We start from the raw sequence: 115,343 nt of genomic DNA on the forward strand, positions 1-115,343 counted from the left end.
CATCCAGCGGATAAATGGCTACCTCCCAGGCTAGGCGCAGCTGTCCATCGGCCAGGGGCTGGTACACCAGCCGGGCGGCAATGGGCTCCAGGGAAATGCCGGCGGTGGAGAAAATGGTTTGTTGACTGGCGTCGCCCCCACGAGCCAGCACGTTCAGCCCGCCGCCCAAGGGCAGGTTGACGTGCCGGGCTGCGGCGGCTACGGCATCGGCCGCCGACAAGCCGGGCCGGGTGGCCAGCTGCGTGCCCCGGCTCTGCGCCAGCGGAAGCAGGCGGCCGGCCACGCTCACCACGGCCTCATCGGGGCCCAGTGCCAGGGTGCTGATGGCCCCGTAAATGTCAATACCGGCGTGGCGCTGCTGCACGTACAGCAGGTGCAGCTGGCTGCGCGGGCTGCGCGACTCGCTGCTCAGCACCACGTCCTGAATATCGGTTTCGGTTACGCCCAACTGCTGCTGATGTTTCTGCAGGTACTGCCGGGCCTGAATGGGCAGGGCACGCGGGGCCGGCCGTAGCTGGCCCTGACTGAAAGCTGACAGGTTTGCAAACAGCAATACCAGTAGCAGCGCCCAACGGGTGGGATAATGTGTGGTGTGCAGCATACGAGGTGAGGTGAAGTGGAACAAAGCACTTCCCTAATATATTCTTATTTATATATATTTAATTATAATAATTATCATAGTAATACATTTTAGTCAGAAAACGCCCGTATTTTTTCGGGTTCCGGACCCCGGATGCGGCGCCTGTGGACAGCCGCTATGAGCGGTGTCACCCCGGGCGGGTGCATCGGAGGCCACTACCTGCCCGGCTCATTTTGCGTATCTTTTGCCTTTCATCCTTTTCCCTCCCCTGCATGAATCACCGGCTGCATCTTCGTTTCGAACAGCTCGAACTGGCCACCTCTCATCTGCTGGATACCGTTGCGGCACTGGGCCCCCGGGCTACGCAGCCGCCCGGGCCGGGCCAGTGGTCGGCGGTGCAGGTAGTGCAGCACCTGGTGGTATCGGAAACCGGCATTGGGCAGTACATGGAAAAAAAGCTGCTGCAGGCCGAGTCGCTGGAGAAGTCCGGACTGGCGGCGTTTCTGAAGTCGCGGCTGCTGCGGGTGTTGCTGCGGCTGCCCTTCACGCGCTTCAAGGCTCCCTCCTACCTGGAGAAAATGACGCCCACCGAAATTCCCCCGCTACCCGAGCTACAGGCCGAGTGGGCGGCCGTACGCCGCCGCCTGGAGCGCCTGCTCAATGAATTCCCAAGCAACCTGCTCAACCGCTCCATCTTCAAGCACCCGCGCTCCGGAATGCTTACCATCTACCAAACCCTGGATTTCATGATTGACCATGTATTGCACCACCAAAAACAGGTGGAACGCATTGCACTGGCAGTCAAGTAGCCAGACGGTTTACTACCAAAAAGCCCGTTGCACTTAGTAGTGCAACGGGCTTTTCGTGTACTGCGCGGCTGTTCAGGACTTTGGCTCACGCACAATATCCTGGTACGTAGCGTGGCGGGGCAGGGCGCGCATGAGGGCGGCAATGTCAGCGGGGGGCACGGTGAGCTTGCGGGCACGCAAATCCAGCCAGGCCCCCTCTACGGCCACGGTGGCAGCGGGGCGGCCATCGGGCTTGTACAGGGTATGCACTATGTTCCAGCGGGAGCCATCCTCACTCAGCCCCGACAGCTCGCCGGTTACGCGCAACTGCTCGTTGATGTGCAGCTCCTTCAGGTAGCGGGTGTCTTCCCGGAACAGGATAGGCCCGAGGCCGGCTTTCGCAAAAAACGGCAGCGTGAAGCCGTGCTCGGATAGGTACTCAATGCGGTGCTGGGCGGCGTAATCAGCGTAGGCAGAGTGACGCATGTGGCCGTTGGGGTCCATATCGGCCCAGCGCACGGTGTAGGTTCTTTCGAAAACAGACATGGATAAGGCTGTTGTATACGTGAATGAACATTAGAGGCGTAGATGCCCGCAATTACGCCAGCGTGAGGCGCACCAGGTACTGCTGCTGGTCATCCTCTTCCAGAAACTCTACCGTGTAGCCGGCGGCTTCGGCGTAATCCTGAAGCAGCGCGGGGTCGGTGAAAATCCAATGGAAAGCAGCACCAGTCTGATGAGCAAACTGCATGGTATATTCCACCTCGCCGTAATAGGGCCCATTCAGATCGAATACCAGGGCACCGTCCTCGTCCTCGTAGAGGTAGCTGATGTCGGAGGAAGTGGCCAGAATCTGGCCGCCGGGGGCTAGTAAGGCTTTGGCGTGCTCCAGAAACCGCTCCAGGCCGGCCAGCGTACCCGTAAGGCCCACTCCGTTCATCAGCATCAGAATGGTGTCAAATTTTTCCCCGGCGGCCAGGGCCAGGTCGAAAATATCGTGGCAGGCTACCTCCTGAACGCCCCGCTCCTGCATCACCTCCACAGCCCCGGGCGAAATATCCACGGCCTTTACCCGGAACCCGCGCTGCTGCAGCTCCAGGGCGTGGCAGCCGGCCCCGGCGCCCAAATCGAGCACCCGGCCCCGGCATTCCTCCAGCGCGGTACGCTCCATTTCAGGCATCTCCCAGAGCGAGCGAAAAAAGTAAGCGGCAGGCAGCACTTCTTCATCGGCTACAGAGCTATGCACGGCCAGCGTGGCACTCAGATGGCCGCGCTGGTAGGCCAGCAGGGCCTGGCCCAAGGCATCGGGCGCAACGGAAACAGAATTTGACATGGTGCAAAGATACAGCTGGCCGCCAACCCGGCACGGTCTGTAACCTCCGTGGCCCGGCTGGAGTTATTCAATACCCGTCTAATCTTTCTGCTTCATGAGCCTGCCGGACCGCCTCGTTAAAGGCCGCCTACCCACCAAGATCTGCCTTACCTGCGGGCGGCCATTTGAGTACCGCAAAAAATGGCGCAACTGTTGGGATGAGGTAAAATACTGTGGCGAGAAATGTCAGCGCAACAAGCCGAAAGCCCCGACTACAGGCTAGGGACGCATCCTTCCGGGCATTTTTTGCGTTCTGCCCAGCATCATCTCTACCGCTCAACTCCTGCCCTCATGGCCAGTAATCTTGATTACCTCGACCCCGCCTTATTGCCCCTCGAAGAAACCGTACAGGCTTACCTGAAAACGGAAAAGGAGCTGGCGCAGGCAGAAATTGCCGCCGCCACCATTACGCACAGCCCCCCCGCCCCACCCTTCGACCAGCGCCCCCCCGCCGGCAGCTACCCCCAGGAAGCCGAAGAAGCCCAGCTACACCTGCAGAACCTGCGCGACGACCTGGTGCGGCTGCGTCAGCAGGTGATTCAGCAGCTTCCCGTCCGTGATGAGTGGGTGAAGGTGAACCTGGGCTACGGCCCTAGCCGGGTAGGTGCCTTCCGGGTGGAAACCGCCTCGGAAGCTGCCCCCGGTGGCTACGAGCTTCGCGTGGTATTCTAGCTATTGACTTTCCTCCCGCAGCCGGCACTTGCTATCAGGTACGCTACTATTTCACCCGCTGATTCTACAGCATCGGGTACATGGCAACGGGCGAAACGCAGAATCCATGCGCAGGTATATCTGAACCCACGTTACTACCTGCACAAAACAGAGTGCGAACGGCCAGCACCCCATCCCACAGACACCGCTGAATTTACCCGTAACCTGCTGATTTTTAGCAATAAAAAAAGGCGCGGTAATACCGCGCCCCTTTTCCACAACCAAAACACCTAAAAAACTATTCTTTCGTTTATCAGGCTTTTAAGGCATATTACCTTAGTTTTGGTATACACATTTAGCGTTTCTGTATACATGTCCATTAATCTCTCTTACGAGTCATTGAATTGGATGCGAAGCGCTGAAACACCTACCAACAGCGTATTAGCAAAGCCCTATCATGCCTAGACCTACCAATGAACAACCCACTCTAACAGCATTCTGTAGGGGTAGCAAGCCCATTAAGCCTGTTTATATTCGATATAGCTATCGTGGCATTAGGCATCAAGGAATAGCAGTTCCTGACACCGCTATTGATCCTCAGTATCTGAGCAAAGATAACTTTGTTAAAACCGGCAAACCAGGTTACCTAGAAGCAAATAGAGCCATTGAAGAGGTACTCGATTGCATTCTACAGGCTCATGCTACCCTAGCTAACAAGAAAGTACCTTTCACGGCGGTTGCCTTATCAGCATTAGTATCTGAATTGCTGGATAAGATCAAAGAAACCAAGATTGCAAATGCGGCTGAGGAAGCAAGGAAAGCTCACAACGCAAGATTTAACAGCAGTCTTGACGGTGCTAAGAAGATTGTGGAGATAGAAAGTATACCAGAAGATGAATTAGCTATTGAGAAGTTGGAACGCGAATTAGCCAAGAAAAAAAGAGAGCTAGCAGCTATTAAGAAGAAGCACAGCATTGACCATGGTGATAAACTCACTGACTGGCTGCATAACTATATGAAGCGGAATGGTGTAGGCACAACTTTATCAAGCTCGACCATTCGCACACAGACTAGTTTTATCAATACAGTAGCTCAGTTTGACGCTGATGCTAGGATCGGTGACATTGATGATCAATGGCTGATCAAGTTTCAGCAATGGTTGAACACTACGCCTTCTAAAACCCCCATCTATAAGCAGGTAGTAAATCCTGTGACTAAGAAGAGAGAGAATGCTGAATTGTTACGCTATCAGATCGGTAGAGTGCGGTCTAATGATACTGTAGAGAATTATATCTCTAAAATCAAAACAATGCTCAACTACTATGATGCATACTCCGACTTGTTACCAGAAGGTATATCGGTAAATCCTAAGTATAAGCGCTATAAATTCTCTCTTCAAAAGAAAAATGATCAGGTGTTTCCTCTCTCTGAAGCAGAGATTCTAGAAATCATGCAGATGGAAGGATTTTCTAGGGCAAAAGAACGGGCTAGATTGATGCTATTGTTCCTCTGTGCTACATCATTTCGCTTCTCTGATGGGTCTACCATTACGAGTGATGATATAGAGGACGGTTATATCAATAAATACACACAAAAGGGTAAAAAGCAGGGCGTACAGGTTTATGTTCCTTTGAATCCTGTATCAGAGTATGTGTTGAACCGTTGTAATTTCGACATACCTTCCATAGCTATGGAAGATGATGATACGAACAAGTATATAGCTGAAATATGTAAGGAATTATCGTCGATGCATAAGAAGGTAACGATTATTACACCTGTAGGTGGTGAAGAAATCAAGGAAACCCGGTGGAAATATGAATGTATCACTACTCATTGTGGAAGAAGGTCACATATTAACATTTTGCTAGACTACAGAACACCTCTACCTGTAGTTATGAGTATTACAGGACACACTAACTTGAAGACATTACAGAGTTACGTGGATAAACGCAAAAAGAAAGTGGTAGAACATACGCTTAATATCTTCAACTTACCTATCTACAACAAGTCATATTGAAGTAAACGTTACAAAGTGAAAGCTCCAAGATAGTTGCAAAAAGCCCCTCTTATCGTGTTAAGAGGGGCTTTTGATTCTCATATGCACCGCTGTATTGAAATACCAAGAGCATTACTTTGGACTTGCACCATATCGGTTTGCTCCTTCGTCGCTAGGCGCAAATGCCATCCACATGAAGTAAAACGGAATTAGTTGATACACTCCGCTATTTCCACGGTCATGGCACCTCTTAGTTGCTTGAGCTAGATTCATCCACCAAACCGGGGCTAAAACAGCAAAGGCTATTACTATACATATTACTATATCATTCGAATCTTGTGAGAGTCTATATATGACGAATGCAGACAAGCAAGCAGAGATTACCATAGTAAGTAGTATGGTGAGCCAGTATTCGGTGCGACGTATTCTACCCTTCAATGAGAAAGGGGCTGCAAACAATTTCTTCTTGCTATCCTCTTCGTCGTCCTCATCCTCTTCGCCGTCTTTCACGCCCTTTAATGATTTCTCGAAACCATTGGGCATATCCGACTTATCAAGTATATAAATCTCGTCATCATTCGTGAATAGACATTTAGTGCTGAAAAAAGAGGCATTCAGGTTAATTAATACTTCTACGGATTCTACATCTTTCTTATGTTCAGATAGATCGACTTCAACCTCATTACGTTCTCCATCAGTCAACTCAATTATAACTTGAGTATTATTCTGTGTGAGTTCATTAAGATTTATTTCAACATCTACATCGCCATAAGCGAATAGATACTTACACTCCTCTGCTCTTACCTCTTTACTCATAAGTTCCCAATCTCCCCCCAGTGCAGGAAGATTTTCTACAGACATACGCGCTACAATCAGCGCGTGTGGAATATCCGTTTTGTGACGAAGACTTTTTACTTTAATCATACATTATATTAACTTTCAAAAAAACAACATGATTTTATCATCTACCCACCTTCACCTAGAGCTCAGCAACTCGTTAGACGATGAATAATAATCCACCGCATTAATATCAGCGCTCATGAGATTAAGTTGTCTCCCTTCAACTGAAGCGTTGCTAAATCTAAATCGAATGTATTTGACTGGATTATCAGGATGAGTATCGCTAACTGCTCGTTTCAGCTGGTCTAATTTTTCAGCTGATTCTGCTGTTAGCTCACGAACACCCGGTATACCAAGTACACACTGTGTACAGTGGCTTAGCGCTGTTCCAGACAGAAGCCCACCTTCACCAGTACCAGCAAGGTCTTCGCCATCCATCCCGAGGTATTTAGGATTCTTTTCAAAGTATTCAGCGATATTCCCTTCCCAACCTAATTTTATTTTGCTTTTTACCTCACCGTTGTAATCATAATTTATCTCCGTCTTTATTTTACCATTCCCGTAATATTCTTGCTCTTTTTCTTTATCACCATCATAAGAATAATATATCCATTCACCTATTGGCGTTCCTTCATTATACTCGCTCTTGAGTTCAACTCTTCCATTTCTGTGATAGTCATACACGACTCCATCTAATTGATTATTTACTAATGAGAACCGTCGTTTAACAGTCGGTCCATTGCCGTAGTATTGTGTAAGGTGCTGAGTTGGCAAATCATCCTCACCCGCAGATTCAACCTGTTCTGCGGCTGTCGTGTCGGCACCGTCTGAGTAGGCTTCAATATCCGCCTCTCGCTCTCCAGCATCTTCATTATTGCTTTGTTGGGAAGTCTCGGCTAGTTCTTTAACGGATGACTCAATATTATCACATCCGAAGAGGAACACAACGGACACAATGGCACTTAATGACTTAATATTCATGACTATGTATTCAATTGTTTTACACGAAGCTGTCTTATTGTAAATCAGTTTTGAGGTTTCTGTGCGCCTTCAGGTCGATTTACATCATCTGGATCATTCTTTGTGATATAATTCATCCAGAGGTAGGGTGATTTGCCCATAAACTCTTCGTAGAGCCACTGGCGCAAAGAAAGTCCTGCATATTCCTTCTCGTTCGTACACACGGCATCAAACCGTCTATTCAACGCTGTTTTGTATAAATCCCCTGCTCCACTGAGTCCCTTTATGACTTTTTGTACGCTAATAGCATCCATTCCCTTTTCACTGCCGACGCCTCTTAAGGCAAAATAAATCATCTCCGCATCTACTCGAGGGACGTGCAAAGCTGCCAAGGCTTGCGCTGTTGGGTCACTGAAATAAGGGTCTTTCAGCAGAGCGCGCATCGGCGTTGTGTTGCCATTTACTTTGTATAACACTTTCAGCAACAAAGTCAGCCTGCCTGCCTCCGTATTTGCTTCAATGATCTTAGGAACTGTTTCGTATTTCTCCGCCAACATGCCTGATTTGAGTAAATCAGCACCCACCATTACTCCTTTGGGCGTTCTGTACGCCTTGCCCGCAAAATCAGTCTCCTCTGAAGCAGACATGGTAAAGAAGTCAGGGTTTATTGGCTTCAAAGCTGCATCCAGTGCCTCTGCCACGGCAGTTTGCTTTGCTTGCTCCTGTTTCGCCAGCACTTGCGTGTAGGGGGTAGTTTTACCAGCAGCATCAATGAGCGCAACAGGCTTTCCCTGTTCAAAAAGCACTTTGTGACCCTTCTTGTAAATTATAGCTTTCCCGGAACTAGCCATGGTGGCATCGGTCCAAGTCCCAATTGGCGCGTCCTTCTCAAAGCTTCCAGAAGCATATTCTGCTTCCGAATTACCATACAGCTTCGCTGGTCCATTACGAAGGTTATTCAGGTAAGGAATTGTCCCCGTGAGCTTTCCGTCTTTATAAAATGTTTTCTTTATCAATTCACCATTATCGTTATACCACTGCTTCTCAACTAGTTTGTTACCATTCAATCTTTCGTATACGCTCCATACTCCTGTTCTAATGCCATTAGTGAAAGTACCACTGAACTTATTAGCATTGTATCGGAAGTTAGCTGACAAATCACCGATGTAATAAGCTGGTCCTGTTTCAGCACCATGTACATATGTGCTATTTTTCATCACTTGACCTGCGGTAGAATACATGTCTCCTTCAGAGTAGAGAATGTATTTGCCGTGCTTTTCTCCGTTCTCATCTTCTCCCCACCGTTCTTTCACCATTTTCGTCTCTCTACCATACTCGTCTTTGAAGTAGGTGCGGGCGGGTGGTGTAGTAGTCGTTTGAGCGTAAGATGTGGATATGCTTATTGTAAGACCGGCTGCTAAGCAGCTTACACGCAGATAGGTAAAGAACCGGCTTTTCGCGGTAAAATGCATACGTTGAATGGATGGTGAGAAAGGAATGATGTGAAGAAGGCTGAAGCAGACTGTTGCCTTAGTTAGTGCCTGCTATTAATACAAATCTAACAAGTCTTGGGTGCATTTCTGCGCCCAATATCAACTTTTGAGGTAGGGAGCTTGCTGAGGTGAAGAATCCAGCAGGCGTTAAACTTTTCGGGGCTCACCTACGCTCCTTGCGGGTGACCAAAGGATGGAGCCAGCAGATGTTAGCGGATGTCGCTAACGTGGAAAAATCCACCATCAAGCGCATTGAAACCGCAGCATTTAGCCCTACGCTAGATGTGCTGATTTCCTTGTGCCGAGCACTAGAGATGGAAATGGGCGACTTTATGAGTTGTGCTGATATCACACGAGTGGATTCTAGCATATGATATAGTGATGAGCATAGTCACATTGTTGTTGTAGCAAGTTTCGCAGCAAGTATAGAGGAACATCGGCACAACTTCTACTTAGCAACATACTATTTTTACATCAGCTACTGTTAGTATCAGTATGCCGTGAATCCCATAGTGGGTGATCAGCTGAAGCACATCACCAATCATCTATTGCCTTGAACTATCATATCCGCAGCACAGCGTTATCAGTCTCATTGATCACTTCATTATTACCGTTACTATCTGGTTGCTCACCCAAAGGTTCTCTGCCAAAGCATGAAAGTGTTGTGCGGGCACTTACCGAAAAGCGCTACGAAGCAGCCATTAGCAAGCTGGACACCTTGATTGCTCACCAACCAGATAGTACGCAACACTACATGCTCAGGGGGTATGCTCAGGACGAGTTGCAGAACTATGAAGCGGGAATTGCCGATTTCACCGCTGCTATCCAGATAGATTCATCATCAGCTATAGCTTACAACAACCGGGGGTATGCATATTACCTGTCTAACCAGTTCAAGCTAGCTGAACAGGATTATACCTGCGCGATCCAACTAACCCCTAGCTTCTCCCCTGCTTTCGGTAACCGAGCTCTGTTGTATGTGGCTACAAGCAAATACCAGCAAGCTATTCAGGATGTTGATTGTGCGCTAGCACTTGGCGACACAACAAACTCAACATATTATAACTTAAAGGGTTACTCAGAATTGCAACTTGGCTATCCGAGTCTTGCTATACGCACTTTATCATGTGCATTACGGCTCGATTCTGCATACCGTGATGCTGCGACCCACCAGCGAGATGCCCGAAAGGCTTTGACTGATTCCATCAACAACCAGAGAGTAAACAGGTAGAAACCGTTCAATCACTCAATAACCAGTATTTAACCAATACATCCATAAGGTGCACACGCCCAGCAAGCAACCCCAAACTGCCCTTGACGAGCTATCGAAACTGCGGCGTTACCAACGCAAAGGGCAGTTCTGCTTCATTGCTGGTGTAAGTCTGGTATTGCTCGACCAGCTGGTCAGCAGCGAAATATCTACTTTCAGTGGCGTAGGGATCTTGTTCGCCTCACTAGGCAGCGTCGGCTACGTCCTTGTTCGTAAAGACATCGCCAATGAACAACAGCTAATGCAGGAAACAGAATTGCGAAAGCGTATGCGATTAGACGAATAGCAGAACTCCTGATCATCATCTAATTGCATACGCTTATTGCCACTACTTACTATTCTTCAGCTTACTACCTTGATTTCAGGATGCAGCCCTAAGCTCTGAAAGGTATCAAGCATCACCCTCTTAACGGCTGCAACGTCAGCTCGCCTGATAATACAGCAATCGTGCACGGTCACGACACAGTTGATGCCCCTATCGAGCAAAGCAGGTAACAAGCAGTCGAACATGATTGCAGATTCCAGCCTCTGTGCTAGTAGACAGTTATTAGCGTATTGTTTGTGCACTCCTTGTCTATTGACTGTGAAGGACCAGTACAACGACTTGATTTCCTTGAACGAACTGTAGACGGAAGGGAAAATATCCATAAACAGCCGGAAGAAGTTTTTCTTGAGTTTACTGTGTTCGGTGTAAGATACCCTGTTTAAACCGTTGACCGCCTTTGAGTAGTCGGAAAAAAACACACCATATACCAGTCCTTTAGTTACCTCCCTCGCATCATTGTCTGCTACTCCGTAGCTACACCCGTACCTATTCTCATATTGCTTGCTCAATTCTTCGTAGATCAATCCGTTACCACACAATTTACGAAACCAGATATAGTCTGCATTTGCTTCGTACCTACGGCATATAGCAACTGCAGCTGCGCATTCGGGAACGAAGGTATCGACAAGCACGGCGCTGAGTACAGACAAGAAAAACGGTTGGCTGTTTACGATATCAAGTTCGGCTACCGGCATGGTAGGATCGTCTATAAACCGTAAGCAACGACGTAACACTTTGGGCATATTAGTAACAACGCTATGTACGCGCTTACCAAACGCATCGACTCCGCACCCTTTAAGAGGGTTAGTATTCCAATAGTGAAAATACATTTCGGCTGTATTTGGATTGCTGGTGCTACTGAAGCAATTATCAACATAGTTTAGTGCTTCCCTATCGGGCTGCAACACTAGCTCAGCAGTCATATCAATCACATGTTGCCGACCTATGCCTATTGCATCATCAACGCATTTTGACAAGTTGGTCCTAGCAATGCGCTTAATCTTCTTATGCAATACTGCGCTTTTCTTGAATATCACTGTTAGCAAAGGTTTTGATTCATCCATCAACCTAGGATGAATAGCATATGACTTGCAGATATGCAGATGCTTGGAATAGTATGGATTAACTACGATATACTGCTCTTCTATCAATACATTGATGATCTTATTGTAGTTACTACCCAGAACATTTTGAATAATATCAGAATGAATGTATACGTAATTATCTTTCCTTTCTTCCAAGGCAAGATATGGCTCACATAGAATATGAAACAACAAGTAGTATGCACTGGAACCTATTTTAAAATCATGATATCTAGAATCAATCGAAAGTTCATTTACTGATAATAGATTGGGATATAGTAGAGTTATTGGGTTAATAGTTGTCTTACGTGGCACTTCATAGGATTATTTTTTTAAGGTTTAATTCTTTAATCTTATCATTGACCAATGTATCAATTACAGTTGATTGTGGCACATTCATAATATTATTACCGAGCGCACCGCACAGGATCATCAATGCTTGCTTGGTTTCAGGTCGGATGTTGACCTGAGTCCAATGATAGTTGTACTTTGTCTTCATGTTTCATCTCATATTTCTTATTATATCATAGGGTATATTAATAGTTTTAGTTCTTGTTAAACTATTTTCCATATTACTTCACATCTCACTCATTGGTAGTTATTTACGCTAGTATACACAGAACACCTGCACTCCTTATGGGTGCACCAATGATAAATCATTGTAAAATTACTTTCTTGAATAGGTGCAAAAAAGGACACATATGGTATACCATAGGTACTGACAGGAATAACACATTATATTATGTGTCCTTTTTTCCTCAGTTAATAATTTGACTTTACGAAATACAATGCCAGTTACCGCAGAGGCTGCCCGTAAGGAAGCAGCCTTCATACGGGTATCAACAAGGACATATTCAGGTTGACTTACCTATACAATCTTAGTACTTACTCTAACTCAAAAACTAGTATCCGTAAAGCGTTGGGATCGGCTGAAAACGCACCACAAAGTATTTCTGGCTACAACTGACTGCCACTTTGTATTTTTCTACATCCTCCTGCGCTTCGCAATGCCCTTTAATTGAAGAGTTAAAAATATTCCAGATATACAGCGCAATCCTTTTAGGATCTTGTTGCAGATTGGATATTTCCGAACTCATCCCAATGAGTTCCACTGCTTGCGCTTGATCGGAATGATATAACTTGTCACGCTCTTCCATTGATCTATTGTGCAACACTGCGTCAGGTAATAGAGCAGCAGTGAACATGACCTTCTGAGCTTTGGGATTGAGCAACTTGCGTTTTGCTTCAAGCAGCTTGACATATTCGTCATTCAACCGTTTCAGGTCACACGCAGGCTTGTAAATGTGTTGGGGGTTTTGGCTGCGAGTTACTCCTGAGAACAAAAGGGCAGCAGATAGAAAATAATATTTGATCATAAAGTGGAAACGATGATTACACTTACAATCGTGGGTCTCTGCAAATCATTATCTACCTACACCAATCCATTCTTGTGATGAACCGATCTGCTAAGTCTTCAATCTCGGCTCGTTTGGCAAGCTTGTGACGCCACTCTACCGGAATACCCGACCTTTGCTGCTCAGCTAACAAAGCCAGAGGTCCAGCAACAGCCGCTGTTGTGTCCGTGTCGAAGCCTAAGTTTACCGCAGCTAGTACCGTATCGGCATAGCTATTGTGATTTAATACACACCATAAGGCTGCTGTTAGGGTATGCAGAACATATCCTGATGAATCAATAGCATCTTCCTCAAGCTGCTGTAGTTGACCACTCAGCACTTGTGTGAAATGCGGTACCTCCCGGCGCAAGTCTTGGGTTAGATCCTCGGTACCGTGTTCACACAGGTAAGCATAGGCTTCTTGTTTGCTCCTCCCGTGCAGTAGTTGATCAGCGAATTGCAGGTACAGGTAACACGCAAGTGCGGAACGCGAATGACGGTGGGTAACGCTGGAAAGCTCCTGCACAAGTTCTTGACGCTGCATTGAATCGGCTTGCTGATATAAAGGATGCAGCAGCAGTGGCAGGATGCGCATCAACGCGCCGTTTCCGTTATCAAATTCTTTAACTCCACCCGCTTCATAAGGATCACATCCCATTTCGATGCGTTCCAAAGCCATTTGGGTAGCAATGCCGATGTCAAACACCTGATTGACTGCCCAATAACCGTAGCGATACCAGTTGCAAAATCGGTTTCCAAGATCCTGAAGGTCTAGCTTACTCGGACCCGCCGCAATCATCGACTCGACGGTACATGCCACCAGCGCGAAATCGTCCGACCATGTTCCCGCAGGTTGCCGGAACGTCCCGTACCCGCGCATTCCCCGTACCGGATCGGCTCGTCGTTCATCTCGGTCCTCAAATTCAACTGGTACGCCTAACGCATCTGCAGCAGCAACAGCAAGAAATAAGTCTTTCGAGAGAGCTACAATCCGGTCTTTGATCATGCAAGAAGATTTGGTGAACAATTTCGGTTTCGGTTTAACCTGCTCAGGAAGCATATGATATTACGAAAAATGAACGGAAAGGAATGTTCCGTTCGTGATATATAGAGTAAACGAGCCGCACAATGGAATGCAAAATAACGCACTATTTCGATGGAAATGAATATGTTACCCGCAAGCAGATTACTCAACGTTATACTTTGCCTTCCTCCTGCTTACACCGCAGATTAGCAAAGGCACAGATTTCAAAAATTGTTGAAGGAACACGTTTTTACTTTTTACTAACGGACGTTCAGCACTTACTAGAAAAAACAGAATACAATCATGAGCAATAGTCAACCACCTTATCCCTACCCTGTCCTTCAACATTTAAAGTTTTACGAGCAATTTGACACTACGCTTCGTGACGATGCTACCCAATCAGCTGTGAATGCAGGTGATAATAAGCCCACTAGCACTATCAATTATGAAGCATTATTCTACCATTTGCATGACGTGTACCAGTTTAGAAGCGCAGATACACCGGGAGGAATCGGCTTTGAGCAACACGGCGCGAAGATTTCGCTGATCTGTGGCGGGGTTCCTCCAGTCAACACCCTGCTTGCAATTTTTGCTATGATTCAAACCAAGCTTACGGCGCTGGAACTGGAGGGCATTGCTAATGTCGTCTTCAACGCATCAACGAAAGACGAAGTCACATACTATAATGTATCATCCATCTTACAACCAAACGAAAACCTTATTCCTGCGATCCTCAGCCATGTGCAGCTGATTCACAGCAACGTGTTAACTAATACACCAAATGATCATTAATAGCAGTATGCAGACCAATTTATCTAATAGTGAGTGGCACAATCCTAATCTTGTTACCACTAGTTGATTTCATTGATAGCCAATAGTAATACGGAAGAGTGTATAGACAATGACAGCTATAAGTCGACATGAGTGGCACTAATAGAGTATTGTTCCCATCATCAGTATCCTTCTTCCAGTATAAAATCTTAAAACCGAACCGAAACCGTTTAGCGCTTATTCGTTTCGGTTTTTTATAAGTTATTTTATTGTATTCATCTTATTCACAACCCCGCAAATCATTAAAAACCAATACGCTACACCCATCACTCATTCCTATAACACAACCTATTTGTACTTATTCACAAGCATCAAGCTTTATTATACAACCAATAATACCTATTCATCAAGTTCTATCCACTAGCCACCACAACAAAAAAAACGGTGTCAAATATTTTGTTCACAAACAAATACACCTTACCTTTGCATTATAATTTTCTCATACTTTTTTTAACCAAGGAGAACACAGACCTACATACTACGTTTCCATCTAATCACGCTTATCATTAATCACCGTTGGCATTAGATCTGTGTGGCTTTCTACCATGAAACCACACAATGAACGCTCACGCTTCTCTTAGTAATTATTTTATCCGCCTTCCGCAAGCAACCATGAGCTTGTTGGAAACGCGCTTGTTTACTGCAGCGCTCCGTTGCTTGCATCGTTCTACCGAGACTCTGGACCAGACGTTCCACGTCAAGGTCGCATCGCTAGTTACGCCTTCTGGTAGCGCTTACACCGCGTTGCGGGTTGCCTGCCATGAGTTGAAAAACCGCTTGTGGGATGGCGAACACTTGTTCCTAGAACTGGCTATGGTTTGTGGAACAGGTGAAATAGACGTGCGTTTCAATCCAGCTTTAGCAGAGCACTTGCTCGGGTTGAATGCAAACTTTACTTGCTTAAACTTTAAAGATCTAAAGTTTTCAAGCCCTTACACGTACCGCCTGCTTTGGCTTTTACGCAGCTATTATAACCCCAACGCAGCGAAACACCAGAAGTTTGTAGCTCCCATAGAAGCAATTCACCGCTGGTTTTTTTCTGACCAGCGGAAGTATACAGACTATGCCCGGCTGAAGCGTTGTGTGATTGATCATGCTGTGGCAGAGTTATGCGCAGCAGGGCTCCATTGCACTGCCACAACTCGCAAACGAGGCAATAAGGCAACGCATATTGTCTTTACGATTCCGGCTGTGCAACTGGAAAAGCCTCGGATGAAACGTGCATCGGTTCCAGCGACACTTACGCAGGACCACTCGCCAGATGTTATAGTGAACGAGAATATCACGTCGATGGAAACCGACGAGCTTGCACTAGGTGCTGGTCCAACTAATCTACCTAAAATACCGCTTCAGCCCACATCCCACTGCACTCCACAGACGGTTAGCACTACACTGAACCGCGAGCAGCTCAACAAAACATGGTCTGAATTAGCCTCTTTTCAACTCACTAGTCAGCAAGCGACATACGTTGTGATGGCAGTGAAGGACAATCTTATTGCTTATAAGAAGCTGCGCGCCTGTATGGCACAGATTAAACATAAGTGGGAGCACGAAGGAAACATTCACAACTTAGGTGCATTCACCCTTGCGTGTCTTAAAAAGAGCCTTGGCATTTACCAAGTTAAATCCAAAGGCTCTGCTGGAAAAGTAGCTGAGCATCGAACCCATCAGCTTCATTCCTTAACGAACCTACTCACTCATAACTACAACATGCCATCCTAGTTGGCATACTCACTCATTTATTATTACACCTTTTAACACAATAAACGATGAATACTCCTGTAGAACCAATGATTTTGACTGCTAACACCTACTACATGAAAGGGTTTGGCGGAAGTGCTGGTCGATCTAACGAACGAAAAGTTATTAAGGAAGTAGCTGATTACTTCACCGAAATCGGCTTAACCGTTACTGTGGATGAAGGCGGCTGTACTGGCACAAACGGCATCGTAGAAGCGATCTGTACGTATAGCCAGAGTTGCAAAAACGTGTACAAAACACTCACGGTTTACAACAAAGGCAAGCTTAGCAACATCACGGCACTACGAAAGTTGTCTAATCAAGCTGCTGTGCGTCGCGCAAAAATCGATGGCTTATTAGCTGCGTAGTGGCTACACATACTCATAATCGTGCTTACTGAAATCATTTGCTGATATGCTCAACAGTCTCATTGAACACATAACGAATGTTCATATTGAGCTACCCCGAAAGTAGCTTGTGTTGCACTAGCTCACCGAGCGAAGTACAAACACCCAAAGTTGTCACCAACTCTCGACCGATTAAAGTTTTGATGCTGAGATTAATTAATAGGTTTCAGATTTATCAAAAGTGAAACTAATAGCTAAACAACACTGACTTTCAGTATTTTAACTATAAAGCTATGCAAAATGCACACACTTAGTTTCAGTTTTGTGTAATTTTGATCATAATTAAAACCAAGCTTTAGTATGCCAAAGAAGGACTACAGTACAGAAACGGCACCTCTTACGTGGAATGAGTTCGAGAACTTCATGAGTAAGATTACCTACTCAGCGCAGTTCGGAGGTGAAACCTCACTGTACCGCGTCCTCATCTTTGCTGCTGTCACCACTTATTGCGGCTTAAGGGCTGGTGATGTGCTTAAACTTAAGTGGGTCGACTTACTTGAGAAGAAAGTCATTTCAATAAGAGAAGGAAAAACGGGCAAGAACCGAGAGATTACACTTAACCAGAAGTTACAAGAGATTATACGCTTTGCGTACCAACAGGCATCCCCTGCTTCCGATCAGCACTACATAGTATCAAGCATGGCTTCTTGCGGTACCAAGCCATTATCGCTGCAGTATGTGAACCGATGGCTCAAGACCGTTTTCACTAGGTTCGGTATAGTAACTCAGAATGCATCAACTCACACATTCCGCAAAACCTTTGGTAGACGCGTTTTTGAGATGAACAACCGGAGTGAAGAAGCGCTAATCACTCTTTCGCAAATTTTCAATCATTCTTCAGTAGCAATCACACGCAGCTATATCGGTTTGAAGAAAGAGAAAATTGCTGATGTATATCTAGCTATGTAACATCAATGCACTTCAACGACAAAGCCGGCTTGAATCCAGCTTTGTCGTTGAAGTGCATTTAACAGTTACCGGCGATCATCTTGACATCAACCGAGACAGTTACCTAAGAGAAGTATGCTTCCTCTTCCTTATAATCACTACTTTCAGACACTTTATCAATCACATGGCGCAAGAACTGCTGAAGTTGCAGAGCCTGAGAATCTGTAGCAGTAGGACGTAGTTGGAAAGCTCCGACGCTAGGAAAGTAATAATCAGTTGCAGGATACTCCACATTAGGATGCCTGATAAAGACACTTTCCTGTTCACCAGAACCCGGAAAGAGAATATAGGATCCACGTGTACCTAGCAGTGCATCTCTATAGGTATGCATCTTATACAGATCTCCCCTTTTATAAGACTCTTTCGACTTGGAATCCATTTGACTGATAATCTCATCCTCCATCTCGGAAACAGAATCATCGACTTCGGAAGACCATTGGTTGAAATCCAATCTGTATTTAGCGTCAAAGTGGAGCCAATGGTGTCTTTTGGCACCTTGAACCTCAACATCTAAAAGGATGCTATAATCTGGATGAAGATTTGCTGAGTAGCTACCTTGCCAGTCAGCAGTTTTAGCCTTTGTAAAAGTGCGGTTGTAAAAGAGATATACTTTAGAGGTAATTCCTGATCTAGATACTTTCTCAAAAATAATCTGACTCTCCCTACCCCGCTTCAGATTAGATAATATATGCCCATCCTTTGATTCATATAGAGGAGAACTTCTAGGAATCTCCAAGTCACATATAGAACGCAAACATGATCTTAACACGAAGAAACACCAATACTCATATAGTTCGCTAATTGGACGAATATCACCATCCAATCCACTCGAAATCTCTAAGCCTCTTTTCCAAGATAGTTGTAACCCGACTTGAAAACTCAAGTCACATTCCAAAATATCCTTATACCCTTCTCTTCTTTGTAGTACTTGAGAATTACTTAAAGATTGTCGCGACGCTCCGACTTCACGCCATAATGAGTGACTTAGCCATTCTAGCAATTGCGAGTTCCACTCATAAACTTCACCAGCGCTGAGATAACGTTTTGAACGAACAAGTTGATCATGTAGATCTTCACCCATTGCTAGCAAATTGACTAGAAATGATTTGATGTATCTATTCTCTTTAGTATCAACTGTTTCTACTTTGCTTACAAAAGGCAGGTGTGTCGGACTGTAGCCGTTAAAGAGATCTGACAAAGGACCTCCTTTTTCAAAATGCTCTCCTGTAAGTCTTGTGGCAATTATATCTAATGCCGGGTTGCTGCTTATCGCTATAGGCAACAACGATTCTTGAACTCTTGTATGGCTGTGAGGAGACGATAGAATAGCCTCAATGGCACCTGCAAGTGCACCATTTTGCATCAATTTGCGGTAGTTGAATAGTATAGATAATTCATCTGCTTCGCGATATAAATCGGTTTCTAATTGAGTAGAGGTTGGTGTGTCAATGCTGAGTAATAGGTTAATAGACTCTTCAGCAATGCGAGCAAGCAGTGCTCTAAGGTCTTCGAAGTACCCTAACTTTATACAAACAACCTCAAACCTGACTGGAGTAGCACCCGGAAGCTCAAGAGATGCAATACCTATGTGGGAGCCAAAATTCAAACTGCCACTTAATTTAACACCACCGGGAACAACTTGCCACCGCTTAGGAGGATCTGTCCGGTAAAACTTGCTAAGTCGAGCGGGAAGTGGGTAAACTCTATTTTCCATCCACTCTCTCTCCGCAATATCTCTGGATACAGGAATGGTTATATCAACCAGATATTCGGTGTTTTCTCTAAGCTGTAAGGATTCGAATAGAGCATTACCTGTATCTCGCCAACACATGGCAGGAATACCTCGTAGCCCAACCGAATCCGGCTTTTCTTCTAGCTCTGCATTTTCTAAAAAATCTATCTTCCCTGCAGAAGTGGCAAGCCCCGCCTTACCGTTGGTCCATTCTATGTCCAAGGAAAGCAGTTCATGCCACCTGAAACAAAGCCGATGAAATGCGATCATAGGTTCTACTCAACAAACGTAGCGTAGTTCGTCAAAAGCAAACGCCGATTCATACGAGCTACTTTGCTTATGGTCTTTCTCATTTGATCAGCTTTACCGGTATCAAACCGCTCTGCCGGAGAAATACTTACCTCTGCATCTGTCCCCACCTTATATCTAGCAGGGCTTGCACTCGTACTGTCACCTGCACTCAAAAAAGAAATAAGTGCTGGCAGACAGTCTCCAAGTTGTCGACGGTTACCATGAACCTTAGGTAGCACTTTTTGCAGAAACGCGTTATCAAGTGCTTCTACCCAATTGAGCTCTGGATCAGCAGCGCCCGTTACCTTCCAAGTGGCTACAACCCATTCTTGTAGATACCTGAAAACTTCATTTACAAGTCGGTATCCAAAAGCAAAACCAATTGGCTCTAGCAACTTGTATGCACCATCTAGCAAGATTGTTGTGTGACGGATGACATTAGCAACCCATGCGTGGTCATATCCTAGCTGTATAGCTAGCTCTACAAGACCCTCGTGTGGCTTTTGCGATGTTACTGTAGGTTTGTCTCCACTTAGCACCGCTAAAGCAGCATCAACATTCAGCGAAGGCTCTTCTGGCTTACTATCACCTATATACTTGCCCGGTTGTACACTTAGTATTTCTATAACGTGTGCTCTGTCCAGCACCTTCGGGGAGAACATATATGTAGTTTCATCAACATTGATGGTCCCAACGATGCAGAAGTTGTAAGGAAGTACCAGTCCATTTCCTGCTTCTACAAGCGCTTGAGTAGCACCTGCTTCAATAGATTCAGGGTTAGCATAATTAAGTACTTCATTGATCAGAGCGATTGTATCCGCACTGAGTAACGGAATCTCTACACCACTAACCGAACGGTTCGCTTCCATCAAAGAGAGAAATGAGCTAAAGTAACGTTCTACGTGGGATAGATTCATCTCATCCAAAATCAGAAAATGAGGTATTTTCTGGCGATCAGGATGAACTGATCTTAGGAGCAATTTCAAGGTATCTGTAACCTCATAGCTTTCGTGGGTTTCTGCCCCATCCAGTTTAGTCCTTTTAGGACCAAAAGGATTTCTATAACCTAAGAGGTGTCGCGAATCTGTCCAATCCGCTCCAACAGGTATCAGATTATAAGTCTCAGTTAAGCCTGTTACTGCTTCCAACGAGCTCGCTAAGTGCAGTGCACCTCGGGACTTACCCGTTCCCGATGGACCACTCAGAATAACAAATCCTTTGGCTGCCAATGCCACCACCAAGTTCTTGTCACAGCCTTCAACCGATGAAGGTATGGCGCTGGTAGCTGAAATCGATCCCGGATTTACAGCAGGGATGGACCTTGGAGCGCTTGCTGAAGCTCTTGTTGTAGTAGATGCTGGAAGGTAATCTGCCGGATCTGCAGGAGAATCTTGCAACCATGAAAGGTCCCCGTATTCGCTGGCAGGAATATTTGTGTCAAATAGAGCATCTATTTCGGTGTTTGTCAACCCGCTCTCATCCCTATATACATCCACTAAGCTTTGAATAGCTTGGTAAGAAGGTAAGCGTCCTACCAGAGACTCCACGTCTTGGTTTCTGTAAAACCAAATAGCTACATCATCAATACGAGGAAGTATTGAATTTCCGCTTCGTTGAATAAGCGTACTTGCTAATTGGTCTTCGTACTGATCTGCGAGCTTGGCTTTTACCGGGCGTTCACCCCAAGTATGTAACAGGGGTTTAAAAGCGTTTCCGGCTAAAGTATTGGGAGCACCATTAGAATAGAACTTTGGTGTCTGCCTCAAAAAATCACCTCTTCTAAATGCAAAGTAATTCACCAGACAACCAGAATCTTGGCTTGATCCTGATGGTGTTGCTAAGTCACACGACATGTAGTCGTTCGTTGCTATGCGCAACGGTGTCTCACGCAAACCGAGGGGAACAGTATCTCCTCCACTGAGTTTAAGCGCACGTTTGAATATCAAAAACTCAGATAATCTCGTTTCTGCACCAGTCGATTTACTACGTTGGATGCTTGCGACAATTCTGTCTAAGCTGATGTATTTACTCATTGTTATTTGGAGGAGCTAAGATGAGCCACCTGATCTACAGCTTGAGCTAAATCAGCTACAGACGGCGCCTCTATTTCGATAGGAGCAGGAAAATCAATTGCTTCAGCCATACTTCTGGCTTGATTTGCCATCAGTTCACAGAATTGAGCGCTAATATCAATGCCAATTGTTCTGAACCCAAGCTTTCTAGCAAGCCATAACGTCGTACCACTTCCACCAAATGGGTCTAAGACAATACCGTTCGCAGGTGTAGTTGAACGTATAGGGATATTGATCAACTCTTCAGAGAAGGTCGCTTTATGTCCTTTGCTTTGCCGTGAGGGTGGTACAATCCAAGTGTCTAATGGAGGCAATGAAGAACCTTTGTCATTATGCCTAGCGACAGCATCTCTGTTGAAGTAGTACCATCGCTCTTTGACGAAATGGAAGACATACTCATGTGAGATAGAACACCGGTCACGTACCTGATCAGGTATAGGATTGGGTTTAATCCAAACATTGTCATTTCTAACCAGCCAATCTGCATCCTGCATAGCAATTGCGAATCGGTGAGGTATCAACAGCAATTGCTTTGGACGACACCATTTACCGTCTCCCTTTCTGTCTTGCGGGCGAAGTCCAAACCTCCTTGCGCTTTGCTTCTTCTCGTCACTACGATGTTGACCCTTCCCACTCCAATAAGTGTCACCAAGGTTGACCCATAGGCTACCTGTATCTCTCAAAACTTCCTTACAACCCTCAAATACCTCTACAAGACCATTGATGAAAGTCGTAGGATGTTCTTCTAAGCCAAGCTGCCCATCAACCCCATAATCTCGTTGCCCATAGAAAGGAGGTGAGGTTACTATGCAATCAACTTCAACGCCAGCTTCTTTCAACCACCTTAAAGCTTGACGTGAATCAGCGTTGAAGATAAGGGTTCTCTCATCTGCATAATAGGCATGGGACCGCAGATTTGCGTCCATAAATACCTCTTGCAGAGTAATATTTGGGGAAAGGGCACGGTTAGCCTTTGTATCTGGAAGCTTCTTCTCTTTCAAAATCGCCATTGCAAAATCAGCTTACCTATTGTTAGTCAAAGATTTACGCATTCATCCTTTATGAATGAAAGAGGAACACACCTCTATTCAGCGCTCTTCATAGGTAAGCGTTTCAGCAAAGATACCGCACCTGTCAAGCAATCCTATTCAGGATCAACCCCGCCTCGAATGGTAGCGAAGGAGAAAGTCTACTTAACTAATACAAATAATTGCATATCAATTTATTGTGTTCAAATATACTAATGACAATGTCATTAAGTCAAAGTAATTAGCAGGGAAAGTTTTCGGTGAAACGGAACAAACCACCTTTATCAATGAACCCTCCACAGTGGATCGCCTTATACTTCTTTTCTATGATAATTAAAGGGTCTTTAAACCTGATTAGTCAAATAATCAACATCTTACGCTCTCTAAGTAACGACATTGATGAGATCCTGCTGCGTCTGCCAAGGTATCAACAATACTGAACCTTCCGCTGATCACGATACGAGGCACTTTACTGCTATTTATTCCCAACGATAACGTTCGCAACAACAATTTTCGCTTTAGGATGCATAACTATTCCAAGTTATGCGTCCCAAGCTATTATAGGTATTTTTGGCTCTCCACCCTTAGTATGACATGCCACAGTTCCTTACCAATTCAGGTACTTCTCACCTGATTGAAAACATCATTATCAAGGCGAAATCTGATTTGGTGCTCATAACTCCCTACTTGAAATTAAGTCGCATTCTATCAGAGCGATTAGTAGAGGCAAACGACTTGGGGGTGAAAATCAAGTTGGTATATGGAAAATCTGAGTTGCGTCCACGAGAACGACAGCAACTTGATATGTTGCATAATCTAGAACTACTGTACCTCGAAAACCTGCACGCGAAATGTTATCATAACGAATCTACCCTTATCGTTAGCCCAATGAATCTCTATGAGTTCTCCGAAAAGAACAACCGAGAGATGAGTATTGTATTAACGCAACGCGATGACAAAGAATGCTTTGCGGATGCACTTGCGGAAGCACGCTCTATTATAGCAGCAGCTCGAGCAAGCATAAGAGCAACAGATACTTTCGCGAAACAACCTGTTGTAGTGCTACAATCCAACACAAACGGCGCTCTTACCACGGGTAAGCAATTTGATCACAACCTGAAGGCACAGAAGCTACATGAGCTTCTTTCGCGAAATCCATCTTACTCTACCATCCAGTTTCAAATAGAAAGCCGCCCTCAATTATCTGGGGAAGGAACGAGAACGACAATCATAGCGGAAGGTTTTCCGAGGTTAGGCGTTACGTTGCGCTACGAAGGCTCTATTCGGCTAGAGTTCGGGAGTAGTTATAACTATCAACGAATAAAGAATCAACTAGAAGCCACTTTTAACAGGATATTAGGTGACTATCGCTGCTATTGGAATCGTGATGTGATTCAGATCTATGCCGCTAAGAGCTACGAGTACACAGATGAGCAAACTGTTGCTGCCCATTACATGCAGGAAATAGAAAAAGCTCGGTTCGTGCTTAAAAACGCTTAATCTACCTAACCCTAAGGATATAAAGGTTTCAACCGAAGCCGTGTAGCCACTCATCTGATTTCCCTTTGCCGATCTAAATCAAGTTTTCGGCACAAGCTTTTTTCATGGCGTATCTAGGATTGGGCATCTGCATGGTGCTCGTCGTCTATCTGATCTATCTGCAGATTTCCACCACTAGCAGACGCAATTCTCTAACAACGAAGCTCAGAATCCTGCTAGTAACGCTTACAGAGGCAGAGTCCGCCTTCAAGTCGTTTACTTCCTATTCATGGGGCTATTTTGAGAATTATAAACTTAAAATCTGGAAGGACCAGTATAGTGCTGCCTTTGAAGCAGTCAAGGGACTAGCTTATGAGGCTACCGATTTATCATCACTGGAGAAAGCTACAATCCAAGCTTTCCTCGACCATTATAGCCGGGGAGATGAGATCCGGCAAGCTTATAACAAGGATTTTATCCCGCAAGAACTGCAGCGATACGATAACCTCTTTAGCCATATAGAAGGCAGAAGCCTTGATTTGCAGCAACGTACTGCCATCATCAGCAATGAGGACAACAGCTTGATTGTTGCCGGTGCAGGCTCTGGTAAAACCACGACAATCATTGGCAAGGTCAAGTACGTGCTTGACCGATACCGCACCGATCCAAGTAACATTCTACTCATCTCGTTTACCAGCAAATCAGCCACTACTCTTGCTGACCGAATTGGTATCAAGGGGATGCAGCCGCGAACCTTTCACAAATTCGGCAAGGATGTTATCTGCACTGTAGAGCAAAAACAGCCTTCTCTCTACGATGAAAGCCAATTCCGCACTTTCATCAGTGCTACGTTTAAGCAGCTGATGAAGGACCGTGCATATGCGGAGAAAGTAACGACCTACTTTTTACATCATCTGAAACCTGTCAAATCATCTGAGGAATTTCAGAACCAAGGAGCCTACTTCCAGCACTTGAAGGATAACAATATTAGATCCTACAAAAGCGTGGAGCATTGGGAGAGAGGGAAGAAAACATACAAACAGGAAGTAGTAAAGAGTATAGAAGAATGCCAGATTGCCAATTTCCTTCTCTTCAACGGAGTGGAGTACCAGTATGAATTTCCATACGAGCATCCCACATCCTCCCCTCTTTACGGGCAATGGAAACCAGACTTTACCATAACGCAAGGAGACAAGAAGCTTTATTTAGAGCACTTCGGCGTCGATCATCACGGTAACGTACCGTCCTTTTTCGCTAAAAAGGGGGAGTCAAGAGAGCAGGCAAGCGCTAAATACCAAGGAAAGATGGCATGGGCTCGTCAGACCAGCCAATTTTATGGTACCACCCTGCTTGAATCATACAGTTATGAGATGCAGGAGAATACTCTGTTCAAGAACCTCGCAGATAACCTAGTGCAGCATGGCATCATGTTGCAGCCGAAATCTCCACAAGAAATCTGGGAAATCATTGCTAATGCAGCAGAAGATGAAGTAGACAGCTTTAGCACATTGCTTCAAACATTCATCGTTTTGATGAAGTCCAACAACTACTCCATCAAGGATGTGCAGAAGCAAAATGACTTAGTAGTCAATGACCGCCAGAAACAGCGAAACCAGTGTTTCCTAGATCTAGTAACGCCTATCTACGAGCGATATGAACAGGAGCTAGCATTACGTCAAGAGCTTGATTTCAGCGACCTTATCACCAAAGCAACCTCATACATTAGCTCAGGAGCTTATCGAGAGAGGTTTGACTACATCATCATTGATGAGTTTCAAGATATCTCCCAAGGTAGGTATCATCTAATACGGGCTTTACGAGAGCAAAACCCGCAGTGTAAGCTATTCTGCGTAGGAGACGACTGGCAATCTATCTACCGTTTTGCGGGCAGCGATATGTCCTTGTTTCAAAACTTCAACAAGTACTTTGGATACAGTCTGCATTCTAAGATAGAAACGACCTATCGCTTCCATGAGCCCTTGATCGGTGTTTCTAGTGAGTTTATCACGAAGAATCCAAATCAAGTGCGAAAATCATTGAAGAGCGGTAGCATCGGTAAGCAGACGAATTACCGTATCGTGTACAATACCTCTCAGGAGCAAGATGATACAGATACTGTTAAACAGTTGCTGGATCAGCTAATAGCTGAGGTTCCGGGAATTGCTCAGAAAGAAATTATAGTCTTGGGCAGGTACTCTTTTGACCTGAAACGGATTAGAAACAACGACCGAACATTCAGCATTGATTCATCTAGCACAATCCATTACACTTATTCGAATGAGCTTGGTGAAGCCCTTACCCTGCACATTCCATTTCTCACAGTCCATAAGGCAAAGGGGCTCGAAGCTGATATTGTCATTCTACTCAACTGCAGTTCAGGTAAGTTCGGGTTCCCTTCCGAGATGTCAGATGACCCTGTGCTAAGCCTGCTACTAAGCGAAGCAGAACAGTTCCACAACGGCGAAGAACGGCGACTCTTCTACGTGGCGCTTACACGAGCTAAGGAGCAAGTAATCCTTGTAACCAATCCCGCCTTCAAATCTCAGTTTATCACTGAATTGGAAGCGCACGATGATGATCCTAAACGAAAGAAATGTCCTCATTGTGTCACGGCAGATGCGTTGCTACGCACTGGTACCAAAAACGGTAAACCATGGGCATTTTATGGATGCTCCAACTACCTATATGGATGTGATTACCAAGAATGGGTACGCGTAGCACCTCCTGCAGAGCAGCAGTTGCCTAATAGCAACAGTGAGGCGGAAGAACGAAAAGATTTGCTCAAGGCTAAGTTCAAAGCACTCATCAGAGCAAGCCTTCCGTCTTCTGCAGAGTCTGACGAGCCACTAGATGTGCTGTAGTGACAGTGGCAGAAACAGTGTGGTGGTGTAATATGCTACGGATAAAGTTACTTCAAAACCTATCTCATGGTGCGTGTGCAGCAGATGCACCTATTACCCGGTTTCTTGCTCTTGCCTACAGGAGCCCTGTACCTAACAGCCGTGCTCTTTAACTATACGCTTTCCTGTTATTAGGGGTACCCTTAGACTGACATCTTGTAAGCATAGTAGGCTAAGTTAACCATTACCAGAGCTACCAGCAACCAAGACCCGTTAAAACCTGACTTACTCCTTCCTGCTGATGAGTTGTCGCCACTGGTGATAGCTGAGTTGGTAGGCTTCCCAATGGTAGCTTTTGCCGGCTTCTGAATGATTGCTACAGGTGCCTTACTCTTACTGGTAGGAGCTGCTATACTCTTAACTCCTATCTACACCTAGCTAAGCAAGGCTTCTCTTCTCTTACTAGGGGGGTATAGTTACTTTGCACTACCTCACATCCTTTCACCAAGCAGCTTGTAGTATGGAACGAGTAGAACACCCTCTTCACCACTTTTTTGAGTTTACGGAAGAGATATATGAAGTCTATAAGCGTGAAGGGTTAGAATCTTTGAAACAGATTACAGATGGTGATACAAGATTAGATAGCACCTTCTCAACCATACTTAACCGCAAGCAAAACCTATACCCTCTCCCCCACTCAATATTTAAACTACAAGAAGAACTTTCGTTTATAACTCAGGATATCATGTATGTTACTGGACTTCTGTATTATTTTCGCCCCTATATTGTAGACGTTGCAGAAACCAATGCTGTATATAAACAGAACCTACCAGATCATAGATATTTAACTTATGCCACCTTTGGTATGCAGAGTATCTATAACTACTGGGATAGAATAGGTGATATCTTGTATATCTATTTTGAAACCGGGTTAAAACCTAAAAGTGTATATTTCGGATCGGTGCTCAACAATATCAATCCTAAATATCAAGAATCAGAATACTTTATTCAGCTCAATAAAATATATCAAGACGAAATAAAGCCGTTCATAGATGAAAGAAATACGGCTGTACATTCTTATCAGCTAGAAACAAAATACTATTGGGGTAATGTAGAGCTACAGGGCGAAGCGAACCGGGTTGAGAGGGAAAATCTGAATACCGAGAAGCATAGTTATCCAGAGAAGTACAAGCATCATCTTGAACTGTGTATTACTGGTTTTCGGTTGATGTTGAATCTTATAGACACACTACCAGACAAAAGTTACTAAGCAAGAAGCCCCTACTATTCGGTATAGCAGGGGCTTCTTGCTTATGAAAGCTGGTAGTGATTAATAGTACGTGTACTGAAACACACCTTTTATATATTGCTCCTTATCGAACTTTATCTTAACATCATGATAATTCCTAAACATTTCTTTACACTTTTCATTAACTACTGGCAACTCAAATCTTTTCAATCTCTTTAAAACCTCCATTGCTATACCCTTATCATAATCAAACCTTGATGTAAACAAACCATCCAAGTACACCCAAAATTCCTCTTCTTGAATAGCTGAAACAATTAATGCATCAGCATCCGATGTATCAAAGAAATCAGGCATTTCAATATCCTTCAGAATAACAGCACCAACTACATACTCATAGTTCTTGAATTTTGGTGTACTTAAAACTGAATAAAGCATATAATGCTTTTGATTCATTGGTATACGCTTAGACTTACTTAACTCAATTACATCATATAAATCCAGCAGCAAGAAATCAGCAACTTCGTTTAGTTCCGTTGCTTCTGCTACACCATGTGCTACTTTATTTCTCAGGATCCTGAAAACAAAGGAATAATACTCATAGTGAAAATACAGTTCGTGCTTTTCATATAACAAGTTCACCTTTTCTTGAAAACCTTTACCAAGAATATCGTTTTCACTTTCACCTAACAATATGCAAAGATCGTGAAACACACCTTCAACTATCACAAAGCACATACTTGAAAATGCTAAGTTATTCCCACTCTCATACGCTAACAGTGCTTCTTCGACTAGTCTGACTCTTTTACTAAAAACATAATTAACATCACAAGCATTTCTAATAGAGTTAACGATATCGTTTCTGTCAAGATACGTTTCAAGAAATTGATCAAACTCTCCTTTTCTATTTTTATACATCTCTGGCAAAGTCCGACCTATAGCGCTGTCAACATCACCGAATTTATTAGATATCATCGTAGGGTGTTTGACTTCGTAGCTCGTTGACGCATAGTCATAATGATATGGATATGCATTATAAAACTCAAACCCTTGCACACATTTACCTATCGTAAACGTACGTACCTCTTCCTTGATAAAAGCAAGCACCTCTTCACGAGCCCTCTTATTATGCCTTAGATAATAGTCCAGTACTGGCAACTCCTTTTGTCTTATAGCAGGAATATTATCAAGCGAAATCCTTTTCATTGAATCTTCTATATTGTTAATCCTCGTATCGATCTCATTCAGGTGCATCGAAGCCCTATCATAGTAATCTAACAAGGCAGATTTCGGCTCTCGTGTGAAACCATAATATATCTTTAATATATATTCACAGAATGGACCTAATACATTTGGCACTTCGTTTTTATCCTCTTCAAATGATGTTTCAATATAAGCGTCACGCATTATAGTAAAGGACTCACTAAAGAAGTCTTGACAAAGAGCCTTACCCAAAAACTCTTTCACCAATTGTTCAGTATTGAAATTCCACAGATTAGCAGAACGTATCTCAGTGATAATTTTTTGAAATTCTTCATTACTTGAATTTGAGAAATGCAGTTTAGTACACGGTTCCATAAGTCACTTGTTTTGGCGGTGATTGGTTAGTCATTGGCAACATTGCAAACGTAAAGTAACTAGCCTTCATCTAAGTAAGAGTCCATAAGCGTTCCATCCTCAGAGAACATGCAGAAAAACCTGACGCACTTGTACATGCTAATGGGCATACCTGATTTCCGGTTCGGCTGGTGGCTCCACAATGCCGGAAACAGCCATAGCACTACCCTCACCATCGGCGGTTTTACGATTGAAGTAGGATATGCCCGCTCTCAGCGTCTGATATCAGTTTTCAATTCAGCATTAATTGCATTCTGAGCAATCACATCCGAATTTCCGAAGCTTGTACCTTCTGTAGCACTTGTTTGACATGCGAAACTCACTTTTCAATTTGGTCTATACGTTGTCTATATGGTCACACAAGCGAATATGGTCACACAAGCGAACCAAGCCGACCAGCGACCAGCTACTACCAGAGGTACACCAGCACCTACCCTAGCCTCCTATGTTGGTTCAATTCGCCTCATACAGGCTCACCAGCGAACGCAAGCTATCAGCCCACACAATCACCTTGACCACTCTGAGAACGTTGATTCTAGTTAGGTTTCTAATGATCCAATTTTAACATGGCAATGTACAATCAATAAGATGTACAGAATTTTGGCATTGCTACCACTGCAATTCTTAACCTGTATACAGAAACCACCCACTTCACCACCATTGTATACAGCTACCAGAGTTCTTGTATACAGAAATCACCTCATTTGTATACCGAAACCCTTCATTATGGTATACAACCACCCTATCACCAACACCCACTACACCCCAAAAACAGCCTCTATTGCTCATAAATGGGCAAAAAGAAAGAGCGACCAACAGCCGCTCCCTCTTCCACAACCAAAACACCTAAAAAACTATTCTTTCAGATTCATGTACACCAACTATCGGGCCAGAATTAGACTCGTAGTGGTGTAAACAACTGAGAGAATGCCTCTATAGTGTCTACACAATATAGAGTCGTGGAGGAGGATGAAAGGTTGCATGGAGCTGCAAAAATTGCCTGCAGGACTTGCTTCGTCACCGGCGTTTGCCCGCCACACGCGCCAAATCACGTATTTTGCGGGGTTCCCGAACTTCCCGGAATTTTCTTTCCCTGTTTTTACAATTCTCCCGATGGATGCTCCCAACCCAGAATTCATGCGCGAAGCCATTCGCTTGTCAATTGAAAAAATGCAGGCCGGCTATGGCGGCCCGTTTGGGGCCGTGGTGGTAAAAGACGGTAAGATCATTGCCCGAGGCTTTAACCAGGTAACCAGCACCCACGACCCTACCTGCCACGCCGAGGTGGATGCCATTCGGAAGGCCTGCGCTACGTTGGGTACTTTTCAACTGGATGGGTGCGACCTGTACACCAGTTGTGAGCCCTGCCCTATGTGTCTGGGTGCCATCTACTGGGCCCGGCCCCAACGGGTTTTCTACGGCAACACCAAGCAGGATGCCGCTGCTATTGGTTTCGACGACCAATTTATTTACCATGAGTTGGAGCGGCCTTTGGCTGACCGCCGCATCCCAATGGTGGAATTACTGCGCGCTGAGGCCCAAGCCGGCTTCCGGGCCTGGGAGCTCAAGGAAGGCCGCACCGATTATTAAACATTTTTCAGACAGGGGATTACCTACCCGTCTATATTTTAGACAACCCGTCCGGTTTTTGGAACCGGGCGGGTTGTCTTTTTATGGCCTGAATACGCTAAAAAAGAAGTTTTCAATCTTGGAAACTCTTTTGCATCAACAAAAATTATCCAACTACCCCTCCTGGTAGCCGGCCATTCTAATTTACACAATTCCAATACACACTTTGAAATTACCCGTATTCCTGCTGGCGCTGGCCTGTTCTCTTGCCACCCTGTCCGCCCGGGCACAGCCGGGTGCCTGGTGGCCGGCTGTAGCCCACCCCACGCATCCGCGCACTCTGCTCACGCCCGATCAACTACCTCAGGTACGCGCTAGCTTGCGGGCTCCCACGGCGGGCGGCTTATATCGGGGCCTGTGGGCAGGCACCCAGGCTGCCCCGCCTACTGATAATACGTCAGCCAGCGGGCGGCGGGCCCGGGCCACGTTTGCCAAGAATGCCGCCTTTGTGGTGCTGCTGGACCGCCAACCCGCGGCCGATAGTCTGGGTCCGCTGCCGGCCACGACCCGGGCGGCGCAGATGCAGCAGGTCACGCAACTGCTGGAAACCCTGAACCCAGCCGTGGAGCCCTTTGCTTCCTTTAGCGGCACTACCTACACTGAATGGCAGTGGCGCTCCAAGGAGTTAATTGATTACCTGATTGCCTACGACCTGCTGCGTGGGGCTGGTATGCCTGACACGGCCCTGACCATGGCCCGCCAGCAGGTGCAGACGTTTGCCGGTAATCTGTATCGCGAGTCAAACAAGCCGTTTATGGGGCTGTACTTCTACCGGCAGATCAAAAACAACCACACCCTGATGACGGCTGCTGCCCTGGGTATGGCCGCCGTGGTGCTCAACGAAGCCAGCAGCTCCGACTCCAACCTGCAACCAACCAACTGGGCCAACACGGCCCTGTTTCACCTCGACAACGTACTGTGGATGGATGCCCAGCGGCAGTCGGACCCGGTGGCAGTGGCAGGCTACGCCGAGGGACCATATTACTTCAAGTATGCTTTTCTGAACTGCCTGCCCTTCATCCGGGCATTGGGTCACTTCGCCCCGGGAGCCAGCTTCAGCTGCACCTACAACGGCACCACCCGTACCATTCCGAACCCCTACTCCGACCCCCGCTATGCCCGGCTCTACCAGTGGGCCGCAGCTATTACCATGCCCGATGGCCGTCTGCCGGCCCTGGAGGACTCGTACGTGGATATGGCCATGCCCGAGCTGGCCCTGACTGGGCAGGCGCGCTTCACCCCAACGCTGGCCTTGTCGAAGCTCAGCACGAGCCAGCTGAATACGCTGCAGGCCCAACTGCGGGATGCTACCGTGGATATGCGGGCCGCATACTTAGCGGCGCTGCCGGTCCCGACGGCGGCCGGGGGAGCTTCGCTTACGCACCTGCCGCAGAGTGGCAATCTGATTTTCCGCTCGGGAGCCGATTCGCTGGCTATGTATTTTCACCTCTACGGTAAAAGCGGCCCGGCCCAGGACAATTCCGGCGGCCACAGCCAGGCCGATGCCAGCAGCTTTATACTACAGGCCCAGGGGCAGCTGCTGGCTTTGGATGCAGGTTACCTGAGCTATGCCCGCCGCAGCGACGTAGGTCAGGCCACCAATCACAATCTGGTGCTGGTAGATGGGGCGGGGCCGACCATCGGGACCAGCGGGGCGGCCAATGATGCGGCGGCTACGCTGCCGCTGGCTTTTGCCACGCCTGGCCTGGCGTTCGGGGAGGTACGCACTGCCTACCGCAACGCTACCATCACGCGCAAAGCCCTGCTGGTGCGGAACCGCTACGTGCTGCTGGCCGATTTTGCTGCTTCCAGCACCCCGCGCACGTACACCTGGCAGCTGCACGGCTACGGACTGGAAGGCGGCAACGCTGCCACCGGCGTTTTTCAGGAGAATTTTGGGCAGCAGCAGGCTACCTGGAATAAAAATGGTGTGCAGCTGCTGGCTCACGTAGCCACACCCGGCCCGGCTACGTTCGGTAAAGCTACCAGCGTGCACGAGCTCACCTATAATACCACTGAAAACCACACGGTTCTGCTGGTGGAGTCGCCAGCCGTGGCTCGCACTCAGTTTCTGACGGCATTGTATCCGTCGGCGGCGGCCCCGGCGGCTACCAGCTTTGTTACTCGCAGTACCACTGCCACCGCCGCCCTGAGTGCCAGCAGCAGCGGCTACCAGGATGCCGCTTTTACCCAGGCCGATACGGTGCAATCCACGCTCACGACCCTGCCCAAGCCACTAACGGCCGATGGTCTGCTTACTTTTCTGGCCATTGACTCGGCGGGACAGGCGACGCAGACGTTGCTGGACCAGGGTACCCTGCTCCGCTATGGCCCCGATACGCTGCTGCACACCACCAGACGGGCCACGGCGAGTTGGCAGGTACTGGGCGACGGACGCTACGCCGGCTACGTGAGCCGGGCCACTACGCTGGTAGTGCCCATGGCGCAAATGCCCGCCCAGGTGCAGGGCTCGGCCCTGGATGGCTACACCTACAACGCCCGTACCCATCAACTGAGCATCCGCCTGCGGGACGCGTCTGACGTGAGCGTGCAGACGACGGCCCGGCCCTTGCCCGTTACGCTGGTGCAGTTTGGGGGCCGGCGCGGGCCGGCGGGAGTAGCCCTGCGTTGGCAAACGGCAGCCGAGGTCAATAACCAAGGTTTTGCGGTGCAGCGCAGCACGGCCGCCAGCCCTGGCTTTACCACCATCGGCCAGGTTCCCGCCAACGGCAACGGCAACGGCAACGGCCCGGCCAGCTATATCTTCACCGATACCTCAGCCCCCGCTGAAACCGTGTATTATCGCCTGCAGCAGCAGGATACTGACGGCACCGTAGCCTACTCGGGGGTAGTGGCGCTAGGGCCGGTAACGGCACCCCTCATGCTGCAGCCCGCACCCGTACCCGCCGATGCGGAGGTGCGCGTGGTGGCAACTGGATTGCTGCCCGCTGCTACCGTGCTGGAGCTGCTTGACGCCCGCGGCCGGCCACTGCGGCAGTTGCCGCTACTGGCTCTCAGCACCCTCACCACGGCGGCACTCCCGGCAGGTATCTACTACCTGCGGGCCCTAGACAAGCAAGGCCGTCCCGCCGCCCCGGCCGTACGTATCGTGGTAACACATTAGGTTGGCGGCCTGGCTCCCGGAAGGTGGTACGCGGGCGACTCTGCCGCGGCGGGGCCTTTTTTTATCCCAAGGCTCACCATTCCGGGCCTGCTGCGGCAGACAGGGCACTTGCCTGCCTACCGCAGCAGCAACTCCACTTCCAGTAGCAGGGCCGTGTTTTCGAGAATATCGCGCAGCTGGGTGAGCTCTATGAGAGAGAACACAAGGGCCAGCCGTGGAGCCGGAGTACGCAGGGCAATGTTGCGGGCCTCGGGGTCGTGGGTGATGAGGCAGTGCCGCTCCCAGGTTTCGTTTACGTACCGGCGAAATTCCTCGAACTCCTGGGCGGTGGCAGCCAGGGCCAGATTACCGAAACACACGTGCAGGTGCTGCGTGCGGGGGCAACGCGCACAGTAGCCGAATTCGTTGTGGTGAAAAAACTGCGCCATGAGCGTACAGAAGGATGGATCAGTTGCAAGTATACTTTATTTAAACAAATTCTAAATAATAATTTCCGCGCCTTGATTCCCCATTTTGACGCAGGCTGCTAGATTGCCGCCGCCCGCGGTTGGGCGGCAGCAGGTGCGAGCCGACCACAGACGCCGCGTTTGCGTAGAATCGGGCACCTCCGGCCGCTCTCCCCTTCCTCATGAACAGTTCTACCATCCGCCGTACGCTTGCCTTTGGGCTTCTGGGGCTGTTGGTGGTGGTAGTGACGGGCGGCTGGCTGCTGGGTACGGAGTGGGGCCGGCGGCAGCTGGAGCACTTGCTGCGGGAGCGGCTGGCCCGGCAGTCGGATTTGGTGCTGGGGCCCGTGCAGATTGATTTTTCGCTGTGGCGGGATTTTCCCCACGTCACCGCTTCCGTCGACCACTTGCTGCTCACCGATACCTCGTACCAGCGTAGCGTACCGGTACTGAAAATCGGCCGGGCCGATATCCGCTTGGAGCTGCGCCAGATCTGGAAGGGCGAATTCAAGGTGCGGCACCTGACGCTGCACGACGCGGAGTTCCGCCAGCTTACTGACTCAATGGGGCGCGACTGGGGCCTGCGGGGCAAGGGGCCACGCCGCCGCCAGCCCGCCGCCCCCCCCGATTTCGACCTGGACTCACTGGTGCTGGTGAACGTGCGCGTTATTGACCGCAACGATTTACACCGTAGCGGCTTTGCCGCCCACGTGCACCAGGGCCGCCTCACGGTGCGCACCCGCCAGGGCCGGGCCCAGGTGCGCGGGCGGCTGCGGGGCCAGCTGGAGTATTTGCGCAGCAGCCGGGGCAATTTGTTTGAACAGGAGCCCGTAGTGGCCCGCATCCGCTACCAGTACAACTTTCGGCGGCGGGAGGGCACTTTTGCCCGCACCCGGGCCACCCTCAACGGCGACACCGTGCTGGTGGATGGTACGCACCGCGCCGCTGGCCCCGGGGAGCCCCGCGGCACTCACCTCAACCTCCGGTTTGCCGGCAACCAGCCCCTGCTGGAAATTCTGCACACGGCCCTGCCCCCGGGGCTGGCCCGCTACCTGCGCGGGGCCAGCAGCCCCAGCCACGCCCACATCCGCTACTCCATCCGGGGGCTGAGCGGGCCCACCACCCGGCCCCGGACTGTGCTGCATTTCAGCATGCGCAATGCCCAGCTGCAATGGGCTGATTCCAGTCGGCGCATCAACCGCTGGGATGCGCGCGGCGTATTCGACAACGGCCCGGCCCATAATTCCCACACTACCTATCTGCGGTTCGACCAGTGCCGGCTGTCCTCAGATGCGGGCCAGCTGGACGCGGCCATTACCGTGCGGGATTTTACCCAGCCGCACCTGCGGGGCCGCATCCGGGGCCGAACGGAGCTGCAAACCGTGGCCTCCGTGGTGTTGCCTCACCTCTGGCGCGCCCGGGGCGGGCAGGCCTCTATTGATTTGCGTCTGAACGGCAACCTCCCCGATATTCCGGATCAGGCCACCCGCCGTAGTTTGCTGGCCGATACGCTGCTGCCGCCCATTGCGGCCCGGGGCACTGTGCGGCTGGAGCACACTGCCTTTGATATTCCGAGCCGGCGGGCCCACATGGCGGGCCTGAACGTGCTGGTGCGGTTGCAGGACAGCGTGTGGCGGCTGGAGGATATGAGCGGCCGGCTGAATGGTATGCGGGTGCAGGCCAACGCCCGCACCCGCAACCTGCTGGCCTACTTCAGCGGGCAACGCCAAACCACAACCGTAGAAGGAACCTTTGCGGTGGATGAGCTGCGCCTGCCCGAGCTGCGCCGTCTGCTGGCGGCTCCCGGCACCAGTGGCGGTGGGGCCCGCCGCAAGCCCGGCCGGCTGCGCCGCCCCGGCTACTCCCGCAACCAGCTACTGGCCAGCAAAGCCCTGAACGTGCTGCCCCCGGGCCTGCGCCTGAACGTGCACCTGCGCTGCGGCCGGCTGGTCATTGCCACCGATACCCTCCGCAATCTGGCCGCCACCGTGCTGCACAACGGCCGCAAAGTGCAGCTGCGCGATTTGCAGGCCCGTATGTGGGGCGGGCAGCTCCGGGGGGTAGTCAGCTGGCCCACCGATACGCTGAACCTGCAGCCCGTGGCGGCCCGGTTGTCGGCCCACTTTCCGGTGCTTAGCTACCAGCTGCTGCTACGGCGCCTCATGCGGCCCGGGGCTCGCCCCACGTCGCGCCGCCGCCCCGACCCAACCCTGCGCGACGTGCTGCTGGCTGCCAACGGCGACGCTACCATCACCATTGACCGGCTGGTGCTGCCAGCCCACGACGAGCTGACCCAGCTGCGGCTGCAGCTGCGCAAAAACGCCACGCACTTTCAGATTCCGGCCTTTACCTTCCGGACGGGTATGGGCGGGCGGGGCCGCATCAGTGCCGAGGCCCAGCTCCGCAATGCCCGGCTACAGCGCGCCACCGGCCAGCTCGATTTGCAGTACCAGAACCTGAACGTGCAAAGCCTGCTACAGCTACTGGCAGCCATCAGCACCCTGCCCCCGCCCGAAAACGGCCAGACCGGCAGCATCAGACCAACCCGACGGGAAACCAGGCAGGCCTCGCCCTTTCTTGATGGCACCATCACCGGACAGGTGCGCGTAACGGCTGAGCGCGTACAGTACGGAGCCCTGCGTGGACACGATTTCCGTTTGCGGAGTAAGTTAGCTGCCGGGCGGGCCCTGGTGGAAGACTGCTCCCTGAGCGCGTTTGGGGGGCACGTGCAGCTGCGGGGCGTGCTTCATACCGATTCGGGTACCACCAACCACCCGCTGCACGCCCAGGTGCAGGTGCAGCAGGTGCAGCTACCGGAGGTATTCGCGTTGGCCCAGCAGGTGGGATTTGATGTACTGGGCCCGGAAAATATCCGGGGTACCATGCAGGCGGAGGTAGAGCTGCGCACTTCTCTGGGCACCACCTTTCTGCCGGAACTAAATAGCACCCACGCTATTCTGCGCACGGATATTCAGCAGTTGGAGTTGCTGGAAGTTGACGCCCTGATGCAGGTCCTGCGGCTGTTCAGCCCCCGCCGCACGGGGCACCTGGTTTTTGAGCCGGTGCAACCCCGGTTTATCCTGGACCGGGGCCGGCTGCTGATTCCGAGCCTGAACCTGAGCAGTAACCTGACCGATATGCAGGTTACGGGCGAATATTACCTTAATGGCCGGGCCAATCTGTACGTGGGCTTCAGCCCCTTGCAGGCCTTGCTGGGCAATAACCGAAAGCGTATTGCCCGCATCCGCAGTGGGGAGGCCACGCGCCGGGCCAGCAAGGGGCTGGTCTTCGTAAACCTGACCCGTGCGCCCGGCACCCGCTATAAGGTACACCTCTTCAGGAAAAAAGAACAGCAGGAGCAGCAGGCCCGCCTGTTGCGGGAATACCAGCTGCAACTGCGCCGCCAGCTGGCCGACACCTCCTCGTTTATGCTGCAATAGGCCGCGGCGGCTACCGGCTGACGGGCAGCCCAATCCCGCGCACCGTGCGGAACAGATCCAGCGCATTCTGATCAGTAAGGCCGCCGATGTAATCGGTTAGCAGGATGATTTGCTCGTAGGCCGTGGATTGCTGCTGGGGCCCCGTAGCCCGAAACTGGGCGGGCAGCAGCTGCAGCAGCTTGCGCGAGCGGGCGCTGCGTTGGGGGTCGAAGGTGGCCGGCAGAAACGCATCCAGCAGGCCCGCCAGCACCTCAAAGCCTGCCGCTTCCGTTTCCAGTACCGGGCGGCTGTGGTACAGATGTTCGGTTGTGAGGCGGTTCATCTCAGCCAGCTGCGGCCAGCTCTCCAACTGCTGCACCAGGGGCTCGTCGTGGCGCCCCCGCAACAGCCCGGCGGCCCGGTCGGCAAACAGGCGGGCGGTTTGCTGCACCAGCCGGTTAATGAGGCGGGCCCGCAGGTAGCCCAGCTCCTCCCGCCAGTCGCGCCACTCCACCGAGGCCTGGCGGCCGGGAGCGTCGCTGAGCAGCGCCCGGAGCAGCGCTAGCCCTTCCCGGCACGGAATCAGCCCCAGCTTCAGGCCGTCTTCAAAATCAATGATGCGGTAGCACAGGTCGTCGGCAGCTTCTACCAGAAACGCCAGCGGGTGCCGGTAGTACGCCCCGTTTTCCGCCTGATCTTCTGCTTTGGGCAGCAGCCCCAGCTCCCGGGCCACTTCCTGAAAGCGCGGAGCTTCGGTTTGAAAATAGCCGTATTTCTTTTCGCTGATACCAGTGCCGCGGTCGGTATCCGTGGTTGTTGAGGGCCGCGGGTATTTGGTGAATGCCCCCAGCGTGGCGTACGTCAGACCCAGGCCGGCTGAGCCGCTGCTCTGGGCCGCGTAGGTGTGCGTGAGCAGCCGGAATCCGGCCGCATTGCCCTCAAACTGCTGCAGGTCGGCGCGCTGGCCGGCAGTAAGCATGCGCACAAACGGCTCGGCCGCCCCCGAGCGGAAGTAGGCCGAAATGGCGTCCTCGCCGGCGTGCCCGAAGGGCGGATTACCAATATCGTGGGCCAGGCAGGCGGCGGCCACAATGTCGCCAAAGTCGGCGTCGAGGTGGGGCAGCTCTTTGGCCAGGGATTCGGATTCCTCCAGCAACAACCGCCCGCCCAGCCGGCCCAGGGAGCGGCCCACGCAGGCCGTTTCCAGGGAGTGCGTGAGGCGGGTGTGCACGAAATCAGTTTCGGGCAGCGGCATAATCTGGGTTTTGCGCTGCAGCCGCCGAAAGGAGGAGCTGAACACTACCCGGTCGTAATCCTGCACAAACGCCCCGCGCACGGGCGGCGCATCCGTTACGACGTGCAGTTGGGGCTGCTCGGGGTAGCGGCGGCGGCTAAGCAGGCGGGGCCAGTTCATGGCCGGCTGGTTCTGATCAGGGGTGAGGTGGAGCATAGCGGCGGCAAGGTACCAGGTGGCTCCTTATTCGGCCAATTGCGGCTGATGGTTTTGCCGGCAGCGCAGGTGGTATGGGTCAGCAGCCCTGGTAGTTGTTGCGTTGGAATGCTGCCTGATTATTCTTCCACGCTTTCCTCCATCCGGCCCAGCAGGCGCACGGTGGCGTAGCCCAGCAGCAAAAACACCCCGTACAGAATGGTAACGCCCCAGGTGCCCCGGTGGCTGGCCGGGTGCAGCAGGCGGCTGACGATATCGTAGAACAGGCTGGCGGGGTTGGTGAGGATGTCCCAGCTGTTGAAGCGCAGGTAGCGGCCCAGGTACACCCCAAAGCTGCTGAGCAACAAGGCCACCGTGGCGAAGCCCCAGCCCGCGGCCCAACCCAGCCGGCGGGTTACCAGCTGCTGCATGTCGGTGAGGGAAGCATAGCCCAGCATCAGCCCGTTCCAGGCGCAGCTCAGAATCAGGGCCAAATCGTACCAGTAGGGCACGCCGGCCCGGGGCTCCAGGTGAAATAAATCGGTAAGAATGTAGGGAGCATTGGGGAAGAACAGCAGCCACACCGCGCCTACCGGCAGCAGCACCCGGGCCTTCAGCCGGCCGGCTGAAAGCCCCAGCATGGTACTCAACCCAAACGGAATGAGGGCCAGAAACAGATTCCAGAGCAGGAATACAAACGTGATTTTGTGCACCAGAAACACCCGGAACACAATCAGCACCACGCTCAGGGCCAACGAAGCGCCCAGCAGGAGCAGCAGGTGCAGGCGCTGCCGCAGCTGCGGCACGGAATAGGTAGTAATGGATAAGGCCATACGGACAAGTTCGGGAGTTTGAAGCGGATGTGGTAACGCCGAGATTCCCACCTATAGTATTCTGCCCGGAAAATACTGTCTTGCCGCCTTACTGACCAAGGTCCGCACCTTCCCCGCGGCAACTGCGTACCTTTGTCCCGCGAGTCGCGCCGGTTGCGGCTCCCGGGTTTCTCCCGCCTGCTTCTATTTGTTTTTTCGGTGTATGAGGTTTTCTGCTTTGCTGCCTGCTGCGGTATTGTGTGTTGGTTTGAGTGCGTCGGTGCCCGGCGTGGCCCAGCAAACGCCCGCTAAAAAGCCCGCCGTACCTGCCGCGGCCACTCCCAGGCCGGCCGCCGTACCCGCCAAACCAGCTACCTCAACTTCGGCCCGAACCGCCCCCGTAAGCCCGGCGAAGAGTCCCTCTCCCACCACGGCCAAGCCCGCTACTACGCCGGCTAAAACCAGCTCCTCCCCGGCCGCTGCCACAGCTCCGCGGCCAGCCGCCCCTAAACCCACCGGTCCGCCCCTGCCCCCCAACCTCGGCTCCGCCGACCCGAACGTGCGCTACCGCAACGGCAAAACCCTCCTCGACCAGACCCGCTACGAGTTGGCCATGCAGGAGCTGGAGCCGCTAACGGCCCCTGCCGGCAAGTTCAGCAAGGCCCCCGAGGCCGCTTACCTGTACGCCGTGGCCGCCAGCCGGGCCAAAAAGTGGGCCGAGGCTGAGCAGATGCTCAACCTGCTGCGCAACGAGTACCCGCAGTGGCCCAACCTGCCCGAAGCCTTTTTCCTGCAGGGCCAACTGTCCTTTGAGCAGGGAGATTTCGACAACGCCCTGCGCGTGCTGGCCCAGGTGCCGGAAGGCCGCCTCGCCACCGAGCGGGAGAATATGAAGGCCCAGTACCTGCCGCGTATCCGGGATAAGGCTACTTTTCAGGGCCTGCTGAAGACCTACCCCCAGGAGCCGGCCCTGGCCCGCGCTTACGCCGATAAGCTGGCCAACGGCGGCTGGTACACCGACGCGGATAAAGACCAGCTGGCCCAACTGATTCAGCAGTTTCGGCTGGAGCCTGCCCGCTACACCCCCCGCCCCCGCCCGGCCCGCAAGAGCACCTATAACATTGGCGTACTGCTGCCCTTCGAGTTTGACGATACCAGCTGGGAGAAGCGCCGCAAAAACCAGTTCGTAACCGACCTGTACGCCGGCCTGCGGCTGGCCCAGGACTCGTTGCAGCGGGAAGGCCATCCGGTGCAGCTGTTTGCCTATGATACCGGGGCCGATACGCTGCAGCTGAAACAGGTGCTAGCCCTGCCCGAAGTAGCCGGCCTGGACCTGATCATTGGGCCGGTGTACAAGTCGGGCTCCAAGATTCTGGCCCGCTACGCGCAGCAGCACCAGATTGCCGTGGTAAACCCTCTCTCGCAGGATGCCGACCTGGTACTGGATAACCCCTGGCACTACCTGTTCGAGCCCAGCACCGCCACTCAGGCCCGGCAGGCCGCGCAGTTTGCCTACACCCGCCTGGGCGGCCCCCGCACGGCCGTGGTGCTCTACGAGGATACCAAGGACGAAACCGCTTTCGGCCAGGCCTACAAGCAGGCCTACGAGGCCCTGGGCGGCAAAGTGCTGCAGCTGCGCCGCATCAACTCCGATGTGCAGGAAAGCCTCTCGGCCGCCCTTGGCGACGTGGAGTTGAAATCCATTGGCCACCTGGTGGTGGCATCCGATGGAAAAGGTGCCGGCCCCTACGTGCTCAGCGCCCTGAAGCTGCAGGCCGCCCGCACCCCGGTTATTGCCTACGCCTCCTGGCTGGATAACAACCGCATCGGGCTGGGCCAGCTGGACGCGCGCGACGTGTACTTCGTGCACCCCAAGTTCCTCGACAAAACCAACCCCGGCGTGCGCCGCTTTAAGCAATTGTACACTCAGCGCCAGAACCTGCCGCCTTCCGTATTTGCCTTCACCGGTTTCGAGCTGCTGTACTACTTCGGCAACGTGCTGCACCAGAATGGGGCGGCCTTCCAGCAGCAGCTGGCCAACGGCGGCCCCGTGTCGGGCGCGGTATTCCAGGGCATCGGTTATCCCGGCGGCACCCACGACAACCAGTACGTGCCCCTCACCAAGCTGGAACGGCTGGAAATAGAAGTGCTGAACCCAGTGGGCATCCGGTAGGTTACTTTTGGTATAGCGTAATGGGTATTGAGTAGTGAGATGCCCGTTACTCGCTGTTTCGTTTTCTGTTTCACTGCATATCTTCCTCAGTTTCCCGCTCTCATGTCTCAAGCTGCAGTACCCGCTACTCCATATTCCCTGGCCACTTCCGACGCTTTATTCACGCGGGCTAAAGACCATATTCCGGGCGGAGTAAATTCGCCGGTGCGGGCCTTCCGGGCCGTGGGCGGCCACCCGGTATTTATGCAGTCGGCCAAAGGGGCGTGGCTGACCGACGTGGACGGCAACCGGTACCTGGATTTTATCAACTCCTGGGGGCCCATGATTCTGGGCCACGCCCCGGAAATTGTGCTGGACGCTGTGCAGCAGGCCATTGGCAATTCCCTGTCGTTCGGGGCCCCCACCCGCCGCGAGGTGGAAATGGCCGAGCTCATCAAGCAGATGGTGCCCAGCATTGAGAAAGTCCGGCTGGTAAACTCCGGCACCGAGGCCACCATGTCGGCCATTCGGGTGGCGCGGGGCTACACCGGCCGCAACAAAATCATCAAGTTTGAGGGCTGCTACCACGGCCACGGCGACTCCTTCCTGATTGCCGCCGGCTCGGGGGCCCTCACTCTGGGCGCACCCGATTCGCCGGGCGTCACCCAGGGCGTGGCCCAGGACACCCTCACGGTGCCCTACAACGACCTGCCCGCCGTGGAGCGCATCATTGCCGCCAACGACGGCCAGGTGGCTGCCCTTATTCTGGAGCCAGTGGTGGGCAATATGGGCCTGGTAGCTCCCGCCGAAGGCTACCTGCAGGGCCTGCGCGAGCTGTGCACCCGCCACGGTATTGTGCTGATTTTTGACGAGGTGATGACCGGCTTCCGCCTGGCCCGCGGCGGCGCGCAGGAGATGTACGGCATCACGCCCGACATGACCACGCTGGGCAAAATCATTGGGGGCGGCATGCCGGTGGGGGCCTACGGGGGCCGTCAGGATATTATGGACAATGTGGCCCCGGCCGGCAAGGTGTACCAGGCGGGCACGCTCTCGGGCAACCCCATTGCCACCGCCGCCGGTATTGCCCAGCTGACGTACCTGCAGCAGCACCCCGAGCTGTACGATGAGCTGAACCGCACCACCACCCGCATTGCCGACGGCACCCGCCAGATTTGCCAGGAGCTGGGCCTGAACTACACCGTAAACCAGGTAGGCTCCATGTTCAGCGTGTTCTTCACCGATCAGCCTGTAACAGACCTGGAATCGGCCAAAGCTTCCGACACCGAGGCCTTTGGGCGCTACTTCCGGGCCATGCTGCACCGCGGCATCTACCTGGCCCCGGCCCAGTACGAGGCCCTGTTCGTGAGCACCGCCATAACCGACGACCTCGTGGACCTCTACCTCACCGCCTGCCGCGAATCGATGCAGGAAGCCCACGGGTAGGAAGGAATGATGAATGTTGAGTTATGCGGTATGAATTTGCACGGCCAGCTTGGGGGAATGGTCTGAATGACAACGAGCCAACGGCAATGCGCCTTCCCAAACCTGGCAGGGCCGAACGGTGTAATTCAAAACTCATCATTCAAAACTCATACCTCCACTCTCAAGAGCTACCTTTGCGCGAAATTTCTGTCGCCCGTATGTTCCAATTTCGTCGGTTGCTGCCGCTCGTGTTGCTGTTGTGGCTTGTTGTGCCCGGCCCGCTCCGCGCCCAGATGGAAACGCCCGCCGCGGCCAACAAGCGCCTGTTTGACCGGACCGTGGACGAACTGAACTTCCGCACGATGGAAACCGTGTACGATAAGTCGTTTGCCCGGGGCAAGTTCCCGGCTTCGCTGCGCACCGTGAAGGCCCGTCAGGAATTCAATAATTTCCCCGGTCGCGACGACCTCAAGAAGCTGTTTCACAACTACAACGATATTTCGGCCCGCTACAAGAGCCGCTTCGGCAAGGGCCGCACCGACCTGGTGGAGTTTGAGAAGGAATTGAACTCTATTCTGGTGGACCGCAACTTCGAGTTCTTCATCCGGGTGCTGCCGCGCGATGAGCGCGTGGCCCTTATCCGCAGCCTTCAGCGCTACATCAAACAGGGTGCCGCCCAGTTCAACGCCTCCGAGGACCCCGCTCCTGAGGACCTGGCCGCTGATGCCGCTGCCGTGCCGCCCGCCGACGGTGAAACCACCACCCCGGCCGCCGCCGCGGAGGACCCGCAGCCCGTCCCGGAAGCATCCCTGGCCTCGGTACCTGAGGCGGGCTACGCGGCTCCCCGCCCCCTCGATATAGCTCCTCGCCACGACTGGATGGACTACCTGACGCTGATGCTGGCCAGCGGCTCATTTCTGCTGCTGCTGTACCTGATAACCAGTGTGCTGCCCGACCTGCGCAGTCGCCTCGATGCGCTCAGCGACGCCGAGCCAGTTGCCCCCCGCCCCCGTCGTCGCGCCCCCCTGCCCGAAGACCGGTACGAGGACGAGGAGTAGCGTAATCATTATGAATTGTGAATGCTGAGTTATGAAATCCGCCTGTATCAGCGGCGCGGGCAACTAACTCTTACGTCATTCATACTTCAGCACTCATCATTCAACTCTCTTTTCATGATTCTCACCGATCAGCAGATTCTCGCCGAAATGGAGCGGGGCACCATTGTCATTGAACCCTACGACCGGAGCTGCCTCGGGACAAACTCCTACGATGTGCACCTGGGCCGCTACCTGGCCACCTACCGCGACGCGGTGCTGGACGCCCGCAAGCACAATGAAATCGACGTGTTTGAGATTCCGGAGGAAGGCTTCGTGCTACAGCCCGGCACGCTGTACCTGGGCGTAACCGACGAGTACACCGAAACCCACGCTCACGTGCCTTTCCTCGAAGGCAAGAGCAGCGTCGGCCGCCTGGGCATTGATATTCACGCTACCGCTGGCAAAGGCGACATTGGTTTCTGCAACACTTGGACCCTGGAAATCAGCGTATCCATGCCCGTGCGCGTGTACTACGGCATGCCCGTGGGCCAGCTTATCTACTTTACCGTGCAGGGCGATGTGGAGAATTTCTACAACCGCAAGCCCAACGCCAAGTACAACGAGCGGACAGTAAAGCCAGTGGAATCTATGATGTGGAAAAACCAATTTTAGGACTCTGAAAACAGTTTTTCCGGCACTCGTGACGCCGCTGTACCTGCCAAGGTGTAGCGGCGTTGCTACTTCCCGAAATATGCTTTGCACTGTGGTTTTTAAGGTTGTAGTAAACTAGCTGGCACAATTTTTCGTTAGAAAGTAAGAGCCCGCGGCTTTCTGATGCGTTGAAAAGCTGCCGGTCCTTTCCTGAACCGAACTGCCCGATATCATGACCAAGAAACTTGCCGCTGCGGCTGCTATGCTCGTTGCTTCGCTCGGGGCCCACGCCCAGCAGAAGCCCGCGCTGGCCCCGCAGGATAAAACCCAGCCTTCGCCCCGCCTCAACCCTTTCCAGGAGCACGCCCGTCAGCTTTCCGACCAAATGGCCCGCGACCTGCGCCTGAACGGTTACCAGAAAACCCGCCTGCAAGCCATCAACGAGGACAAACAGGCCAAAATAGTGGCCATCAACCAAAAAAACGCCGGCAACGCGAAACTCATCAAAGAGCAGTGCGACGCCGTGTGCAAGGAGCGTGACAAGGAGCTGCAAGCGGTACTCAGTACCGACCAGTATAGCAGCTACTACGACTCGCGCCGCACCTACAACACGTTCAGCATGGACTATGGCTCCAAAGCGGCCAATGCCATCTTCGTAAACTCGGTGCAGAACCCGCTGCCGGCCAGCAGCAATGGAGCTACCATTGGGCCAGCCCGCACCACGGCCGCCCCGGCCACCCGCACCCGGCAGTAAGTCCACTGTTGCATTATATAAAAGGCCCCGCCAACTAAGTTGGCGGGGCCTTTTGCGTTTTTCTGTCAGTGGGTTTCAACAACAAACCCAGATTCCTCGCTACGCTCGAAATGACAATAAGTAGGCTTGATTAACGCTGCTTGCGCTCCTCTTCCTCAATGTGGTCCATCAGCTCGCGGCAGAGGTTGCGCATTTTGGTGGCCATTACGGAGTCGTTGGTGGCCGTCACGATGCTTTCCGCCATAGCGCCCATGGTATCCACGTAGAAACGCTTCATCTCGTCCACGGGCATCTCCTTGGTCCACAAGTCGATTTTCATCGTGCCACGCTCATCCCGGTCCCAGAGGGCAATGTTGATGGCCTTGGCAAAGTGAATATCGGGGCCGGCATCGGTGGCACTCCAGCTGATGGCCTCGGGCACTTTCTGGTCGTCGAGGGCAATGCTGAAGCGGATTTCAGACTTCTTCATAAATGTGAAAAATGTGGGGAATGTGCTGAATGTGAAAAATGTGCTAAACATGGTTTTGAGCCACATTCAGCACATTTTTCGCATTCGCAACATTCAAGTTTACACGTAGTTGTTGAGCATCACCGGCATCACCAGCATCAGGATGCTTTCGTTGTCGTCGGCGAGGGTGGGCATGAGCAGGCCGGCGCGGTTGGGCGTGCTCAGCTCCAGGGTGATTTCCTCGGAGTCGATGTTGCTGAGCATTTCCTGCAGGAACTTGGCGTTGAAGCCGATTTCCATGTCCTCACCGTCGTACTGGCAGGCCAGCTTCTCGTTGGCTTCGTTCGAGAAGTCGAGGTCTTCGGCCGAAACCGTCAGCTCCGAACCAGCCAGTCGCAGGCGCACCTGGTGAGTGGTTTTGTTGGAGTAGATGCTGATGCGCTTCACCGAATTCAGGATTTCCTGGCGGCTGATGATGAGCTTGTTGGGGTTACTCACCGGAATTACGTTTTCGTAATCAGGGTAGCGCTCATCAATCAGGCGGCACACGAGGCGCATCTGGTTGAAGGAGAAGAAGGCGTTGGAGCTGTTGAACTCCATGCGTACGGTGGTAGCCTCGGAGGGCAGTGCGCCCTTCAGCAGGTTGAAGGCCTTGCGCGGGATGATGATGTTCGAGGTCTGACCCGCGCCCACATCGGAGCGGCGGTAGCGCAGCAGGCGGTGGCCGTCGGTGGCCACGAAGGTTACCTGGTTATCGGCCAGCTGCACCAGAATGCCCGTCATGGCGGGGCGCAGCTCGTCGGTGCTCACCGCGAAGATGGTTTTGTTGATGGCCCGGGCCAGCGAGGTAGACGGAATCTCAACCGGAGCCGAGCCTTTTACCACCGGCACGCGGGGGAAATCGGTGGCGTTTTCGCCGGCCAGCTTGTAGCGGCCGTTGCTGCTGGCAATTTCGATGGTGTAGGTTTCCTCGTCCAGGGTGAAGGTCACGGGCTGGTCGGGCAGGTTTTTCAGCGTATCGAGCAGGATGCGGGCGGGTGCGGCAATGCGGCCACTTTCGCGCGCTTCCACGGGCAGCTCCGTCATCATGCTGGTCTCCAGGTCGGAGGCGGTAATCGTCAGCTTGCCGTCCTCAATTTCGAAGAGGAAGTTCTCCAGAATGGGCACCACGGGGTTGTTCGTAACCACGCCGTTGATGCTCTGGAGCTGCTTGAGCAGGGCGGAAGACGAGACGATAAATTTCATACGGAAGAGTCGTTTCGGGCTTGGTTGGGTAGAGGGCAAAGATACGCAACGGCCGTGGGGTTTTCTAGCGTGACCAGGGCTCAGGTAGGGCCTTATTTGTTGAGCCAATGCAGGAGTGGCGCTACCACCACCAGCCCTAAAAGGCCCAGTATCATTACGACCACCACCGTATTCAGCACCACTACGTGGCCTACGTTGGCGTATTCATTCTCGTACTGCTGCGCCAGTACCTGCTGCCGCCGGGCGCTGCCACGGTACCGGATGAACATGTACAGTATCCCGATGGGTGTGAATAGCAGCCAGTTAAACAGCTCCCCAAATATGGGTGCAAGAATGGCTTCGAATAGAAACTCTAGCATAGGAGTGAAAGTATACGATCCTCCTCCATAATTTACCCAACATCTATTTTTCAAGCAGCATCATCTGTAAATAATATCCTTCTTGTTATATCTGCTCACGTGCCCGCGGCCTGATATTACAAAGGTATCCAAAACCTCTTTTGAGGAAATGCCAGGTTTTTTTATCGTGTACTGATGAATCATCCACACGGAATCGGACACTCTATTCTGTGTTGCTCCTGGAAACACGTGTATCATCATACCCGCGTGGTATGTTGCAGGTGGCAGAGTGTGGCTTGCTACATAATCATGTACCCGATTGTAGTCTTCCGTAGCAGAATGCTTGGCTTTGCATCCCGCGGAGAGCATGCCGAATAGAAACAAAGCGGTTAGTACTCTCGAATGCACGATTTTGAAGATATAATAGGAGCAAAACCAACCCTAAAACCGCGCGTACCGGCGCTTCCGCCGCCAGGCGCGCACGGCCCCGAACAGGGCCAGCAGCACCAACGGCGCGCCCAGGTTCAGCAGCTGCCAGCGGCGGCGCTCCTCCACTACCCGCAGCTTGTCGAGGGGGCGCAGGGTGATTTGCTTGCCGCGCACGGCAATCAGGCCCGATTCGTCGAGCATGTAGTCCACGGCGTTGAGCAGCAGCTCGCGGTTGGCAAACTCGGTGCTGGCGAGACGGTCGAAGCCCAGACGGAAGGGCCGGCCGGTTTTGGGGTCCACCTCGTTGCGCACGAAGTCGCCATCTGACACCACCAGAATTTTGGCGGGCTTGGCCCCGGCGGGTGTGGCGGGCTGAAAGTTGGTGGTGCCGGGCTCGGCACGGTTGGCGTAGAGGGAGCCGAACTGGCCTTCGAGTAGGTAGCCCACGGGCTTAAACTGGGAGGTATAGAGCTTGGGGTTGGGCTCCAGGCGGGCGTCGTTCAGGTTCACGGGCACCGGCGAGGGCAGCACCCGGGTGTAGCGGGAGGTGAACATCAGCGGCGTTTTGCGGATGCCGGTGGCCTTCACCGTGTCCATGCTGCTCACGAATTTGGTGTACACCGCATCGAGGTTGCGGGTGATGGGGTGCGGGCTGAACTTGTTGATGAGGGGGTAGAACTGCCAGGGCATGGGCTCCACTTTGGGCTTGTTGCCGGTCATGCCCGTTACCAGCGGAATTACGCCGGAGTTGAGGTCGAGCAGCAGATCGGGGTTCACGCGCACGCCGTACTTGAACAGCAAATCATCCAGGTTGTGCGACTGGGGGAAGGCCAGCATGCCGCCCCGGCTGGCGCTGTCGAGGTTCACGCGCATGGCATCCACGAAGAACAGCGCGTTGCCGCCCCGGGTGATGAACTGGTCGAGCTTGAACTTCTCGGGCTCGGTGTACGCCCCGGCCGGCTTGGCCACGATGATGGCGCTGAGCGTCTGCAGCGCCTCGGGCCTTGACTGGGCCAGGTTCACCCGGAACACGTCGTAGTACTGGCTCAGGGAGCCGATCAGGTCGCCGGCTTCCACGTTGGTCAGCTCGCCGTGGCCTTCCACCACCCCAATGCGCTTGCGCTGGCCGGGGTTGAGCTTGCGGATGGCCGAGGCCAGCTCATATTCCAGCCCTTCGATGCTCTGGTTGAGGCGCACATCCGAAGGGGCGGCCTGGTTGCCGCGCAGCAGCAGCACGTTCTGCTCCTTGCCGCCGGCCGATACCACGGCCCAGGGAAAGATGATTTTCTCCACGCGCTTGCCGTTCTCGTTGGCCCCCAGGTTGGTGGGACTCAGGCCCTTCTTGAACAGCGTCTGGTAGTACTCGTTGCGGGCCTTTTCGGTGCCGGCCGCCGAGGGGTCCACGAACACGTAGTGCAGGTTGGAGCCGCTGTGCACCTGCATTTCGTTCAGCGTTTCGCGCACCGACTGCTGCAGTCGGCGGAAGGCCGGCGGAAAGTCGCCATCCAGGTACACCGTGACGGTGACGGGCTGCTTGAGGCCCGAAAGCAACGTCTGGGTGGCGGCCGACATGGTGTAGCGCTTTTCCTCCGTGAGGTCGAGGCGGAAGAAGTACAGCCCCCCGAGGAAGTTGAGCAGCAGCAGCCCCAGCAGCACCGCCCCGAAGCGCGTCAGGTCGCGGCGTTTTCTGGCGGATGCCGAATTAGCTGGTAGCTGCTGGCTGGTAGCTGATGGCTGTTGTTCTGAACTCACTTGCGAATGTCTTTTTATGTCAGGCCGGCCCCCAAATTTGGCTACCAACCCCTCTCTTTCTGTTAAGAAAAGCCAACAGCCAACTGCCATCAGCTAACCGCTAAAAAACCCTTACCAGTTGCGGCTTTGCAGCACCAGGCGCGTGGCCAGCAGGCAGCCGGCAATCAGACTCAGGAAGTACAGCAGGTCGCGGGAGTCGATGAGGCCCTTGGCCAAGTCGCGGTAGTGGGCGGCAATGCCCAGCTGCCCGATGTAGTAGGCCAGGCCGCCATCAAACACCGAGGCCAGCGAATCGAAGCCCGAGTATACCAGGAAGCACCCTACTACGGCCGCCAAGAAGGCCACAATCTGGTCCCGCGTGAGGGCCGAGGCCAGCACCCCGATGGCCGCAAACACGGCTGCTAGCAGCGCCAGCCCCAGGTAGGAGCCCACCGTTGCGGCCGAGTCGATGTTGCCGGCGGGGTTGCCCAGCTGGTACACCGAGTAGTAATAGAGCAGCGTGGGCACCAGTGCCAGCAACGCCAGCAGCAGGCAGGCCAAGTACTTGCCCCCGATGATCTGGCCGTCGGTGAGCGGGCGGGTGAGCAGCAGCTCCATGGTGCCGGCCTTCTTCTCCTCGGCAAACGTGCGCATGGTGAGGGCTGGAATCAGGAACAGGAAAATCCAGGGGGCAATGTTGAACAGCGTCTGCAAATCGGCAAACCCGTAGTCGAGCACCGAGCTGTCGGGAAACACCCACACGAACAGGCCGGTAGCCACCAGAAACACCCCCAGCACCACGTAAGCCACGGGCGAGTTCAGGAAGCTGTTGAATTCTTTGCGAAGTATTGCGAGCATACGTAGCGTAAGCTTTAGCTTGCGAAAGGGGCCGCGCAGCCGGGGCGGACCTATGAATGAATTATTGAACCAAGATATAGCCGTCCTTCCGGCGCAAACGGACGCAAGCTGAAGCTTACGCTACTTCGTCAGTTCCTGGAACACCTGCTCCAGCCGCTGTTCTTCCTGGCGCAGGCCCAGCAGCACCCAGCCCTGAGCAGCGGCCAGGCGCGAAATAGCGCCGCGCTGGTCGGCGCCGGCGCGGGCCCGGATGCGGTAGGTGTGGCCGGTTTCGGCCTCCACGGCCAGCACGCCCGGCAACGCCCGCAGCGGGGCCACGTCGATGGCCTGCTCAAACTCGGCGCGGATGATGGTTTCGCCGGCGGCGCGGGCTCCTAGCTCCGATACGGGGGAGTCGGCCACCAAGCGGCCCCGGTTGATGATGACGGCGCGGCTGCACAGGGCCTCCACCTCGGGCAGAATGTGGGTGCTGAAGATGACCGTTTTGTCCTGGCCCAGCTCCCGGATCAGGCTGCGGATTTCGCCGATCTGGTTCGGGTCGAGGCCGGTGGTGGGCTCGTCGAGGATGAGCACGCCGGGGTCGTGGATAAGGGCCTGGGCCAGCCCCACGCGCTGGCGGTAGCCTTTCGAAAGGGCCCCGATCTGCTTGTTCTGCTCGCGCCCCAGCCCTACCCTATCTACCAGCTGGCGTACCCGCTGCCGCAGCGCGCTGCCGCCCAGCCCGTGCACCGCCCCGATGAATTCGAGGTACTCGTGCACGTACATATCCAGGTACAGCGGGTTGTGCTCGGGCAGGTAGCCCACCCGGCGGCGCACCTCCAACGGGGTCGTTTGCACGTCGAAGCCATCCACCACCACCGTGCCCGCAGAGGGCGGCAGGTAACCGGTGGCAATTTTCATGGTGGTGGACTTACCGGCCCCGTTCGGCCCCAGAAACCCCAGGATTTCCCCCTTCCCAACCGAGAAGCTGACGTTGTCCACGGCCGTTTGCGGGCCGAAAGTTTTCGTAAGATTCTGTACTTCTACCATTCTCTTTACTATTCAGGAGGTGCTATAAACCGCTAAAAACGGGGTTATTGCAATACTTAGCTGCATAAGCACCCACAACACAATCAGTACCACAAACACACCTTTTCTTCGGCGTCGATGCGGTAACGACTGACGCCATTGCCTTATGCAGTACCATAGCAGAAATAATAGTATTACTAATGTCATAACTCACTTTACCTGCGTCGGGCGCATTTGGATTTCCGAGAGCAATACGGTCTGCGGGGCTTCCAGTGCGTGCACGATGGTGGCGGCTACGTCTTCGGGCTGCATTTTGTGCGGGTCGGGCTGCTGGCCGGGCTCGTTGCCGTTGAAGTTGGTTTCCACCGAGCCGGGCATCACGCAGGTCACGCGCACGCCCTGGGGGCGCACTTCCTTGAACAAAGCATCGGAGAAGCCACGCACGGCGTACTTGGTGGCGCAGTAGCCGGCCAGGTTGGCTGTGCCCGCCGTGCCAGCCAGGGAGGCCACGTTGATGATGTGGCCCAGCTGCTGCTTTTTCATGGCGGGCAGTACGGCGCGGGTGCAGTAGAACAGCCCGTGCACGTTGGTATCGAACATCTCGTGCCACTGCTCCGACGAAAAGCCGTCGATGGGGCCGAAGTTGCCGAGGCCGGCGTTGTTCACCACCACGTGAATTTCCTTGCCCAGGGCTTTCTCGGTGGCCTTGTAGGCTTTCTGCACCTCGGCTTCCTGGCGGATATCACACTCGATGAACAGAAAGCGGGGGTGCTTGAAGTCGGCAGGGGCGGTGCGGCCCCAGCCGGCCACCTGCATGCCGCGGGCCAGCAGCAGCTCCACGGTGGCCCGCCCGATTCCTTTGCTGACGCCTGTGATAATGGCTACCTTGCCGCTGAGGTCCATAGGTCCGGGTTTTATGGTGTGGTCAGATTTAACGATGCAAGTTAGCGGGCTGGGGCGGGTTTTGCGCGCCCTGGCCGTATCGGGCCTGGTGGCCGGCCTGTTGCCGGGCTGCAGCAAGGAGAACGAAGCCGGCTGCTTTACCAGCACGGGCAGCATTGTTACGGAACGCCGCAGCCTCCCGCCCTTCCGCGTGCTCACTACCTACGACAACGTGCGGGTGACAGTGGTGCAGGATACCGACACCTACGCCGAAGTGCGGGCCGGCAAAAACCTGCAGGATGATATTCGCCTGGAAGTCAAGGATGACGAGCTAATTATCCGCAACACCAGCCGCTGCAACTGGGTGCGCCGCTACGATACCCCGCGCGAGGTAACGCTGCACACGCCCCGTATCACCAGCACCTTCCTGCGCGGCCAGGCCGATATCCGCACCGAGGGCACATTCAGCCAGGACACCATTTTCTTCCACCTCATCGGCTCCGGTGACTACCACCTCAACCTGCGCAGCCACTACGTGGGCATGAGCCAGTACGAGCTGGGCGACATCTACCTGACGGGCTCCTCGCAGGAGCTGCACCACACCCTAGGCGGCAGCGGCAGCCTGTACGCGGCCGGTTTCCCGATTAAAAGCCTGTACCTGCAAACCAACTTTGACAGCAACGGCAACATCCACGCGCGTGCGGCGGGGCTGCTGGCGGGCACGCACGCGGGCACCGGCACCGTGTTCTACAGCCTTCGGCCACAGCTGGAAATGAAGACTACGGGTAAGGGGAAACTGATAGCGGAGTAGGCTGTTTTCTCGCAGGGTCTCGCAGTGGCCGTTCAAACACTGCGAAACCCTGCGCCTTTCACCCGCGCACCACTGCGAGAAAACTACCGCCTACAAATCCCCCAGCTGCGGGCGAATCAGCAGTTCCTCTACCACGGCCTGCGGCGACAGGGAAAAGGCCCCGAAAATGGCTTCCGCCACGTCTTCGGCGCGGATGAACCGCTCGGCGGGCAGGTCCACGCCTTCCCAGCTGGCCGTGAGGGTGGCCCCCGGCAGCACGGCCGTTACCCGGATACCGGCGTCTTTCAGTTCCTCGCGCAGGTTACGGGTGAAGCCCAGCAGCGCGTGCTTGGCAATACCGTAAGAGCCCCCGTTGGGGTAGGCCGTAAGGCTGGCCGTGGAGCAAATGTTGAAGATATAGCCGCTGCGCTGGGCCAGCAGCCCCGGCAGCAGGGCCTGGGTCACGTCGTAGGCGCTGAGCAGGTTCACGTCCAGCATCCGGCGCAGCTGCGAGCCGTCCAGGGGCTCATCCTGCAACCTTCCGGGGATAAACGAGCCCGTGTTGTTGATGAGCACCTGCACCGGACCCTGCTGCTGCACAAAGTCTGTGAAGCGGACGGTATCGGGGCGCTGGCTGAGGTCGGCGGCGAAGGTGTGCAGCACGGCCCCGGGAACCAGCTCGGCGGCAGCGGCTTGCAGCTCCTGCAGGTCGGCCAGGGAACGGGCGCAGGTAACGACCGGATAACCGGCCCGCAGGAACCGAAATACCAGTGCCCGCCCAATTCCTTTGGTGCCTCCCGTAACAACGATATTTTTTTGCATTCCTTTGATTGCTGAAGCGGTTTTTACGTAAGCACAGCGGCTACCTTCCCCGGGTTACACACCGTCTGGCGTTTTCTGGCCGCAAGTTTCGCTTTTCCTTTTGTTTTTCGATAGTATGGTCAAAGCCTTCGGTGAATTTCTGCTCTTTATTCAGAGCATGCTCACGCGGAAAGAACGCCTGGCGGTGTTGTGGCAACGCACGCTGGATGAGTGCATCGTCATCGGTATCAACTCCATCTTCATTGTGGCCATCGTGTCGGCCTTTATTGGGGCGGTTACCTGCGTACAGATTGCCTACAACCTCACCAACCCCCTGATTCCGAAAAGCACCATCGGCTACATGGTGCGCGAAATGACCATTCTGGAGTTGGCCCCCACGATTACCAGCATTGTGCTGGCCGGTAAAGTGGGCTCCAGTATTGCCGGCGGCCTGGGCACCATGCGCATTACCGAGCAGGTGTCGGCGCTGGAGGTAATGGGCATCAACTCGGCCTCGTACCTCGTGTTTCCGCGCATTCTGGCCTCCATGCTCATGTTTCCGCTGCTGGTAGTGCTGGCCATGGCGCTGTCCATCATCGGCGGCTACCTGGCAGGCTCCCTCACCGGGGCACTGTCGGCGCAGGAATACATTGAGGGTATTCGCACCGATTTCATTCCTTACAACATTGTATTCGCCCTTATCAAATCGGTGGTATTTGCCTTTCTGGTATCGGCTATTTCGTCCTTCAAGGGCTTTTTCACGGAAGGCGGTGCCCTGGAAGTTGGTAATGCCAGCACCACGGCCGTAAACAACTCCATCATTGCCATCCTCATTGCCGACTTTGTACTGGCGGCAGTGCTGCTGTAAAAGAAGTAGTTGGAAGCTAGCAGTCAGCAGTTGATTTTTTCTTCTCTTGGCTCCTGACTTCTAGCTTCTAGCTCCTACTCTCATGATTGAAGTTCATAACGTCCAGAAGTCCTTCGACGGCAACCAGATTCTGAAGGGCATCACCTGCACTTTTGAAACCGGCAAGTGCAACCTGCTGCTCGGCGGTTCAGGCACCGGCAAATCGGTACTGCTGCAGTGCATTGTGGGGTTGATGAAACCCGATTTGGGTAGCATCACCTTCGACGGCACCGTTTTCACCAACAACAAGGTGCAGATCCGCCAGGAAATCCGCCGCAAAATCGGGATGCTGTTTCAGGGCTCGGCCCTGTTCGACTCCATGACGGTGTACGAAAACGTGGAATTTCCGCTGAAGATGCTCACACCCGAAATGACCCGCGAGGAGCGCCGCGACCGGGTAGAGTTCTGCCTGAAGCGCGTGGGGCTGGAAAACGCGGGTAAGAAGATGCCTTCCGAAATTTCGGGCGGTATGAAGAAGCGCGTGGGCATTGCCCGCGCCATTGCGCCCAACTGCACCTACCTGTTCTGCGACGAGCCCAACTCCGGCCTCGACCCGCTCACCAGTATCAAAATCGACGAGCTAATCCACGAAATCACCCACGAATACGGCATCACCACCGTAGTGGTAACCCACGATATGAACTCCGTGGTGGAAATCGGAGACCATATCATCTTCCTCTACAAAGGCCTCAAGCTGTGGGACGGCAACAAGGATGAAATTCTGAATGCCCAGGTTCCCGAGCTGAAAGAGTTCATCTTCAGCAGCAGCCTGGTACGCGCCGCCAAAAAGGTGGACGACGAAACCGAAGGCGGCCTCGCCGCCGCCACCACCGACGAAGCCATTAATATTTGAGAATTGAGTAATGAGTGATGAGCTATGAATTGTGGTGAGGAGCATAGTTACTCCTTTACTACAATTCATAGCTCATCACTTAACTCTCTTTTCCTACTTCCGCCAGCCCTCCCGGCGTACCAGTTCAGCAATATGGGCCAGGTGATGTCGGCCGTGCCAGGCGTACAGCACCAGAGCCTGGTCGAGGGTGAAGGTACGCTTGGTTTCCGGGTGGAAGAACGTGCGCTGCCACTGAACTTCCTCCAGGCCGCGCAGCAGCTTCACCCAGCGGATGTGCAGGGCCTCCAGCAGCGCCAACGATACGGCGGGCGGCGTAGTGGCCACGTCCGGCAGTTCCGCCCAAGCAGCTTCATCGTAAGGACGAATTGTAGGATTATCCTCGGTAAGGGCTAAGCGGAAGCGCGTGTATGCATTGAGGTGCGAGTCGGGCAGGTGATGCAGGACCTGGCGCACCGTCCAGCCGCCGGGGCGGTAGGGCGTATCCAGTTGCTCCGGGCTGAAGCCCGCCACGGCCGCCCGCACTTGATCGGGCAGGGTGGCAATCTGGGCCATGTAGGCGGTGCGGGCACCCCGGTTCAGGGACTCATCGGGCAATACGGGGTGGCCGACGGGGTAGCGTAAATCAGGAGTAGGTGTTTCCATGAAGAAAGTAGGTAGCAACAGGTAAAAGGTCTGCCTCCACGGCAAACCAAAAGCCCCGAACAGCCAGGCGGGTGTTCGGGGCTTTTGGTTTGCCGCAATGGGTAATTAGCCGTTGTTGCGCTTATTGAGCTCGTCGCGAATTTTGGCGGCTTTCTCGTAATCTTCGCGCTCCAGAGCTTGGGCCAGCATTTTGGTCAGCTCATCCAATGATACCTGCCCACTAGGCTCCTTGGGCTCCACCGGAGCCGCCGAGGGCCGGTCGCCAGCATCGTCATCCTCATCGTCGTCATCATCCTCATCCGAGTCCTCGGCATTTTCATCAAGGTCCGACAGGATGATACCGGCTTCGCTCAGCACACTCTCCACCGTGAAGATGGGCACACCGAAACGCAGGCCAATAGCAATGGCATCAGAAGGACGCGAGTCCAGCTCAAAGGTGGTGGCCCCATCGGAGCACACAATCTTGGAGTAGAAAACGCCTTCCTTCAAATCGGAAATCAGTACTTCCAGAACAGCCACGTGTACCTGCTCAGCAAACGACTTAAACAAATCGTGGGTGAGGGGGCGGTTCGGGTTAATTTTCTCTATCTGGATGGCAATACTCTGCGCCTCAAACATGCCGATGATAATCGGCAGACGCCGGTTGCCGGTTTTTTCACCCAGGATGAGGGCGAAAGAACCCGACTGCGACTGGCTGGACGAGAGGCCCAGGATTTCGAGCGGTATTTTTTTCACAAGGAAGGTCTGGGTGAATTGGCTAGTGTGAAGAATGCGAAAATGTGCAAAAAACGGGAACGGCCGCAGCACACTCCCGCATTTCGCACATCACACTCGCATTAGTTCAGCTCTTTTACCGCTTGCGTGAGCTTGGGCAGCACATCAAACACGTCGCCCACAATGCCGTAATCAGCGGCTTTGAAGAAAGGAGCTTCGGGGTCTTTGTTGATGACCACAATCACTTTGGAGGAGTTCACCCCGGCCAGGTGCTGAATGGCCCCCGAAATACCGCAGGCAATGTACAGGTTCGGCGACACGGTGATGCCCGTCTGGCCCACGTGCTCGTGGTGAGGGCGCCAATCTACGTCCGATACTGGCTTGGAGCAGGCCGTAGCCGCGCCCAGGGCCTTCGCCAGGTCCTCAATGAGGTTCCAGTTCTCGGGGCCTTTCATGCCGCGGCCACCCGATACTACTTTGTCGGCCTCGGGCAGCAGAATGCCGCCGGCCTGGTCCTGCATCACCACCTGCTTGGGAGCATCGGCGAAGTCGGCATCCGTCAGCTGAGCCGAGAAGGCCTCTACCTGAGCGGTTTTGCCAGCCTCGTGCAGGGCTTCGATGGAGTTTTTCTTAACGGCAATGATTTTCCGGTCGCCGTCCAGCTTCACATCAGCAAAGGCTTTACCCGAGAAGGCACCGCGCTTCACCGTGAACGAGCCGCCGTCGGTTTTGGGCAGTTCCACCACGTTGGTGGCAATGCTGGCCTGCAGGCGCACCGACAACCGCGAGCCTACCGAGGCCCCGATGTTGGAGTTAGCCAGTACAATGACTTTAGCATCTTCCTTCTGGGCGGCGGCGGCAATCAGCTTGGTGTAGGCCCCGTTCACGAAATCCTTGAGGCGGGGCTCGGCGTCGTGCAGCACCTTGGTGATGCCCTGCTCGCCCAGCTTGGCCAGGTTGGCTTCGGTGGCTTCACCCACGGCTACGGCCGTAGCCGTGGTGCCCAGCATCTGGGCTACCTGGCTGCCGTAGGAAGCTACTTCCAGCGAGGATTTCTTTACCTCGCCGCCGTCACATTCAACAACTACTAGTACAGACATTTTTCAGAGAGTTATGAGTGCTGAATGTTGAATTATGAATTATGAATTTGCGAATGATGCAGCCAGCCCGCGTAAGCAATGCCAACCCAATTCATCATTCATAATTCAACACTCATCATTCTACTTTTTAGATAACCTTGGCTTCGTTGCGGAGCAGTTTGATCAGCTCACCGGCGTTTTCGGCGGGGATGAGCTTCACGCCTTGCTTGGCCGGGGGCAGCGCGTACGACGATACTTCCGTACGGGCGGCGTCGGCGGTGGGCTCCACCACTTTCAGGGGCTTGGTGCGGGCCGTCATGATGCCGCGCATGTTGGGAATGCGGGGCTCGCACATCGGCTGCTGGCAGGAAGCCACGAAGGGCGTGTTTACTTCCACGATTTCCTTGCCGCCTTCAATTTCGCGCTCCAGCGTGGCGGTGTTGCCGCTCATATCCAGCTTCATGGCCGGGGCCACGGTGGGAATGCCGAGCAGTTCGCCTACCATGCCGTGCACCTGAAAGCCGTTGTAGTCGATGCTTTCCTTGCCCATCAGAATCACGTCGTAGCCACCGTCTTTGGCGATGCTGGCAATCTGCTGGGCTACAAAGAAGGCATCTTTGGGGTGAGCATTCACGCGGATAGCGTCGTCGGCCCCGATGGCCAGCGCCTTGCGGATGTTGGGCTCAGTATCGGCCTCCCCTACGTTGAGTACCGTTACGGTGCCGCCACCCTGGGCTTCTTTCAGCTCAATGGCGCGAGTGAGTGCATACTCATCCCAGGGATTGATTACGAACTGTACACCAGCCTTGTTAAACTCCTTATTATCAGGAGTGAACGTGATTTTGGTGGTCGTGTCGGGTACGTTGCTGATGCAAACGAGAAACTTCATCTACGGCTGCTTATATGGAAGATACTAGGAGAAAGTGTCAAATTTGGGGCGAAGATACTCAAAACTACCGCCCCATGGAAACTGCGCCGAGCCGCCTGCAACAACTCCTGGCCTTCTACCAGGATGATCCTACCGACGCGTTTACCATCTACGCGCTGGCCACCGAATACCGGGCCACGGAGCCGGAACGGGCCATGATGTACTACCAGAAACTACTTGACGAGCATCCGGACTACGTGGGTACGTACTACCACGCCGGCAAGATGCTGCAACAGCTGGAAAAGCCCGAAGAAGCCGAAAAAGTTTACCGCAAGGGTCTCAGCGTGGCCCGCAAAGCCGGGCAGCTGCACGCCGCCAGCGAAATCCAGCAAGCCCTGAACCAACTGCTGGGGCTGGATTACGAGGATGAGGACTAGGGCTAGGTAGGTGGATGGTTGGGTGGTTGAACGGATGGATAGCTGAATTAGAAAATCTGTCATCCTGAGCATGTCGCGCATCAAGCGAGGACGAAGGACCTTATAACAGCAGAACGGCTGGTGGCGGAACGGAAAGTATGCTGAACTAGGCAAATATGGTAAGGTCCTTCGTCCTCGCTTGATGCGCGACATGCTCAGGATGACAGTTCACCCATTCAACAATCCACCCATTCAACCATTTCCCCATGAAAATTCTGTTGGTTGAAGATGAGCCCAAGGTATCGGCGTTTATAAAGCGGGGGCTGGAAGAAGAAGGATTTGAGGTGGAGGTGGCCTACGATGGGCGCTTTGGGCGGCAGCTGGCCCTCTCCCACTCCTACGAGCTGATTATTCTGGACGTGATTCTGCCCTATTTCAGCGGGCTGGAGGTACTGGAAGCCATCCGGGCGCAGGATCAGCAGACGCCGGTGCTCCTGCTCACGGCCCTGGGCACCACCCAAGACAAGCTGCACGGCTTTGGCGGCGGGGCCGACGATTACCTGGTAAAGCCTTTCGATTTTCCGGAGCTGGTGGCGCGGGTGCGGGCCCTTACGCGGCGGCGCGGTCAGCAGGCTAAGGGCTCGGCCCTCAGCTTTGAGGACCTGACACTGGACTCGGCCGCCAAAACCGTAACGCGGGCCGGACAGCCGCTTAAGCTCACCGCCCGCGAATTTGGGCTGCTGGAGCTGCTGCTGCGCCACCCCGGCCGCGTGCTCAGCCGCGCCGAGCTGGCCGCCGACGTGTGGGAAGACTCCTTCGACGCCGGCTCCAACGTGGTGGATGTGTACGTGAACTACCTGCGCAACAAAGTCGATAAGCCCTTTCCTCGCAAGCTCATTCACACGGTGGTGGGCATGGGCTACGTGCTGCGGGCCCAGGAGTGAGAAGTGAGAAAAGAACGTCATCCTTCGACTTCGCCTCCGGCTTCGCTCAGAATGACGTTCTTTTAGGTCCTTTGCTTGCCCTTCACAACTTCACCACTCCCCCATGACCATCCGGAACCGATTGACGTGGCTGTTTGTGGGCGTGGTGGCGGTGATTTTGCTGGCGGTGATGACCACCATCTACCTGCTGCAGGCCGATTACACCCACGAGGAATTTCACCAGCGCCTGCGCGACCGGGCTGAGGTGACGGGTTACGTGTTTCTGGAGCAGGACGAGCTGCGGGCCGAGGCATTCCGGGAGTTTCAGCGCCGCTACCTGCGCACGCTTACCGGCGAGGTACTACAGATTTACGACGATAAGCTGCAGCCCCGCTTCATTGAGCAGGATACGCGCGTGGCCATTTCCGACCGGATGCTGACGCGGATTCTCACTGAGAAAGAAGTGTATTTTACGCTGGGCAACCGGCAGGCTATCGGGCTGTTTTACACCGATAATCAGGGCCAGTTCGTTATTGTGGCTGCCGCGGAAAACCACTCCGGCGTAGCCCGACTGGAGCATTTGGTGCTGATTCTGGCCAGCATCTTCGTGGCAAGTCTGGTGGTGATATACGTGGCCGGCCGGGTGTTTGCCGGGAAGGCCCTGGCTCCGATTGCCCGTGTCAACGACCAGGTGGACCGCATCACCACCCAGGATCTGCACTTGCGAGTGAGCGAAGGCATCAGCCACGAGCAGGACGAAATAACCCGTTTGGCCCGCACCTTCAACCGCATGCTGGAGCGGCTCGAAGATGGTTTTGAGACGCAGCGTACCTTCGTCAGCAATGCCTCGCACGAGCTGCGCACCCCCCTCACGGCCACCATTGGCGAGCTGCAGGTGCTGCTGAACAGGGAGCGGGAGCCGGCCGCCTACCGGGAAGGCGTGGCCTCGGTGCTATACGAGCTGCAACAGCTGAAACTGCTCATCAACAACCTGCTCGACCTCACCCAAACCAACACCGGGGCCCGCGACGAAATCCGGCTGGATGAGCTGCTGGCTGAAGCCCGAGAAGCGGTGCTGCCGGAGCAGCGCCGCCGGGTGCAGCTCACGTTCGGGCAGTTGCCGGAGGATGCCGAGGCCCTGGAAATCCTGGGCAACCGCCAGCTGCTGAGCCGGGCCCTCACCAACCTGCTGGACAACGCCCTGAAATACTCCCCCACCAACCAGCCGGTGGAAGTGCGGCTGGAATACCGGGCCGGCCGGCGCTATATCTGGGTGCAGGACCACGGCATTGGCATCAGTGAAAAAGCCCTGCCGCAGGTCTTCCAGCCGTTTTTCCGGGCCGATAACGCCCGGCAGGTGGTGGGGCACGGCGTGGGGCTGCCGCTGGCCCGCAAGATTATTCAGCTGCACGGCGGGGAGGTACGCATCAGCTCCCGGCCGGGCCAGGGCACGGTGGTAGAGGTGGAATTGTAGCAGAAAGGTGGAGTTATTGCACGATGTAGAGACGCAATATTTTGCGTCTCGTCGTTGCTGACGTTGTTTGGATTGTGCGTTACCACGTCGCTGCTAACGTTATTCAAACGCTACATTACCGTGTCGTTCAACGACGAGACGCAAAGTGTTGCGTCTCTACATCGTGCAACCCCTACTACGAACCAACAACACAGCATGCGAGATGCTTCGGCTGCGCCTCTGCATGACGTTCTATCCTTCTTTATTACGGCCTCCATCTACAAAATCCGGAAGAAAATTCATCAAATCCTCACGCTCTAATCCGTTTCTAATGCGCTTCTAACCGGGTCCTAATACCGGCGGCGTAAGCTTGCACCTCACCTGTGTTGCTTACCTCATGAACCGATTATTCCACTTCGCCAGCCTGTTGCTGCTACCCTCCGGCCTGGCCAGCTGCTCCGAAGAAGCCACCGAAACCGTAACGCCCGCCGCTGCTCCCCGACTCACTAACCTCACCACCGATACCGTGCGCCTGGCCCCGGTGCAGGCCCGGCTGAAGCTCAGTGGACAGGTAGTTACCAATGCCGACCGCACGGCTCCCGTGTACCCGGTGGCCGGGGGCGTAGTGGAGTCGGTGCCCGTGATGCTGGGCGACGAGGTGAGCAAGGGCCAGGTGCTGGCTGTGGTGCGCAGCACTCGGGTGGCGGGGCTGGTCCAGGAAGCCCAGGTGGCCGCCATCAACCTGGCTACTGCCCGCCGGGAGCTGGCCGCTACGGAATCGATGCACGCCGATGGCATGGCCTCGGAGCGGGAGCTGGCCCAGGCCCGGGCGGCGTGGCGCACGGCCCAGGCCGAAACCCGCCGGGTGCAGCAGCAGCAGGCGGTATTGGGGGCCACGCAGGAGCAGTACGTGATGCGGGCCCCGCTGGCGGGCACCATTACCGCCAAGCACGTCAGCGCCGGTATGCAGTTTGACCCGGGACAGGTGGATGCCCTGTTCACCCTGGCCAACCTGGATGAGGTGTGGGTGCTGGCCGACGTGTTCCAGGCCGACATTGCTGGCGTGCGGGTGGGCGTACCCGCCGAAATCCGGACGCTGGCCTACCCTGATAAGGTATTTACCGGGCAGGTTGATAAGGTATTCAACCTACTGCACGCTACCCGCAAGAGCCTGCAGGTGCGGGTGCGGCTCCTCAACCCCGGCCATTTGCTCAAGCCTGGCATGTACACCCAGGTGCAGCTCACCCGCACCCTGCCCGAACAGCTGCCCACCGTGCCGGCCGGCAGCCTGGTATTTGCCAACGGCCGCCGCTACGCACTGGTGTTGCAGGAATCGGGGAAGGTGGAAACCCGGGCGGTGGAAACCGGTCCCACGGTGGGCGGCGTGAGCTTCCTGCGCGGTGGCCTGACGCCGGGCGAGCAGGTAGTCACCGGCAACCCGCTGCTTATCTACAAGGAGCTCTACGAGTAGCAACGTCAATAGCTTCACTGGCGCGTGCTACAAAACTACCGGTGTTCTTAGCTTGGCATGCATCCGGGAATCATGCTTCGGCGGTAAGCGAGGCAGCATGATTCCCGGATTACAAGGCTCAACGGGTTGACGAGCACCACAGAACGGGTATAGCCCTTCAGCAAATGCCAAACAACTGGTTTGCGGTGTGCGCTCAGAAAGTGGGGCTCTGTACGCCCGCTGCCTCCTGAGAAGACCCTGTATGGGCAGTAGCCAGATGTGCATGGAAGGTCAGGTTCAGGATTGTTGAAACCGGTATTTCAGCCACACCACGTCGTTGTCCAGCTGCTGCACCTGCTGGAGATACAGCCGGGTGGCAGGGCCTTTTTTCAGGTAGTCGCTCACCTCAAACGTGGTGGGCGACTGGGCTGTGCCATCGGCAATGGGTAGCACCAGCAGGCTGAATTCGTCAATGAGGCCGGCGTTGAGCAGAGAGCCGTTGAGGTGACCACCCCCCTCCAGCATCAGCGTTTCAATGGGAAACAACTCAGCCAATTGTGTCAGGACTGAAGCAAAGTCGATTTCCTGTTTGCCCGCAAACAGGTAGGAAATGCGCTGGCGCTGCAGGTAATACAAATACTCGTCGCTGACCTGCTCGGTGAGCACCTCCACGATATGGTCGCCGCCGGTGGTGTTGCTGTCCCAGCCCAGCTTGCCGTGGGCATCCACGGCCACGGCGAAGGAAGTGGCAGAGGCATCCCCAACGAACGGCTCCCGGGCAATGGGATGTGGGGCGGGCTGCAACTCAGGCTGCACACCACCCGAAAAGTCGCGCTCCATTGTCACGCGCCCGCACATCCAGGCCTGGCTGGTAAAGGTTTCGTGGTATTTCTCAAAGTAGCCGGAATAAGTATCGGTGAGCTGTTGGTCCTGCCAGTTGGCGGCCAGAATTTTGCCGTCCACCGTGGACATCATGTGGCAGATTACGTGGGGTCGTTTCATAATAGGCCTTCAACGGAAAAGCCCGCCGTTGGGTGACAAAGGCGGGAGGAAGTCAGAATACCACGAACCAAGAAACAAAAAGCCCGTTTGCAGCGTGCAAACGGGCTTTAATGCAGAGAGGATGGGATTCGAACCCACGATGAGCTTTAGACCCATACACACTTTCCAGGCGTGCTCCTTCAACCACTCGGACACCTCTCTGGGTATTGCGGGAAGTGGCGCAAAATAACACCCGATTTTCGGGATACGCAAGCCGGGGTGGGCCTTTGCTCAGATTATTGTGATTTCGCCGCGCAGGTCCTGGGTAAGCAGCTGGCGCAGGTGGTCGGGTTTCTCGTTGAGTGCCAGCACAAACATAAGTTTGGTAATGGCGGCTTCCACCGTAATATCAGCTCCGCCCAGCACGCCCATCTCGGTGAGGTAAGCACTGGTTTCGTAGTGGCCCTGCATTACGCGGCCTTCCTCACACTGGCTCACATTCAGCAGGAGTAAGCCCCGCTCGGTGGCGGCGCGCAAGGCCTCCAGAAACCAGGCCGCCGTGGGGGCGTTGCCGGCCCCGTAGGTGAGCAGCACCGCCCCGCGCAGGCCCGGAGCCTCCAGCTGCGCCCGGAGCATGCGTTCCGTCAGGCCCGGAAACAGATGCACGATACTCACGCTTTCCTCTAGCTGCTGATGCACTTTGAGCGCAGCTGGAGGCAACAGCCGAATCTGCTTGTCGTTGAATTCCAGCTCAATCCCCGCTTCGGCCAGTGGGGGGTAGTTTTCGCTGCGAAAGGCGTTGTACTGCTGGCTTTCTACCTTTTTGGCCCGGTTGCCCCGGATGAGCTGGTCGTTGAAGAACAGGCATACCTCGGGCACGCGCACGGTGCCAGCCGTGGGGTGGCGGGCGGCGGCCATTTCCAGGGCTGTTACCAAATTGCGGCGGGCATCGGTGCGGATGCGGCCCACGGGCACCTGCGCCCCGGTAAACACCACCGTCTTGCCCAGGTTTTCAAGCAGAAAGCTGAGCGCCGCGGCCGAATAAGCCATGGTATCAGTGCCGTGCAGCACCACAAAGCCGTCGTACCGGTCGTACTTCTCCTGGATGAGGGCGGCCAGCCGCAGCCAGTCCTGGGCCGTGACGTTGCTGGAGTCGATGGGGTCCCCGAGGTTGGTCACGTCCACCTGCATGTTCAGCTGGTGCAGCTCCGGCATCTTCTTGCGAATCTGCTCGAAGTTCATAGGCACCAGCTCGCCACGCTTGTTGTAAGCCATCCCGACAGTGCCGCCGGTGTAAATAATGAGAATGGAGGTTTGGGGGTGGGTTTCAGCGGCAACAGACACAAGCGGGTAATTGGGTGGAGCGGCAAGTTAGAAAGTCCGCGCCACCTGGAGCGCGTACCATGTGCATGAAAAAGCCGTCGGGCTAGGCCACAGCGGCGTGACAATCAGCGCCGCCCTTTCTGAAGCTGTCTGGAAAGGGCGGCGCTGGTTACAGAAATGCCTAGTGGCGTTGCGTCGCTGAATAGAAGCCGCCATCATCGTTCAGCGTATTATCATTCAACCACGAAACGCAAGTAGGCGTATTTACGCAGCTTACATCAGTTTATCCGGGGTGATGGGCAGCTCCCGCACCCGCTTGCCAGTGGCGTTGAACACGGCATTGGCAATGGCCGGGGCTACGCCGATGGTGGCAATTTCGCCGATGCCCTTAGTGCCCAGCTTGTTTACGTAGGGGTCGGGCTTATTCACGAAAAACACCTCCACGGCCGGGGAGTCGGCGTGCACGGGTACGTGGTAATCGGCCAGGTCCTTGGTGACATAGCGGCCAAACCGGTCGTCGATGATGGCGTGCTCCATCAGGGCCATGCCGATGCCGCCCACCGCGCCGCCTTTCATCTGGTTGCCGGCGGTTTTCTCGTTGATGATGGTACCGGCATCGGCGCAGGAAACCAGCTTGCTTACCCGCACTTCGCCGGTCAGCTCGTGCACCCTCACCTCAGCAAAATGTACCGAAAATGAGTACATCGAAACCTTCTGGCCCTCACCGCCGGGTTTAGACTCCACGGTGACGGCCGTGCCGCCGGCCTGCTTTACCAAGTCGGCGTAGCCGGCGCGGACGGTGTTATCACCGCTCAAGGTGAGGTGGTCGTTAGCCAAAACCACATCTTCTTTCTTGGCAGAAGCAAAAGCGGCGTTACTGCTACCGGCCAGCTCGCGCAGCTTGTCTTTCAGGGCCAGGCATGCTTCCTGCACGGCCGGGCCCACGGTGTTTACAATGGCCGAGCCACCCTGGGTGGGCGCTTGGGCAAAGTCGGAGTTGCCCCACTCAAAACGAATCCTGCTGGGGGCCAGGCCCAGGGTGTCGGCCGCAATCTGGGTCATGGCCGTGCCGGTGCCGGGGCCGATGTCCGTAACGGCGCTTTGCAGCAGCACGGTGCCGTTGGGCAACAGCTGGGCGCTGGCTTTAGAGGAGCCCCGGTGTGCCCCGAAGGTGCCCACGCCCATGCCGTACCCAATCAGCCACTCTCCGTCGCGCAGGGCGCCGGGCTTGAGCTGGCGCTTATTCCAGCCCACCCGCTCGGCCCCGGCCTGGTAGCACTCCTTCAGGAATTTGCTGCTCCAGGGGCGGTTTTTCTCGGGGTCCTGATCAGTATAGTTGCGCAGACGAAACTCCAGCGGGTCCAGGTTCAGCAGGAAAGCCATTTCATCCATGGCCGACTCCAGGGCAAACGCCCCGGTGGCCTCGCCGGGGCCGCGCATCCAGATGGGGGAGCCTACATCCAGGGCCGCCAGCCGGTAGCGCGTAGTCAGGTTCGGCGACTCGTACATCATCTTGGTCTGGCCCAGGGTGGCTTCCACGAACTCCTCATAGGTGGACGTCTGGCCGATGCTTTCGTGGGTAATGGCCGTAATTTTGCCGTCGGCCGTGGCGCTCATTCCAATCTTCTGCCAGGTGTAGGGGCGGTATCCCACCATAGTGAACATCTGCTCCCGGGTCAGCATCAGCTTCACGGGGCGGTTCACCACCTTGGCCGCAATAATGGCCGCCGACTCGTGGGGCCAGCTGTGCAGGGCGTTGCCGAAAGCACCGCCCACGTAGGTGGCAATAACCTTCACATTCTCTTCGGGTAGGCCCCACTGCCGGGCAAAGTCGCGGCGGGTGGCCATGGTACCCTGGGTTTTGTCGTAGAGCGTGAGCCGGTCGGGAGCTTCCCAGTGGGCCGTAATGGCTTGCAGCTCCATGGGGTGGTGCACCTCGGTGGGTATCACGTACTCGGCTTCCAGCTTCAGGGCACCGGTTTTATAGGCATCTACCTGCCCGCGCTGGTAGTCCGCCGCCCCCGACTTCGGGTTTTTCTTGGCCTGGGTGGGCAGGAAGGCATTGGCTTTGTTGGCCTCTAGGTTAGTCTGGTGCTTTTCCGGGGCGTACTGGGCCTTTACCAGCCGCGCCGCAAAGCGGGCCCGCTCCAGGGTATCGGCCACCACCACGGCAATGGGCTGGTCGTTGAAGCGAATTTTATCGTCCGTAAGTACCTGCAAGGCACTGCCCACCGTTTGCGGCTGCGAGGGGTCCTTGCCCGCAGGCTTTACACCGGGGGCTTTGGGCGCATTGAGGTGGGTAATGACGGCCAGCACACCGGGAGCCCGCTCGGCAGCTTTGGTATCAATGCTGCTGAGGCGGCCTTTGGTTACGGTGCTGCCCACCAGCACGGCGTAGGCCATGTTAGGCAGCTCGTATTCAGCCGAATATTTGGCCGCGCCGGTTACTTTCTGGCGGCCGTCCACCCGGTTCATGGGCGCGCCGATTTTCTTTTCTGGGGCGTTCATACTTGGTGGGGGTTAGGCGGCCGCGGCCGTTTTCAGAGCCTGCACAATGGTGTTCGGGCCCAGGCGCAGCTTGTATTCATTGTGTTTGAAAGCTTTGGCACCCTGCATGGCCACGATGGCCGCCTGCCGGAAGGTTGCCTCGGTAGCGGGCTGGCCAACCAGCGCCTGCTCGGCCGCCGTGAGGCGCCAGGGCTTATGCGCCACCCCGCCCATGGCCAGCCGCGCCGCTTTAATGGTGCCATTGTCAATATCCAGGGCCGCCGCTACTGAAAGCAGGGCAAAAGCGTAGCTGGCCCGCTCCCGCACTTTCTGGTAGTGTACATGCTTGGTAAACGGACCATCCGGAATATCCACGGCCGTAATCAATTCGCCGGGCTCCAGGTTGGTGTCCTTTTCGGGGGTGTCGCCGGGTAGGCGGTGAAAGTCGGCGAAGGGGATGCTGCGGTTGCCTTTGGGGCCGCTCACCTGCACGGTGGCATCCAGGGCTACCAGGGCCACACTCATATCAGAAGGGTGCACGGCAATGCACTTATCAGAGAAGCCGAAGATGGCGTGCATACGGTTGATGCCCTCCAGCGCCCCGCAGCCCGAGCCCGGCACGCGCTTGTTGCAGGGCAGGGCCGTATCGTAAAAATACGGGCAACGGGTGCGCTGCAGCATATTGCCGCCCACCGTAGCCATGTTACGCAGCTGCGGCGAGGCCCCGGCATTAAGTGCCTGCGCCAGCAATGGGTGCCGCTCCCGCACCTGCCTGTCGTCGGCTACGGTGGAGTTCAGGGCCAATGCCCCAATGCGCAGGGCGTTGTTCTGGCGCTCAATTTTGCGCAGATCCAGGCGGTTGATGTCCACCAGCTTTTGCGGGGTCATCACGCCGCGCTTCATCAGGTCCACGAGGTTGGTGCCGCCGGCAATAAAGCGGGCGTTGGGGTCCTTGGCTACCGCCTCAATGGCGGCTTGCGGCTTGGTAGCGCGCACGTACTGGAACTGGTTCATACCTTTTGTCCTCCCTGCTTCACGTCCTGAATAGCGGCTACAATGTTGGGATAGGCCCCGCACCGGCAGATATTACCGCTCATGTACTCCCGGATTTCTTCCTCCGAACCGGCGTGACCCTCACGCACGCAGGCCACGGCCGACATAATCTGGCCGGGGGTGCAGTAGCCACACTGGAAGCCATCGTGCTTCACGAAGGCCTCCTGCATGGGGTGGAGCTTGTCGCCATCGGCCAGGCCCTCAATGGTGGTAATTTCCTGGCCGTCGTGCATCACGGCAAAACTCAGGCAGCTGTTCACGCGCTGGCCGTCCACATGCACGGTGCAGGCGCCGCACTGGCCGTAGTCGCAGCCTTTTTTGGTGCCGGTGAGGTGCAGGTTTTCGCGCAGCAGGTCCAGCAGGGTGGTGCGGGGCTCCACTTTCAGCTTCAGCTTTTTGCCGTTGACTTTCAGGCTCAGGGGCACTTGCTCAATGGCTTCGGCTACCCGCTCGTCCAGCTTAGCCTCCGCAGCCGATACCACCGGACCGGGCACCAGGGCCAGGGCCGTAAGCAGAGACGACTGTTTCAGAAAGGTGCGGCGGTCTTCGTTATGGTTGGCCGGCACGTCCGGCTCAGGGTTGGTGGCCATAATCAGGAATGGAGTTGAGTGAGTGGAATGAGGCAACAGCTGGTAGTTGGCAGTGCCGGCTCGCTTGCGTAAGCTACGGGCCTCCTACTCCAACCCGGGGTAGCGCCAGAGGTTATCGGCACCGGTTGCTTGTTTGTCAATTACGGAGTTTTACCCTATCCCGATGTCTTCCGGGAAGGATATTCCGGTAAGCAAACAGCAAGACCTGCCTGAGCCAGACACACGGTTGTGCTTGGCTCAGGCAGGCCCTGGCATCATTCATTCCAGCTGGATACATGGCGCTGGCAGTGCTCGGGAGGTGCGCCACCCAGCGCCTCAGCGCCTGCGTTACCTGCAGCCTTGCATTACGAGCACCGTAGTAGCCAAACCACCCGAGTACTCCCCTACCTCACCCGCTGCCCCTCACCAAATAGCTCCAGCGTGTTGCGGGTGGTGGCCTGGGCTACTTCGGTGCCGGTCAGGCTCATGATTTCGGCCACGCGGTAGGCTACCAGCGGAATGTAGGCGGGTTCGTTGCGCTTGCCGCGGTGGGGCATGGGGGCCAGGTAGGGCGCGTCGGTTTCCAGCAGCAGGTGTTCCAGCCCGAGGCCGGGCAGCACCTTATCGAGGCCGCCGTTTTTGAAGGTGGCCACTCCCCCAATGCCCAGCTTGAAGCCCAGCCGGATAACTTCCTCGGCTTCGGCCTTCGTACCGGAGAAGCAGTGAAACACGCCCCGCAGCGTACCATCCTGGGCGGCCGCAATGATGTCGGCAGCTTCGCGGAAGGCCTCGCGGGTGTGTAGCACCAGGGGCAGGTTGTGCTTTTTAGCCAGGGCCACCTGAATGCGCAGGGCCTCCTGCTGCTCGGCCAGCATGGTTTTGTCCCAGTACAAATCAATGCCGCACTCCCCTACTGCCGCAAAGGGCCGCTGGTTGAGCCAGGTTTCCACCTCGTACAGCTCCTTCTCAAACTGCCGGGTTACGTGGCAGGGGTGCAGGCCCATTTGGGCAAAGCAGTGGTTCGGGTATTTCGCCTCCACCTCCAGCATGGCATCAATGCTAGTGTGGTCGATGTTGGGCATGAAAATAGTATCTACTCCGGCCTCAAAGGCGCGCTGGAGCATGTCGTCCTGGTCGGGCTTGAACTGCTCCGAGTAAACGTGGGCGTGCGAATCAGAAAACTGCATACCGCAAAGGTAAGGCGGCGGGAAGTGATGAATTTATGGACTGCCATTGCGAGGCGGAGCCAACGCAACCCGCCCTTTTTAGCGCGCATAGCCTTGTCATACAGAAAAGCCCCTGACGACCGGGTGGGCGTCAGGGGCGTTGGAATAGGTCAGAGTTGGGAGCTTTGGGAAGGACGGATTGCTTCGGCTTCGCCTCGCAATGACGACTGCCTTACCACCTCACAATTTCACCGTTCCCGTCTGGCGGATGTCGCGGGAGGAGCTGCCGGCTTGCAGAGTGAAGGTACCGGGCTCCAGCACCCACTGCTTCTTAGCTTCATCGTAGTAGCGGAAGGCATCGGGGCCGAGGGCGAGGGTGAGGGTTTTTGACTCGCCGGGCTTCAGGAATACTTTTTCAAAGGCTTTCAGCTCCTTCTCGGGGCGCTTCACGCTGGCCTGGTCGTCGTGCACGTAGAGCTGCACCACTTCGGCGCCGGCTACTTTGCCGGTGTTGCGCACCGTGAGCGTGGCCGTGGCTCCCTGGCCTGAGGGCTTCACGGTGAGTTTGCCGTACTCGAACGTGGTGTAGCTCAGGCCGTGGCCGAAGGCATACTGGGGCGCTACGTTGTAGGTATCGAAGTAGCGGTAGCCCACAAACACGTCTTCTTTATAGGTTTGCTTTAGCTCGTTACCGGGGGTGCTGGGGTATTCGCCCAGCTTGTGGGCCGGGGAGTCCTCGAGTTTCACGGGCCAGGTCATGGGCAGCTTACCGGAGGGGTTCACATCCCCGAGCAGCACGTGGGCAATGGCGTTGCCGCCTTCCATACCGGGGTACCAGGCCTCCACAATGCCTTTCACCTCCCCCTGCCAGGCCGATACGTCCATCATGCCACCACCTAGTAGCACTACCACGGTGTTAGAGTTGGCGGCTACTACGGCCTTAATCAGCTCATCCTGCCCGAAGGGCATCTTCATGTCGGGCTTGTCGAAGCCCTCGGCGTCGTAGGCGTTGTCGCCCCACTTGCTGTAGTCGTAGCCGTGGGTAGAGCCCCCCACCACAATGGCTACGTCGGCAGCCTTGGCGGCGGCTACGGCCTGGGCAATCAATTGAGGATCGGCCTGCTGACCCCGGGCAATTTTGTAGCCCTGGGCGTACGTCACAGTAGCCCCGGAGCCCAGGGCTTTCTGCAGGCCCTGCAAAGGCGTTACCTCGTACTTGGCCTTCACCTGGGAGCTGCCGCCGCCCATGGCATTCTCGCGGGTGGCGTTTTCGCCGATAACGGCGAAGGTTTTGGTGGTCTTCTTGAGGGGCAGGAAGTTCCGGTCGTTTTTGAGCAGCACGATGCCTTCCTCGGCCACTTTCAGGGCCGTGGCGTAGTGCTCGGGGGTGTTGTAAGCGCCGGGTTTGCGCTTGGCCCCGTCCAGCATGCTGGTTTTGTACATCACGCGCAGGATGCGGCGCACTTTATCGTCCACCAGCGGCTCCAGGCTCTTGTCCTTCTTCACGGCCTCCAGCGCGGCATCAGCCAGGAAGAACCGGTCGTAGAGGCTGCGGGTGGCTTGCGCGCCGGTGGCCGTCTGGTCCACGTTGCCGTACATCAGGGCCAGGTCGGTACCCATTTCCAGGTCGGTACCGTTGCGCAGGGCCTTCTGGGTGTCGTGCACCGAGCCCCAGTCGCTAATCACCAGCCCCTTGAACCCCCACTCGCCCTTCAGAATGTCGTTCATCAGGTAGGCGTTTTCGGTGGCGTAGGTGCCCCGAAACTTGTTGTAGGAGCCCATGAGCGTGTACACCCCCGCCTCCTGCACGGCAGCCTTAAAGCCCGGCAGGTAAATCTCCCGCAGGGCCCGCTCGCTCATTTCCACGTCAATGTCGTTGCGGTGGGCCTCCTGGTTGTTGGCCGCGTAGTGCTTCACGCAAGCCGAAACGCCCTGGTCCTGCACGCCCTTGATGTAGCCCACTACCATTTTGGTGATGAGGTAGGGGTCTTCGCTCAGGTACTCAAAGTTGCGGCCGTTGAGGGGTGTGCGAATGATGTTGATACCCGGGCCGAGGATGATGTCCTTGCCGCGGGCAGCGGCCTCACTGCCCATCACGGTGCCGAAAGCATAGCCCAACGCGGGGTTCCAGGTGGAGGCCAGGGCGTTGCCCACGGGCAGGTAGGTACCCGCGTCGTTGGCGTTTTTCACGCCTTTCCAGTCCCGGCCCTGCTCAGGGCGCACCCCGTGGGGGCCGTCGGAGGTCATGATTTCCGGGATATTCAGCCGCTTGATGCCCCCGGCCGCAAAGGCGGAGTTGGCGTGCAGCATGGCAATCTTTTCCTCCAGCGTCAGCTTTTTCAGCAGGGCCTCAATTTTGGCTTCATTGCCCAGCAGCTCTTGCTGGCGGTTGACCGAGGCAGCGGTTTTTTTGTTGGCAGAGGGGGCCTTTGTTTGCGCAGGTGACACAATGGGAGACGCACAGAACAGCGCAGCCGCCAGCAAAGCCGTCCGGTGGGATGAAAAACGGAACATGAAGCAGAGGATGGAATGATAGCAATTCACCGACAGGAGCCGCCGGGTAGTCAAATGTAAAGCTCAAATCCCCGATAGTCAGCCAGAAAAGCACTTTTTCGCTTACCTCACCAGCGTTATTGGTATGCGGCTACACGCTTACATCACACTTAACCGCGCCCGGCACGGCGGGGCTCCGCGCCCACTGCGCGGCTGGCATACGGATAAAAAACAATGAAATTTTCACCGGTACGAGCGGCCTTTCCACCTGAACTGCAGCGGTAGCAGCCGGAACAATACCAAGCTACCCGTCAGTAGTACCGTGTACAACTCAAACAGCGGCAACAGCTCCAGCGGGGGCCGGCGGCCCACGCGTCGGAAGCACTTAGCCGCCAGCCAGCCCTGCAGGCCCAGCTTGGCGGTCCACACACTCAGCGCCCAGGGCCACCCCGCCACTATCGCCAACACCACCAGTAACGGATAAAAAGACCCGTACAGTGCCAGACACACCTGCAGCCAGCCGGGCAGCTGCTCAACCCCGCGTAACCACCGCCGCCGCTGGTGTAGCAGGCCGCCCCAGGTGTACATCGGCAGCGACTCGGCCAGCACCTCGGGATGAAACAGGTTACGGTAGCCGTAGCCCTGGCGCAGAATGGCTTTGAACAGCTCGTAATCCTCCGTGACGGAAAATGGCAGCGCCTCATAGCCGCCGGTAGCCTCATAGGCAGCACGGGTTACCAGCATGTTGTTGCCCATAGCCGTTACGGGCCGGCCCAAATCGGTAACTACCTGCACTAGTCCCAGCGACATCAACCAGTCGAGGCCCTGCAGGCGGTGAAACAGCCGGGGTCCGGTTACCAGCGTGAGGCCCGTAACACTGCCAATGCCAGGCCCGGTATGGGCCAGCAGCCCGGTCAGCCAGGTAGGTGGCACGGCAATATCAGCATCCGTGATGCAGAAGAAGTCGGTGGTGGCGGCCCGGGCCAGATGAGCCAGCACGTTGGCTTTGCCCCGCGCTGTACCCAGCGCTTCAGCAATTGAAATAATCCGGAACGAGCCGGCGTACCCCACCATAGCAGCGGCGGCCACGCTGGCAGTGGCATCGGTGGAGCCATCGTTGCCGAGTAGCACCTCTACCAGCTCGGGCGGATACTGCAGCGTCCGGATGGCTTGCAGGCAACGGCCGAGGGCGGCTTCCTCGTTGCGGGCCGCAATGAGGATGCTCACCCGGGGTAGTGGCTGTGGGGGTAGCAGGGCGGTAGGCTTATTGCGCCCAAACAGCACGGTGGCCGTAAGCAGCAGCCCAAACCAGCCCAGAAAATACAGCATGAGAAAAACCAGCATTCCGCTACAGTTTATGGAACTGATAGCCGAGGGCAGCGAAGTGCGCCAGGTACCGCGGCAACACGTAGCGCAGGTTGCGGCTGGCCTTCAGGCTGTCGTGGAATACCACAATGGAGCCCGGCCGGGTGAGCCGAATGGCAGTAGCCAGGCACTGCTCCGGCCTAAAATCCGGGTCGTAGTCGCATGTGAGCACATCCCACATTATTACCTGGTGCGTTTGGTGGAGCTGCCGGGCCAGGCCAGGGGTAATGCGGCCGTAGGGCGGGCGCAGCAACGGCCGCGCTTCGGGCTGCACTTCTGCCAGCACTTGTCGGCACTGCTCCACATCGGCCAAGTAATCGGGGCGGGAGTGGCTCCAGCCGCTGATATGATGGTACGTGTGGTTGGCCAGCCGGTGCCCACCCGCCAGCACCTGCCGGGCCACCTCCGGGTGACGGCGCACATTCTCACCCACGCAGAAAAACGTGGCCTGTGCTTCAAACTGCGCTAACTGCTCCAGTACGAATGGTGTTTCCTCCGGAATAGGTCCATCATCAAACGTCAGATAGAGGAGTGGCCGGGTAGCGGGCATCGTCCAGATACACTCCGGAAACAGCCGCTGCACTAAGCCAGGCATTCGGTGTAAGTGCATCTTTGGTTGCTTAGTTGTTGGTTGTCAGGTGCCCGTTGTTAGCTGTCAATTGATTGTTGGCCGTTACGGGTAGTCTTCTCCTGGTAATTGACCACGAACAACCGACAACGAAAAACTACCCCCGCGCCGCCCGTTCCACTTCAGCCCAGAGACGGCGGGCACTGTCGTTCCAGTTGAAGCGCCCCACATTGCGCTGCCCCAGTGCCACTAGGTGCTGCCGATACTCCCCGGATTCCCATACCCGCTGCAACCCCGCCGCAATAGATTCCGGCGAAAACGGGTTGACAAAGCAGGCGGCGTCGCCGGCTACTTCGGGCAGGGAACTACAGTTGGAGGTAATGACCGGCGAGTGGCAGGCCTGGGCTTCGATGATGGGAATGCCAAAGCCCTCAAAATAGGGCACGTAGCAGGTAGCCAGCGCGGCGGCGTACAGTTCCACCAGCTCCGTATCCGTCACGCGGCCGGTCAGGTGCACATCATGGCGGTGCTGCAGCTGTTGGTACACTTCGAAAATGGGGCCGGCTTTCCAGGCCGTGCGGCCCACCACGAGGAGCTTGGCCGAGGAACCGGTGGCGGCTTTGAAGGCATCAAACGCCCGCAGCAGATTCACCAGATTTTTGCGGGGCTGCAAAGCGCCCACAAACAGGAAATAGTCTTTGCCGGCGGCGTACCGCTCCCGGACAGCCTGCTGCACGGCGGGCGGCTGGGGCTGAAAGTGCGCGTCGGCGGCGTTATACACCACGCTGATTTTTTCGGCCGCTACCCCGTACGTCTGCACGATATCCTGGCGGGTGGCTTCCGAAACGGCCACCAGCCGCTCAGCAGCCCGGGCGAAGCGGGGCGTGAAGTAGCGGTAGTAGCGCAGCACCAGGCGGCCAACATCCTGCGGAAAATGCTCGAAAGCCAAGTCGTGCAGCACCGTTACGCGGGGTACGCGGGTACGCAGGGTGGTGTAGCCATCGGGGCTGAGGAATACGGCCGGGCGGTGGCGGCGCAGCCAGCGGGCCACGGCTCCTTCAAACCAGGCCACCCACAACAGCGGATGCCGGGCCGGCGGCGGCAGCACGTGCGGCACCACGTTCGGCCCGAACAGATACCGCTCATCAAACGGCCGGTCGAAGAGGAAGTGAAACGTGTGCTCCGGCTGCTGCTGCACCATGCGGCGCAGCGTCTCAAACGTAAAGCGCCCAATACCTTCCAGCTGGTTGCCGGGCAGCAAAAAGCGGACGTTAACGGCTATGTGCACTGGGTGGTTAGGTGGTTAGAGGGTTGGGTGGTTAGGTGGTTGGAGGGTTGGGTAATGAGAGTACAGGACTATTCAACAACCCAATCACCTAACTACCTGGCCACCTTGCGCAGCTCCGAAATGCGGACGATGCCCAGGGCAAATATCAGCAGCAGCAGCCAGATGCCCGCCACAGCCGCTTCCAGCCACCAGGGTAACCCGGCGTACGTGCGCAGCAGATACCAGCCCCCGCACAGCCCCCCAAACGCCGCAGCCAGCCGGAGCAGCGTAGCCCAGGGCGGCCGCACCCCGGTACGACGCGGCACCAGCCACACGTAGCCAATGGACACAAACACGGCGCACAGCAGCGTGTTGAAGGCACCCGCCAGCGCCCCATAGCGCGGCATCAGCAGGAAGTTGAGGCCAGTGTTGAGCACGATGCTGCCCGTTACCAGCCAGGAAACTGGTTTTTCGTGGTCGGTGCTGGTAAGCAGGGTGCTGTAAATGGCGAAGAAGGCGTGTACCAGCACGTTCAGGAACAGCACCTGCAGGCACTGGGTCATGCGCAGCAGCTCGGCGGGGGTGCTGTGCTTGAACTGGAAGAACAGCAGCTCGCCCCGAAACAGCCCGAAGCCCACCACCAGCAACAGCGGCACCGTCACTACCCGCTGCCCAAACCACAACAGCTCCTGCTGCTCGGGGCGGCGGCCCGTGGCGTGGGCAAACCGGGCGAAAAACAAGGGCAGCACCGTCCAGAGGTACATCATCACGGCATCTACCCAGCGGTAGGCGGCGGCGTAGTAGCTGGCTTCTTGAGCCGACACCAGCCGCTCCAGCATCAGCATGTCAATCCGCTCGTTGAGGCCGTACACCAGCGTAATAAAGGCCAGCGGCAGGCTTTCGAGCAGCACCTGCCGGACCTGCGGCCAGCGCGGCCGCAGCGCCACCCGCCCGTACAGCCGCCGAATGAGGCCGGCCAGCAGCAGGAAGGTAAATAGCACCGCCACCGTGCGCACGCCCACGTACCGGTCCAGGTTCAGGCCCAAGGGCAGCAGGGCCAGCACCAGCCCCAGCAGCAACAGTCGCTCCAGCACCGATAGCACGGCATCGGCAGTGAAGCGTTGGTGGGCCTGCAGCACCCCGCGCAGAAACAGCGTGTACTGCGTGAGCAGTAGCCCGGCCGCCGTGAGGGCCAGCAGCACCAGCCAGTGTCCCCGGTAACCCAGCACCCACCCCACGCCCACCGTGAGTAGCAGAAAGCCCAGGCCCAGCCCGGCCCGCAGGGGCAGCAGCGTGGGAAAGAAATCGGCAAAGAAGCTGGGTGCGGCGGCCAGCCGCTTGGTTGTCAGCTGCGTGGTACCCAAATCAGAAATACCGGCCATGATGGTTGCCAGCGTGAGCAGGGCCGTGAAAGTACCAAACTGCTCGTGGCCGATGCGGTCCTGCACCACGTTTTCCAGCACCACCCAGCCGGGCTTCACCAGCAGGTTCAGCAGCACTACAAAGCTGATATTTCCGAGGAAGCGTTTGATAAGCGGGGTGCGTGAGCGAAATAGAAGTGTGCTGACTTGGCTGCAACTATGGCGATAACCAAAGTCCTGGGCCGTAAAACTACGCAAAACCCGGCGGCCGACCCGCCAACAACAGGTGCCGGCAGAGGGCCTTTTTCCTCTATATTTGCCTGCCATTGGCGGCTGCCCCCTTCCACTTTCTGCCGCTCGGCCTTTTATTTCGCATGTCGGAGTCGTCTTATTCTCTCCTGGGTCTGTGGCCCATCATCAACCGCTGGAAAAAATTAGTAGGCGCGGCCCTGCTGCTGGCTTTGATGGTAAGTGTAGTGGTGGCTCTGTTGCTACCAAACGTGTACAAATCAACGGCCGTTTTTTTTCCAACCAATCCCCAAACCACTGACCCTGACCGCATTGCCACTGAGGGCAGCAAGCTGGAACTGGGCGGGCGCACTGAAGACCTGGACCGGGTAATTACCATTGGCGAGTCGCAGCCGGTAGCCGAGTTGATCATCAGGCGCTTTCGGTTACACGAACACTACCGTATGGGGGCCGCCGGCGACGATGCCGCCGATGATGCCACCCTGCGCGAGTTCAGCTCTAATCTGGATATTGTGCACAACGAGCGGGACGCTATTGAACTGACCTTCCACGACGAGGACAAGTTGCTGGCCGCGCAGATTGCCAATGCGTTGGTGCAAGTTATTGACTCGGTGAATCAGCAACTGACGCTGGACAACCGCCGCAACGTGCTGGGCCTCTACCAGCAGCGGTACCAGTTTCTGGACAAGGAGTTTGAGACCTCGCGCCAGAAGCTCATCCAGGCCCGTCGCCGCTACGGCATCTATGGGCTGGAGCAGCAGTCGCGCTACTTATCCCGAGAAATCATTGAAGTGGAGTCCAAGCTGCACCAGGCCGAGGGCGAGGGCAACAGCGGTAAGGCTGCCGGGTTGCGCCGGGCCCTGCGCGGCCTCACTCGCTCAGATGGTGGCAACGTCATCAACCTGGAAGATTACACCCAGGGCGTTGACTCCCTGAACCTGTTTACGGCTCGCATGGCCGACTTGCAGGAGCGGCTGGTGAAAGCCCGCGGCGACTACGAAACCGCCGACGTGGCCTTGAAAGGCAAGCTTTCCTCCCTCTACGTGGTGCAGAAGGCCTACCCGGCCACCAAGAAAAGCAAGCCCATTCGCTGGCTGATTGTGGTGGGTTCCGTATTCCTGACGCTGGCCTTCTCCGTGGTAGTCATCACCTTGCTGGAGTTGTGGCGGCGCACGGCCGGCCGGCCCGGCTACTCCGCAGCCCCGTGAATCAGCGGCTAGCCTCCTTGCTGCCCCAAGACGGTCCGCAACGTCTGTTTATGGCCCTGATAGCAGTGCTGCTGCTGGGTGGGGCCACGGCGCTGCTGCTGCAAACTCCGCTGGCGCTGGTGCCCGTAGTCTTGGTGGTGGGGCTGCTGGTGGTGCTCACGGAGTGGCGGGTACTCTACTACCTGCTGTTCCTGACGCTGGCTTTTTCCAAGGAAATGTCGCTGCCCGGCGGGTTGAGCATGGACGTTCCGTCGGAGCCGTTGCTGCTGGTGCTCACGGGCTGCGTGCTGGTAACCCTGCTGATGCGGCGCGACGGCCTGCCGCGCCGGGAACTGCTGCACCCGCTGGTGATTATGCTGCTGCTGATGCTGTTCTGGTCGGCAATATCCACCGCGTTTTCAGTGGATACGACCAAATCCATCAAGTATCTGCTGGCCAAAACCTGGTATCTGGTACCGTTTGGACTGGGTACGCTGCTGCTGGTGCGCCGCCCGGCCGATATCTGGCGGGTAGCCGGGCTATACGCCATCAGTGCCGGCCTCACGGTGCTGCTCACCGCCTCCAAACACGCGGGACACGGGTTCAGCTTTGAGGGCATCAACGAGGCGGTCCGGCCGTTTTACCGCAACCACGTAATTTATGCTTCGGTGCTGGCGCTGCTGCTGCCGTTTGCGCTGTATGCCATCCGCAGCACCCGGGGTGCCACCAGAATGGCCTGGTGGATTGGGCTAGGCGTGCTGCTATTCGGGCTGGTAACTTCCTACACTCGCGCCTCCATGCTCTCGTTACCGGTGGCCGGGCTGTTCTACGGCGTTATCCGGCTGCGCCAGACGCGGCTGGTACTGGTGGCTGCCCTGGCAGCTGTGCTGGCCGGAGCCACGTACTTTCTGAGCCAGAACAACTACATGCTGTACGCGCCCAACTTTGAGAAGACGATTTTCAACGGGCAGAACTTTGAAGAGCACCTGGAAGCCACCTACAAGCTGCAGGACGTATCGGGCATGGAGCGGGTGTACCGCTGGGTGGCGGCCGGCCGGATGGCGGCCGCGCACCCGATGGTAGGCAGCGGCCCCAGCACCTTCTACCCCGAGTATAAGCGCTATACTGTGCGCAGCTTCCGCACCTACGTGAGCGAAAACCCCGAAAAGTCAACCACCCACAATTACTTTCTGCTGGTACTGGCCGAGCAGGGTTTCCCAGGGGTTATTTTGTTCATGATTTTACTGGGCGGGACGCTCATTACCATTGAAACGCTTTACCACCGTACCCAGCCTGGCAGCCAGCCCCGCTACGTGCTGCTGGCCTGCGGCATGAGTTTCGTCATCATTGTGTTTCACCTGCTGCTGAATGAGCTGGTCGAAGTTGACAAAATCGGCTCCTTCTTCTTCATCAACCTGTTCATGCTGATCCGGGTAGGCAGTTGGGCGAAAGGTGAAGTGGTGAAATAGTGAACTAGTGAGTTTGATGTTCTGTTTGCGCTACCGACGCGGGTTGAACGTCAAACTCACCAGTTCACTATTTCACCACTTCACTACTTAAACCGGCAGCTGAGGATGGTAACGTCGTCGGCGAAGCGGGAGCCGTTGGTATTGAAGGCTTCAATTTCGCGGAGTAGCTCCCGGTGCACGGTGGTAAGCGGGGCGTACCGGTTATGGCGCAGCACGCGTAGTACGCCTTCCTCCCCAAACTCCTCATGGTCGGCATCGAACACCTCCGTAAGACCATCGGTGTAAGTGAGCAGCAGGGCGCGGGGCGGTACTTCCACCCGGCCCACTTTCAGCATCGGCAGCTCGTCCATCACGCCCAGCATAATGGAGCCTTCCTTGAGCAGGGTGACGGTGCCCGCGTCGGAGAGCAGCAGGGGGTCGTTGTGGCCGGCGTTTACGTATTCCAGCACCCGGGTGCGCCGGTCGTAGAGGCCGAAGAACACGGTGATGAACTTGTCGCCGCCGGCGTTGCGGAAAATCAGGTTGTTGAGTTCCTGGGCCACGGTGGCCAGATCGGCCTGCTGACGTAGCAGGGTACGCAGACCAGCCTGGAAGTTGGACATCAGCAAAGAAGCTGCCACGCCCTTGCCCGATACGTCGGCCACGCAGAACAGGAACCGGTTGGCGTCCAGGTCCACTACGTCGTAGTAGTCGCCGCCCACGGCGGTGTGGGGCACGTAGCTGGCCTGCACCGCCACGGCGGCATCGTTGGGCAGCGTGCGCGGGAAGAGCATGGTTTGCACTTCCTGGGCAATTTCAATTTCCTTGCGAATGGCGGCATCGGCCACGCGCTGCCGGGCCAGGCGGCGGTTCTGGATGGCCCCCAACAGAATGTTGCTGAGCGTTTGCAGAAACTTGGTGGCCTCCTCGGTGGCGTAGTCCTCGTTGAGGTTACCGATGAACACATAAGCCAGCGTGCGCCCCTTCTCCACCACTGGGATGCTGGTTTCCAGCTGCTCCCACTCGGGGCCCAGGCCCGGAAAATCTTTGAGCGGACAGGGCAGCCCCTGACAGTGGTCCAGAATGGCGGCGGGCAGCGGCACCCTCCGGAAATCAGCCAGGCCCGCCCCGAACGATACCATGCATATCCACTGGTCGTCTTCGCGCACGTACAGCACCATGCGGCGGATGCTGAGCTGGCCCAGCAGCGTAAACTGGAAAATTTTGTAGAGGGCCGCCTCCGTGGAATCCTGGTTGATAACCTGCGTGATATCCAGCAGCGCGTTCAATTCCCGCTCCTTCAGGAACAGGCGCTTTTCAAGAATACTGGTGGGCATAGAGAGTACCTGAGTGGATGAGTGGCGGAGTAAGAAAGTAACCGGGGTAACTGCCAGTGGAGAAGACACCTGGGGTGCTTTTCCCTTACTCAGTTACTCAGCTACTCGCCAGTGGAGTTTTGGGGTCGTAGGCGTCGCGCAGGCCGTTGCCCAGCAGGTTGAAGCTCAGCACCAGCAGGCTGATGGCCAGCCCCGGCAGCAAAGTAAGCCATAAGCCCGCTTCGGTGCCCAATAATTGAAAGCCTTCGTTCACCATCAGGCCCCACGAAGGAGCCGGGGGCTGCACGCCCAGGCCCAGAAAGCTCAGGCCGGCTTCCAGCAGAATAGCCGCCGCAAAGTTGCTAGTGGCCAGCACAATGAGCGGGCCCGTCATGTTGGGCAGCAGGTGCCGCCAGATAAGCCGGTGCTGGGGCAGCCCAAGGACGCGCCCGGCTTCCACAAAAGTTTTCTCGCGCAGACTCAGCATCTGCCCGCGCACTACCCGGGCCACATCCACCCACATGGTGAGGCCCACGGCCACAAAGGAGGTCCAGACGCCCTTGCTATCCAGGGCCAGGGAAATGGCAATAACCAGCATGATGCCCGGAATGCTCCACACCACCGTCATCAACCCCAGCAGCAGCGAATCGAGCCAGCCACCCACGTACCCGGCCACCGCCCCGATGAGCATACCCAGCACTACTGAAATCAGCACGGCTACCAGCCCGATACCCAGGCTTACGCGGGTGCCCAGCAGCAGGCGGCTTAGCTCGTCGCGGCCGGCTTTGTCGGTGCCCAGCCAGTAAGTGCGGCGCGTGATGTGCTGTTCAGCCGCTTCCCGGGCCAGCTCGGCGGCCGGGCCGGCGTGGCCCACCACGGCCGTCAGCGCGTATGCCTGCGGCTTGTCGGCCAGGGCGGAGTGGTTTTGGTAAGGCTGGGTATAGAGCGAATCGCCCTGGATGCGGTAGCTGGCAATGGGTACCTCCCGGTACTGCACCGGCTGGCCCTGCCACCAGGTGCCCAGCCAGCTGGCGGGCCGGCGGGCGGTATCGGCGGCGGGCAGGCGCAGAAGGGTGGCGCTGAAGCCGGGCGCTTCCTTCTGAAGCTGCACCAGCCCGTTGTTGGCATTGGGCGAGTTATCGGGCAGCACCCAGTAACCCAGCAGGGCCACCAGCGTACACAGCACAATGAAGCCCAGCCCCAGCATGGCCGGCGTGTTGCGCAGCAGCCGCTGCCGCACGTAGTAGCCGGGCGGGCGGGCCGGGGCCGGGGGCAGCACGGCAGAAACGGCAGTTGCTGCGGCCATTAGCGGGTATTATGCTGCAGCAGGCCTTCCTTGGAAGCCAGGAAAAAACAGTCGCGCACGATGGCCCCAAAGGAGCTTTCCTCGAAGGCCAGTTCCGTATCGGGGTCGGGCCAGAAGCTGCGGATGAGGCCCTGCTCCAGCAGCTGGCGCAGGTGGCGCTCCAGAACGGCGGGAGCCAGCCCAGTTTTCTGGCTCAAGTCGGAGAAGGAAGTGACGAAGTACAGCTCGTCGAGAATATCAAATTCGGCGTCGGTCACGGAAAGCAGGGTTTAAGGCAAAGGTAGCACTCCGGGCGGGTTACTAGGAGGCTATTGGCCAGTTACGATTGTGCCGGGCGTATAGGCTACGTCATTTGTACCAGCTCGTGCCATTCCTTCTGCTTGCCGAGAGTCGATGTAGGCAATAATTGAGGTAATTTCAGCATCCGACAGCTGGAAGCTGGGCATCTGCTGCTTCTGGTATTGCTCGAAGACTTTCACGGCGTACTCGTCGCCGCTGGCCACCAGCTTGCTGGAATTTTTCACCCAGGAAGTAATCCAAGACATCGGCCGCCGCTTGGTGATGCCCGCCAAGGCCGGGCCCATTACTACTTCATTCACGGCGTGGCACTGAGCACAGTTGCCTTTAAATAAGGCGTCGCCGGCGGCTACGGCAGCCGCATCGACGCCGGGGGGCAGAGGCTGGTTCGCAGGGACTGAATCGGTAAACGAGGTCATTGCGACGGCTTCGTTACCGCAAATTAGAGGTTCATCCTGGCTAAAATCCTGCGTTCCAGTCAACTGCTCGCCCAGCATTACTGAACATAGAACAATAGCCCCAGCTACCACCGTCAGACTAGCGGGCATGATGATTTCCAACAGATTTTTCATACCAATACGACAAATGAATTACCTATTGAAATACGCCCCGGGTGCCCGTAAAAGCAAGCAAAATCGTTGTTGATTTGCCGACGGACGGGCAATAATTACGGCCGCACCTGCCGGCCCTTCCACTCGTAGCTGCCACGCAGGCCGGCCAGCCCGGTTAGCAGTGCATACGGCGCGTAGGCCAGCTGCAACACCGGCACCCACCATAGCCACCGGGGCCGACCCAGAAACCGGAGTACCGGCCGCAGCAGTAACACGTCGCCGAGCAGTTTGGCGGCCCAGCTCAGCAGCACCGCTCCGCCCGACACCGTGCCCAACAGCCACAGCCCCGCGCCTACCGGAAACAACAGGTTGGCCAGCAGTACCAGCACGGCCAGCCGCTGCGGGGCCTTGGTTTGGTAGTGCCGCCACTTGCTGGCCCAGCGCACCCGCTGGCGCAGCAGCTGCCGTAGCGTGGGCTGAGCCGGCGTGCTTACCAGGGCAGCCGGATCGGCCAGAAACCGGATGCTGCCGGGGAAAGCCGCGTGCAGCTTGTGCAGCAGAAACTCGTCGTCGCCGCTGGCGACCTGCTCGTTGCCCCGGAAGCCGTGCACGGCGAAAAAATCCTGGCGGCGGTAGGCCAGATTGGCACCGTTGCACATGGTAGGCCGCTGTTGGGCAATACTACCGGCTCCCGCCCCTACCAGCCCGGCCAGCTCCAGCCCCTGCAAAGTAGCCAGCGGCCCGGTGCCCGTGAGCAGTACCGGCCCGCTGATAAACCGGGCTTTGGGGTGGCGGGCTACCGTACGGGCGTAGGCCCGCACCCAGCCGGCGGGCACCCGGCAGTCGGCATCAGTGAGCAGCAGCCAAGGCGCGCGGGCGGCCTGCACGGCGGCCTGCACGGCGGCTTTCTTGCCGGTGGGCGCGCCCGGCTGCCCGGCCAGTTGCAGCAGCCGCACCGGCAACGGGGCCGTAGCGGCCAGCTGCTCCACTACCTGGGCGGTGGCATCGGTGGAGTGGTCATCAACGACGAGCACTTCGAACCCGCCCGGAATGGGCTGTTGGCGAAACAAATCAGACAGTAAATGGGGCAGGTTCTTGGCTTCGTTGCGGGCGGCAATGAGCACGGAAAACACCGGGGTAGTGGTCGGGACTTCGGTGGGCAGCGGAGCAGCAGTGGCCGACTCCGCCACTAGCTCCCGCCACACCCGGCCGAACCGGGCCATCTGCCGAAGATACACGCTGCTCACCAGCAATAGCCCGGCCGCTCCCAACCACGTTGCCGCGTGCATCATGCTTCAGGAGCCAAGGCCGGCATTGAGCGGCGTTTGCGCAGGATTTTCAGTCGGAGCACGAAAACAAGCCCAATGGCGCTGGGTACGGCAATGTTGAGCACCCACAAGCTCAGGCTGGCACTCAGCACCGGTAGCACCGGCTGGCCCAGCAGCCCAAACAGGTGGGTAGCCGACAGCTCCCGCACGCCCACATCGGCCAGGGCATTGAGTGAGGGCACCAGTGACTTCAGCAGAAACGTACCCGCAATGGCCGCCAGCGCCGGGCCCACTGCCGCCTGTACCCCGTAGGCCCACAGCAACGCCCCAAACTGCAAACAAAACACCGCGTACCGCAACCCCGAAATCAGCAGCACGCGGGTGAGCAGCGGGGCCGGATAGGTTGGCATGACGGCCAGATACCGGCTGAACCGGCGCAACGGCTTTACGGCCCGCACCGCCGCCACCAGCAGCTCCGAGTGGTACAGAGGCAGCAGAATTCCTATGTTAATCAACAAGGTAAGCACCACTACCCCCACCTGGGCCGCCGGGTAGCCCGGCAGGTAAAACCGCAGCAGAAAATACAGCAGCCCCACCGTACCGGCCGCCACCGTGGCTACCAGCTGGCAATAACGCCCCAGAAACACCGCCCCCAGGGCATCGAGCCGCCGACTTTTCAGCTCCATGATGCGGCCGGCGTAGTCGCCCACGCGGTTGGGCGTGACGAAGCCCAGCGTAAGGCCCACCAGCACCGCCCGGAAGCTGCGCCGAAACGACACCGGCTCCAGGTGCCGGGCCAGCCGCCACCATTTCCAGGCTTCCAGCCCCCAGTTCAGGGGCATCAGCAGCAGAGCGGCCAGCACTGCGCCCCGCCCCTGCCCGCCCAACGTGCGCGTGAACAGGCCGCGCCAGGCGGCGGCCGTGGCGGCATCGGCCACCACGGAGTGCCATAGCAGGCCCAGCGTGAGCAGCGTGATGCCCAGCTTGCCCGCCACAATCCAGCCTTTGTACCGGGCCGGGGCCGGTGGTTCGGCGGTTTGGGCGTAGCTTTGAGGCTTCAACTGAGGCAAAGTGGCGGATGGTTGCGTAACTTCGGCAAGTTAGCCTTTATGGCTGGTAGCTATTCGTTGCTGGCTTGCAGCGAATACAGAAAGTACCCTTCTTTTTTCATAGCTACCAGCCAATAGCCATTCGCTAACCGCTACCAACATGATTCTGCCCCTCGCCTCTTCCTCCGAGCTGCTGCCCAAAGTGATTATGGGCGTCGACCCCGGCACTAACCTGATGGGGTACGCCGTCATTGAGGTGCAGGGCCAGCAGGTGCGCATGCTGGAGTACGATGTGATTGATATGCGCAAGCTGGGCACCAACCACGCCCTCAAGCTCAAGCGCATCTTTGAGCGCATGACGGAGCTGATTGACGAGCACCTGCCCGACGAGCTGGCCATTGAAGCGCCGTTTTTCGGGGTGAATGTGCAGAGCATGCTCAAGCTGGGCCGGGCCCAGGGCGTGGCCATTGCCGCCTGCCTGGCCCGCCAGATTCCGTACGTGGAGTACGCCCCCACCAAGGTAAAGCAGAGCGTAACCGGCTCCGGCAACGCCAGCAAGGAACAGGTGGCCCACATGCTGCGCCAGACGCTCAAGCTCCCGCCCATCGAAGAAGCCCCCAAGTTCCTCGACGCCACCGATGCCCTCGCCGTGGCCATGTGCCACCACTACCAGAAGGGCAACAATGTGAAGGCCGGAGGAAAAAGCTGGGGCAAGTTCCTAGCCGATAACCCCAGCAAGCTCGCCGCCCCCGTAGCCGGCAAAAAGGCTCCGGCGGTAAGAAAGAAGCCAGCGGCGTAAGGAGGGTTGCTTAACGTAGAACTTACTGGACGGCTATAACTTTGCGCCGTCTAAGTGTCACAAGTTGTACCTGTATTAATTCATGCGCTATAAATCGCGCTTTGTTGTGACCTATTTGCCCATATCCAGTAGTTTGATCATCTTCATAACGGCCAAGTGCATCCACGACTAAACAGTGGTTATCAGAAAATTGTCGCATAACATCGATTTTTGCCTGAAAAGGAGTAGACACTTGATCTGGGAAAATTAATTCTACGCCTATATCTGGCGTACAGGGTGGTCCTACTGAAGTAAACCACCAATACTCATTTGCAATACCGGAGTATATCCCGCGTACACATACTAATTGGTTACGCAAAGCCGGTAGCTGGCAAAAGTCCACAGAGTGCATCTCCTTATAAGGTAAAGCGGCCGGTAGCCGACGGACAGTCGGACCTAACCAACGTGTATGACAACTACATACCAGTAGAAGTAAATGACACAAAAGAGCTTTATACATAAACTCCACACAGATGCGAAGTGGAACCGAACACCACTTGAATTCTATTATTAGAACCGATACATTACGGCTTAATCTGACCATTCCACAGGAAAGTTTTTTTTAATATAGTGGTATAATTCTTCGGTGAATTTGGAAAGATACTCCGTTCCTTCTCGACTATTGTATTCGTCTGTCTTGTAGGATCCCTACAGGTGATTAAACTATTCTACCCTCCTGATACACTCCCACCCGTGCAGCGCCGCCCCGTTCGTTCTACTTCCCTGAAAGCCGTGGGCTACGAGGCCGCCACCCAGACGCTGGAAATTGAGTACCGCCACGGTGGTATCGTGCGCTACGCGGGCGTGCCGGCCGCCGTTCACGCGGCGCTGCTGCAACTGCCCAACAAGCTCCTGTTCGTGGAGCAGGTGCTGGAACGCAACGGCTACAAACGGGAACAGCTGCGCGGGTAGCGGCCCCGCTCCTACTTCGGCCACGCGTACGCCGCCGACCAGCTGTGGAACTCCTCCACGGTGGCGGTGTGGTTGGCCAGCCAGGTATGCACTTCAGGCGTGCGGGCCGCCCTGGATTCCTGCACCGCGTACGCCAAAGCCGGAAGGTAGCCCTGTTTTTTCAGCTCCACGAAGTAGGGCACGACGTAGCGCCAGGTAAAACCCTCCTGCTTTTCGGGGTGCAGCTCATCCAGCACGCTAATCAACGCGTCCAGCTTACGGATGAGCTGCTCGGTGGGCGTTTTATCCTTGTTTTCCTCGCTGAAATCCATGGCCCCGCTCATGCTCAGCAGCATATCGGCCTGCCCGAAATTGTCGGGGCGGCCCTTTTTGCCGGCGTTTTTCAGGGTTTCCGGGGAGATGTTGATGGTCACGGCCTTTGCGCCGGTTTTCTCCACGCCCTGCCCCAACAGCGCATCGAAGCGGGCCAAAGCGGCCTCGGCGCGCGGGCCGGTAGGCTCCACCTCCAACAGCCGCAGCCGGACCAGCAGCGCCGGCACGCGGTTGCCTTCCTGCTGCAGCAGCAGACTCAGCGCATTCAGCGAGCTGGCGTGCCCCGGCCGGTACCGCACCGACTGCTGCATGCTGCTAATGGCCTCCGCCGGCTGGCCCAGGGCCGTGGCCTGCGTTACGCCCAGGTTAAAATGCAGTGCCCCGTCGTTGGGGTACCGCTTCAGCCCTTCCTGGTAGATTTTGGCGGCTTCTTTGGGTTGTTGAAGGCCGTCGAGGGCGTTTCCGTAGGTGCTGTAGAATCCCGCACTGGGAGTGTAGTTCTGCTTTAGAAGTTGCTTGCATAGCTCTACGGCTTCCTCGTTGCGGCCCAGAACGTTGTAGGTCAAGGCCAGCTCGTAGCGGGCCGTGGTATTGGCGGGGCCCTGCTTCAGGGCCTCTCTGTAGCGCAGCACGGCTTCGTCGAACTTGCCCTGGTCGTGGAGCGCCACGCCCTGCTGCACCAGTTCCTGGCTGCTGGTCGTTTGGGCCTGGGCGGATAAGCTAATGAGGCTGAGACCTAAAGCTAGCAAGTTGGTGGTATAGCGGTGCAGCATACGCCGGAAACTGAATAGTGGAAGATATAACAGAGCCGGCCACTATGCGCGGCCGGCCCTGGAAAATTATTGAATCTCAATTTCGCCTTTCAGGTACGTTACGGCGTGGCCGCTCATGCGCACCCGCTCGCCACGCAGCTCGCACCATAGGTCGCCACTGCGGGCCGAAACCTGGCGGGCGTGCAGGTGGGTTTTGCCCAGGCGGTTGGCCCAATACGGTACCAAGGTAGTGTGGGCTGAGCCGGTTACGGGGTCTTCGGGCACGCCCACGCGGGGCCCGAAAAACCGGGACACGAAATCGACTCCGCCGGTACCAGGAGCCGTGGCAATAACGCCGCGGTACTCCACGGTAGCCAGCTGGCCCATATCCGGACGCAGGGCCCGTACCTCGGCTTCGGTCTCAAATACACACACCAGATCAGGGCCGGCCCATAGCTGCCGGGGCGTGGCGCCGAGGCCGGTCACCAGGCCAGCCGGTGTTTCCGGGAGCTGCCGGGGCGGGCGAGCCGGGAAATCCAGCGTCAGCAGGCCGTTTTCTCCCTGGCTTACGTGCAAAGGGCCGCTTTTGGAGTGGAAAATAATTTCCGGTTCCTGAAAATTCAGGTGGCGGTAGAGTACGTGCGCCGAGGCCAGCGTAGCGTGCCCGCACAGCTCCACTTCCACGGCCGGCGTAAACCACCGGATTTCGTACTCGGCCCCGGTGCGCGGCACGAAAAAAGCCGTTTCAGCCAGGTTGTTTTCGGCCGCAATAGCCTGCATCATTTCGGCGGGCAGCCACTCGGTAAGCGGGCAAACGGCGGCGGGGTTGCCGGCAAACGGCCGGCTGGAAAAGGCGTCGATCTGGTAGATGGGCAGGAGCATTGCAGAGCGGAAGGGAAAATGAACAGGAGCACGAAGCTACGGATTTGGCCGAGCCACTACTGGCATCATATCCGCTGTCCGCCAATGATGACCTCGCGCACTGGGTTTTCGCCCAGCCAGTAGGGTATTTCTTCCAGCGTGGGCACATCCAGTACCAGCAGGTCGGCACGCTTGCCGGGCTCCAGGCTGCCGCACTCCCGCTCCTGCCCAATGGACCAGGCGGCGTTCAGCGTAACAGCGGCCACAGCCTCGGCGGGCGTGAGGCCCATTTTCAGGCAAGCTAGCTGTAGCGCTAGCCACAGATTTTTGCTGGGGCAGGAACCGGGGTTAAAGTCGGTGCTGATAGCCACGGGCAGGCCGGCATCAATGAAGGCCCGGCCGGGCGCATATTGCTCCTGCCGTAGAAACAGCGGCACCAGCGGCAGCAGCACCGCCACGGTACGCCCGTTGGTGCGGGCGGCAATGCGGGCGGCAGCGGCCGGCGCCAGGTAGTCGGCGTGGTCGATGCTCACGGCCCCCAATTCGGCCGCCATTTCACAGCCGCCTAAATCGTGCAGCTGCTCGGCATGAATTTTCAGCCGGAACCCAAGTTCCCGGGCCTGCTCCAGGTACCAGCGCGAGTCGGCCACCGAAAATGCGCCTTCCTCACAGAAAATATCCACGAAGGGTACTTCCGTTGGGGAAATGCGCGGCAGCACATCCTGTACCAGCATCTGCAGATACTCCCGGGGCTGCCCCCGGAATTCTGGCCCGGGCACGTGCGCCCCCAGGAAGGAAGGCACCACCCGCACCGGCTGCCGCCGGCCCGCTTCCTGGGCCACCCGCAGCAGCCGCAGCTCTGTATCGGTATCCAGGCCGTAGCCGGTTTTGGCCTCGAGAGTGGTAACGCCATAGTGCCGGAAATCGACCAGATGCCGCAGAGCCTGTTGCAGCAGCTCCTCATCAGTGGCGGCCCGGGTGGCGCGCACGGTACTCAGAATACCGCCCCCGCTGGCCAGAATGTCCAGGTAGGTTTCGCCCTGCAGCTTACGGTGGAACTCGTGGGCCCGATTGCCGCCAAACACCAGGTGGGTATGACACTCCACCAGGCCCGGCAGTACTACCCGGCCAGCCGCCTCAATTACCTCGGTGGCCGCTGTTACCAGTGCCTGGTCAAGCTCAGGCATGGGTCCCACGGCTACGATCTGGCCCTGCTCGCAGGCCACGTACCCATCCGGGATGATGCGCCAGTTGCTTTGGGCCGGCCCGGCCAGCGGGCCGTTGGCATCGGAAACAGTGAGAGTCAGCAGATGGCCGCAGTTACGGATGAGCAGTGAGTACGCCATACCAAGGATGTAGGAGGTTGGGTAAAGATGCGGCATCCAGCTAAAATGCCGCCTACGCATCAAGCAAAAAACCTCCTTATCAGCGGTATAACGCTATATAATGATGTAAAAGTCCAGTTACCGGAACGCATCTATTTTTGGGAAACCACAGTTTAATGCCCCATAGTTCGTATCTTCCTGCTAGCAGTAAATGCTGCTTTCAGAGGTGGTTACGATGTTGTTTCCGTGCAAACCGACTTCCCAGAATGAAAAAGCTACTACTCGCCTCCTTTCTGCTCATCAGCGGCCCGGTCTGGGCTCAATTGCCCACCAGCAGCTACGCCGTATCGGCCGCTTGCCCGGCTTCGGCGCGCAACCCGTCTCAGCTGTACCAGGTGCTGCAGGATGGCTCCATGCAGCTCATCGGCACCATCCGCAGCGCAGCCAATGGCAACAACCTCATTATCAACGGTCTTGGATACGAGCAAGACAACCAGTCGGTGCTGTACGGCATGCGGGTGGAGCAGCAGAACACGGGCAATTTCAACACCTTCGCGCCCCAGCTCTACCGCATCAACCTGAGCACGGCCCAGGCCGATTCGGTGGGCCCCGTGACGCCGCCGGCTACCCCACCGGCCAGCGAGCTTACGCCGGCCTCCGGCTTCGGGCAGGTAGCCACTGATGTACGCCAGACGCTCAACTTTGTGGCCGACAGCGGCCCCGATGGCATTTATTACACGGGTGGGGCTACTTTCCGCATCATCTTCAACATCTTTGCCGGTGTGTCGTCGGCCCAGGTGACGGACGTGCGGCTGTATGTGGGCACGACAAATCTGGCGAACATGGCGGCGTTTACGGGTCCAGCCTGGCAGCGGCTGGACACCTCCGACCCGGCCACGGCGGCAGTAGTGGAGAATTTCCGCGCCCAGACGCAGGCGTACATCCGCTCCGGAAATTCCGGCCCCACGCCGGAGGGCGGGATTCAGGACTGGGTATTCGATAAGGCCACCGGCAACCTGGTGAGCTACCTGGGCCTTACCGACCAGTACCTGACCGTGCGCAATCCCGCTGGTGGGCCGGTGGGCATTACCACTACCGTAGCGACTCCTCTGCCCAGCACTACTTCCTCCGACAAGAATATCGGGGCCATGTTCTCCGACCGTTTCAATAACGTGTACGCTGTGCGGGCCGCTACCGGGGATATTTACCGCATCGACAACCAGACTGGCGACTACACCGGCCGTTCCTTCGGGGCGGCCTTGGGCTGTACCCGGGGTGATGCCGTAAGCTTCCGCGACGCGTTGCCTTTGCCCGTAACGCTGGTGCGTTTCTCGGCGTCGGCTGCGCCCAATGGCGTCCACCTGAGTTGGGCAACGGCTAGTGAGCAGAACGCCGCTTACTTTGAAGTGGAGCGCAGCTTAACCGGCCTGCAGTGGCAGCCGGTGCTGCGGGTACCCGCCGCCAACGCTGCTAACGGTAAAAGCTACTCGGCTGTGGATAAGCACCTGCCCGGCAGTACGGTGTATTATCGTTTGGCCATGCACGATAAATCAGGGGAGGTGGCTTACTCCGGAGTGGAGTTGGTAGCAGGCACCCCGCAGCTGGAGGTGTACCCCAATCCCGCCAGCAGCGCGGTGAACGTGCAGGTACCGGCTGCCTCCGCATCGACGGTAGTGGAACTGCGCGACGTCCGGGGCCGCCTGGTTCGGCAGCAACGGTTGGAGCCGGGCATTACCGTTACTCAGCTACCTACCGCCAACCTGCCCGGCGGAGTGTACTTGCTGCAAATTCAGCAAGGCACCGCCACGCGTACCGTCCGGCTGGTGCTGGCAGGCAATTAAGCTGTTTTAACAGAACTACTGAGCCGCTGTTGTTGAGCAGCCTGCTGAGTCCGGCTTCGCCCGGCCTAACGTTCTGGAATTATCGAAAACGGCTTCCCGCTACGTAACTGGAGCGGGCAACAGGACAGAAATTTTGCGGGGCCGACTCTGGGCCCCGCATCGGATGGGTAGGTAGCCCCGTAGAACCGTATTTTTCGGCTACGTATGACGCCTGCTTCTGCCACGGATCCTCTGATTCTGACACTTACACTGGACGCGGCCGCACATCAGCGGTTCACAATTTTACGGCGGCAGTATTTCCCGCCGGAGCGTAACTACCTAGAAGCCCACGTTACGCTATTCCACCATTTGCCCGGCACCGAGCAGGTTACCGTTGCCCACCACCTGCGGGAGCTGGCGGCCACCACCGCACCGCTAACGCTTAACGTAAGCGGCGTACAGTTTCTGGGCCGGGGCGTAGCCTACAAGCTGCTGAGCGAGCCCCTGCAGCAACTGCACCGGCAGCTGCAGACCCGTTGGGAGCCGTGGCTGACGCCGCAGGACCGGCAGCCACTCCGCCCACACATCACCATCCAGAACAAAGTAGACCCCGCCCGGGCCCGCGCTTTGTACACAGAACTGGAGGCCGGGTTTTCACCCGATTCCATTCAGGGAATCGGCTTTACGCTATGGGCCTACCGCGGCGGCCCCTGGCAGCAGCTGGAGCAGGTGCCTTTCGCGGGGTGAGGGCGGCTAGCGCAGAAGCTACCGTTTGCGAGCCGCAATGGTGTGCGTGAGACTTTTGAATTGCTCCAGCGCAGTTTCCGGGTTCTGCTGGGCAATGCCCAGTAACGCTACGGCCGTGCTGCCCACCACCGAAACCTGCTGGTACACCAGTACCCGGCGCCCATTCAACTGCGCGAAGCCTTCCGTTTCAAAAGTGACCAGCTCATTGATTTTGCCGGAGGTCTGGCGGCGAGCCACGTAGCCGCTTAGCGCCGCCTGCTGCATAGCCTGTTGGCTGATATCGGCGGCCGTGAGCGAGGCATTGATTGGGAAGGAGCTGATGGTGAGTAGCGGCTCCGTGCCGTATTGGGATTTGCGCTGCCCACCCAGCGAGTACACGTACCGGTTGTTGCGGGCTTCAGCCAGGGCAAACGGCGACTTCTTCTCATCAAGCGTAAAGGGCGCATTTGCCAGCGTAGGCGGCCCGGCTTCCGAAGGCCGGTAGGTGGCACTCAGCAGGCTGCGGCGTAACGCCGTACCCAGGGCCGTATCGGTGGAGGGGTAGCGGGCGTCCAGCAGCACGGCGTAGGTAGAGTCGCCGAACAGCAGCTGCCTCGACTCCTGCGCCGGCGACAGTTGCACCCGTACCAGCCGCCCCGCGTGAAGCTGGCTGCTGAGGTCTTGCTGCTCCAGCAGGCGGCCCCCTTTGGCCTCAAAGCGGGCTTTGGTAAAGCTGTGTACCTGTCGGTAATAGTTTCCGCCTTTCAGCTCCACCACCTGCAGGATAGCATCACCCCGCCGTAGTCCCGTGAAGCCGGCGGCCGGCATGAAACCCGCAGGCGTTTCCAGCCATACCTGAGTGCCTGGCACGGCCCGGGGCGCGGTTTGGGCTTGGCTGGTGCTGGCACCTACCGTTAGTACCACCCCGGCCCAGCCTGCAATATTGCCTCTCATCATTAGTTCACTCACTGCTACGCGCTCCGGTACCACTGCCGGAGCTTCCGGAGCGCAAGGTACTACCTGGGGCCGCAGGCCGGCACTTTACCTCAGAGTTAATATAGCTGGCTATGGAATATCTTGCCGGCATTACGCTGGAAATCATGCAGCAGCATGCACAGGGAGGCATCCGAGAGAGTAAGTGCTACTGGCGGAGAGTCACCAAACCCAATCTCCGGGCATTTTATGTAGGTAATGAAGCTCATCAGCCACTCTCCAAACTGCCGCTGGCCAATGGGCCCGTTGGCTAACACTTGCACCTCCGTGTGCCGGCAGTCGTTGCGAATCCGGCCGAAAGTGGCCTCCACGGCTTCGGGCGCGCCTTCCAGCACCTGCATAAAGCGGTTGCCATCGTACAGCAGGATGCCCGTAATGCCGGCTGCGGCGTTGTGGGGGCGCGACTGGCTCAGCAACCGCTCTAACTCAGCCGCCGAAAAGGGCGTAACGGCCGTAGACTGATAGATGAGATGATGGAGAACGGACATGGCGAATGGGATAGAGCAAAAATTACTTTAACCGGTAAAAAGTACGATAATATTGATATGAATGATTAAAAAACAGCTACCTATTTTGAATCCAATAATTCCCACTTTGCAACCCGCCGTTTCACTTTTCCAGCCAACTACCTATGACTGCCCTGCTACTTGTTGATATTCAGAATGATTTTTTGCCGGGTGGCTCTTTGGCTGTAACGGATGGCCACCAGATTCTGCCGCTGGTGAATACGCTGCAACCTCGCTACGAGCTGGTGGTAGCTACGCAGGACTGGCACCCGGCTGCCCACCAGAGCTTTGCCAGCCAGCATCCCGGCCACCCGGTGTTCTCGCAGATTGACCTGCACGGCCTGCCCCAGACCCTCTGGCCCGACCACTGCGTGCAGGGCACCCCGGGAGCCGAGTTCAGCGCCCAGCTGGATCAGCACCGTATTGAAGCCATTTTCCGCAAAGGCACTTCGCCCGAAATTGATTCGTATAGCGGTTTTTTCGACAACGGGCACCGCAAAAGCACCGGCCTGGCCGATTACCTGCGGGGCCGGGGCGTGCAGGAAGTACACCTCTGCGGGCTGGCCGCTGATTACTGTGTGTTCTTTTCGGCCCTGGATGCGCTGCAAGAAGGGTTTCGGGTGGTCTTTCTGGAAGAAGCTACCCGGGCTATTTCGGCGGAGGGCTACCAGCAGGCCCGGCAGCAGCTGGAGCAGCGGGGGGCCCGGGTGCAGTAGCCAAGGCCGGGCACTACCGGGGCTTGCGGGCCACCACGGAGTACATCAGGGGTAGTTTACCGGGCAAAGCACTTAGCTGAAACTCCCGCTCGGCCCGCGCCTCCATGCCCTGAAAGCAGTTGTAGGGCGAATAGTCATACTCCCCGAACTGCTCCAGCTGCAGCCCCTGCCCCAGCAGCGCGCCCAGCACCTCATCCAGGCTGTGGTTCCAGGATACCGATGTGGTTTCGATGGGGGCAGCGCGGTCGGCGTAGGTACCGGTTTCGGTTTCGATGATGGTTTGCCGGTTGAAGTAGGAATACTCCACTTCCGTGAACTGCGCATTGAACATCCAGACCACCGGGTGAAACTCCACCAGCACCAGCCGCCCCCCGGGCTTGAGAAAATGCGCCACCACGGCGGCCCAGCGCGCCATATCGGGCAGCCAACCCAGCACTCCGAACGAGGTAAACACCACATCAAACTGCTGGTGCAGGTGCCGGGGCAGCTCGTACACGTCGGCGCAGAGGAAGCGGGTATCCAGGTTGAGCGTGGCGGCCAGCTCCCGGGCCTTGGCAATGGCATTTTCAGCCAGATCTACCCCCGTGGCCTGGGCTCCCAGCCGGCTCAGCGACAACGTATCCAGCCCGAAATGACACTGCAGGTGCAGAACCTGCTGCCCGGTCAAGGGGCCCAGCAGCACCTGCTCCAACGCGCTGAGCGAGAGTTGCCCGGCCAGAAAACCCGGCACATCGTAAAACGCCGACGCCACGTGGTGCTCGGTTTTGGTATTCCAGAGTTGGCGGTTCAGTTCCAAGTAGTTGTCGGGGGTAGCAGGCATGGCGCGGGTGGCAGGGCAAGTGGCAGCCTGCAAGGTGCGAAAAACCGGCGGTAACCTTTGCCGGCCGGGGCCGGTAAGTAGGCTGTTTGCCAGCTGTGCGCCGCTATGCCCTTTCAGCTTCCCGAGGAAGTAATTCCCGACCAAGTAGAGCTTTTTTTGCGCGCCGCGGGCGTGGTGCTGGGCAGCGCTGCCGTGGGCTGGGTGCTCAACTGGCTGTTTTTTGCTGCGCTGGGCCGCTACGCCCGCCGGGAGCCGGCCGGGTTGGCCCAGTCGGTGGTGCGGCACCTGCGCCAGCCGGCCAGCTGGTTTCTGCCGGTGCTGGCCGTTTCTTTCACGTTGCCCCTCACCCTGTTGCGCGCCCAGGGGCTGGAAGTAGCCCGACGGCTGGTGGAAACGGCTTTGCTTACCACCTTTGCCTGGTGCCTGGTGAAGGCCTTGGATGTAGTGCAAGACCTGGTACAGCGGCATTACCGCATCACCGACGCCGATAACCTGCGGGTACGCAAGCTGTTTACCCAGCTGCAGTTTGTCAAGAAGCTGGCCGTATCCCTCATCATCTTCGTTGCCGTGGCGCTGGTGCTGATGAGCTTTGCCACGGTGCGCAAAATCGGAACCGGCCTGCTTACCTCGGCGGGTATTGCCTCCGTCATTGTGGGCTTCGCCGCCCAGCGTTCCATCAGCAACCTGCTGGCCGGCTTCCAGATTGCTTTTACGCAGCCCCTGCGGCTGGATGATGTACTGGTGGTGGAGGGTGAATGGGGCCGGGTGGAGGAAATTACCTTCACGTACGTGGTGCTCCGCATCTGGGACGAGCGGCGGCTGGTGCTACCCCTTAATTACTTCATTGAAAAGCCGTTTCAGAACTGGACCCGCAGCAGCGCCCAGCTGCTGGGCACCGTGTTTCTCTACACCGACTACACCATTCCGGTGGAAGCCGTGCGCCGGGAGCTGCAACGCGTAGTGGCGGCCCATCCGCTCTGGGACCGGCGCGTGTGCGTGCTCCAGGTTACCGACTCCAAGGAGCGGACCCTGGAGCTGCGCTGCCTGGTGAGTGCCGCCAACTCCAGCCAGGCCTTCGACCTGCGCTGCGACGTGCGCGAGCAGATGGTGCGGTTTATTCAGGAGCAGTACCCCGGCAGCCTGCCCAAAACCCGCGCCCTCACCGAGTCCACCGACCAGCCCTTTACGCCGGCCGTAGCCACCCCGGAAGGATAGCAAGCAACCCGCACAGCCCGCATCAACAATTTACCGGGCCGTGCGGAAACCTATGCGGGCGGCAGTACCTTCGTGGGTTACAAACCGGCCCGGGCTGCGTCATCAGCAGTATGTTGGGTGGTTTTTCCCCTTGCATGGTTCGTCTGGATTATTTCACCCCCGAAGATTTCGCCCAACTCATTACCTGGATTGACTCGCCCCACCTGCTCATGAACTGGGCCGGGCCGATGTTTAACTTTCCCCTCACCCCCGACAAGCTGGAATGGTACCTGCAGGATACTAATCTGCCGGGCGAGTCGGATGTGTTTATTTTTAAGGCCGTGGATACGGCTACTGAGGCCGTAGTGGGCCACATTTCCCTGGGTAGCCTGAGCCAGAAGAACAATTCCGCCCGCGTCAGCCGGGTGTTTGTGGCCCCCGAGCACCGCGGCCGGGGCCTGGCCAGCCGGATGCTCACGGAAACCCTGCGCTTCGGTTTCGAGCAGCTGCACCTGCACCGCATCGACTTGGGTGTGTACGATTTCAACGAGGCCGCCATCCGGGCCTATACCCGCGCCGGCATGCACGCGGAAGGCCGCTCCCGCGACATTCTGCGCTACGAGGGCGAGTACTGGAGCCTGATTGAGATGAGCATGCTGGACCACGAGTGGCAAGCCCGGCAGGTACCACCGGCAGCACAGTAGCGGTACTCTAGCGGGCCGGCAGCCCCCGCGGCCGGCCCGCGGAAATGGCAGCTGCGCGGAGCTGCGTGGGAGAGGTCCTTGCAGATTTCTGGCACCCCACTACCCACCTTTTTCGCTTTCTGCCGTACTTCGTAAGTCCTATTCTGAACTACGCATGAGCACGACTGACAGCGCTGCTCCTCTCACCGCCGATGTGGTGCTGATTGGAGCTGGAATCATGAGTGCAACCCTGGGCCTGATGCTCAAGGAGTTGCAACCCGACCTCACCATTGCCATTTTTGAGCGGCTCGACGTGGCCGCCGCCGAAAGCTCCGACGCGTGGAACAATGCCGGCACCGGCCATTCCGCCTTCTGCGAGCTGAATTACACCCCCGAGAAGCCCGACGGCAGCATCGACATCAGCAAAGCCATCAAAATTGCCGAGCAGTTTGAGCAGTCGAAGCAATTCTGGGCGTATCTGGTGGAGAAGTACCAGGTAACCGGCGTCACGCGCTTCATCAACCACATTCCGCACCTGAGCTTTGTGTGGGGCGACAAAAACGTGGAATTTCTGCGCAAGCGCCACGCGGCCCTTACTCAGTCGCCCCTGTTCCGGGGTATGGAGTTCAGCCAGAGCCGCGCCGAGCTGGAACAGTGGATGCCGCTGGTAATGGACGGCCGCGACCCGCAGCAGTCCGTGGCCGCTACCCGCATGGACCTGGGCACCGACGTGAATTTTGGCTCCCTCACCCGGGGCATGTTTACGCTGCTGCAGGAAAAGCCCGGTGTATCCTTCTACTTCCACCACGATGTGGACAGCCTCAAGCGCAAGGAGGATGGCGCGTGGCGCGTGAAGGCCAAGGACCTGGCTACCGGCGAGAAAAAGAAAATCCGGGCTCCGTTTGTGTTCATCGGGGCCGGCGGGGGCTCGTTGCCGCTACTCATTAAATCAGGGATTCCCGAGGGTGAGGGCTTCGGTGGCTTCCCCGTAAGCGGGCAGTGGCTGAAGTGCATCAACCCCGAAGTAATTGCCCGCCACCACACTAAAGTGTACGGCAAAGCCGCGGTGGGCTCCCCACCCATGTCGGTACCCCACTTGGATACCCGCGTAATTAACGGGCAGCGGGAACTGCTGTTCGGGCCGTACGCCGGCTTTAGCACTAAGTTCCTCAAGCAGGGCTCCTACCTGGATTTGCCCTTATCAGTGAAGCTGAGCAACATGCGCCCCATGCTTATTGCCGGCCTCAAAAACATTCCGCTCACCAAATACCTCATCAACCAGGTGCGCCAGTCGCCCGAAGACCGGCTGGCCGCTTTGCGCGAGTATTTGCCCGAAGCGCGCAGCGAGGACTGGCAGCTGGAAACGGCCGGCCAGCGGGTGCAGGTGATTAAAAAGGACGCCAAGGAAGGTGGGGTACTGGAATTTGGTACCGAAGTGGTAGCCGCCGCCGATGGCTCCATTGCCGCGCTGCTGGGTGCTTCGCCCGGGGCTTCCACGGCCGTGAGCATTATGGTGGGCCTCATTCAGCGGTGCTTCTCCGACAGTGCCCGCACGCCTGCCTGGCAGGCCAAGATGCGCGAAATGATTCCATCCTTCAGCAAAAACCTCAACGACGATGCTGCGCTGCTGGAGCAGCAGCGGGCCCGCACCAGCGCCGTGCTGGGCCTTACCGAGCCTGCCCCGGCCAGCTAATCTGGCCTGTACCGCCGGTTGTCCGCAGATAGCAGCGGCCCCGCCTTTGGTGGTGGGGCCGCTGTTTTGTTAGGCGGTGGGGCCATCCGCCGCCGCCCCCTGGCTTGGCAGAAATACCTCGGCCAACATGCAGCGGGCACTCCCGCCCCCAATGGTTTCAATGGTGGGAATGGCGCACGGCAGCAGCGTGGCATAGTGACTCAGGCGGTGGCGCTGCGCGGGCGTCAGCGCATCGTAGGCGCTCTGCGACATCACCAGCAGCGCGGGCCCGGCTGCCGGACGCAGCGTGAGCATATTGCCCGCAAACCGACTTACCTGCTCCAGGCTGATGGTTACCAGCTCGTGGCCGGCCGCCGTGAGTGAGGCTGCCACGGCGGCCCGCTCGGCCTCGTGGCGGATGCTTTCCAGACACACCACGGCAAACCCGGCACCCACGCACAGCATTACGTTGGTGTGGTAGATTTCCTGGCCCTGCGCGTCATACGCCCGGAACGCTACGGCCTGGTAGCCAAGTTCGGCGCATACTTCCTGCAGCAGTCCGGCCGAGGTGCGCGCCGACAGCCCGGCGTAGGCCACGCGGTGTACGTGGTCGAAGACGATGCTGCCGGTACCTTCCAGAAACTCGCCGGTTTGCTCCCGCCCCGAGAAGTCCAGGATTTCCCGCACGGCGAACTGCCGGGCCAGGGCAGCCAGCACATCAGGCCGACGCTCGGGGCGGCGGTTGGGGGCACACATGGGGTAGAGTACCACCCGTCCATCGGGGTGGAAAGAGCCCCAGTTATTGGGAAATACGGCATCGGGCGTGTGCGGCTCGGGCGTATCCTCGAACACCAGCACCCGCACGCCGTGCTCCCGCAGCCGGGCTACCATCCCGTCAAACTCGGCGAAGGCCCGGTCCTGAATGGCGGCATCATCGGCTCCGGCCACGAAGCCCTGAAAATGGTTGGATTGGGCGGTTTCGGGGTTGAATGTGAAGCGAGTGGGCCGCATCATGAACACGGTGCTTGTGGACTGCATACCGGGATAGGGATTGGGTGGAGCCGTAAAGAAAACAGCTCGCCGCCACATTGCAGCGCGATGAGGAAGACGCTCCGTCGCCCCCTCACGTCAGCCCGCACCAGATAGGTTTTTCCGTCTTATTTGGCCCCGTTCACACCGGAAACTCCTGCTCCGGACGTACCTTTGTGTGCTTGCCTGAGGAGTTGCACCCGGTTTACAATCGTCATCTGGCTTTTCACGTGCATTCTTCCCGCTCCACCCACACGCTGCACTCCCTCCCGCCTCGGGTGTGGCCCTACTCTACTCCGCACCCCCCTACCACGTATTCCGCCCTGCCTCGGCCGCGGATGCCCTGCCCGCTGGCCTGATGCAGGCTGCTGCTTCCAACTATTCTCTCCACCGCCGCCCTCCGCTACTCCTCGCTTTTTACCCGGGAGGACAACTCTCGAACCTATGGAACTTACCAGCCTGGACTTTCAGCAGGCCCGCATCAAACAGGTGCTGTTCAAGTCGCGCCTGCGCTCCGTGCTGTACGGGGTGCGGGAAGCGGACGACGCCCTGTTTTCGGTGCGCGACAATCCGTTGGGACAGTGGATCGAGACGGTGATCAAGCCGCGGGCGGGCTCCACGGCCGCTGTGCGGGAACTGGAGCGGCTGCTGTCCGGCACCCTGCAGACCGGCCGCCAGTTGGTAACTATGCACCAGCGGGGCCAGCTGGAAGAAGCCCGCAAGGGCCTGGAGCAAATTGAAACCTACGGCTCTCGTATGGAGGATGTACTCCGCAAAATGGAACAGGAGTTGGTGTAGCTCCTTCTGAAAGCACACTGCTCACCCGATGAAGCCCTGCCTCCGGTGGCGCTTCGTCGGGTGAGCTCGCGCCGTACACACTGAATTACTGGCGTTGCGCGTCGGTTCGGCGGAGCTCTAGCACACAACTTTTCGGGTGGAGGAATAGTATGAGGAGGCACTCCGCCCCGCTGACTTCTTTCTTACGTGCTTCTCATGCCTGACCTCTCCACTTCTGCGGCTGTCACTACCTCCCCTATCGTGCTGGCCGGTGCTACGGGTCAGCTAGGCCTGCTTACTGCTTACTACCTGCGCCAGCGCGGCGCGTCGGTGCGGGCCTTGGTGCGGCCCAAGTCCGTTCATTCAGCCGAAGTGGAATCGTTACGCCTACAAGGCGTAGAAATAATGCCCGTTGATTTCGGCAGTGTGCCCGACCTTACCCAGGCCTGCACGGGCGCCAGCTGCGTGGTGTCGGTATTGTCGGGGCTGCGGGAGGTGATTGTGGAAGCCCAGTCCCGCCTGCTCGATGCGGCGGTGGCGGCCGGGGTTCCCCGCTTCATTCCCTCCGATTTTTCGGCCGACTTCACCCGCCTGCCCGAAGGTACCAACCGCAACTTCGACCTGCGGCGGGAGTTTCAGCGGCGGCTGGCGCAGGCTCCCATCCAGGCCACCTCCATCCTCAACGGAATGTTTATGGACCTGCTCACCGGGCAGGCTCCGCTGGTGCAGCCCGCCATCGGCCGCATCGTGTACTGGGGCAACGCCCACCAGCCGCTCGACTTCACCACCATGCGCAACACGGCCGAGTACACGGCCGCCGCCGCCCTCGATGCCACCACCCCGCGCTACCTGCGCATTGCCGGGCAGGTAGCCAGCATTGAGCAGCTGCGGGCCGAGGCCAGCGCCGCCCTGGGCCGGGAGTTCGGGCTGCTGCGGGTGGGTAGCCTGGGCGTGCTGCGCGGCCTCAGCCAGCTCACCCGCACCCTGGCCCCGGCCCCCACCGAGCCTTTCCCGGCCTGGCAGGGCATGCAATACCTGCACAACATGCTCAGCGGCCAGGCCAAGCTGCCCGAGCCGCTCGACAACGACCGGTACCCCGGCATCCGATGGACCACCATCGGGCAGGTGCTGGCCCCCCGGCCCTAGCCCGGCCCCGGGCTTGCGGTTCCCCGGCTTTTTCGTTTCTTCCCCGCATGAAACGCGTTCTGCTCAGCGGCCTGATGGGCCTGCTGCTCCCCGGCCTGGCCCTGGCCCAAACGGCGGCCCCCGTCGCGCCTGCCGCCCCGCCCGCCGCCGCGGGCACCCGCTCCGGCAACCCCATCTTCCCCGGCTGGTACGCCGACCCCGAAGCCGTTATCATCGGAAAGCAGTACTGGGTGTACCCCACCTACTCGGCCCCGTTCGGCCAGCAGGTGTTTCTGGATGCGTTTTCCTCCCCCGACCTGGTGCACTGGACCAAGCATCCGCGCATCTTGGATACCACGGCGGTGAAGTGGGCCCGCCGGGCCATGTGGGCCCCGGCGGTGGTGCCCAAGGATAGTCGGTACTACCTGTTTTTTGGGGCCAACGATGTGCACGAAGGCGAAATCGGGGGCATTGGCGTGGCCGTGGCCGACCGGCCCGAGGGGCCCTTCCGCGACTACCTGGGCAAGCCCCTCATCGGCAATATCCACAACGGAGCCCAGCCCATCGACCAGTTTGTGTTCCGTGACCACGACGGGCAGTACTACATGGTGTACGGCGGCTGGTCGCACTGCAACATTGCCCGCCTCCGGCCCGATTTCACCGGCTTCCTGCCCTTCCCCGATGGAACCACCTACAAGGAAATCACGCCCGAGCACTATGTGGAGGGCCCGATTATGTTCCGGCGGCAGGGCCGGTACTATTTCATGTGGAGCGAGGGCGGCTGGACCGGCCCCGACTACTCCGTGGCCTACGCCGTGGCCGATTCGCCGCTGGGACCCTGGCAGCGGGTGGGCAAAATTCTGCAGCAGGATGCCCGCGTGGCCACCGGGGCCGGCCACCACTCGGTGGTGCAGGTGCCGGGCACCGATGAGTGGTACATCGTCTACCACCGCCGCCCCCTCTCCGAAACCGACCAGAACCACCGCGTTACCTGCATCGACCGGCTCTACTTCGATAAGCAGGGCCGCATTCAGCCCGTAAAAATCACCCAGACCGGCGTACCCGCCCGCAAGCTCTAAGTGGTAAACTTGCAGTTGCAAGCCTCAAGCTATTTTACTATCGATCAGGTATTTACAGCAGGCATACTACCCGTTTACTTTTGACGCGCTACCTAAGCGCCCCGCAGCAGCAGCGCATCACGCAGGGGCACAGAACGTCAGGCAGAGCGCAGTGAAGCATCTCGCCTGGCTGACGTTGTGTTAGTAAACCTGACGAAGCGGTAGAGATGCTTCGGCTGCGCTCAGCATGACGGTCTCCACTACAACATCAGCCAAGCGGGATGCTTCGGCTGCGTCTCGGCCTGACGGTTTCCACTACAACGTCAGCCAAGCGGGATGCTTCGGCTGCGCCTTGGCCTGACGGATGGTTGGCCTGCTGGCCTGCTGCGCCACAGGGCCGCGGCCAGACGGGCGGCTTTCCGCGTTTCCCGGCAACTGGCGGCGGGCTATTTCAGCCTGATGCCCTGCGCTTCCATGGCCTGCTCGGTGCGGGCGTGGTTGGCCTTGTACTCGGCGTGTTGGGCCTCGGTACGCTCGGTGCCCAGGCTGGCCAGGTGCTCGCGCAGCTTGTCGGCGGGCATATCGGCACCGTAGGAAGGCGTGCCGGGCTGCTGCCGCCACGACTCGTGCAAAGTGCCGTCGTCCACGGCGTCGAAGCCCAGTTCCTCCACCACGGCCATTACTTTCTGCTTGGCGGCGGCATCGTCGGAAGCTACGGGCAGGGCAATGCGGCCGGGCGTGCCCTTGGGCTGGCCTTTGTCCACAATGTGCTGGGCGTAGATGTTGTTGAACACCTTCACCACGGGGCGGCCCAGGTGCTGCTGCACCCACTCGCTCTCGGTGAGGCTGCCGGTTTCCAGCTCCGCAATCTTGCCGTCGCGCAGCATGGGGTAGTAGTTGCTGGTATCGATAATGGGCGTCTCGCGGGGCACGCCGGCCAGCAGGTCCTTGGGCAGGTCGGGGATGTTTTTGAGCGGGATGGTTACCACTACCAGGTCGGTGCCGTGCTGGGCGGCTTCCTCGGCCGTCACGGCCTTAGCACCCGTTTTCTGCTCTAGGTCTTTGAGGGTTTCGGGCCCACGGGAGTTGGCAATGTATACCTGGTGGCCGAGGCCCGTCAGCCGCCCGGCGAGGGCGCTGCCGATGTGGCCGGCGCCAATGATTCCGATGTTCATAGGTTGCGTTGTTTGGTTCATGCGTCGGCGGGGTGCCGGTGCACGGTGGTAAACAACGGAAGTGGGGGTTTTGATTATTGCCTTTTCGAATTTGTTTAACAATCAAACTTAAAGCACATCTAGTATTATTTTTTATTTTTCACTATACACTAATCACTCATATAAAATAAAATACACCATCTTTAAGCAAGATGGTGTATTTTACAACACAACAAAAAACAAAATTAGGCGAGTAATTTTCTATATTTTAATTCATTTTTTTACAAATTTATTTCTATTGTTAATATCATTGATAATTTTTTTATAACTATTTTTTTTATTTATTTGACTATACAACTCAGTAATTCTTTCTGAAGTCAATTCAGATACTACTCTTTCGAATACCTTGGAAGAAGCATTCTTTTGATAAGAAGTGCTTAACTCAAGGTTCAGCTTATTTCTTTTGAGAGCTTCCATTTGTTCCGGCTTTTTTTGTGACTAACGTTGTATCGTCCTTTTGAGTTACAGCAGCTAGCGCTAATTTAAGCGACAGGCTACCTTCATGTTCAACAGACTGAGGGCTCTTATGTTCATCACTTGCTGTCTCTTCCTCCCCTGTCTGCGTCATTGAGGGTTCTTGATTCTTTTCATCGTCTGCGTCAGACACCTGCCCCATAGATTTCAGATACATTTTTGTCAAATCAAAAATGGCTGGCTGTCCATTTTCTCTACGCAGGTAAGGGAATAACCAATGTTCTATTAGTAACTCTTTGTCATTGAGAAGACGCACATTGGGAAAAATAGATTCTGCTTCTTCAAAATCAATCACAAATCCATGTGACGGATATCCAGCAATCAAGTAAGTTATTAAGTCCTCTTTGTCAGTCAATCTTCTACCATATGCATCTGCAATTTGAATTGCTCTCTGAACCTCTCCCAGCTTAACAGGGTCAATTTGCGCGCTAATTGGAGATACTAAGCCTACTGTAAGCTTTGATGCAATTTCAGCAGCTGTTCTTGTTGTTATTGTATAACCGCTTCGTTGTTTAATATTAAAAAATGCTTTTTCAAATGTTGGAAACAGTTGTTCACTAAGCGAAGCCAAACTTTGTAAATAGCTTAAACCTGAAGTACTAAGCATTTCATCATCTTTCGCTAACTGAATATCCAATGGACCAAGTTCACCAAAGTCGCCCATAATGATTTCATCAGCTCCGAGGGCAATGAGTGTACCTGTACTTTTACAGCTTCCACATACGAAAAGAATCAGCTTACTATAATATCTTTTGATAATCCTGACCATCCTGTATCCAGCATCAGGGTCTCCCCCATACGTAGTAAGGAATAGCGCGCAGTTTGCCTTTTTATCAGCATGACCTCGGATTAGATGAACAAATTCATCTGCTGAGTTCTCTGTTACTGTAGAGTTGAAAAGATAGAGGTCAGCCTCTAAATTATTGGATAATTCCAGCAAATCTTCTTTTTTCATCAGCTTATTTAGCTAGGGTAAATCATTGTTTTACTCGCCTAAAAAAACATTGAAATTTCCTTATAACAAAGTGTTTAAGTCTGGAATCTTCGCCCCGCGCTCCTGGGCTACCTGCTGGGCCAGCTCGTAGCCCGCGTCGGCGTGGCGGAAGACGCCCATACCGGGGTCGGTGGTGAGCACGCGGCGCAGTCGCTCGGCTTTTTCAGGGGTGCCGGTGGCCACGATGACCATGCCGGAGTGCGTGCTGTTGCCGATGCCCACGCCGCCGCCGTTGTGCAGCGACACCCAGTCGGCGCCGCTGGCGCAGTTGGCCAGGGCGTTGAGCAGGGGCCAGTCGGCTACGGCATCGGAGCCGTCCTTCATGCCCTCGGTTTCGCGGTTGGGCGAGGCCACGGAGCCGCAGTCGAGGTGGTCCCGGCCGATGACGATGGGGGCCGATACTTCGCCGCGGGCTACCAGGTCGTTGATAACCAGGCCGAACGTTGACCGCTCGCCGTAGCCCAGCCAGCACACGCGGGCGGGCAGGCCGATGAAGGGCACCTTGGCCTGGGCCTTTTCGATCCAGCGGCGCAGCATCTGGTTGTCGGGGAAGGTTTCGAGCAGGGCGCGGTCGATGCGCAGGATGTCCTGCGGGTCGCCGCTGAGGGCCGCCCAACGGAAGGGGCCTTTGCCCTCGCAGAACAGCGGACGGATGTAGCCGGGCACGAAACCGGGGTAGAGGAACTGGCCGTTTTCGTCGCGCACTTGCAGGCCGCCTTTTTCGGCTTGGCCGCGCAGGTTGTTGCCGTAGTCGAGGGCCACGGCCCCGCCGGCCTGCATATCAATAATGGCTTGGCAGTGCTTCACGATGGAGGTCAGGGCCAGGCGCTTAAACTCCTCGGGATTGGTTTTGCGCAGCTCCAGCACCTGGTCCACGTCGCCCTCAGGGATGTAGTCCATCAGGTCGTGGGCGGAGGTCTGGTCGGTTACCACGTCGGCCTTGAAGCCGCGCTGCAGCAGCTCGGGCAGCACGGTGGCGGCGTTGCCGGTCAGGCCGATGCTCCAGCCTTTGCGCTCCTGCTTGTATTGCTGCATCAGCTCCAGGGCGTGGTCCAGGTCGCGGGCCTGCTCGTCCACGTAGCCTTCGCGCACCTTCTGCTTCACGCGGGCGTCGATAGGCTCGATGACCAAGCACACGCCGTCGTTCATGCTCACGGCCAGCGGCTGGGCGCCCGACATGCCGCCGAGGCCGGCCGTAACGGTGACGGTGCCGGCCAGCGTGCCGCCGAAGTGCTTGTCGGCCACGGCGGCCAGAGTTTCGTAGGTGCCCTGCAGGATGCCCTGGGTAGCAATGTAAATCCAGGAGCCGGCCGTCATCTGCCCGTACATCATCAGGCCCAAGCGGTCCAGCTCATCGAAGTACTCCTGGGTGCTCCAGGCGGGCACGATGTTCGAGTTGGCAATGAGCACCCGCGGGGCGTGGGCCCAGGTGCGCAGCACGCCCACGGCCTTGCCCGACTGCACCAGCAGGGTTTCGTCCGCTTCCAGCTCCTTCAGGCTCTTGACGATAGTCTGAAACTCCTTCCAGTTGCGGGCCGCGCGGCCGGCGCCGCCGTACACAATCAGCTCGTCGTACACCAGCGACACGGCCGGGTCGAGGTTGTTTTCGAGCATGCGCAGGGCCGCTTCGGCTTCCCAGGTTTTGCATCGTAGCTCGGGGCCGTGCTTGGCCCGCACAGTTTCGGCGGGCTTGTACTCGTAGTACATGGGCCGCTGGGCGGGCTTGGCCTGGGCGTTGGCGTCGTCGGAGGCGGTAGTGGCTTCGAGGTTCAGCTCGGGAGTATCGAGGGCGGAGTGCGACATGACCAGGAATATTTTGGGTGGGAGTTGGGAGCCGGAAGTTAGGCTTTTTGCTCGTGTGCAGACTTCTGTTGCCTCAACAGTCCGACCGCCTCATGGTACTGGTACGCTCACGGGCTTTCCAGCCGGCTTACGGGCTGAAAAGCCCGGTTCATCTAATAATAATATGGCATTCCTATACCAAACAACATCTTTGCCGTATGAGTCGTCAGTCGCCTGATTTTGGGCCGCCACCCAGCTTCTCAACCCCAGTATATGCAGCGTTTATTTACCTTCCTTCGCGTTCTGGTTTTGTTTCTGCTACTAGTAGTCGGAGCTGCCAACCGCCCCCGTTCCCAGGCTCAACCCCGGCTCACCGACGACGTATCGGGCCTGCTACAGAAAGTTCCGCTGCTTAAAGGGTAGAGTAGGTTAGCGGCACCAGCCAGCAGCACTATTTTTGGGTTTATTCCTCAACGCAAGGCTTCGCTTTGCGTTTTTTGTTTCTGACAGGCAAGCAGCAAATATTATGGTTTTCATATAACGGGTTTTATTTGCATATTGCCTTGGCAAATGCGCACTTCCTGTTATGAGCGAGATACTGCAATTTCTGAAAGATGGGCTGCATTGGTTGGGTGACGTGCTGCTGGACGGCCTGCTGGCTGACTTTTTCGCCTGGCTCAGCGACTGGCTGACGTCCTAGACGGTGGCATTATCGGCGTCCCGTTGCCGAGTTCTTCGCGCCCACATGCTTCGGCAGCAGCTTCTCCTGCCTGCGTCAAGCCGGCCTTCTCCGTAGTCAGCCCTACTTCGAAAGAAATAAAAAACCCTCACTACGCTACGCAGTGAGGGTTTTTGGTGATCCCGCTGGGATTCGAACCCAGGACCCATACATTAAAAGTGTATTGCTCTACCAGCTGAGCTACAGAATCAGTTTCTTTGTAACCGGCGAGCGTTTCTCGCTGATTGTGGCACAAAAGTAGATGCCCAAACCTAACTGTGCAACTGTTTTGCTGAAAAAACTCTGTATTTTTTTCCTGTTTCCGACGGTTTTTACTCAATCCATTCAGGCCCAAAAAGTTAGTCCGGCCCTTCAGAAAGCCGATTCTTTGTTTCAGGCGGGTCAAGTGGAACAGGCTTACCCGCTCTACCGTCAAGCCCGGGAGCAGGACGGGCAACAATCGGTGCGGCAGTTGCTGCGCATGGCTTATGTGCAGGAGGAATTGGGTCATTATCCGGCCGCTCTGTATTATCTGAGCCTAGCGCAGGCCTGGCAGCCGCGCAATGCTACCTGGCACAAAATAGTGAGCCTGGCACAGGAGCACCGCCTCACCGGCTACCCCGACTCGTGGCGGCAAAACCTGCTGATTACGGTGCAGCGCTACTACTACCGCCTGCTGCAGGGACTGCTGATTCTGGCCGTGGTGGGTGGTACCCTGCTGCTGCTACGCCGCCGCACCGCCGACCGGGCCTGGTGGGCGACGTACGCAGCTTACCTGCTACTGATAGGAGTATATCTGAATATGCTGGCCCCCGGCCGGGTTGGGCTGGTGGCCCGGCCCCGGGCCCCACTGATGGCCGGCCCCAGCGCAGGCTCTACCTGGCTGACTACTGCGGCCCCCGGCGACCGGTTTGAAGTGCAGGGCCAGCAGGATATCTGGCTCCGGGTGCAGTGGCAGGGCCGCAACGCCTACATTCGCCGGCCCGATTTACTGCTGGTGGAGTAGCGCAGCGGCTACTGCCGGGCCAGTTGCTGCCGCAGCCATGCAATGCCCAGCGGCACGGCAAAGATGGTCACGGTCAGAATAGTCAGGCCGGCCTCGGCCGTTTCGCTGCTGAGGAAGCGGCTGAACGGATGCGCGGGCGCGAAATGCTCCACCAACGACAGCAGCAGCTTCAGCCCCAGCAGCCCGATAACCACGAAGGCCGCCGTTTCCAGGAAGGGGTAGCGGCCCATCAGCAGCACGAACGCCTGGGCTACTAGCCGCATGGCCAGAATCCCGATAAATACGCCCAGGCATACCAGAATCAGATTATCAGTGAAGGCTACCACGGCAAACACGTTGTCGATGGAGAAGGCCAGATCCATTAGCTCAATGAGGGCAACGGTGGCCCAGAACTGTCCGAAAGCACCCAACGTGCGGCGGTAAATCCAGCTTCTCTCCTTATCGGGCGCATCTTCCTCCCCACTGCTCTTGGGCAGGAAGTAGCTGACGGCCAGGTACAGCAGGTACAACCCACCCAACGGCTTCAGAAACCAGATATTGACCAGATACGCCGCAAACAGAATGCAGATACCCCGGAACACGTAGGCCCCGATGATACCGTAGCGCAGAGCTTTCTGGCGCTGCTCCCGGGGCAGGTCGCCCACCATAGTAGCCAGCACAGCCGCGTTATCCACGGAAAGCAGACTTTCGATAATAATCAGGTTGCCCACGATGGCCAGGGCCGCCAGCGGGTTATCCAGAATCTGCTGCAGGTACTGGTTCATGCGGGGGAGTATGGACGGGCAGGTGGGGGCTACAAAACGAAATCGGGCTCTTCCTTGCGAAAATGGTTCAGCACCAGCTTATCGGCCAAGCCAGGCAGCCACTTGTTCAGAAATACGGTGAGCTTACCCGTGCTGGTGAGCACCAGGTCGCGGCGGCGCTGGCGCACGGCTGCCAGCAGGTGCTGGGCCACTTCCTCGCTGCTCATCATCTTCTGTTCGTCGCGTGGCGATTCGCCCTGCTGGGAGCCGTCGGCGGCCAGGGCCACGTTGCGGATGTTGGAGCTGGTGAAGCCCGGGCAGGCCAGCAGCACGTGCACGCCCTGGGGCAGCAGTTCGGTGCGCAGCGCCTCCAGGAAGCCGTGCATGGCAAACTTGGAGGCCGAATAGCCCGTGCGGCCCGGCAGCCCCCGGTAGCCGGCAATGCTGCTGATGCCCACGATGGAGCCCTTGGCCTGGGTGATGTAGGGCAGAGCAAACTTGGTGGTGTACACGGTGCCGAAGAAATTGGTTTGCATCAGCTGGCGGATTACGTCCAGGCTGGCGTCGCGGAACAGGGCGCGCATGCTGATGCCGGCATTGTTGATGAGCACGTCCAAACGGCCAAACGCGCTAATGGTTTCGCGCACGGCCCGCTCCGAGTCGGTTTCCAGACCCACATCGGCCCGCACGGTGCGGTGCTGCACGCCCAGGCGGGCCAGCTCCTGGCTGGTTTCCAGCAGGCGGGCCTCGTCGCGGCCGGTGATGACAACGCGGGCTCCGGCCCGGCCAAACTCCAGAGCCGTAGCCCGGCCAATGCCGGAAGTACCGCCCGTTATCAAAACAACTTTATCTTTCATGATGCAGCGCAAAGCACGTTACCGCGTTGGTAGCGGCGGGGGGCAAAACTACGGGTATTTTCAACAGCCCCCCGACTGAAAGGCCGCTTCCGACGAATTTCCACTGCCAATTCCCAACTAGCTTCTATATTGAGTCGGCAGCCGGAAAAATGATATTTTGCCTTTCCTTGGCTCACTTTTCCGGCTGCCTCTCTCCCGCTTTCTTACTTCCAGCTATATGATACAACCACTACGCGCTCTGATGGGTGAACGGGGATGGTATGCCTCCGGGTTATTAGCCCTGCTACTGCCGCTGTTTTCGCCATCGGCCCGGGCCCAGAGCTGTCCGCCGGCGGCCAGTGCCTGCACCCCGGGTAACGCCCCGACCAGCAACTACGCCTTCGGCATGGGCATTCTGAGCGTGACGCTGGGCAGCCTCAGCAACAGTACCGGCGGAGTGCAGGAGGGGTACCGCAACTATGCCTGCTCCCTGGCCCCGGCCGCCCTCACGCTGGGCGTTGATGTTCCTATCACTATCCGCACGAATAACAATGCCGACGAGAACGTGCGGGTGTGGGCCGACCTCAACAACGATGGCACCTTTAACCCCACGGCGGAACTGGTGTTCAGCTCAAACCAGAAGCGGGTGCATACCGGTGCCGTGCGGCTGCCGGCCGGTACCGTTACGGGGGTGAAGCTGCGCCTGCGCGTGGCCGCCGACTACGTGAATGCGCCCGTGCCCACCCCCTGCTCAACCCCGCAGTTTTCCCAGACCGAGGACTACGCCATTACCGCCACCGCCAGCACCGTGGCCCCCGTTGCCGACTTCAGCGCGGACCAGACGCGTACCTGTACCGGTACCGTGCAGTTCACTGACCTGACGCAAAACGGTCCCACCAGCTGGCTCTGGAACTTTGGCGACGGTGCTACCAGCACACTGCAAAGCCCCAGCCACCGCTACACTAGCGCCGGCACGTATTCGGTCAGCCTGACGACCTCCAACTCGGTGGGCAGCAGCACCAAAACCCGAACCGGCTACATCACCTACGACAATGAAGTACCGGTGGCAGCCTCCTGCGCGCCCGCTACGACGGCGTACTGCTGCGGCTATGGCATTATGCAGGTTAAAATCGGCACCTTCGTTTCTTCCTCGGCCGATGGACAGGCCGGCTATGAGGATTTCACGTGCACCCGCAAGCTGGAGCTGATGACCGGTAACCGGTACGCGCTCAGCATCCAGACCGGAACCGGTAACCCCCACGATACCCGCGCCTGGCTGGATATGAACGGCAACGGCACCTTTGAGAGCAGTGAGCTGATTATGCAGGTTCTGAACACCAGTAACCCCACCGGCTCTTACCAGGTGCCCGCCACCGCCCCCCTCAACCAGCCCCTGCGCCTGCGCATAGCGGCCGATTTTGTGGGTTCCGGCTT

General features: G+C 56.6%; 101 protein-coding genes and 2 tRNA genes (2 of these 103 cut by a window edge). 44 read left to right on the forward strand and 59 right to left on the reverse strand.

Annotated elements, in window-relative coordinates:
- Window positions 1-601, reverse strand: partial view of a T9SS-dependent M36 family metallopeptidase gene (locus ACN19L_RS04775; RefSeq protein WP_426492395.1) — the 5' end (the start) only. 2,498 nt of this gene lie to the left of the window's left edge; 601 of the gene's 3,099 nt are visible here — the first part of the coding sequence; the start codon lies at window positions 599-601; its stop codon lies beyond the left edge, outside the window.
- A gap of 251 nt (window positions 602-852) precedes the next feature.
- On the opposite strand from ACN19L_RS04775, the gene ACN19L_RS04780 reads away from it, so the two are divergent.
- Window positions 853-1,389, forward strand: a complete 537-nt coding sequence (locus tag ACN19L_RS04780; protein WP_426492396.1) for a DinB family protein — start codon at window positions 853-855, stop codon at window positions 1,387-1,389.
- Window positions 1,390-1,461: 72 nt separating this feature from the next.
- Here ACN19L_RS04780 and ACN19L_RS04785 read toward each other — a convergent pair whose 3' ends face one another.
- Entirely contained in the window at window positions 1,462-1,914 is a 453-nt protein-coding gene (locus ACN19L_RS04785) for an acyl-CoA thioesterase (protein WP_426492397.1), read from the reverse strand.
- 52 nt (window positions 1,915-1,966) lie between these two features.
- Window positions 1,967-2,701, reverse strand: coding sequence for a class I SAM-dependent methyltransferase (locus ACN19L_RS04790; RefSeq protein ID WP_426492398.1), 735 nt, complete (start codon window positions 2,699-2,701; stop codon window positions 1,967-1,969).
- Window positions 2,702-2,795: 94 nt separating this feature from the next.
- Here ACN19L_RS04790 and ACN19L_RS04795 point away from each other — a divergent pair, with 94 nt between their 5' ends.
- From ACN19L_RS04795 to ACN19L_RS04805, 3 genes are all read left to right on the forward strand, one after another.
- Window positions 2,796-2,963 (forward strand): DUF2256 domain-containing protein, encoded by a 168-nt coding sequence (locus tag ACN19L_RS04795; RefSeq protein ID WP_426492399.1) that lies wholly within the window; start codon window positions 2,796-2,798, stop codon window positions 2,961-2,963.
- Window positions 2,964-3,031: 68 nt separating this feature from the next.
- Window positions 3,032-3,412 (forward strand): hypothetical protein, encoded by a 381-nt coding sequence (locus ACN19L_RS04800; protein ID WP_426492400.1) that lies wholly within the window; start codon window positions 3,032-3,034, stop codon window positions 3,410-3,412.
- Between the two features lie 436 nt (window positions 3,413-3,848).
- The gene (locus ACN19L_RS04805) at window positions 3,849-5,408 is read left to right on the forward strand and encodes a tyrosine-type recombinase/integrase (protein ID WP_426492401.1); all 1,560 of its coding nucleotides are present in this window, start codon (window positions 3,849-3,851) and stop codon (window positions 5,406-5,408) included.
- Window positions 5,409-5,519: 111 nt separating this feature from the next.
- Here ACN19L_RS04805 and ACN19L_RS04810 read toward each other — a convergent pair whose 3' ends face one another.
- The 3 genes from ACN19L_RS04810 to ACN19L_RS04820 are packed head-to-tail and all read right to left on the reverse strand — an operon-like array spanning window position 5,520 to window position 8,659.
- A complete protein-coding gene (locus ACN19L_RS04810; RefSeq protein ID WP_426492402.1) occupies window positions 5,520-6,311 on the reverse strand; it encodes a DUF805 domain-containing protein in 792 nt (263 codons plus the stop codon).
- Window positions 6,312-6,362: 51 nt separating this feature from the next.
- On the reverse strand, window positions 6,363-7,208 hold the full coding sequence (locus ACN19L_RS04815; RefSeq protein WP_426492403.1) for a toxin-antitoxin system YwqK family antitoxin: 846 nt from the start codon (window positions 7,206-7,208) through the stop codon (window positions 6,363-6,365).
- A gap of 44 nt (window positions 7,209-7,252) precedes the next feature.
- A complete protein-coding gene (locus ACN19L_RS04820; RefSeq protein ID WP_426492404.1) occupies window positions 7,253-8,659 on the reverse strand; it encodes a toxin-antitoxin system YwqK family antitoxin in 1,407 nt (468 codons plus the stop codon).
- Window positions 8,660-8,808: 149 nt separating this feature from the next.
- On the opposite strand from ACN19L_RS04820, the gene ACN19L_RS04825 reads away from it, so the two are divergent.
- The 3 genes from ACN19L_RS04825 (at window position 8,809) to ACN19L_RS04835 (ending at window position 10,236) form a co-directional block, all read left to right on the forward strand.
- Window positions 8,809-9,054, forward strand: coding sequence for a helix-turn-helix domain-containing protein (locus tag ACN19L_RS04825; protein WP_426492405.1), 246 nt, complete (start codon window positions 8,809-8,811; stop codon window positions 9,052-9,054).
- 179 nt (window positions 9,055-9,233) lie between these two features.
- Window positions 9,234-9,911: a tetratricopeptide repeat protein gene (locus ACN19L_RS04830; protein WP_426492406.1), complete on the forward strand. Its 678-nt coding sequence runs from the start codon at window positions 9,234-9,236 to the stop codon at window positions 9,909-9,911.
- A gap of 49 nt (window positions 9,912-9,960) precedes the next feature.
- Window positions 9,961-10,236 (forward strand): hypothetical protein, encoded by a 276-nt coding sequence (locus ACN19L_RS04835; protein WP_315996604.1) that lies wholly within the window; start codon window positions 9,961-9,963, stop codon window positions 10,234-10,236.
- A gap of 56 nt (window positions 10,237-10,292) precedes the next feature.
- Here ACN19L_RS04835 and ACN19L_RS04840 read toward each other — a convergent pair whose 3' ends face one another.
- From ACN19L_RS04840 to ACN19L_RS04850, 3 genes are all read right to left on the reverse strand, one after another.
- Window positions 10,293-11,516: a hypothetical protein gene (locus tag ACN19L_RS04840; protein WP_315996605.1), complete on the reverse strand. Its 1,224-nt coding sequence runs from the start codon at window positions 11,514-11,516 to the stop codon at window positions 10,293-10,295.
- 743 nt (window positions 11,517-12,259) lie between these two features.
- Entirely contained in the window at window positions 12,260-12,733 is a 474-nt protein-coding gene (locus ACN19L_RS04845) for a hypothetical protein (RefSeq protein ID WP_315996606.1), read from the reverse strand.
- Window positions 12,734-12,785: 52 nt separating this feature from the next.
- Window positions 12,786-13,811, reverse strand: coding sequence for an ADP-ribosylglycohydrolase family protein (locus ACN19L_RS04850; RefSeq protein WP_315996607.1), 1,026 nt, complete (start codon window positions 13,809-13,811; stop codon window positions 12,786-12,788).
- 267 nt (window positions 13,812-14,078) lie between these two features.
- Here ACN19L_RS04850 and ACN19L_RS04855 point away from each other — a divergent pair, with 267 nt between their 5' ends.
- From ACN19L_RS04855 to ACN19L_RS04870, 4 genes are all read left to right on the forward strand, one after another.
- Window positions 14,079-14,567: a hypothetical protein gene (locus tag ACN19L_RS04855; RefSeq protein ID WP_315996608.1), complete on the forward strand. Its 489-nt coding sequence runs from the start codon at window positions 14,079-14,081 to the stop codon at window positions 14,565-14,567.
- Between the two features lie 597 nt (window positions 14,568-15,164).
- On the forward strand, window positions 15,165-16,328 hold the full coding sequence (locus tag ACN19L_RS04860) for a replication initiation protein (protein WP_315996609.1): 1,164 nt from the start codon (window positions 15,165-15,167) through the stop codon (window positions 16,326-16,328).
- A gap of 47 nt (window positions 16,329-16,375) precedes the next feature.
- Window positions 16,376-16,714: a hypothetical protein gene (locus ACN19L_RS04865; RefSeq protein ID WP_426492407.1), complete on the forward strand. Its 339-nt coding sequence runs from the start codon at window positions 16,376-16,378 to the stop codon at window positions 16,712-16,714.
- A 339-nt stretch (window positions 16,715-17,053) separates the two neighbouring features.
- Window positions 17,054-17,662, forward strand: a complete 609-nt coding sequence (locus ACN19L_RS04870; protein WP_426492408.1) for a tyrosine-type recombinase/integrase — start codon at window positions 17,054-17,056, stop codon at window positions 17,660-17,662.
- Window positions 17,663-17,765: 103 nt separating this feature from the next.
- Here ACN19L_RS04870 and ACN19L_RS04875 read toward each other — a convergent pair whose 3' ends face one another.
- From ACN19L_RS04875 to ACN19L_RS04885, 3 genes are read right to left on the reverse strand one after another with little or no spacing between them, the layout of a single operon-like run.
- Entirely contained in the window at window positions 17,766-19,703 is a 1,938-nt protein-coding gene (locus ACN19L_RS04875; protein WP_426492409.1) for a DUF2357 domain-containing protein, read from the reverse strand.
- Between the two features lie 5 nt (window positions 19,704-19,708).
- The gene (locus ACN19L_RS04880; RefSeq protein WP_426492410.1) at window positions 19,709-21,757 is read right to left on the reverse strand and encodes an McrB family protein; all 2,049 of its coding nucleotides are present in this window, start codon (window positions 21,755-21,757) and stop codon (window positions 19,709-19,711) included.
- Between the two features lie 2 nt (window positions 21,758-21,759).
- A complete protein-coding gene (locus ACN19L_RS04885; RefSeq protein ID WP_426492411.1) occupies window positions 21,760-22,806 on the reverse strand; it encodes a DNA-methyltransferase in 1,047 nt (348 codons plus the stop codon).
- Window positions 22,807-23,418: 612 nt separating this feature from the next.
- Between ACN19L_RS04885 and ACN19L_RS04890 the strand changes: the two genes are divergently transcribed.
- From ACN19L_RS04890 to ACN19L_RS04900, 3 genes are all read left to right on the forward strand, one after another.
- On the forward strand, window positions 23,419-24,324 hold the full coding sequence (locus ACN19L_RS04890; protein ID WP_426492412.1) for a phospholipase D-like domain-containing protein: 906 nt from the start codon (window positions 23,419-23,421) through the stop codon (window positions 24,322-24,324).
- Window positions 24,325-24,428: 104 nt separating this feature from the next.
- Window positions 24,429-27,164: a UvrD-helicase domain-containing protein gene (locus ACN19L_RS04895; protein WP_426492413.1), complete on the forward strand. Its 2,736-nt coding sequence runs from the start codon at window positions 24,429-24,431 to the stop codon at window positions 27,162-27,164.
- Window positions 27,165-27,663: 499 nt separating this feature from the next.
- Window positions 27,664-28,413 carry a Cthe_2314 family HEPN domain-containing protein gene (locus tag ACN19L_RS04900; RefSeq protein WP_426492414.1) on the forward strand — a complete coding sequence of 250 codons (750 nt, stop codon included), beginning with the start codon at window positions 27,664-27,666 and terminating at the stop codon, window positions 28,411-28,413.
- Window positions 28,414-28,473: 60 nt separating this feature from the next.
- Here ACN19L_RS04900 and ACN19L_RS04905 read toward each other — a convergent pair whose 3' ends face one another.
- On the reverse strand, window positions 28,474-29,856 hold the full coding sequence (locus ACN19L_RS04905) for a hypothetical protein (RefSeq protein ID WP_426492415.1): 1,383 nt from the start codon (window positions 29,854-29,856) through the stop codon (window positions 28,474-28,476).
- Window positions 29,857-31,119: 1,263 nt separating this feature from the next.
- Here ACN19L_RS04905 and ACN19L_RS04910 point away from each other — a divergent pair.
- Window positions 31,120-31,596, forward strand: coding sequence for a nucleoside deaminase (locus ACN19L_RS04910; protein ID WP_426492416.1), 477 nt, complete (start codon window positions 31,120-31,122; stop codon window positions 31,594-31,596).
- 205 nt (window positions 31,597-31,801) lie between these two features.
- A complete protein-coding gene (locus tag ACN19L_RS04915) occupies window positions 31,802-34,759 on the forward strand; it encodes a heparinase II/III domain-containing protein (RefSeq protein WP_426492417.1) in 2,958 nt (985 codons plus the stop codon).
- 116 nt (window positions 34,760-34,875) lie between these two features.
- Here ACN19L_RS04915 and ACN19L_RS04920 read toward each other — a convergent pair whose 3' ends face one another.
- Window positions 34,876-35,187 carry a DUF6686 family protein gene (locus ACN19L_RS04920; RefSeq protein WP_426492418.1) on the reverse strand — a complete coding sequence of 104 codons (312 nt, stop codon included), beginning with the start codon at window positions 35,185-35,187 and terminating at the stop codon, window positions 34,876-34,878.
- A 200-nt stretch (window positions 35,188-35,387) separates the two neighbouring features.
- Here ACN19L_RS04920 and ACN19L_RS04925 point away from each other — a divergent pair, with 200 nt between their 5' ends.
- On the forward strand, window positions 35,388-38,645 hold the full coding sequence (locus ACN19L_RS04925; protein ID WP_426492419.1) for an AsmA-like C-terminal region-containing protein: 3,258 nt from the start codon (window positions 35,388-35,390) through the stop codon (window positions 38,643-38,645).
- A 10-nt stretch (window positions 38,646-38,655) separates the two neighbouring features.
- Here ACN19L_RS04925 and dgt read toward each other — a convergent pair whose 3' ends face one another.
- Window positions 38,656-40,074, reverse strand: coding sequence for a dGTP triphosphohydrolase (dgt, locus tag ACN19L_RS04930; RefSeq protein ID WP_426492420.1), 1,419 nt, complete (start codon window positions 40,072-40,074; stop codon window positions 38,656-38,658).
- A gap of 119 nt (window positions 40,075-40,193) precedes the next feature.
- Complete coding sequence (locus ACN19L_RS04935) at window positions 40,194-40,886, reverse strand: DUF1361 domain-containing protein (RefSeq protein WP_426492421.1); 693 nt, start codon at window positions 40,884-40,886, stop codon at window positions 40,194-40,196.
- Window positions 40,887-41,088: 202 nt separating this feature from the next.
- On the opposite strand from ACN19L_RS04935, the gene ACN19L_RS04940 reads away from it, so the two are divergent.
- The 5 genes from ACN19L_RS04940 to ACN19L_RS04960 all read left to right on the forward strand — a co-directional run bounded on the left by ACN19L_RS04940 (window position 41,089) and on the right by ACN19L_RS04960 (window position 46,884).
- Complete coding sequence (locus ACN19L_RS04940; protein WP_426492422.1) at window positions 41,089-43,038, forward strand: ABC transporter substrate-binding protein; 1,950 nt, start codon at window positions 41,089-41,091, stop codon at window positions 43,036-43,038.
- A 102-nt stretch (window positions 43,039-43,140) separates the two neighbouring features.
- On the forward strand, window positions 43,141-44,463 hold the full coding sequence (gene hemL / locus ACN19L_RS04945; RefSeq protein ID WP_426492423.1) for a glutamate-1-semialdehyde 2,1-aminomutase: 1,323 nt from the start codon (window positions 43,141-43,143) through the stop codon (window positions 44,461-44,463).
- Between the two features lie 197 nt (window positions 44,464-44,660).
- Window positions 44,661-45,500 (forward strand): hypothetical protein, encoded by an 840-nt coding sequence (locus ACN19L_RS04950; RefSeq protein ID WP_426492424.1) that lies wholly within the window; start codon window positions 44,661-44,663, stop codon window positions 45,498-45,500.
- 114 nt (window positions 45,501-45,614) lie between these two features.
- Complete coding sequence (dcd, locus tag ACN19L_RS04955; RefSeq protein ID WP_426492425.1) at window positions 45,615-46,151, forward strand: dCTP deaminase; 537 nt, start codon at window positions 45,615-45,617, stop codon at window positions 46,149-46,151.
- Window positions 46,152-46,362: 211 nt separating this feature from the next.
- Window positions 46,363-46,884, forward strand: coding sequence for a hypothetical protein (locus ACN19L_RS04960; protein WP_426492426.1), 522 nt, complete (start codon window positions 46,363-46,365; stop codon window positions 46,882-46,884).
- Between the two features lie 130 nt (window positions 46,885-47,014).
- Here ACN19L_RS04960 and gldC read toward each other — a convergent pair whose 3' ends face one another.
- The 7 genes from gldC to ACN19L_RS04995 all read right to left on the reverse strand — a co-directional run bounded on the left by gldC (window position 47,015) and on the right by ACN19L_RS04995 (window position 53,844).
- On the reverse strand, window positions 47,015-47,353 hold the full coding sequence (gldC, locus tag ACN19L_RS04965) for a gliding motility protein GldC (protein WP_426492427.1): 339 nt from the start codon (window positions 47,351-47,353) through the stop codon (window positions 47,015-47,017).
- A 99-nt stretch (window positions 47,354-47,452) separates the two neighbouring features.
- Window positions 47,453-48,577 carry a DNA polymerase III subunit beta gene (gene dnaN, locus ACN19L_RS04970; RefSeq protein WP_044002528.1) on the reverse strand — a complete coding sequence of 375 codons (1,125 nt, stop codon included), beginning with the start codon at window positions 48,575-48,577 and terminating at the stop codon, window positions 47,453-47,455.
- Between the two features lie 92 nt (window positions 48,578-48,669).
- The gene (locus ACN19L_RS04975) at window positions 48,670-48,936 is read right to left on the reverse strand and encodes a hypothetical protein (RefSeq protein ID WP_426492428.1); all 267 of its coding nucleotides are present in this window, start codon (window positions 48,934-48,936) and stop codon (window positions 48,670-48,672) included.
- A 420-nt stretch (window positions 48,937-49,356) separates the two neighbouring features.
- The gene (gene gldG / locus ACN19L_RS04980) at window positions 49,357-51,096 is read right to left on the reverse strand and encodes a gliding motility-associated ABC transporter substrate-binding protein GldG (protein ID WP_426492429.1); all 1,740 of its coding nucleotides are present in this window, start codon (window positions 51,094-51,096) and stop codon (window positions 49,357-49,359) included.
- Between the two features lie 111 nt (window positions 51,097-51,207).
- Window positions 51,208-51,933: a gliding motility-associated ABC transporter permease subunit GldF gene (gene gldF, locus ACN19L_RS04985; protein WP_125419811.1), complete on the reverse strand. Its 726-nt coding sequence runs from the start codon at window positions 51,931-51,933 to the stop codon at window positions 51,208-51,210.
- Between the two features lie 120 nt (window positions 51,934-52,053).
- Window positions 52,054-52,962, reverse strand: coding sequence for a gliding motility-associated ABC transporter ATP-binding subunit GldA (gene gldA / locus ACN19L_RS04990; RefSeq protein WP_426492430.1), 909 nt, complete (start codon window positions 52,960-52,962; stop codon window positions 52,054-52,056).
- Window positions 52,963-53,151: 189 nt separating this feature from the next.
- Window positions 53,152-53,844 (reverse strand): SDR family oxidoreductase, encoded by a 693-nt coding sequence (locus ACN19L_RS04995; protein WP_426492431.1) that lies wholly within the window; start codon window positions 53,842-53,844, stop codon window positions 53,152-53,154.
- Window positions 53,845-53,878: 34 nt separating this feature from the next.
- Between ACN19L_RS04995 and ACN19L_RS05000 the strand changes: the two genes are divergently transcribed.
- Window positions 53,879-54,634: a GIN domain-containing protein gene (locus ACN19L_RS05000; protein ID WP_426492432.1), complete on the forward strand. Its 756-nt coding sequence runs from the start codon at window positions 53,879-53,881 to the stop codon at window positions 54,632-54,634.
- A gap of 90 nt (window positions 54,635-54,724) precedes the next feature.
- On the opposite strand, the gene ACN19L_RS05005 is transcribed toward ACN19L_RS05000, so the two are convergent.
- Entirely contained in the window at window positions 54,725-55,435 is a 711-nt protein-coding gene (locus tag ACN19L_RS05005) for an SDR family oxidoreductase (protein ID WP_426492433.1), read from the reverse strand.
- Between the two features lie 115 nt (window positions 55,436-55,550).
- Here ACN19L_RS05005 and ACN19L_RS05010 point away from each other — a divergent pair, with 115 nt between their 5' ends.
- Both ACN19L_RS05010 and ACN19L_RS05015 read left to right on the forward strand, forming a co-directional pair.
- Window positions 55,551-56,282 carry an MlaE family ABC transporter permease gene (locus tag ACN19L_RS05010; protein WP_426492434.1) on the forward strand — a complete coding sequence of 244 codons (732 nt, stop codon included), beginning with the start codon at window positions 55,551-55,553 and terminating at the stop codon, window positions 56,280-56,282.
- A gap of 82 nt (window positions 56,283-56,364) precedes the next feature.
- Window positions 56,365-57,174, forward strand: coding sequence for an ABC transporter ATP-binding protein (locus ACN19L_RS05015; RefSeq protein ID WP_426492435.1), 810 nt, complete (start codon window positions 56,365-56,367; stop codon window positions 57,172-57,174).
- Window positions 57,175-57,267: 93 nt separating this feature from the next.
- Here the strand turns inward: ACN19L_RS05015 and ACN19L_RS05020 are convergent, their stop codons facing one another.
- The 4 genes from ACN19L_RS05020 to ACN19L_RS05035 form a co-directional block, all read right to left on the reverse strand.
- Window positions 57,268-57,816 (reverse strand): YfiT family bacillithiol transferase, encoded by a 549-nt coding sequence (locus ACN19L_RS05020; RefSeq protein ID WP_426492436.1) that lies wholly within the window; start codon window positions 57,814-57,816, stop codon window positions 57,268-57,270.
- Between the two features lie 105 nt (window positions 57,817-57,921).
- Window positions 57,922-58,551, reverse strand: coding sequence for a bifunctional nuclease domain-containing protein (locus ACN19L_RS05025; RefSeq protein ID WP_426492437.1), 630 nt, complete (start codon window positions 58,549-58,551; stop codon window positions 57,922-57,924).
- Between the two features lie 101 nt (window positions 58,552-58,652).
- Window positions 58,653-59,630 carry an electron transfer flavoprotein subunit alpha/FixB family protein gene (locus ACN19L_RS05030; RefSeq protein ID WP_125432573.1) on the reverse strand — a complete coding sequence of 326 codons (978 nt, stop codon included), beginning with the start codon at window positions 59,628-59,630 and terminating at the stop codon, window positions 58,653-58,655.
- A 127-nt stretch (window positions 59,631-59,757) separates the two neighbouring features.
- Window positions 59,758-60,498: an electron transfer flavoprotein subunit beta/FixA family protein gene (locus ACN19L_RS05035; protein WP_426492438.1), complete on the reverse strand. Its 741-nt coding sequence runs from the start codon at window positions 60,496-60,498 to the stop codon at window positions 59,758-59,760.
- Between the two features lie 74 nt (window positions 60,499-60,572).
- On the opposite strand from ACN19L_RS05035, the gene ACN19L_RS05040 reads away from it, so the two are divergent.
- From ACN19L_RS05040 to ACN19L_RS05055, 4 genes are all read left to right on the forward strand, one after another.
- Complete coding sequence (locus ACN19L_RS05040) at window positions 60,573-60,914, forward strand: tetratricopeptide repeat protein (RefSeq protein ID WP_426492439.1); 342 nt, start codon at window positions 60,573-60,575, stop codon at window positions 60,912-60,914.
- A gap of 245 nt (window positions 60,915-61,159) precedes the next feature.
- Complete coding sequence (locus ACN19L_RS05045) at window positions 61,160-61,837, forward strand: response regulator (protein WP_426492440.1); 678 nt, start codon at window positions 61,160-61,162, stop codon at window positions 61,835-61,837.
- A gap of 103 nt (window positions 61,838-61,940) precedes the next feature.
- Window positions 61,941-63,290, forward strand: coding sequence for an ATP-binding protein (locus tag ACN19L_RS05050; RefSeq protein ID WP_426492441.1), 1,350 nt, complete (start codon window positions 61,941-61,943; stop codon window positions 63,288-63,290).
- Window positions 63,291-63,666: 376 nt separating this feature from the next.
- Window positions 63,667-64,740: an efflux RND transporter periplasmic adaptor subunit gene (locus tag ACN19L_RS05055; protein WP_426492442.1), complete on the forward strand. Its 1,074-nt coding sequence runs from the start codon at window positions 63,667-63,669 to the stop codon at window positions 64,738-64,740.
- Window positions 64,741-65,016: 276 nt separating this feature from the next.
- Here the strand turns inward: ACN19L_RS05055 and ACN19L_RS05060 are convergent, their stop codons facing one another.
- The 12 genes from ACN19L_RS05060 to ACN19L_RS05115 all read right to left on the reverse strand — a co-directional run bounded on the left by ACN19L_RS05060 (window position 65,017) and on the right by ACN19L_RS05115 (window position 79,679).
- Window positions 65,017-65,721: a RibD family protein gene (locus ACN19L_RS05060; RefSeq protein ID WP_426492443.1), complete on the reverse strand. Its 705-nt coding sequence runs from the start codon at window positions 65,719-65,721 to the stop codon at window positions 65,017-65,019.
- A gap of 113 nt (window positions 65,722-65,834) precedes the next feature.
- A tRNA-Ser gene (locus tag ACN19L_RS05065) sits at window positions 65,835-65,922 on the reverse strand.
- Between the two features lie 69 nt (window positions 65,923-65,991).
- Window positions 65,992-67,044 carry a type I asparaginase gene (locus tag ACN19L_RS05070; protein ID WP_426492444.1) on the reverse strand — a complete coding sequence of 351 codons (1,053 nt, stop codon included), beginning with the start codon at window positions 67,042-67,044 and terminating at the stop codon, window positions 65,992-65,994.
- 252 nt (window positions 67,045-67,296) lie between these two features.
- Entirely contained in the window at window positions 67,297-69,531 is a 2,235-nt protein-coding gene (locus ACN19L_RS05075; RefSeq protein WP_426492445.1) for a xanthine dehydrogenase family protein molybdopterin-binding subunit, read from the reverse strand.
- A 12-nt stretch (window positions 69,532-69,543) separates the two neighbouring features.
- Window positions 69,544-70,524 carry an FAD binding domain-containing protein gene (locus ACN19L_RS05080; protein ID WP_426492446.1) on the reverse strand — a complete coding sequence of 327 codons (981 nt, stop codon included), beginning with the start codon at window positions 70,522-70,524 and terminating at the stop codon, window positions 69,544-69,546.
- A complete protein-coding gene (locus tag ACN19L_RS05085) occupies window positions 70,521-71,153 on the reverse strand; it encodes a (2Fe-2S)-binding protein (protein ID WP_426492447.1) in 633 nt (210 codons plus the stop codon). Before ACN19L_RS05085 ends, ACN19L_RS05080 begins: the two co-directional genes overlap by 4 nt.
- 383 nt (window positions 71,154-71,536) lie before the next feature.
- Window positions 71,537-72,319, reverse strand: coding sequence for a TatD family hydrolase (locus tag ACN19L_RS05090; protein WP_426492448.1), 783 nt, complete (start codon window positions 72,317-72,319; stop codon window positions 71,537-71,539).
- 219 nt (window positions 72,320-72,538) lie between these two features.
- Entirely contained in the window at window positions 72,539-74,812 is a 2,274-nt protein-coding gene (locus ACN19L_RS05095; RefSeq protein WP_426492449.1) for a glycoside hydrolase family 3 C-terminal domain-containing protein, read from the reverse strand.
- A 222-nt stretch (window positions 74,813-75,034) separates the two neighbouring features.
- Window positions 75,035-76,135 carry a glycosyltransferase gene (locus ACN19L_RS05100; RefSeq protein WP_426492450.1) on the reverse strand — a complete coding sequence of 367 codons (1,101 nt, stop codon included), beginning with the start codon at window positions 76,133-76,135 and terminating at the stop codon, window positions 75,035-75,037.
- Window positions 76,136-76,139: 4 nt separating this feature from the next.
- Entirely contained in the window at window positions 76,140-76,766 is a 627-nt protein-coding gene (locus ACN19L_RS05105; protein ID WP_426492451.1) for a polysaccharide deacetylase family protein, read from the reverse strand.
- A gap of 115 nt (window positions 76,767-76,881) precedes the next feature.
- On the reverse strand, window positions 76,882-78,012 hold the full coding sequence (locus tag ACN19L_RS05110) for a glycosyltransferase family 4 protein (protein ID WP_426492452.1): 1,131 nt from the start codon (window positions 78,010-78,012) through the stop codon (window positions 76,882-76,884).
- Between the two features lie 92 nt (window positions 78,013-78,104).
- The gene (locus ACN19L_RS05115) at window positions 78,105-79,679 is read right to left on the reverse strand and encodes a lipopolysaccharide biosynthesis protein (RefSeq protein WP_426492453.1); all 1,575 of its coding nucleotides are present in this window, start codon (window positions 79,677-79,679) and stop codon (window positions 78,105-78,107) included.
- A gap of 47 nt (window positions 79,680-79,726) precedes the next feature.
- Here ACN19L_RS05115 and ACN19L_RS05120 point away from each other — a divergent pair, with 47 nt between their 5' ends.
- Together ACN19L_RS05120 and ACN19L_RS05125 are read left to right on the forward strand one after the other, a co-directional pair.
- The gene (locus ACN19L_RS05120) at window positions 79,727-80,809 is read left to right on the forward strand and encodes a hypothetical protein (protein WP_426492454.1); all 1,083 of its coding nucleotides are present in this window, start codon (window positions 79,727-79,729) and stop codon (window positions 80,807-80,809) included.
- Window positions 80,806-82,257: an O-antigen ligase family protein gene (locus ACN19L_RS05125; protein WP_426492455.1), complete on the forward strand. Its 1,452-nt coding sequence runs from the start codon at window positions 80,806-80,808 to the stop codon at window positions 82,255-82,257. Before ACN19L_RS05120 ends, ACN19L_RS05125 begins: the two co-directional genes overlap by 4 nt.
- An 83-nt stretch (window positions 82,258-82,340) precedes the next feature.
- On the opposite strand, the gene ACN19L_RS05130 is transcribed toward ACN19L_RS05125, so the two are convergent.
- The 6 genes from ACN19L_RS05130 to ACN19L_RS05155 form a co-directional block, all read right to left on the reverse strand.
- The gene (locus ACN19L_RS05130) at window positions 82,341-83,573 is read right to left on the reverse strand and encodes a PP2C family protein-serine/threonine phosphatase (protein ID WP_426492456.1); all 1,233 of its coding nucleotides are present in this window, start codon (window positions 83,571-83,573) and stop codon (window positions 82,341-82,343) included.
- A 97-nt stretch (window positions 83,574-83,670) separates the two neighbouring features.
- Window positions 83,671-84,858, reverse strand: coding sequence for an ABC transporter permease (locus ACN19L_RS05135; protein ID WP_426492457.1), 1,188 nt, complete (start codon window positions 84,856-84,858; stop codon window positions 83,671-83,673).
- A complete protein-coding gene (locus ACN19L_RS05140) occupies window positions 84,858-85,115 on the reverse strand; it encodes a helix-turn-helix domain-containing protein (protein ID WP_426492458.1) in 258 nt (85 codons plus the stop codon). The genes ACN19L_RS05135 and ACN19L_RS05140 overlap by 1 nt, the downstream gene beginning before the upstream one ends.
- A gap of 51 nt (window positions 85,116-85,166) precedes the next feature.
- A complete protein-coding gene (locus tag ACN19L_RS05145; protein WP_426492459.1) occupies window positions 85,167-85,727 on the reverse strand; it encodes a c-type cytochrome in 561 nt (186 codons plus the stop codon).
- A 95-nt stretch (window positions 85,728-85,822) separates the two neighbouring features.
- Complete coding sequence (locus tag ACN19L_RS05150) at window positions 85,823-86,998, reverse strand: glycosyltransferase (protein ID WP_426492460.1); 1,176 nt, start codon at window positions 86,996-86,998, stop codon at window positions 85,823-85,825.
- Window positions 86,995-88,035, reverse strand: coding sequence for a lysylphosphatidylglycerol synthase transmembrane domain-containing protein (locus ACN19L_RS05155; RefSeq protein WP_426492461.1), 1,041 nt, complete (start codon window positions 88,033-88,035; stop codon window positions 86,995-86,997). Before ACN19L_RS05155 ends, ACN19L_RS05150 begins: the two co-directional genes overlap by 4 nt.
- Window positions 88,036-88,183: 148 nt before the next feature.
- On the opposite strand from ACN19L_RS05155, the gene ruvC reads away from it, so the two are divergent.
- Window positions 88,184-88,822 carry a crossover junction endodeoxyribonuclease RuvC gene (gene ruvC / locus ACN19L_RS05160; protein WP_426492462.1) on the forward strand — a complete coding sequence of 213 codons (639 nt, stop codon included), beginning with the start codon at window positions 88,184-88,186 and terminating at the stop codon, window positions 88,820-88,822.
- Between the two features lie 732 nt (window positions 88,823-89,554).
- The gene (locus ACN19L_RS05165; RefSeq protein ID WP_426492463.1) at window positions 89,555-89,773 is read left to right on the forward strand and encodes a KTSC domain-containing protein; all 219 of its coding nucleotides are present in this window, start codon (window positions 89,555-89,557) and stop codon (window positions 89,771-89,773) included.
- Between the two features lie 11 nt (window positions 89,774-89,784).
- Here ACN19L_RS05165 and ACN19L_RS05170 read toward each other — a convergent pair whose 3' ends face one another.
- The 3 genes from ACN19L_RS05170 to hutI form a co-directional block, all read right to left on the reverse strand.
- Window positions 89,785-90,858: a tetratricopeptide repeat protein gene (locus tag ACN19L_RS05170; protein WP_426492464.1), complete on the reverse strand. Its 1,074-nt coding sequence runs from the start codon at window positions 90,856-90,858 to the stop codon at window positions 89,785-89,787.
- 66 nt (window positions 90,859-90,924) lie between these two features.
- The gene (locus tag ACN19L_RS05175; protein ID WP_426492465.1) at window positions 90,925-91,719 is read right to left on the reverse strand and encodes a PhzF family phenazine biosynthesis protein; all 795 of its coding nucleotides are present in this window, start codon (window positions 91,717-91,719) and stop codon (window positions 90,925-90,927) included.
- Between the two features lie 65 nt (window positions 91,720-91,784).
- Window positions 91,785-93,044, reverse strand: coding sequence for an imidazolonepropionase (hutI, locus tag ACN19L_RS05180; protein ID WP_426492466.1), 1,260 nt, complete (start codon window positions 93,042-93,044; stop codon window positions 91,785-91,787).
- A gap of 245 nt (window positions 93,045-93,289) precedes the next feature.
- Here hutI and ACN19L_RS05185 point away from each other — a divergent pair, with 245 nt between their 5' ends.
- The gene (locus ACN19L_RS05185) at window positions 93,290-94,864 is read left to right on the forward strand and encodes a T9SS type A sorting domain-containing protein (protein ID WP_426492467.1); all 1,575 of its coding nucleotides are present in this window, start codon (window positions 93,290-93,292) and stop codon (window positions 94,862-94,864) included.
- Window positions 94,865-95,068: 204 nt separating this feature from the next.
- A complete protein-coding gene (locus tag ACN19L_RS05190) occupies window positions 95,069-95,590 on the forward strand; it encodes a 2'-5' RNA ligase family protein (protein ID WP_426492468.1) in 522 nt (173 codons plus the stop codon).
- Between the two features lie 18 nt (window positions 95,591-95,608).
- Here ACN19L_RS05190 and ACN19L_RS05195 read toward each other — a convergent pair whose 3' ends face one another.
- Window positions 95,609-96,526, reverse strand: a complete 918-nt coding sequence (locus tag ACN19L_RS05195; RefSeq protein WP_426492469.1) for a hypothetical protein — start codon at window positions 96,524-96,526, stop codon at window positions 95,609-95,611.
- Window positions 96,527-96,621: 95 nt separating this feature from the next.
- The gene (locus tag ACN19L_RS05200; protein ID WP_426492470.1) at window positions 96,622-97,050 is read right to left on the reverse strand and encodes a BLUF domain-containing protein; all 429 of its coding nucleotides are present in this window, start codon (window positions 97,048-97,050) and stop codon (window positions 96,622-96,624) included.
- Between the two features lie 143 nt (window positions 97,051-97,193).
- Here ACN19L_RS05200 and pncA point away from each other — a divergent pair, with 143 nt between their 5' ends.
- Entirely contained in the window at window positions 97,194-97,784 is a 591-nt protein-coding gene (gene pncA / locus ACN19L_RS05205; protein WP_426492471.1) for a bifunctional nicotinamidase/pyrazinamidase, read from the forward strand.
- A 13-nt stretch (window positions 97,785-97,797) separates the two neighbouring features.
- Here the strand turns inward: pncA and ACN19L_RS05210 are convergent, their stop codons facing one another.
- Complete coding sequence (locus tag ACN19L_RS05210) at window positions 97,798-98,604, reverse strand: class I SAM-dependent methyltransferase (protein WP_426492472.1); 807 nt, start codon at window positions 98,602-98,604, stop codon at window positions 97,798-97,800.
- Between the two features lie 105 nt (window positions 98,605-98,709).
- Here ACN19L_RS05210 and ACN19L_RS05215 point away from each other — a divergent pair, with 105 nt between their 5' ends.
- From ACN19L_RS05215 to ACN19L_RS05225, 3 genes are all read left to right on the forward strand, one after another.
- Window positions 98,710-99,819, forward strand: coding sequence for a mechanosensitive ion channel family protein (locus ACN19L_RS05215; protein WP_426492473.1), 1,110 nt, complete (start codon window positions 98,710-98,712; stop codon window positions 99,817-99,819).
- Window positions 99,820-99,953: 134 nt separating this feature from the next.
- Window positions 99,954-100,502, forward strand: coding sequence for a GNAT family N-acetyltransferase (locus tag ACN19L_RS05220; RefSeq protein ID WP_426492474.1), 549 nt, complete (start codon window positions 99,954-99,956; stop codon window positions 100,500-100,502).
- A 154-nt stretch (window positions 100,503-100,656) separates the two neighbouring features.
- A complete protein-coding gene (locus ACN19L_RS05225; RefSeq protein ID WP_426492475.1) occupies window positions 100,657-102,174 on the forward strand; it encodes a malate:quinone oxidoreductase in 1,518 nt (505 codons plus the stop codon).
- 69 nt (window positions 102,175-102,243) lie between these two features.
- Here the strand turns inward: ACN19L_RS05225 and ctlX are convergent, their stop codons facing one another.
- Window positions 102,244-103,191 (reverse strand): citrulline utilization hydrolase CtlX, encoded by a 948-nt coding sequence (ctlX, locus tag ACN19L_RS05230; protein WP_426492476.1) that lies wholly within the window; start codon window positions 103,189-103,191, stop codon window positions 102,244-102,246.
- Between the two features lie 435 nt (window positions 103,192-103,626).
- On the opposite strand from ctlX, the gene ACN19L_RS05235 reads away from it, so the two are divergent.
- The 3 genes from ACN19L_RS05235 to ACN19L_RS05245 all read left to right on the forward strand — a co-directional run bounded on the left by ACN19L_RS05235 (window position 103,627) and on the right by ACN19L_RS05245 (window position 106,163).
- A complete protein-coding gene (locus tag ACN19L_RS05235; RefSeq protein WP_426492477.1) occupies window positions 103,627-103,980 on the forward strand; it encodes a hypothetical protein in 354 nt (117 codons plus the stop codon).
- 195 nt (window positions 103,981-104,175) lie between these two features.
- Complete coding sequence (locus tag ACN19L_RS05240; RefSeq protein WP_426492478.1) at window positions 104,176-105,105, forward strand: NmrA family NAD(P)-binding protein; 930 nt, start codon at window positions 104,176-104,178, stop codon at window positions 105,103-105,105.
- Window positions 105,106-105,152: 47 nt separating this feature from the next.
- A complete protein-coding gene (locus ACN19L_RS05245; RefSeq protein ID WP_426492479.1) occupies window positions 105,153-106,163 on the forward strand; it encodes a glycoside hydrolase family 43 protein in 1,011 nt (336 codons plus the stop codon).
- 425 nt (window positions 106,164-106,588) lie between these two features.
- Here the strand turns inward: ACN19L_RS05245 and ACN19L_RS05250 are convergent, their stop codons facing one another.
- The 4 genes from ACN19L_RS05250 to ACN19L_RS05265 all read right to left on the reverse strand — a co-directional run bounded on the left by ACN19L_RS05250 (window position 106,589) and on the right by ACN19L_RS05265 (window position 111,535).
- On the reverse strand, window positions 106,589-107,419 hold the full coding sequence (locus tag ACN19L_RS05250; protein WP_426492480.1) for an NADPH-dependent F420 reductase: 831 nt from the start codon (window positions 107,417-107,419) through the stop codon (window positions 106,589-106,591).
- 331 nt (window positions 107,420-107,750) lie between these two features.
- Complete coding sequence (locus tag ACN19L_RS05255) at window positions 107,751-108,785, reverse strand: SDH family Clp fold serine proteinase (protein ID WP_426492481.1); 1,035 nt, start codon at window positions 108,783-108,785, stop codon at window positions 107,751-107,753.
- A 60-nt stretch (window positions 108,786-108,845) separates the two neighbouring features.
- Window positions 108,846-110,627 carry a urocanate hydratase gene (hutU, locus tag ACN19L_RS05260; RefSeq protein ID WP_426492482.1) on the reverse strand — a complete coding sequence of 594 codons (1,782 nt, stop codon included), beginning with the start codon at window positions 110,625-110,627 and terminating at the stop codon, window positions 108,846-108,848.
- Window positions 110,628-111,459: 832 nt separating this feature from the next.
- A tRNA-Lys gene (locus tag ACN19L_RS05265) sits at window positions 111,460-111,535 on the reverse strand.
- Between the two features lie 195 nt (window positions 111,536-111,730).
- On the opposite strand from ACN19L_RS05265, the gene ACN19L_RS05270 reads away from it, so the two are divergent.
- Window positions 111,731-112,330, forward strand: a complete 600-nt coding sequence (locus tag ACN19L_RS05270) for a hypothetical protein (protein ID WP_426492483.1) — start codon at window positions 111,731-111,733, stop codon at window positions 112,328-112,330.
- An 8-nt stretch (window positions 112,331-112,338) separates the two neighbouring features.
- On the opposite strand, the gene ACN19L_RS05275 is transcribed toward ACN19L_RS05270, so the two are convergent.
- Window positions 112,339-113,094 (reverse strand): TerC family protein, encoded by a 756-nt coding sequence (locus ACN19L_RS05275; protein WP_426492484.1) that lies wholly within the window; start codon window positions 113,092-113,094, stop codon window positions 112,339-112,341.
- Between the two features lie 29 nt (window positions 113,095-113,123).
- Window positions 113,124-113,930, reverse strand: coding sequence for an SDR family oxidoreductase (locus ACN19L_RS05280; RefSeq protein ID WP_426492485.1), 807 nt, complete (start codon window positions 113,928-113,930; stop codon window positions 113,124-113,126).
- Window positions 113,931-114,147: 217 nt separating this feature from the next.
- Between ACN19L_RS05280 and ACN19L_RS05285 the strand changes: the two genes are divergently transcribed.
- Window positions 114,148-115,343, forward strand: partial view of a GEVED domain-containing protein gene (locus ACN19L_RS05285; protein WP_426492486.1) — the 5' portion only. Its footprint extends 1,051 nt past the window's final position; only the first 1,196 of its 2,247 coding nucleotides appear in the window; it begins with the start codon at window positions 114,148-114,150; its stop codon lies off the right edge, out of view.

It is taken from the genome of Hymenobacter sp. 102 (assembly GCF_049949205.1).
In the GTDB taxonomy this organism is placed as follows: Bacteria; Bacteroidota; Bacteroidia; order Cytophagales; family Hymenobacteraceae; genus Hymenobacter.

Excerpts from the sequence above, each read along its gene's own strand:
- ACN19L_RS04780 (WP_426492396.1), top strand. The coding sequence starts at position 853 with ATGAATCACCGGCTGCATCTTCGTTTCGAACAGCTCGAACTGGCCACC.
- ACN19L_RS04785 (WP_426492397.1), bottom strand. The coding sequence starts at position 1,914 with ATGTCTGTTTTCGAAAGAACCTACACCGTGCGCTGGGCCGATATGGAC.
- ACN19L_RS04790 (WP_426492398.1), bottom strand. The coding sequence starts at position 2,701 with ATGTCAAATTCTGTTTCCGTTGCGCCCGATGCCTTGGGCCAGGCCCTG.
- ACN19L_RS04795 (WP_426492399.1), top strand. The coding sequence starts at position 2,796 with ATGAGCCTGCCGGACCGCCTCGTTAAAGGCCGCCTACCCACCAAGATC.
- ACN19L_RS04800 (WP_426492400.1), top strand. The coding sequence starts at position 3,032 with ATGGCCAGTAATCTTGATTACCTCGACCCCGCCTTATTGCCCCTCGAA.
- ACN19L_RS04805 (WP_426492401.1), top strand. The coding sequence starts at position 3,849 with ATGCCTAGACCTACCAATGAACAACCCACTCTAACAGCATTCTGTAGG.
- ACN19L_RS04810 (WP_426492402.1), bottom strand. The coding sequence starts at position 6,311 with ATGATTAAAGTAAAAAGTCTTCGTCACAAAACGGATATTCCACACGCG.
- ACN19L_RS04815 (WP_426492403.1), bottom strand. The coding sequence starts at position 7,208 with ATGAATATTAAGTCATTAAGTGCCATTGTGTCCGTTGTGTTCCTCTTC.
- ACN19L_RS04820 (WP_426492404.1), bottom strand. The coding sequence starts at position 8,659 with ATGCATTTTACCGCGAAAAGCCGGTTCTTTACCTATCTGCGTGTAAGC.
- ACN19L_RS04845 (WP_315996606.1), bottom strand. The coding sequence starts at position 12,733 with ATGATCAAATATTATTTTCTATCTGCTGCCCTTTTGTTCTCAGGAGTA.
- ACN19L_RS04850 (WP_315996607.1), bottom strand. The coding sequence starts at position 13,811 with ATGCTTCCTGAGCAGGTTAAACCGAAACCGAAATTGTTCACCAAATCT.
- ACN19L_RS04855 (WP_315996608.1), top strand. The coding sequence starts at position 14,079 with ATGAGCAATAGTCAACCACCTTATCCCTACCCTGTCCTTCAACATTTA.
- ACN19L_RS04860 (WP_315996609.1), top strand. The coding sequence starts at position 15,165 with ATGAACGCTCACGCTTCTCTTAGTAATTATTTTATCCGCCTTCCGCAA.
- ACN19L_RS04865 (WP_426492407.1), top strand. The coding sequence starts at position 16,376 with ATGAATACTCCTGTAGAACCAATGATTTTGACTGCTAACACCTACTAC.
- ACN19L_RS04870 (WP_426492408.1), top strand. The coding sequence starts at position 17,054 with ATGCCAAAGAAGGACTACAGTACAGAAACGGCACCTCTTACGTGGAAT.
- ACN19L_RS04875 (WP_426492409.1), bottom strand. The coding sequence starts at position 19,703 with ATGATCGCATTTCATCGGCTTTGTTTCAGGTGGCATGAACTGCTTTCC.
- ACN19L_RS04880 (WP_426492410.1), bottom strand. The coding sequence starts at position 21,757 with ATGAGTAAATACATCAGCTTAGACAGAATTGTCGCAAGCATCCAACGT.
- ACN19L_RS04885 (WP_426492411.1), bottom strand. The coding sequence starts at position 22,806 with ATGGCGATTTTGAAAGAGAAGAAGCTTCCAGATACAAAGGCTAACCGT.
- ACN19L_RS04890 (WP_426492412.1), top strand. The coding sequence starts at position 23,419 with ATGCCACAGTTCCTTACCAATTCAGGTACTTCTCACCTGATTGAAAAC.
- ACN19L_RS04895 (WP_426492413.1), top strand. The coding sequence starts at position 24,429 with ATGGCGTATCTAGGATTGGGCATCTGCATGGTGCTCGTCGTCTATCTG.
- ACN19L_RS04900 (WP_426492414.1), top strand. The coding sequence starts at position 27,664 with ATGGAACGAGTAGAACACCCTCTTCACCACTTTTTTGAGTTTACGGAA.
- ACN19L_RS04910 (WP_426492416.1), top strand. The coding sequence starts at position 31,120 with ATGGATGCTCCCAACCCAGAATTCATGCGCGAAGCCATTCGCTTGTCA.
- ACN19L_RS04920 (WP_426492418.1), bottom strand. The coding sequence starts at position 35,187 with ATGGCGCAGTTTTTTCACCACAACGAATTCGGCTACTGTGCGCGTTGC.
- ACN19L_RS04925 (WP_426492419.1), top strand. The coding sequence starts at position 35,388 with ATGAACAGTTCTACCATCCGCCGTACGCTTGCCTTTGGGCTTCTGGGG.
- dgt (WP_426492420.1), bottom strand. The coding sequence starts at position 40,074 with ATGCTCCACCTCACCCCTGATCAGAACCAGCCGGCCATGAACTGGCCC.
- ACN19L_RS04935 (WP_426492421.1), bottom strand. The coding sequence starts at position 40,886 with ATGGCCTTATCCATTACTACCTATTCCGTGCCGCAGCTGCGGCAGCGC.
- ACN19L_RS04940 (WP_426492422.1), top strand. The coding sequence starts at position 41,089 with ATGAGGTTTTCTGCTTTGCTGCCTGCTGCGGTATTGTGTGTTGGTTTG.
- hemL (WP_426492423.1), top strand. The coding sequence starts at position 43,141 with ATGTCTCAAGCTGCAGTACCCGCTACTCCATATTCCCTGGCCACTTCC.
- ACN19L_RS04950 (WP_426492424.1), top strand. The coding sequence starts at position 44,661 with ATGTTCCAATTTCGTCGGTTGCTGCCGCTCGTGTTGCTGTTGTGGCTT.
- dcd (WP_426492425.1), top strand. The coding sequence starts at position 45,615 with ATGATTCTCACCGATCAGCAGATTCTCGCCGAAATGGAGCGGGGCACC.
- ACN19L_RS04960 (WP_426492426.1), top strand. The coding sequence starts at position 46,363 with ATGACCAAGAAACTTGCCGCTGCGGCTGCTATGCTCGTTGCTTCGCTC.
- gldC (WP_426492427.1), bottom strand. The coding sequence starts at position 47,353 with ATGAAGAAGTCTGAAATCCGCTTCAGCATTGCCCTCGACGACCAGAAA.
- dnaN (WP_044002528.1), bottom strand. The coding sequence starts at position 48,577 with ATGAAATTTATCGTCTCGTCTTCCGCCCTGCTCAAGCAGCTCCAGAGC.
- ACN19L_RS04975 (WP_426492428.1), bottom strand. The coding sequence starts at position 48,936 with ATGCTAGAGTTTCTATTCGAAGCCATTCTTGCACCCATATTTGGGGAG.
- gldF (WP_125419811.1), bottom strand. The coding sequence starts at position 51,933 with ATGCTCGCAATACTTCGCAAAGAATTCAACAGCTTCCTGAACTCGCCC.
- gldA (WP_426492430.1), bottom strand. The coding sequence starts at position 52,962 with ATGGTAGAAGTACAGAATCTTACGAAAACTTTCGGCCCGCAAACGGCC.
- ACN19L_RS04995 (WP_426492431.1), bottom strand. The coding sequence starts at position 53,844 with ATGGACCTCAGCGGCAAGGTAGCCATTATCACAGGCGTCAGCAAAGGA.
- ACN19L_RS05000 (WP_426492432.1), top strand. The coding sequence starts at position 53,879 with ATGCAAGTTAGCGGGCTGGGGCGGGTTTTGCGCGCCCTGGCCGTATCG.
- ACN19L_RS05005 (WP_426492433.1), bottom strand. The coding sequence starts at position 55,435 with ATGCAAAAAAATATCGTTGTTACGGGAGGCACCAAAGGAATTGGGCGG.
- ACN19L_RS05010 (WP_426492434.1), top strand. The coding sequence starts at position 55,551 with ATGGTCAAAGCCTTCGGTGAATTTCTGCTCTTTATTCAGAGCATGCTC.
- ACN19L_RS05015 (WP_426492435.1), top strand. The coding sequence starts at position 56,365 with ATGATTGAAGTTCATAACGTCCAGAAGTCCTTCGACGGCAACCAGATT.
- ACN19L_RS05020 (WP_426492436.1), bottom strand. The coding sequence starts at position 57,816 with ATGGAAACACCTACTCCTGATTTACGCTACCCCGTCGGCCACCCCGTA.
- ACN19L_RS05030 (WP_125432573.1), bottom strand. The coding sequence starts at position 59,630 with ATGTCTGTACTAGTAGTTGTTGAATGTGACGGCGGCGAGGTAAAGAAA.
- ACN19L_RS05035 (WP_426492438.1), bottom strand. The coding sequence starts at position 60,498 with ATGAAGTTTCTCGTTTGCATCAGCAACGTACCCGACACGACCACCAAA.
- ACN19L_RS05040 (WP_426492439.1), top strand. The coding sequence starts at position 60,573 with ATGGAAACTGCGCCGAGCCGCCTGCAACAACTCCTGGCCTTCTACCAG.
- ACN19L_RS05045 (WP_426492440.1), top strand. The coding sequence starts at position 61,160 with ATGAAAATTCTGTTGGTTGAAGATGAGCCCAAGGTATCGGCGTTTATA.
- ACN19L_RS05050 (WP_426492441.1), top strand. The coding sequence starts at position 61,941 with ATGACCATCCGGAACCGATTGACGTGGCTGTTTGTGGGCGTGGTGGCG.
- ACN19L_RS05055 (WP_426492442.1), top strand. The coding sequence starts at position 63,667 with ATGAACCGATTATTCCACTTCGCCAGCCTGTTGCTGCTACCCTCCGGC.
- ACN19L_RS05060 (WP_426492443.1), bottom strand. The coding sequence starts at position 65,721 with ATGAAACGACCCCACGTAATCTGCCACATGATGTCCACGGTGGACGGC.
- ACN19L_RS05075 (WP_426492445.1), bottom strand. The coding sequence starts at position 69,531 with ATGAACGCCCCAGAAAAGAAAATCGGCGCGCCCATGAACCGGGTGGAC.
- ACN19L_RS05080 (WP_426492446.1), bottom strand. The coding sequence starts at position 70,524 with ATGAACCAGTTCCAGTACGTGCGCGCTACCAAGCCGCAAGCCGCCATT.
- ACN19L_RS05085 (WP_426492447.1), bottom strand. The coding sequence starts at position 71,153 with ATGGCCACCAACCCTGAGCCGGACGTGCCGGCCAACCATAACGAAGAC.
- ACN19L_RS05090 (WP_426492448.1), bottom strand. The coding sequence starts at position 72,319 with ATGCAGTTTTCTGATTCGCACGCCCACGTTTACTCGGAGCAGTTCAAG.
- ACN19L_RS05095 (WP_426492449.1), bottom strand. The coding sequence starts at position 74,812 with ATGTTCCGTTTTTCATCCCACCGGACGGCTTTGCTGGCGGCTGCGCTG.
- ACN19L_RS05100 (WP_426492450.1), bottom strand. The coding sequence starts at position 76,135 with ATGCTGGTTTTTCTCATGCTGTATTTTCTGGGCTGGTTTGGGCTGCTG.
- ACN19L_RS05105 (WP_426492451.1), bottom strand. The coding sequence starts at position 76,766 with ATGCACTTACACCGAATGCCTGGCTTAGTGCAGCGGCTGTTTCCGGAG.
- ACN19L_RS05115 (WP_426492453.1), bottom strand. The coding sequence starts at position 79,679 with ATGGCAGGCAAATATAGAGGAAAAAGGCCCTCTGCCGGCACCTGTTGT.
- ACN19L_RS05120 (WP_426492454.1), top strand. The coding sequence starts at position 79,727 with ATGTCGGAGTCGTCTTATTCTCTCCTGGGTCTGTGGCCCATCATCAAC.
- ACN19L_RS05130 (WP_426492456.1), bottom strand. The coding sequence starts at position 83,573 with ATGCCCACCAGTATTCTTGAAAAGCGCCTGTTCCTGAAGGAGCGGGAA.
- ACN19L_RS05135 (WP_426492457.1), bottom strand. The coding sequence starts at position 84,858 with ATGGCCGCAGCAACTGCCGTTTCTGCCGTGCTGCCCCCGGCCCCGGCC.
- ACN19L_RS05145 (WP_426492459.1), bottom strand. The coding sequence starts at position 85,727 with ATGAAAAATCTGTTGGAAATCATCATGCCCGCTAGTCTGACGGTGGTA.
- ACN19L_RS05150 (WP_426492460.1), bottom strand. The coding sequence starts at position 86,998 with ATGATGCACGCGGCAACGTGGTTGGGAGCGGCCGGGCTATTGCTGGTG.
- ruvC (WP_426492462.1), top strand. The coding sequence starts at position 88,184 with ATGATTCTGCCCCTCGCCTCTTCCTCCGAGCTGCTGCCCAAAGTGATT.
- ACN19L_RS05170 (WP_426492464.1), bottom strand. The coding sequence starts at position 90,858 with ATGCTGCACCGCTATACCACCAACTTGCTAGCTTTAGGTCTCAGCCTC.
- ACN19L_RS05175 (WP_426492465.1), bottom strand. The coding sequence starts at position 91,719 with ATGCTCCTGCCCATCTACCAGATCGACGCCTTTTCCAGCCGGCCGTTT.
- hutI (WP_426492466.1), bottom strand. The coding sequence starts at position 93,044 with ATGGCGTACTCACTGCTCATCCGTAACTGCGGCCATCTGCTGACTCTC.
- ACN19L_RS05185 (WP_426492467.1), top strand. The coding sequence starts at position 93,290 with ATGAAAAAGCTACTACTCGCCTCCTTTCTGCTCATCAGCGGCCCGGTC.
- ACN19L_RS05190 (WP_426492468.1), top strand. The coding sequence starts at position 95,069 with ATGACGCCTGCTTCTGCCACGGATCCTCTGATTCTGACACTTACACTG.
- ACN19L_RS05195 (WP_426492469.1), bottom strand. The coding sequence starts at position 96,526 with ATGATGAGAGGCAATATTGCAGGCTGGGCCGGGGTGGTACTAACGGTA.
- ACN19L_RS05200 (WP_426492470.1), bottom strand. The coding sequence starts at position 97,050 with ATGTCCGTTCTCCATCATCTCATCTATCAGTCTACGGCCGTTACGCCC.
- pncA (WP_426492471.1), top strand. The coding sequence starts at position 97,194 with ATGACTGCCCTGCTACTTGTTGATATTCAGAATGATTTTTTGCCGGGT.
- ACN19L_RS05210 (WP_426492472.1), bottom strand. The coding sequence starts at position 98,604 with ATGCCTGCTACCCCCGACAACTACTTGGAACTGAACCGCCAACTCTGG.
- ACN19L_RS05215 (WP_426492473.1), top strand. The coding sequence starts at position 98,710 with ATGCCCTTTCAGCTTCCCGAGGAAGTAATTCCCGACCAAGTAGAGCTT.
- ACN19L_RS05220 (WP_426492474.1), top strand. The coding sequence starts at position 99,954 with ATGGTTCGTCTGGATTATTTCACCCCCGAAGATTTCGCCCAACTCATT.
- ACN19L_RS05225 (WP_426492475.1), top strand. The coding sequence starts at position 100,657 with ATGAGCACGACTGACAGCGCTGCTCCTCTCACCGCCGATGTGGTGCTG.
- ctlX (WP_426492476.1), bottom strand. The coding sequence starts at position 103,191 with ATGCAGTCCACAAGCACCGTGTTCATGATGCGGCCCACTCGCTTCACA.
- ACN19L_RS05235 (WP_426492477.1), top strand. The coding sequence starts at position 103,627 with ATGGAACTTACCAGCCTGGACTTTCAGCAGGCCCGCATCAAACAGGTG.
- ACN19L_RS05240 (WP_426492478.1), top strand. The coding sequence starts at position 104,176 with ATGCCTGACCTCTCCACTTCTGCGGCTGTCACTACCTCCCCTATCGTG.
- ACN19L_RS05245 (WP_426492479.1), top strand. The coding sequence starts at position 105,153 with ATGAAACGCGTTCTGCTCAGCGGCCTGATGGGCCTGCTGCTCCCCGGC.
- ACN19L_RS05255 (WP_426492481.1), bottom strand. The coding sequence starts at position 108,785 with ATGAAAAAAGAAGATTTGCTGGAATTATCCAATAATTTAGAGGCTGAC.
- hutU (WP_426492482.1), bottom strand. The coding sequence starts at position 110,627 with ATGTCGCACTCCGCCCTCGATACTCCCGAGCTGAACCTCGAAGCCACT.
- ACN19L_RS05275 (WP_426492484.1), bottom strand. The coding sequence starts at position 113,094 with ATGAACCAGTACCTGCAGCAGATTCTGGATAACCCGCTGGCGGCCCTG.
- ACN19L_RS05280 (WP_426492485.1), bottom strand. The coding sequence starts at position 113,930 with ATGAAAGATAAAGTTGTTTTGATAACGGGCGGTACTTCCGGCATTGGC.